At 70.0% G+C, this 110,532-nt stretch carries 106 protein-coding genes and 1 tRNA gene (1 of these 107 only partly in view); 57 read left to right on the forward strand and 50 right to left on the reverse strand.

Annotated features, from left to right (window positions below; genetic code table 11):
- Positions 1–203 precede the first annotated feature (203 nt).
- Positions 204–545: a HepT-like ribonuclease domain-containing protein gene (locus ACRWK7_RS24645; protein ID WP_431858971.1), complete on the reverse strand. Its 342-nt coding sequence runs from the start codon at positions 543–545 to the stop codon at positions 204–206.
- Positions 535–915: a nucleotidyltransferase family protein gene (locus ACRWK7_RS24650; protein ID WP_431858972.1), complete on the reverse strand. Its 381-nt coding sequence runs from the start codon at positions 913–915 to the stop codon at positions 535–537. Before ACRWK7_RS24650 ends, ACRWK7_RS24645 begins: the two co-directional genes overlap by 11 nt.
- A gap of 149 nt (positions 916–1,064) precedes the next feature.
- On the opposite strand from ACRWK7_RS24650, the gene ACRWK7_RS24655 reads away from it, so the two are divergent.
- Both ACRWK7_RS24655 and ACRWK7_RS24660 read left to right on the forward strand, forming a co-directional pair.
- Positions 1,065–3,104 (forward strand): acyl CoA:acetate/3-ketoacid CoA transferase, encoded by a 2,040-nt coding sequence (locus tag ACRWK7_RS24655; RefSeq protein ID WP_431858973.1) that lies wholly within the window; start codon positions 1,065–1,067, stop codon positions 3,102–3,104.
- Between the two features lie 164 nt (positions 3,105–3,268).
- A complete protein-coding gene (locus tag ACRWK7_RS24660; protein WP_431858974.1) occupies positions 3,269–4,681 on the forward strand; it encodes a sigma-54 interaction domain-containing protein in 1,413 nt (470 codons plus the stop codon).
- A gap of 47 nt (positions 4,682–4,728) precedes the next feature.
- Here ACRWK7_RS24660 and ACRWK7_RS24665 read toward each other — a convergent pair whose 3' ends face one another.
- Positions 4,729–5,433 carry a glutathione binding-like protein gene (locus ACRWK7_RS24665; RefSeq protein ID WP_431858975.1) on the reverse strand — a complete coding sequence of 235 codons (705 nt, stop codon included), beginning with the start codon at positions 5,431–5,433 and terminating at the stop codon, positions 4,729–4,731.
- On the reverse strand, positions 5,430–6,236 hold the full coding sequence (locus ACRWK7_RS24670; RefSeq protein ID WP_431858976.1) for a CbiX/SirB N-terminal domain-containing protein: 807 nt from the start codon (positions 6,234–6,236) through the stop codon (positions 5,430–5,432). The genes ACRWK7_RS24665 and ACRWK7_RS24670 overlap by 4 nt, the downstream gene beginning before the upstream one ends.
- Before the next feature lie 184 nt (positions 6,237–6,420).
- Here ACRWK7_RS24670 and ACRWK7_RS24675 point away from each other — a divergent pair, with 184 nt between their 5' ends.
- Positions 6,421–6,771 (forward strand): TIGR01244 family sulfur transferase, encoded by a 351-nt coding sequence (locus ACRWK7_RS24675; protein ID WP_431858977.1) that lies wholly within the window; start codon positions 6,421–6,423, stop codon positions 6,769–6,771.
- 4 nt (positions 6,772–6,775) lie between these two features.
- Entirely contained in the window at positions 6,776–7,753 is a 978-nt protein-coding gene (locus tag ACRWK7_RS24680) for a glycosyl transferase family protein (protein ID WP_431858978.1), read from the forward strand.
- A gap of 125 nt (positions 7,754–7,878) precedes the next feature.
- Here the strand turns inward: ACRWK7_RS24680 and ACRWK7_RS24685 are convergent, their stop codons facing one another.
- The gene (locus ACRWK7_RS24685) at positions 7,879–8,703 is read right to left on the reverse strand and encodes a universal stress protein (protein ID WP_431858979.1); all 825 of its coding nucleotides are present in this window, start codon (positions 8,701–8,703) and stop codon (positions 7,879–7,881) included.
- 198 nt (positions 8,704–8,901) lie between these two features.
- Positions 8,902–10,047 (reverse strand): SDR family oxidoreductase, encoded by a 1,146-nt coding sequence (locus ACRWK7_RS24690; RefSeq protein ID WP_431858980.1) that lies wholly within the window; start codon positions 10,045–10,047, stop codon positions 8,902–8,904.
- Positions 10,048–10,230: 183 nt separating this feature from the next.
- On the opposite strand from ACRWK7_RS24690, the gene ACRWK7_RS24695 reads away from it, so the two are divergent.
- Genes ACRWK7_RS24695 through lon form a run of 3 tightly spaced genes read left to right on the forward strand, consistent with a single transcriptional unit; the run spans position 10,231 to position 13,122 of the window.
- Complete coding sequence (locus ACRWK7_RS24695; RefSeq protein ID WP_431858981.1) at positions 10,231–10,449, forward strand: DUF2934 domain-containing protein; 219 nt, start codon at positions 10,231–10,233, stop codon at positions 10,447–10,449.
- Between the two features lie 12 nt (positions 10,450–10,461).
- A complete protein-coding gene (locus ACRWK7_RS24700; protein WP_431858982.1) occupies positions 10,462–10,869 on the forward strand; it encodes an Hsp20/alpha crystallin family protein in 408 nt (135 codons plus the stop codon).
- Positions 10,870–13,122 (forward strand): endopeptidase La, encoded by a 2,253-nt coding sequence (gene lon / locus ACRWK7_RS24705; RefSeq protein ID WP_431858983.1) that lies wholly within the window; start codon positions 10,870–10,872, stop codon positions 13,120–13,122.
- 34 nt (positions 13,123–13,156) lie between these two features.
- Here the strand turns inward: lon and ACRWK7_RS24710 are convergent, their stop codons facing one another.
- Entirely contained in the window at positions 13,157–14,158 is a 1,002-nt protein-coding gene (locus ACRWK7_RS24710) for a GAF domain-containing protein (protein ID WP_431858984.1), read from the reverse strand.
- A gap of 131 nt (positions 14,159–14,289) precedes the next feature.
- Here ACRWK7_RS24710 and ACRWK7_RS24715 point away from each other — a divergent pair, with 131 nt between their 5' ends.
- Positions 14,290–15,105 (forward strand): DUF2076 domain-containing protein, encoded by an 816-nt coding sequence (locus ACRWK7_RS24715; RefSeq protein ID WP_431858985.1) that lies wholly within the window; start codon positions 14,290–14,292, stop codon positions 15,103–15,105.
- A gap of 7 nt (positions 15,106–15,112) precedes the next feature.
- Here ACRWK7_RS24715 and ACRWK7_RS24720 read toward each other — a convergent pair whose 3' ends face one another.
- On the reverse strand, positions 15,113–15,343 hold the full coding sequence (locus ACRWK7_RS24720; RefSeq protein ID WP_431858986.1) for a hypothetical protein: 231 nt from the start codon (positions 15,341–15,343) through the stop codon (positions 15,113–15,115).
- 340 nt (positions 15,344–15,683) lie between these two features.
- Here ACRWK7_RS24720 and ACRWK7_RS24725 point away from each other — a divergent pair, with 340 nt between their 5' ends.
- Positions 15,684–16,763 (forward strand): AI-2E family transporter, encoded by a 1,080-nt coding sequence (locus ACRWK7_RS24725; protein ID WP_431858987.1) that lies wholly within the window; start codon positions 15,684–15,686, stop codon positions 16,761–16,763.
- 120 nt (positions 16,764–16,883) lie between these two features.
- On the opposite strand, the gene ACRWK7_RS24730 is transcribed toward ACRWK7_RS24725, so the two are convergent.
- Both ACRWK7_RS24730 and ACRWK7_RS24735 read right to left on the reverse strand, forming a co-directional pair.
- Positions 16,884–17,342, reverse strand: coding sequence for a low affinity iron permease family protein (locus tag ACRWK7_RS24730; protein WP_431858988.1), 459 nt, complete (start codon positions 17,340–17,342; stop codon positions 16,884–16,886).
- Between the two features lie 65 nt (positions 17,343–17,407).
- Positions 17,408–17,953: a chalcone isomerase family protein gene (locus ACRWK7_RS24735; protein ID WP_431858989.1), complete on the reverse strand. Its 546-nt coding sequence runs from the start codon at positions 17,951–17,953 to the stop codon at positions 17,408–17,410.
- 173 nt (positions 17,954–18,126) lie between these two features.
- Here ACRWK7_RS24735 and ACRWK7_RS24740 point away from each other — a divergent pair, with 173 nt between their 5' ends.
- Positions 18,127–19,104, forward strand: a complete 978-nt coding sequence (locus ACRWK7_RS24740) for a dienelactone hydrolase family protein (protein ID WP_431858990.1) — start codon at positions 18,127–18,129, stop codon at positions 19,102–19,104.
- 114 nt (positions 19,105–19,218) lie between these two features.
- Here the strand turns inward: ACRWK7_RS24740 and ACRWK7_RS24745 are convergent, their stop codons facing one another.
- Positions 19,219–20,742, reverse strand: a complete 1,524-nt coding sequence (locus ACRWK7_RS24745; protein WP_431858991.1) for an MDR family MFS transporter — start codon at positions 20,740–20,742, stop codon at positions 19,219–19,221.
- 260 nt (positions 20,743–21,002) lie between these two features.
- On the opposite strand from ACRWK7_RS24745, the gene ACRWK7_RS24750 reads away from it, so the two are divergent.
- From ACRWK7_RS24750 to ACRWK7_RS24790, 9 genes are all read left to right on the forward strand, one after another.
- On the forward strand, positions 21,003–21,593 hold the full coding sequence (locus ACRWK7_RS24750; protein WP_431858992.1) for an ABC transporter ATP-binding protein: 591 nt from the start codon (positions 21,003–21,005) through the stop codon (positions 21,591–21,593).
- Positions 21,575–22,378: an ABC transporter permease gene (locus tag ACRWK7_RS24755; RefSeq protein ID WP_431858993.1), complete on the forward strand. Its 804-nt coding sequence runs from the start codon at positions 21,575–21,577 to the stop codon at positions 22,376–22,378. The genes ACRWK7_RS24750 and ACRWK7_RS24755 overlap by 19 nt, the downstream gene beginning before the upstream one ends.
- A gap of 74 nt (positions 22,379–22,452) precedes the next feature.
- A complete protein-coding gene (gene napE, locus ACRWK7_RS24760; protein ID WP_431858994.1) occupies positions 22,453–22,614 on the forward strand; it encodes a periplasmic nitrate reductase, NapE protein in 162 nt (53 codons plus the stop codon).
- A 7-nt stretch (positions 22,615–22,621) separates the two neighbouring features.
- On the forward strand, positions 22,622–23,122 hold the full coding sequence (gene napF, locus ACRWK7_RS24765; protein ID WP_431858995.1) for a ferredoxin-type protein NapF: 501 nt from the start codon (positions 22,622–22,624) through the stop codon (positions 23,120–23,122).
- Positions 23,112–23,366, forward strand: a complete 255-nt coding sequence (locus ACRWK7_RS24770; RefSeq protein ID WP_431858996.1) for a chaperone NapD — start codon at positions 23,112–23,114, stop codon at positions 23,364–23,366. The genes napF and ACRWK7_RS24770 overlap by 11 nt, the downstream gene beginning before the upstream one ends.
- A 7-nt stretch (positions 23,367–23,373) precedes the next feature.
- Positions 23,374–25,896 (forward strand): periplasmic nitrate reductase subunit alpha, encoded by a 2,523-nt coding sequence (gene napA / locus ACRWK7_RS24775; protein WP_431858997.1) that lies wholly within the window; start codon positions 23,374–23,376, stop codon positions 25,894–25,896.
- Between the two features lie 71 nt (positions 25,897–25,967).
- Positions 25,968–26,366, forward strand: a complete 399-nt coding sequence (locus tag ACRWK7_RS24780) for a nitrate reductase cytochrome c-type subunit (RefSeq protein ID WP_431858998.1) — start codon at positions 25,968–25,970, stop codon at positions 26,364–26,366.
- A gap of 3 nt (positions 26,367–26,369) precedes the next feature.
- Positions 26,370–26,996, forward strand: coding sequence for a NapC/NirT family cytochrome c (locus ACRWK7_RS24785; RefSeq protein ID WP_431858999.1), 627 nt, complete (start codon positions 26,370–26,372; stop codon positions 26,994–26,996).
- Positions 26,996–27,229, forward strand: coding sequence for a hypothetical protein (locus ACRWK7_RS24790; protein WP_431859000.1), 234 nt, complete (start codon positions 26,996–26,998; stop codon positions 27,227–27,229). The genes ACRWK7_RS24785 and ACRWK7_RS24790 overlap by 1 nt, the downstream gene beginning before the upstream one ends.
- A 112-nt stretch (positions 27,230–27,341) precedes the next feature.
- On the opposite strand, the gene ACRWK7_RS24795 is transcribed toward ACRWK7_RS24790, so the two are convergent.
- The 3 genes from ACRWK7_RS24795 to ACRWK7_RS24805 all read right to left on the reverse strand — a co-directional run bounded on the left by ACRWK7_RS24795 (position 27,342) and on the right by ACRWK7_RS24805 (position 33,345).
- Entirely contained in the window at positions 27,342–27,701 is a 360-nt protein-coding gene (locus tag ACRWK7_RS24795) for an endonuclease domain-containing protein (RefSeq protein WP_431859001.1), read from the reverse strand.
- A 125-nt stretch (positions 27,702–27,826) separates the two neighbouring features.
- Complete coding sequence (locus tag ACRWK7_RS24800; protein ID WP_431859002.1) at positions 27,827–30,334, reverse strand: PAS domain-containing hybrid sensor histidine kinase/response regulator; 2,508 nt, start codon at positions 30,332–30,334, stop codon at positions 27,827–27,829.
- Positions 30,331–33,345: a chemotaxis protein CheB gene (locus tag ACRWK7_RS24805; RefSeq protein WP_431859003.1), complete on the reverse strand. Its 3,015-nt coding sequence runs from the start codon at positions 33,343–33,345 to the stop codon at positions 30,331–30,333. The genes ACRWK7_RS24800 and ACRWK7_RS24805 overlap by 4 nt, the downstream gene beginning before the upstream one ends.
- Before the next feature lie 320 nt (positions 33,346–33,665).
- On the opposite strand from ACRWK7_RS24805, the gene ACRWK7_RS24810 reads away from it, so the two are divergent.
- A complete protein-coding gene (locus ACRWK7_RS24810) occupies positions 33,666–34,175 on the forward strand; it encodes an A24 family peptidase (protein ID WP_431859004.1) in 510 nt (169 codons plus the stop codon).
- Positions 34,176–34,226: 51 nt separating this feature from the next.
- Here the strand turns inward: ACRWK7_RS24810 and ACRWK7_RS24815 are convergent, their stop codons facing one another.
- The gene (locus ACRWK7_RS24815) at positions 34,227–35,681 is read right to left on the reverse strand and encodes a helix-turn-helix domain-containing protein (RefSeq protein ID WP_431859115.1); all 1,455 of its coding nucleotides are present in this window, start codon (positions 35,679–35,681) and stop codon (positions 34,227–34,229) included.
- A 351-nt stretch (positions 35,682–36,032) separates the two neighbouring features.
- Here ACRWK7_RS24815 and ACRWK7_RS24820 point away from each other — a divergent pair, with 351 nt between their 5' ends.
- The 3 genes from ACRWK7_RS24820 to scpA all read left to right on the forward strand — a co-directional run bounded on the left by ACRWK7_RS24820 (position 36,033) and on the right by scpA (position 41,976).
- The gene (locus tag ACRWK7_RS24820) at positions 36,033–37,565 is read left to right on the forward strand and encodes an acyl-CoA carboxylase subunit beta (RefSeq protein WP_431859005.1); all 1,533 of its coding nucleotides are present in this window, start codon (positions 36,033–36,035) and stop codon (positions 37,563–37,565) included.
- Between the two features lie 15 nt (positions 37,566–37,580).
- The gene (gene accC, locus ACRWK7_RS24825) at positions 37,581–39,578 is read left to right on the forward strand and encodes an acetyl-CoA carboxylase biotin carboxylase subunit (RefSeq protein ID WP_431859006.1); all 1,998 of its coding nucleotides are present in this window, start codon (positions 37,581–37,583) and stop codon (positions 39,576–39,578) included.
- Between the two features lie 244 nt (positions 39,579–39,822).
- Positions 39,823–41,976 carry a methylmalonyl-CoA mutase gene (gene scpA, locus ACRWK7_RS24830; RefSeq protein WP_431859007.1) on the forward strand — a complete coding sequence of 718 codons (2,154 nt, stop codon included), beginning with the start codon at positions 39,823–39,825 and terminating at the stop codon, positions 41,974–41,976.
- Between the two features lie 193 nt (positions 41,977–42,169).
- Here scpA and ACRWK7_RS24835 read toward each other — a convergent pair whose 3' ends face one another.
- Positions 42,170–43,102, reverse strand: a complete 933-nt coding sequence (locus ACRWK7_RS24835; protein WP_431859008.1) for an NADP-dependent oxidoreductase — start codon at positions 43,100–43,102, stop codon at positions 42,170–42,172.
- 90 nt (positions 43,103–43,192) lie between these two features.
- Between ACRWK7_RS24835 and ACRWK7_RS24840 the strand changes: the two genes are divergently transcribed.
- From ACRWK7_RS24840 to ACRWK7_RS24855, 4 genes are all read left to right on the forward strand, one after another.
- The gene (locus ACRWK7_RS24840; RefSeq protein WP_431859009.1) at positions 43,193–43,621 is read left to right on the forward strand and encodes a GNAT family N-acetyltransferase; all 429 of its coding nucleotides are present in this window, start codon (positions 43,193–43,195) and stop codon (positions 43,619–43,621) included.
- 1 nt (position 43,622) lies between these two features.
- The gene (locus ACRWK7_RS24845; protein WP_431859010.1) at positions 43,623–44,318 is read left to right on the forward strand and encodes a DUF2161 domain-containing phosphodiesterase; all 696 of its coding nucleotides are present in this window, start codon (positions 43,623–43,625) and stop codon (positions 44,316–44,318) included.
- Between the two features lie 23 nt (positions 44,319–44,341).
- Positions 44,342–45,082 (forward strand): SDR family oxidoreductase, encoded by a 741-nt coding sequence (locus ACRWK7_RS24850; RefSeq protein ID WP_431859011.1) that lies wholly within the window; start codon positions 44,342–44,344, stop codon positions 45,080–45,082.
- A 70-nt stretch (positions 45,083–45,152) separates the two neighbouring features.
- The gene (locus tag ACRWK7_RS24855; RefSeq protein WP_431859012.1) at positions 45,153–45,320 is read left to right on the forward strand and encodes a hypothetical protein; all 168 of its coding nucleotides are present in this window, start codon (positions 45,153–45,155) and stop codon (positions 45,318–45,320) included.
- Positions 45,321–46,218: 898 nt separating this feature from the next.
- Here the strand turns inward: ACRWK7_RS24855 and ACRWK7_RS24860 are convergent.
- Complete coding sequence (locus ACRWK7_RS24860) at positions 46,219–47,574, reverse strand: sigma-54-dependent transcriptional regulator (RefSeq protein ID WP_431859013.1); 1,356 nt, start codon at positions 47,572–47,574, stop codon at positions 46,219–46,221.
- The gene (locus ACRWK7_RS24865; protein ID WP_431859014.1) at positions 47,571–49,298 is read right to left on the reverse strand and encodes a sensor histidine kinase; all 1,728 of its coding nucleotides are present in this window, start codon (positions 49,296–49,298) and stop codon (positions 47,571–47,573) included. Before ACRWK7_RS24865 ends, ACRWK7_RS24860 begins: the two co-directional genes overlap by 4 nt.
- A 369-nt stretch (positions 49,299–49,667) precedes the next feature.
- On the opposite strand from ACRWK7_RS24865, the gene ACRWK7_RS24870 reads away from it, so the two are divergent.
- Both ACRWK7_RS24870 and ACRWK7_RS24875 read left to right on the forward strand, forming a co-directional pair.
- Complete coding sequence (locus tag ACRWK7_RS24870) at positions 49,668–50,972, forward strand: dicarboxylate/amino acid:cation symporter (protein WP_431859015.1); 1,305 nt, start codon at positions 49,668–49,670, stop codon at positions 50,970–50,972.
- A gap of 180 nt (positions 50,973–51,152) precedes the next feature.
- Complete coding sequence (locus ACRWK7_RS24875; protein ID WP_431859016.1) at positions 51,153–53,465, forward strand: NADP-dependent malic enzyme; 2,313 nt, start codon at positions 51,153–51,155, stop codon at positions 53,463–53,465.
- A gap of 139 nt (positions 53,466–53,604) precedes the next feature.
- Here the strand turns inward: ACRWK7_RS24875 and ACRWK7_RS24880 are convergent, their stop codons facing one another.
- The 5 genes from ACRWK7_RS24880 to ACRWK7_RS24900 all read right to left on the reverse strand — a co-directional run bounded on the left by ACRWK7_RS24880 (position 53,605) and on the right by ACRWK7_RS24900 (position 57,310).
- The gene (locus ACRWK7_RS24880) at positions 53,605–54,390 is read right to left on the reverse strand and encodes a MetQ/NlpA family ABC transporter substrate-binding protein (RefSeq protein ID WP_431859017.1); all 786 of its coding nucleotides are present in this window, start codon (positions 54,388–54,390) and stop codon (positions 53,605–53,607) included.
- A gap of 98 nt (positions 54,391–54,488) precedes the next feature.
- Positions 54,489–55,157 carry a methionine ABC transporter permease gene (locus tag ACRWK7_RS24885; RefSeq protein WP_431859018.1) on the reverse strand — a complete coding sequence of 223 codons (669 nt, stop codon included), beginning with the start codon at positions 55,155–55,157 and terminating at the stop codon, positions 54,489–54,491.
- On the reverse strand, positions 55,123–56,187 hold the full coding sequence (locus ACRWK7_RS24890) for a methionine ABC transporter ATP-binding protein (RefSeq protein ID WP_431859019.1): 1,065 nt from the start codon (positions 56,185–56,187) through the stop codon (positions 55,123–55,125). The genes ACRWK7_RS24885 and ACRWK7_RS24890 overlap by 35 nt, the downstream gene beginning before the upstream one ends.
- A gap of 120 nt (positions 56,188–56,307) precedes the next feature.
- On the reverse strand, positions 56,308–57,093 hold the full coding sequence (locus ACRWK7_RS24895; protein WP_431859020.1) for a MetQ/NlpA family ABC transporter substrate-binding protein: 786 nt from the start codon (positions 57,091–57,093) through the stop codon (positions 56,308–56,310).
- 25 nt (positions 57,094–57,118) lie between these two features.
- Positions 57,119–57,310 carry a hypothetical protein gene (locus ACRWK7_RS24900; protein ID WP_431859021.1) on the reverse strand — a complete coding sequence of 64 codons (192 nt, stop codon included), beginning with the start codon at positions 57,308–57,310 and terminating at the stop codon, positions 57,119–57,121.
- A 478-nt stretch (positions 57,311–57,788) separates the two neighbouring features.
- Between ACRWK7_RS24900 and hisG the strand changes: the two genes are divergently transcribed.
- The 10 genes from hisG to ACRWK7_RS24950 all read left to right on the forward strand — a co-directional run bounded on the left by hisG (position 57,789) and on the right by ACRWK7_RS24950 (position 64,300).
- Entirely contained in the window at positions 57,789–58,484 is a 696-nt protein-coding gene (gene hisG / locus ACRWK7_RS24905; RefSeq protein ID WP_431859022.1) for an ATP phosphoribosyltransferase, read from the forward strand.
- Complete coding sequence (gene hisD / locus ACRWK7_RS24910; protein WP_431859023.1) at positions 58,468–59,772, forward strand: histidinol dehydrogenase; 1,305 nt, start codon at positions 58,468–58,470, stop codon at positions 59,770–59,772. Before hisG ends, hisD begins: the two co-directional genes overlap by 17 nt.
- Complete coding sequence (locus ACRWK7_RS24915; RefSeq protein ID WP_431859024.1) at positions 59,769–60,251, forward strand: UPF0262 family protein; 483 nt, start codon at positions 59,769–59,771, stop codon at positions 60,249–60,251. The genes hisD and ACRWK7_RS24915 overlap by 4 nt, the downstream gene beginning before the upstream one ends.
- Positions 60,252–60,267: 16 nt before the next feature.
- Positions 60,268–60,729: a low molecular weight phosphatase family protein gene (locus ACRWK7_RS24920; RefSeq protein ID WP_431859025.1), complete on the forward strand. Its 462-nt coding sequence runs from the start codon at positions 60,268–60,270 to the stop codon at positions 60,727–60,729.
- A gap of 110 nt (positions 60,730–60,839) precedes the next feature.
- Positions 60,840–61,790 (forward strand): lytic transglycosylase domain-containing protein, encoded by a 951-nt coding sequence (locus ACRWK7_RS24925; protein WP_431859026.1) that lies wholly within the window; start codon positions 60,840–60,842, stop codon positions 61,788–61,790.
- Positions 61,791–61,915: 125 nt separating this feature from the next.
- Positions 61,916–62,134, forward strand: coding sequence for a translation initiation factor IF-1 (infA, locus tag ACRWK7_RS24930; protein WP_012977999.1), 219 nt, complete (start codon positions 61,916–61,918; stop codon positions 62,132–62,134).
- A gap of 25 nt (positions 62,135–62,159) precedes the next feature.
- Positions 62,160–62,756, forward strand: a complete 597-nt coding sequence (locus ACRWK7_RS24935; protein ID WP_431859027.1) for a Maf family protein — start codon at positions 62,160–62,162, stop codon at positions 62,754–62,756.
- Between the two features lie 10 nt (positions 62,757–62,766).
- Positions 62,767–63,939 carry a ribonuclease E/G gene (locus ACRWK7_RS24940; protein WP_431859028.1) on the forward strand — a complete coding sequence of 391 codons (1,173 nt, stop codon included), beginning with the start codon at positions 62,767–62,769 and terminating at the stop codon, positions 63,937–63,939.
- Complete coding sequence (locus ACRWK7_RS24945) at positions 63,936–64,115, forward strand: DNA gyrase inhibitor YacG (RefSeq protein ID WP_431859029.1); 180 nt, start codon at positions 63,936–63,938, stop codon at positions 64,113–64,115. Before ACRWK7_RS24940 ends, ACRWK7_RS24945 begins: the two co-directional genes overlap by 4 nt.
- A gap of 109 nt (positions 64,116–64,224) precedes the next feature.
- Positions 64,225–64,300: transfer RNA gene (locus ACRWK7_RS24950), tRNA-Phe, on the forward strand.
- Positions 64,301–64,417: 117 nt separating this feature from the next.
- Here ACRWK7_RS24950 and ACRWK7_RS24955 read toward each other — a convergent pair.
- From ACRWK7_RS24955 to ACRWK7_RS25050, 20 genes are all read right to left on the reverse strand, one after another.
- Positions 64,418–65,932 (reverse strand): sensor histidine kinase, encoded by a 1,515-nt coding sequence (locus tag ACRWK7_RS24955; RefSeq protein WP_431859030.1) that lies wholly within the window; start codon positions 65,930–65,932, stop codon positions 64,418–64,420.
- 4 nt (positions 65,933–65,936) lie between these two features.
- Positions 65,937–67,484, reverse strand: coding sequence for an ABC transporter substrate-binding protein (locus tag ACRWK7_RS24960; RefSeq protein WP_431859116.1), 1,548 nt, complete (start codon positions 67,482–67,484; stop codon positions 65,937–65,939).
- Between the two features lie 149 nt (positions 67,485–67,633).
- Positions 67,634–68,098, reverse strand: a complete 465-nt coding sequence (locus ACRWK7_RS24965) for a hypothetical protein (RefSeq protein WP_431859031.1) — start codon at positions 68,096–68,098, stop codon at positions 67,634–67,636.
- Between the two features lie 7 nt (positions 68,099–68,105).
- On the reverse strand, positions 68,106–69,566 hold the full coding sequence (locus ACRWK7_RS24970) for a S41 family peptidase (RefSeq protein WP_431859032.1): 1,461 nt from the start codon (positions 69,564–69,566) through the stop codon (positions 68,106–68,108).
- A gap of 277 nt (positions 69,567–69,843) precedes the next feature.
- Positions 69,844–70,512 carry a sugar transferase gene (locus ACRWK7_RS24975; RefSeq protein ID WP_431859033.1) on the reverse strand — a complete coding sequence of 223 codons (669 nt, stop codon included), beginning with the start codon at positions 70,510–70,512 and terminating at the stop codon, positions 69,844–69,846.
- Between the two features lie 116 nt (positions 70,513–70,628).
- On the reverse strand, positions 70,629–71,669 hold the full coding sequence (gene hypE, locus ACRWK7_RS24980; protein ID WP_431859034.1) for a hydrogenase expression/formation protein HypE: 1,041 nt from the start codon (positions 71,667–71,669) through the stop codon (positions 70,629–70,631).
- Complete coding sequence (locus ACRWK7_RS24985; RefSeq protein ID WP_431859035.1) at positions 71,666–71,899, reverse strand: HypC/HybG/HupF family hydrogenase formation chaperone; 234 nt, start codon at positions 71,897–71,899, stop codon at positions 71,666–71,668. Before ACRWK7_RS24985 ends, hypE begins: the two co-directional genes overlap by 4 nt.
- Positions 71,900–71,903: 4 nt before the next feature.
- Positions 71,904–74,237: a carbamoyltransferase HypF gene (locus ACRWK7_RS24990; RefSeq protein ID WP_431859036.1), complete on the reverse strand. Its 2,334-nt coding sequence runs from the start codon at positions 74,235–74,237 to the stop codon at positions 71,904–71,906.
- On the reverse strand, positions 74,234–75,229 hold the full coding sequence (gene hypB / locus ACRWK7_RS24995) for a hydrogenase nickel incorporation protein HypB (RefSeq protein WP_431859037.1): 996 nt from the start codon (positions 75,227–75,229) through the stop codon (positions 74,234–74,236). Before hypB ends, ACRWK7_RS24990 begins: the two co-directional genes overlap by 4 nt.
- Positions 75,229–75,570, reverse strand: coding sequence for a hydrogenase maturation nickel metallochaperone HypA (hypA, locus tag ACRWK7_RS25000; RefSeq protein WP_431859038.1), 342 nt, complete (start codon positions 75,568–75,570; stop codon positions 75,229–75,231). The genes hypB and hypA overlap by 1 nt, the downstream gene beginning before the upstream one ends.
- A gap of 10 nt (positions 75,571–75,580) precedes the next feature.
- The gene (locus ACRWK7_RS25005; protein ID WP_431859039.1) at positions 75,581–76,186 is read right to left on the reverse strand and encodes a hypothetical protein; all 606 of its coding nucleotides are present in this window, start codon (positions 76,184–76,186) and stop codon (positions 75,581–75,583) included.
- Positions 76,187–76,191: 5 nt separating this feature from the next.
- Positions 76,192–77,349, reverse strand: coding sequence for a nickel-dependent hydrogenase large subunit (locus ACRWK7_RS25010; RefSeq protein WP_431859040.1), 1,158 nt, complete (start codon positions 77,347–77,349; stop codon positions 76,192–76,194).
- Positions 77,346–78,068, reverse strand: coding sequence for a [NiFe]-hydrogenase assembly chaperone HybE (gene hybE / locus ACRWK7_RS25015; RefSeq protein WP_431859041.1), 723 nt, complete (start codon positions 78,066–78,068; stop codon positions 77,346–77,348). The genes ACRWK7_RS25010 and hybE overlap by 4 nt, the downstream gene beginning before the upstream one ends.
- Positions 78,065–78,343 carry a HypC/HybG/HupF family hydrogenase formation chaperone gene (locus ACRWK7_RS25020; RefSeq protein WP_431859042.1) on the reverse strand — a complete coding sequence of 93 codons (279 nt, stop codon included), beginning with the start codon at positions 78,341–78,343 and terminating at the stop codon, positions 78,065–78,067. Before ACRWK7_RS25020 ends, hybE begins: the two co-directional genes overlap by 4 nt.
- A 90-nt stretch (positions 78,344–78,433) precedes the next feature.
- Positions 78,434–80,110 (reverse strand): methyl-accepting chemotaxis protein, encoded by a 1,677-nt coding sequence (locus ACRWK7_RS25025; RefSeq protein ID WP_431859043.1) that lies wholly within the window; start codon positions 80,108–80,110, stop codon positions 78,434–78,436.
- A 115-nt stretch (positions 80,111–80,225) separates the two neighbouring features.
- Positions 80,226–80,711, reverse strand: a complete 486-nt coding sequence (locus ACRWK7_RS25030; RefSeq protein ID WP_431859044.1) for a HyaD/HybD family hydrogenase maturation endopeptidase — start codon at positions 80,709–80,711, stop codon at positions 80,226–80,228.
- An 83-nt stretch (positions 80,712–80,794) separates the two neighbouring features.
- Entirely contained in the window at positions 80,795–82,498 is a 1,704-nt protein-coding gene (locus ACRWK7_RS25035) for a nickel-dependent hydrogenase large subunit (RefSeq protein WP_431859045.1), read from the reverse strand.
- 18 nt (positions 82,499–82,516) lie between these two features.
- Positions 82,517–83,722 (reverse strand): Ni/Fe-hydrogenase cytochrome b subunit, encoded by a 1,206-nt coding sequence (hybB, locus tag ACRWK7_RS25040; RefSeq protein ID WP_431859046.1) that lies wholly within the window; start codon positions 83,720–83,722, stop codon positions 82,517–82,519.
- Positions 83,723–83,731: 9 nt separating this feature from the next.
- A complete protein-coding gene (gene hybA, locus ACRWK7_RS25045) occupies positions 83,732–84,754 on the reverse strand; it encodes a hydrogenase 2 operon protein HybA (protein WP_431859047.1) in 1,023 nt (340 codons plus the stop codon).
- A 10-nt stretch (positions 84,755–84,764) separates the two neighbouring features.
- Positions 84,765–85,928: a hydrogenase small subunit gene (locus tag ACRWK7_RS25050; RefSeq protein ID WP_431859048.1), complete on the reverse strand. Its 1,164-nt coding sequence runs from the start codon at positions 85,926–85,928 to the stop codon at positions 84,765–84,767.
- 436 nt (positions 85,929–86,364) lie between these two features.
- Between ACRWK7_RS25050 and ACRWK7_RS25055 the strand changes: the two genes are divergently transcribed.
- The 5 genes from ACRWK7_RS25055 (at position 86,365) to ACRWK7_RS25075 (ending at position 91,893) form a co-directional block, all read left to right on the forward strand.
- A complete protein-coding gene (locus ACRWK7_RS25055) occupies positions 86,365–88,077 on the forward strand; it encodes a PAS domain S-box protein (protein ID WP_431859049.1) in 1,713 nt (570 codons plus the stop codon).
- A gap of 71 nt (positions 88,078–88,148) precedes the next feature.
- Positions 88,149–88,436: a hypothetical protein gene (locus ACRWK7_RS25060; protein ID WP_431859050.1), complete on the forward strand. Its 288-nt coding sequence runs from the start codon at positions 88,149–88,151 to the stop codon at positions 88,434–88,436.
- A 68-nt stretch (positions 88,437–88,504) separates the two neighbouring features.
- A complete protein-coding gene (locus ACRWK7_RS25065) occupies positions 88,505–89,389 on the forward strand; it encodes a DUF1176 domain-containing protein (RefSeq protein WP_431859051.1) in 885 nt (294 codons plus the stop codon).
- 51 nt (positions 89,390–89,440) lie between these two features.
- A complete protein-coding gene (gene ade, locus ACRWK7_RS25070; protein ID WP_431859052.1) occupies positions 89,441–91,153 on the forward strand; it encodes an adenine deaminase in 1,713 nt (570 codons plus the stop codon).
- Between the two features lie 140 nt (positions 91,154–91,293).
- Entirely contained in the window at positions 91,294–91,893 is a 600-nt protein-coding gene (locus tag ACRWK7_RS25075; protein WP_431859053.1) for a hypothetical protein, read from the forward strand.
- A gap of 9 nt (positions 91,894–91,902) precedes the next feature.
- Here the strand turns inward: ACRWK7_RS25075 and ACRWK7_RS25080 are convergent, their stop codons facing one another.
- Together ACRWK7_RS25080 and ACRWK7_RS25085 are read right to left on the reverse strand one after the other, a co-directional pair.
- Complete coding sequence (locus tag ACRWK7_RS25080) at positions 91,903–92,280, reverse strand: hypothetical protein (protein WP_431859054.1); 378 nt, start codon at positions 92,278–92,280, stop codon at positions 91,903–91,905.
- 90 nt (positions 92,281–92,370) lie between these two features.
- Positions 92,371–92,748 carry an Hpt domain-containing protein gene (locus tag ACRWK7_RS25085; RefSeq protein ID WP_431859055.1) on the reverse strand — a complete coding sequence of 126 codons (378 nt, stop codon included), beginning with the start codon at positions 92,746–92,748 and terminating at the stop codon, positions 92,371–92,373.
- Between the two features lie 151 nt (positions 92,749–92,899).
- Between ACRWK7_RS25085 and ACRWK7_RS25090 the strand changes: the two genes are divergently transcribed.
- The 3 genes from ACRWK7_RS25090 to ctaD all read left to right on the forward strand — a co-directional run bounded on the left by ACRWK7_RS25090 (position 92,900) and on the right by ctaD (position 96,389).
- Complete coding sequence (locus ACRWK7_RS25090; protein ID WP_431859056.1) at positions 92,900–93,829, forward strand: NAD(P)/FAD-dependent oxidoreductase; 930 nt, start codon at positions 92,900–92,902, stop codon at positions 93,827–93,829.
- Between the two features lie 71 nt (positions 93,830–93,900).
- Positions 93,901–94,767, forward strand: coding sequence for a cytochrome c oxidase subunit II (gene coxB, locus ACRWK7_RS25095; protein WP_431859057.1), 867 nt, complete (start codon positions 93,901–93,903; stop codon positions 94,765–94,767).
- Between the two features lie 11 nt (positions 94,768–94,778).
- The gene (ctaD, locus tag ACRWK7_RS25100) at positions 94,779–96,389 is read left to right on the forward strand and encodes a cytochrome c oxidase subunit I (protein WP_431859058.1); all 1,611 of its coding nucleotides are present in this window, start codon (positions 94,779–94,781) and stop codon (positions 96,387–96,389) included.
- A 3-nt stretch (positions 96,390–96,392) separates the two neighbouring features.
- On the opposite strand, the gene ACRWK7_RS25105 is transcribed toward ctaD, so the two are convergent.
- Positions 96,393–96,740 (reverse strand): chaperone modulator CbpM, encoded by a 348-nt coding sequence (locus ACRWK7_RS25105; RefSeq protein ID WP_431859059.1) that lies wholly within the window; start codon positions 96,738–96,740, stop codon positions 96,393–96,395.
- Positions 96,737–97,657 (reverse strand): DnaJ C-terminal domain-containing protein, encoded by a 921-nt coding sequence (locus tag ACRWK7_RS25110; protein WP_431859060.1) that lies wholly within the window; start codon positions 97,655–97,657, stop codon positions 96,737–96,739. Before ACRWK7_RS25110 ends, ACRWK7_RS25105 begins: the two co-directional genes overlap by 4 nt.
- 102 nt (positions 97,658–97,759) lie before the next feature.
- On the opposite strand from ACRWK7_RS25110, the gene ACRWK7_RS25115 reads away from it, so the two are divergent.
- From ACRWK7_RS25115 to ACRWK7_RS25130, 4 genes are all read left to right on the forward strand, one after another.
- On the forward strand, positions 97,760–98,713 hold the full coding sequence (locus ACRWK7_RS25115) for a zinc metalloprotease HtpX (protein ID WP_431859061.1): 954 nt from the start codon (positions 97,760–97,762) through the stop codon (positions 98,711–98,713).
- 164 nt (positions 98,714–98,877) lie between these two features.
- Positions 98,878–99,651, forward strand: coding sequence for a ferredoxin--NADP reductase (locus tag ACRWK7_RS25120; RefSeq protein ID WP_431859062.1), 774 nt, complete (start codon positions 98,878–98,880; stop codon positions 99,649–99,651).
- Between the two features lie 121 nt (positions 99,652–99,772).
- Complete coding sequence (locus ACRWK7_RS25125; RefSeq protein WP_431859063.1) at positions 99,773–100,939, forward strand: HAMP domain-containing protein; 1,167 nt, start codon at positions 99,773–99,775, stop codon at positions 100,937–100,939.
- 76 nt (positions 100,940–101,015) lie between these two features.
- Positions 101,016–101,567, forward strand: coding sequence for a cytochrome b (locus ACRWK7_RS25130; RefSeq protein WP_431859064.1), 552 nt, complete (start codon positions 101,016–101,018; stop codon positions 101,565–101,567).
- Between the two features lie 46 nt (positions 101,568–101,613).
- Here the strand turns inward: ACRWK7_RS25130 and ACRWK7_RS25135 are convergent, their stop codons facing one another.
- A complete protein-coding gene (locus tag ACRWK7_RS25135) occupies positions 101,614–101,934 on the reverse strand; it encodes a hypothetical protein (RefSeq protein ID WP_431859065.1) in 321 nt (106 codons plus the stop codon).
- 46 nt (positions 101,935–101,980) lie between these two features.
- Positions 101,981–103,120 carry a DNA topoisomerase IB gene (locus tag ACRWK7_RS25140; protein WP_431859066.1) on the reverse strand — a complete coding sequence of 380 codons (1,140 nt, stop codon included), beginning with the start codon at positions 103,118–103,120 and terminating at the stop codon, positions 101,981–101,983.
- An 85-nt stretch (positions 103,121–103,205) separates the two neighbouring features.
- Here ACRWK7_RS25140 and ACRWK7_RS25145 point away from each other — a divergent pair, with 85 nt between their 5' ends.
- The 3 genes from ACRWK7_RS25145 to ACRWK7_RS25155 all read left to right on the forward strand — a co-directional run bounded on the left by ACRWK7_RS25145 (position 103,206) and on the right by ACRWK7_RS25155 (position 106,357).
- Positions 103,206–103,475 carry a hypothetical protein gene (locus ACRWK7_RS25145; protein ID WP_431859067.1) on the forward strand — a complete coding sequence of 90 codons (270 nt, stop codon included), beginning with the start codon at positions 103,206–103,208 and terminating at the stop codon, positions 103,473–103,475.
- 275 nt (positions 103,476–103,750) lie between these two features.
- Positions 103,751–105,367: an alpha-glucosidase family protein gene (locus ACRWK7_RS25150; protein ID WP_431859068.1), complete on the forward strand. Its 1,617-nt coding sequence runs from the start codon at positions 103,751–103,753 to the stop codon at positions 105,365–105,367.
- A gap of 135 nt (positions 105,368–105,502) precedes the next feature.
- Positions 105,503–106,357 carry a hypothetical protein gene (locus tag ACRWK7_RS25155; protein WP_431859069.1) on the forward strand — a complete coding sequence of 285 codons (855 nt, stop codon included), beginning with the start codon at positions 105,503–105,505 and terminating at the stop codon, positions 106,355–106,357.
- Position 106,358: 1 nt separating this feature from the next.
- Here the strand turns inward: ACRWK7_RS25155 and ACRWK7_RS25160 are convergent, their stop codons facing one another.
- Complete coding sequence (locus ACRWK7_RS25160; protein WP_431859070.1) at positions 106,359–107,273, reverse strand: EboA domain-containing protein; 915 nt, start codon at positions 107,271–107,273, stop codon at positions 106,359–106,361.
- Positions 107,274–107,409: 136 nt separating this feature from the next.
- Between ACRWK7_RS25160 and ACRWK7_RS25165 the strand changes: the two genes are divergently transcribed.
- The 3 genes from ACRWK7_RS25165 to ACRWK7_RS25175 all read left to right on the forward strand — a co-directional run.
- Positions 107,410–109,224: an extracellular solute-binding protein gene (locus ACRWK7_RS25165; RefSeq protein WP_431859071.1), complete on the forward strand. Its 1,815-nt coding sequence runs from the start codon at positions 107,410–107,412 to the stop codon at positions 109,222–109,224.
- 130 nt (positions 109,225–109,354) lie between these two features.
- Positions 109,355–109,819 (forward strand): response regulator, encoded by a 465-nt coding sequence (locus ACRWK7_RS25170; protein WP_431859072.1) that lies wholly within the window; start codon positions 109,355–109,357, stop codon positions 109,817–109,819.
- A gap of 40 nt (positions 109,820–109,859) precedes the next feature.
- Positions 109,860–110,532, forward strand: the 5' portion of a protein-coding gene (locus ACRWK7_RS25175) for an NAD-dependent epimerase/dehydratase family protein (protein ID WP_431859073.1). Its footprint extends 254 nt past the window's final position; the window shows 673 of its 927 coding nt (coding positions 1–673); the start codon lies at positions 109,860–109,862; its stop codon lies beyond the right edge, outside the window.

The raw sequence follows: 110,532 nt of genomic DNA on the forward strand, positions 1-110,532 counted from the left end.
ACTACCTGGCCGCCACGCAGTTCCCGGTCACCGTGGTCATCGGCGCCATCTTCGTGGTCTGCGTCCTGCTCTTCCGCCGCGGCATCGTCGGCGAGGTTCAGGCCTACCTTGCCGTGCGCAAGCCCTGACCGCTTTCCCTTGCGCTGGGTTCAGGAGCGTCCCCACGCGCAGAACTCCACGGGGGCCGCAGGGCCCTCGTTTTTTTATGCCCCGTCAAGCTCCGTACGGCAGGCTGCCTCCAGGAGCGGCAGCCGCTTGGTGGCGGCGATCCAGACGAGGTCTGCATCCACGCCGTCGTAGTCGTGGCGCAGCACGCTACCGAACTGGCGCAGCTTGTGGAACTCCACGCCTGGATGCTTGGTGTCGAGGACATCGCCGATTTTGCGCGCGGCCTCGGCGATGCGCTCAAGGCAGCGTTCGACTGCGTCCTGGGTCTTCTCGTCGTCGAGAAATGTTTCCAGAGACAGCCCGTCCATGTGACGGCGAATACGCTCGATGTTGTCGAGTATGTCGCGCAAGCGGCGGGCAACGTCTTCAGAAGGCACGGATCTCGTCCTTCAGCGCCTGCGCGGCGACGTGCGGCTTGAGCGCGGCGCGGCGCACCAGATCGACGGGCCGGCCGAGCAACGTCTCCACCTCCGCAGCGATGGACGCGAGGTCGAAAACGTCGATTTCCCGGTCGGGGTCGAGATCGACGATGAGGTCCACGTCGCTGTCGTCCCGCGCCTCGCGGCGCGCGGTCGAACCGAACACTGACACGTGGCGCACCCCCAGGGGTCGCAGCCGGTCGCGCTCGGCCTGCAGGATGTGCAGGACGTCGGACAGACGGCTGTCGGCGTTCGGTGCGGGCGGCATGGTCGACTCCTTCTCCGAGATGTCGTTCAAGCCCTGGATTTCGTCAAGGACAACACTCACCCGCCGGAATCCCCGACACCCCTGTCGGCCCAGCGGACACCCCGGCCTGCCCGAACCGTCCGCCACCCCAGCAAATCGGCCGTTCGGTCTCCTGGCACGCCGCTTGCTGAAAACCACGTCAAACAAGAACACCCGGAGGAAACAGCGCCATGGCGAACGGTTCAGCGCGCCCTGTGCCGCGCGGCGGCAGGAACAAGGTGGTCTCGGCGGCCGAGGCGGTCGCCATCATCGGCGACGGCGACGTGCTGTGCAATTCGGGCTTCGTCGGCTGCGGCGTGCCGGACGAACTGCTGGCGGCGCTGGAGGCGCGCTTCCTGGAGACCGGATCCCCGCGCAACCTCACCGTCCTGTTCGCCGCCGGGCAGGGCGACGGCAAGGAGAAGGGGCTGAACCGCCTCGCTCATGAAGGGTTGATCAAGCGCGTGGTCGGCGGCCATTGGGGGCTGATCCCCAAGATGGGCAAGCTGGCGCTGGACGGGAAGATCGAGGCGTACAACCTGCCGCAGGGCTGCATCTCGCACCTGTACCGCGAGATCGCGGCCGCGCGGCCGGGCGTGCTGTCCAAGGTCGGGCTGAAGACCTTCGTCGATCCGCGGCTGGAGGGCGGCCGGATCAACGACTCCTCCCCCGAGGACGTCGTCGAGCTGGTGACCCTCGCCGGCGAGGAGTGGCTGTTCTACAAGGCGATGCCCATCGACGTGGCGTTCATCCGCGGCACCACCGCGGACACCCACGGCAACGTCACCATGGAGCGGGAGTCGCTGTCGCTCGACGCGCTGGCCATGGCGATGGCGGCGCGCAACTCCGGCGGCATCGTCATCGCCCAGGTCGAGCGCGTCGCCGAGGCCGGCACGCTCAACCCCAAGCTGGTCAAGGTGCCCGGCATCCTGGTGGACTGCGTGGTGGTCTCCCGGCCGGAGAACCACATGCAGACCTACGGCACCGCCTACAGCCCCGCCTATTCCGGCGAGATCCGCGTGCCGGTGGACAGCCTGTCCCCCATGGCGATGGATGAGCGCAAGGTGATCGCGCGCCGCGTCGCCTGCGACCTGCCGCCGGGCGGCGTCGTCAACCTCGGCATCGGCATGCCGGAGGGCGTCGCCGCGGTGGCGGCGGAGGAGCGCATTCTCGACCGCATCACCCTGACCGCCGAGCCCGGCATCATCGGCGGCGTGCCGGCCAGCGGGCTGAACTTCGGCTCCGCCGTCAACGCCGAGGCGATCATCGAGCAGAACCAGCAGTTCGACTTCTACGACGGCGGCGGCCTGGACCTCGCGTGCCTGGGGCTCGCGCAGGTGGACGCGGCCGGCAACGTCAACGTCAGCCGCTTCGGGCGCAAGCTGGCGGGGGCGGGCGGCTTCATCAACATCTCGCAGAACGCGCGGCGGCTGGTGTTCGCCGGCACCTTCACCGCCGGCGGGCTGGAGGTGGCGGTGGAGTTCGGCCGGCTGCGCATCGTGCGCGAGGGCGACAGCCGCAAGTTCATCCGGGCGGTTGAGCAGGTCACCTTCTCCGGTCCCTACGCGGCGGAGCTGGAGCGGCCGGTCACCTACGTCACCGAGCGCTGCGTCTTCGCGCTGCGCAAGGAGGGGCTGGAGCTGGTCGAGGTGGCGCCGGGCATCGACGTGGAGCGCGACATCCTCGCCCACATGGACTTCCGCCCCATCGTGCGCGACCCCCGCCCGATGCGGCTGGAGATATTCCGCCCGGAGATCATGGGCCTGAAGGAGCGGCTGGTCGAGCTGACGCTGGAGGAGCGCTTCGTCCACGACCGCGAACGCGACCTGATGTTCGTCAACTTCGAGAACCTGCACGTCCGCGAGACCCGCGAGATCGCCGAGATCTTCGAGGTCGCGGTGCGCCGCTGCGAGGCGGCGGGCAAGAAGCTGGACGTGGTCGTCAACTACGACGGCTTCCGCATCGAGGAGGACCTGCTGGACGAGTACGCCGGCATGGTGCAGGTGCTGGTGCAGGTCTACTACAACCGGGTCAGCCGCTACACCACCAGCGCCTTCCTGCGCATGAAGATCGGCGACGCGCTGCGCGGCCGCGGCGTCAGCCCGGGCGTGTTCGAGACGCGCGACGAGGCGCTGGCCTTCGCGCACGCCGACGAACCGCCGGCCGCGGCCGGGCGTCCACGCGACTGGCGCGAGGTGGCGGCGCGGTACGCCGGTGAGGGGAGGGGGTGAGGAGTCCCGTCAACCCTCCCAAAAGCATAGGTCGCGTATCCTTATCCTTCCCGCCTATAATGGTTGCGCGGTTGGACGGCCTGTCCGCCGGATGTGTGCGCAGAGCATCATGTTCAAACGATGACCGGACGGCGCGCAAAGCCGTCGGTCCTGGGGAGGATGGGGTGAGCGACACCCTCGATCACGAGGCGCTCCGCGAGCGGGCGTACCAGACGCTGTTCGAGCAGCTGGCCGACATGTGCGTCGGCTGCATCACCGTCGACCGCAGCGCGCGCGTCGCCTGGATCGACGACAAGTACAAGGCGCTGCTCGGCATCACCGGCGAGGTGCTGGGCCTGCCGGTCGAGGAGGTCATCCCCAAGAGCCTGATGCGCCGCGTCGTCGAGAGCGGCAAGCCGATCCTGCTCGACATCATGGAGACCGGGGACCGCAACCTGGTGGTCACGCGGCTGCCGCTGCGCTCGGAGGCCGGCGACGTGATCGGCGCCATCGGCTTCGCGCTGTACGACCGCGCCGAGCACCTGAAGCCGCTGTTCTCCAAGTACCAGAAGCTCCAGGAGGAGCTGGTCCGCACCCAGCACGAGCTGGCGCAGGAGCGCCGGGCCAAGTACTCGTTCTCGCAGCTGCTCGGCGTGTCGGAATCGGTGCGCGAGATCAAGCGCATGGGCCGCCGCGCCGCCCAGCTGGACTCGACGGTGCTGCTGCTGGGCGAGACCGGCACCGGCAAGGAGCTGCTGGCCCAGGCCATCCACGCCTCGTCCCCACGCGCCGACAAGCCCTTCGTCGGCCTGAACGTCGCGGCGATCCCGGAGAACCTGCTGGAGGCGGAGTTCTTCGGCGTGGCACCCGGCGCCTACACCGGCGCCGACCGCCGGCTGCGCGAGGGCAAGTTCCAGCTGGCCAACGGCGGCACGCTGTTCCTGGACGAGATCGGCGACATGCCGCTGCCCTTGCAGGCCAAGCTGCTGCGCGTGCTGCAGGAGCGCGAGGTGGAGCCGATCGGCTCCAACAAGGTGGTGCGGGTGGACGTGCGGATCATCGCGGCGACCAGCCGCGACCTCGCCGCCATGGTGCGCGAGAAGCAGTTCCGCGCCGACCTCTACTACCGCCTGAACGTCGTGCCGATCACCCTGCCGCCGCTGCGCGCCCGCACCGTGGACATCGAGAGCATCGCCGACAGCATCCTCGACCGGCTGTCGCTGCAGCACGGCGTTCCGCCGCGCGAGCTGGCGCCGTCGGCGGTCAACGCGCTGCGCGCCTACGACTGGCCGGGCAACGTGCGCGAACTGTACAACGTGCTGGAGCGCGTGGTCGCCATGACCGACGATTCCACAGTGACCGCCGAGCACGTCGCCGCCGTGCTGCCGCTCGGTGCGGAGGAGGTGGTCGAGCCGGTGGCGCCCTTCGCCGGCGTGCGCCCGCTGTCCGAGGTGATGATGCAGACCGAGCGCGTCGCCATCGCCCGCGCGCTGGCCGAGGCCGGCGGCGTCAAGGCGAAGGCGGCCAAGCTGCTCGGCATCTCCCGCGCCTCGCTGTACGAGCGGATGATGAACCTGGGGATGGTGACGAATTCGTAGCTGCATGAGCCCCTCTCCCGCAAGGGGAGAGGGGCTGAAAGGCGCCCTCACTCCCGCTTCGTGTTCGCCGCCGTTTGGCCGAACAGGATGCCGCGGCTTTCCTCGGGGATCGGCAGGGTGCGTTCCCAGGGCTTGCCCTTCTCGTAGGCGCGCACGGTCGCCGGGCGCTCCTTGATCGCCTCGAACCAGCGCTTCAGGTTCGGGAAGTCGCCGAGGTCCTGGCCCTGGCGCTTGTGCGGCACGATCCAGGGATAGGACGCCATGTCGGCGATGGTGTAGTCGTCCCCCGCCACGAAGGCGCGGCCCTCCAGCCGGCGGTCGAGCACGCCGTACAGGCGGTTGGTCTCCTTGACGTAGCGGTCGATGGCGTAGGGGATCTTCTCCGGCGCGTAGAGCGCGAAGTGATGGTTCTGCCCGGCCATCGGCCCCAGCCCGCCGACCTGCCAGAACAGCCACTCCAGCGTCGCCGCGCGGCCGCGCAGGTCTGCGGGCAGGAAGCGCCCGGTCTTTTCCGCCAGATACATCAGGATGGCGCCGGATTCGAACACCGACACCGGCGCGCCGCCGTCGGCCGGCGCGTGGTCGACGATGGCGGGCATGCGGTTGTTTGGGGCGATGGCCAGGAACTCGGGCCGGAACTGCTCGCCCTTGGTGATGTCCACCGGGAAGATCCGGTACTCCAGCCCGGCCTCTTCCAGGAACATGGTGATCTTGTGCCCGTTCGGCGTCGGCCAGTAGTGCAGGTCGATCATGGTCCGGTTTCCCTCCGTTCTTCGGTGTTCTCTATGCCGAGCGCCGCCACCGCGCGGCGCAGGATCAGGCCGGCCATCGCCGGGTGCCGGCCGATGGCGGGGGTGAGCCACAGCCGCCGCCCGTCCGGCATCGGCGTGCCGTCCACCGGCGTGGCCTTGCTGCGCAGCAGCTCCGGCAGATCGGATTCCTCGTGCCGCCCGCCGGAGACGAACAGCGGCACCACCACCACGTCGCGGGCGTCCGTCACCGCGCGCCAGTCGCAGGCGAGCGGCGGCTGTTCCAGGTAGATGGCGCCGACCTCGCCGTAGCGCCCCATGGCCGCCAGCGCCGCCGCCAGCGCCCCGGTGGCGCGTTCCGACGCGTTGCGCCGCGTGCTGCCATGGCCGGCGACCAGGACGGCCACCCGCCGCGGGTCCAGGCCGGCGTCGGCGATGGCGCGGTCGGCGATCTCCGCGGCGATGCCCCGGATCTCCGCGTCCAGGCCGATGGGCGGCAGCACGATGAGGCGGGTGGTGTCGCCGGACTCCGCCAGCAGGCGCGGCAGCACCATGGTCGCTACGCCGCCCTCGGTCGCCAGCAGCGGCACCACCGCCACCCGTGCCTGCGGCAGCGCGGCCAGCGCCGCGGCGGGAGAGGGGGGCTGCAGCGCGAAGGAGGTCGCCACCGCGCCGAACACGCCGGCCGCGCGGATCTCCGCCGCCAGCGCGTCGGCGATGGCGGAACCGCTGCCGTCCGAGGTGCCGTGGCCGAACAGCAGCAGCGCGGCGTCGGGGCCGGTGGGTGGAAGGGCGGCGGAGGGCATGGCTTTTCCCGGGCGGAACCTAATCTCTGCAAGGTAGCGCCCGCCGCCGCCCTTGGCGAGCGGGTCCATGGAGTGTATATAAGCATGTTCTAAATAACCGCATTCGGGCTGCGCCGCGGCGTGCCGGGTGTGCTATTGCAATCGGGTGCCGCCCGGGCGGCGCCCATCACGAGAGGGAGTGATCATGCCGACTCTGAGCCAGATCGCCGACGGGGTGTACGCCGCCGGCCAGCTTTACGACGAGGATCTCGCCGAGCTGGCGCGCCAGGGCGTCAAGGTGATCGTCAACAACCGCCCGGACGGCGAGGAGCCCGGCCAGCCCACCGCCGGCCACGCGGCCGAGGTGGCGGCGAAGCACGGCATGGCCTACCACTACATCCCCGTGGGCCGCGAGGGCCCGACCGCGCAGGCGGTGGACCAGATGGTCGCGGTGCTGAAGGACGCGCAGGGGCCGATAGTCGCGCACTGCCGCTCGGGCGCGCGGTCGACCGGCATCTACCAGATGGCGCGGGCGCGTCTCGCCGGGGCGCGCTGAGTCGATGGCGGCCGAGCATCCCTTCGCCCAATACGTCCGCATTCTCGGCAAGGGGCCGACGCTGTCGCGCTCCCTGACCGAGCAGGAGACGTTCGACGCCGTCTCGATGATCCTGCGCGACGAGGTGGAGCCGATTCAGCTCGGCGCCTTCCTCTGCCTGATCCGCGTCAAGACCGAGACTCCGGAGGAACTGGCCGGCTTCGCCCGCGCCGCCCGCACGGCGGTGGCGATCCCCGCCGACGTTCCGGCGGTGGACCTGGACTGGCCGTCCTACGCCGGCAAGTCGCGGCGGCTGCCGTGGTTCCTGCTGTCGGCGCTGCTGCTGGCGCGCAGCGGGGTGACGGTGTTCATGCACGGCACCGACGGGCACACGGCGGGCCGGCTGTTCAGCGGCGGCGCCCTGGAGGCGCTGGGGGTGCCGGTCGCCGGCTCGATGGACGAGGCGGCGGCGCAGCTGCGCGCCAACCGCTTCGCCTACCTGCCGCTGGCCGCGATGGCGCCCAAGCTGCACGCGATCATGGGGCTGAAGCCGCTGCTGGGCCTGCGCAACCCGGTGCACACGGTGTCGCGCATGCTGAACCCGCTGGGGGCGCCGTGCCAGATGGTCGGCGTGGCGCACCCGCCCTACCGCGACGCCCACCAGAAGGCGGCGGCCATCCTCGGCCAGCCGCGTCTTGCGGTGTTCAAGGGCGAGGGCGGCGAGGCCGAACGCCGGCCGGAGAAGCCGACCGAGGTGCGGACCATCCGCGACGGCGACCTGGGCACCGACCTCTGGGCGCCGATGGCCGCCACCACGACGGTCCGCCACGACGAGGAACTGGACGTGGCGCGGCTGAAGGCGCTGTGGGACGGCACCTCGGACGACGAGGAAGGCCGCGGCGTGGTGGTCGCCACGGCGGCGGTGGCGCTGAAGCTGCTGGGCAAGGCCGAGACGCAGGAACAGGCCGAGGCCCTGGCCGCTGAGCTGTGGCGGGGGCGGTAAAGCCATAAACCCCTCCCCCCTTGCGGGGGAGGGGGTGGGGAGAGGGGGCGCGGGCGAAGCCCGCAAGTTACGTTCTGCCACCCTCTCCCCAACCCCTCTCCCATCAAGGGAGAGGGGCTTTTTTCTCAATGCGACAGCAGGACCGGCATGGGCGCGGTGCGCAGCACATGGCGCGTGCCGCTGCCGCGGTGCAGGTACGGGAAGCCGTAATGGCCATGCGCGCCCATCACCAGCAGGTCGGCGCCGCGGTCGATGGCCTGGGCCAGCAGCGCGTCCATGGCGCCGATGTCGTTCACCGCGAAGTTCGACGCCTCCGCCTTGATGCCGTGCAGGCGCAGGTGCTCCATCAGGCCGATGCGCGGCGTGTCGGCCGGGTGGCCGGCGGTCGCCTGGGTCAGCACGGTGATCACCGTCACCTCGCTGGCGGCCTGCAGCAGCGGCATGGAATCGGCCACCGCGCGGGCGGCCTCGCGCTCGGCGTTCCAGGCGATCACGGCGCGCTTGCCGATCACCGGGAAATGGCCGGCGAAGGGGATCACCAGCACCGGGCGGCCGGAGTTCAGCACCACCTGCTCCGCCAGTTCCTCCGGCGCGGTGCCTTCGGAACTGTCGCGGTCGTACTGGCCGAAGATCGTCAGGTCGGCGAAGCGCGACCAGATGATGGTCTCGCGGATGACGTGGTTGTACTCGCCGTGCGCCAGCGCGTGCCAGTCGGCGGTGACGCCGGCCTCCTGCGTCTTGGCGCGGAACAGCGCCTCGCTGCGCATCGCCGACTGGGCCAGATGGTCGCTGGTGCGGCGTGCGATCACGCTGGTGGCCTGCCGGTCCGGCTGGGCGAACAGCCCCCGCAGGAAGGCGCCGTGCACCTTGGCCAGGGCGATGCCCGCCTCGATGCGCGCCTCGGTGTGCGGGCTGGAGTCCAGATGGACCAGGATATGCTTGAGCGACATGGTTGCGTGTGCCTCCCTCGGGTTCGGCCCGGACGTCTTGGCCGGGACCGTCGCCCGGCGAGCGTGCCTGTTGTCCACGCCATGATGCCACGGGATCGCGCCGAGGCGAAGACCGCAAAACGGTAAACCAATGTGTATTTGGGACCAGAGCCCCTCTCCCCAACCCCTCCCCCTCAAGGGGGGAGGGGCTAGACAGCGTTACTGCGGGAACCGCACATGCCCCTCGTGCGCCGCCTCGCCGGCGGGCTTGGCGTTGTGGCCGATCTCCATGCCTTCGGTGTCCGCGGTGGCGAGCCCGGCCGCGCGCATGCGGCGGCGGGCCTCCTGGCGGCGCCGTCCACCGCCCGGCATCCGCCCGGAATAGGCGGCGAAGGCCAGCGCGCCCAGCCCGGCGACCAGCGCGGCCGTCGTCCAGGGGTGCAGCTCGGCGCTGGTGTACAGGCTGGTGTGCCGCACGAAGCCGTGCCGGCCAGAGCTGGCGTGGCCGTTGTTGTAGGGCTCGTACAGGCTGTCGCGGTCGCGCTGGCGCGGGCCGTACTGCTGGCCGCGGAACAGCATGCGCTCCATCATGTAGTCGGTCACCCGCGGCGCGTAGCGCTCGCCCCACTGGAAGCCCTTGCCGCCGCCACCGACGAACAGGTCGCGCACCGGGTGCTGGGCGGCGTGCAGGATGGCCTGCGCCACAAGTTCCGGCGCGTAGACCGGCTGCGGCACGGTGGGCTCCTGGTCCATGTAGTTCCTGGCGTGCTCCTCGAAGCCGGTGTCGATGGACGCCGGCTTGATGAGCGTGACGGAGATCGGGGCGCCATCCGCCTCCAACTCCATGCGCAGCGCGTCGGTGAACGCCTTCACGGCGTGCTTGGTGGCGGAGTAGGCGCCCTGGAGCGGGATCGCGCGCTCCGACACCACGCTGCCGACGTTGATCAGCGCGCCGCCGCTCCGGCGCAGGTGCTGCGCGGCGAGGCGCGAGCCGATCACCACGCCCCAGTAGTTGGTCTCGAACAGGCGGCGGTGGTCCTCCATCGAGACCTCCTCGAGGCGGCCGTAGATCGACACGCCGGCGTTGTTCACCCAGGTGTCGATGCCGCCGAAGCTCTGCACCGCCAGGTCGGCGACGCGGCGCATGGCCTCCTCGTCCGCCACGTCGGCCACCGCGTGCACGGCGGTGCCGCCGTGCCGGCGGATCTCCTCGCACACGTTGCCGAGCGCGTCGCGGTCGCGCGCGGCGAGCACCACGCGCGCGCCCTGCTCGGCGGCCATGCGGGCGGTGACCAGGCCGATGCCGCTCGACGCACCGGTGATGACGATGACCTGCTCGTTGATGGGCTTCAGGTGGACGGCCATGGCGGATCCTCCGCGGACGGGTGGGGGGACGGGTGGGGCGGTGTCCCTTCCCAACAGGCCCCCCGGCGGCGTCGTTCCGGCGCGGTGGCGGTAGCCTGACGGAACCGCGGGACCGGAAGCCACCTTCGGTTGTTCTCACTGCGGCCGGCGGGCGCGTGCCGTCCGGCCCCGGGGGAGAGCGCCATGGACGAAGACCGCATCCGCGACCGCGCCTACGCGATCTGGGAACGCGAGGGTTGCCCGGACGGGCGCCACGAGGCGCATTGGGAGCAGGCGCGCCGGGAACTGCAGGACGAGGACCGTCTGGCCCGGGACCGCCGCGCCCGTGTCCTGGCCGACGCCGGGGACATCGGCCCGGAGGACCTCCTGCACCCGTCCGGCCGCAACAGCGGCGGCATCTGAGCGGAGGGCGTTTTGGGCCAGAGCATCGATCCCAGCACCTGGATGTGGGCGGAGGCGGTCGAGCTGCTCGACCGCGCCGAGCGCCTGCACCGCCAGTTCTTCCGCCCGGCGCGCGGCGGCGGGGCGCGGCCGTCCTGGGCGCCGCCGGTGGACGTCTTCGAGGACGGCGACGCCCTCACCGTCGTCGCGGCGCTGCCCGGCGTCGAGCCCGGCGCGCTGGAGGTCGACATCGTCGACGGCGTCCTGCGCGTCGCCGGGGAGCGCACGCCGCCCGGTGTCCGCGCCGGCACCATCCACCGGTTGGAGGTGCCGCACGGCCGGTTCGAGCGGCGCGTCGCGCTGCCGCCCGGCGCCTACGCGGTGGCGCGGCAGGAGCTGGTCGCCGGCTGCCTCGTGCTGTCGCTGACGCGGGCCGGCTGAATGGACGAGCCGCTTCCCATCGTCGCGGTGCGCACGTTCGTTCTGTTCCCGGGCGTGGTGGCGCCGGTGACGGTGATGCGCGCTCGCTCGGTCGCGGCGGCGCAGGCGGCGATGCGCGCCGGCCGGCCGCTCGGCATCGTGCTCCAGCGCAACCCGGCGGCCGAGGAGCCGGGCCCCGCCGACCTGCACGGCATGGGGACGGCGGCGACGGTGCTGCGCTACGTCACCACCGAGGACGGCCAGCACCACATCGTCTGCCAGGGGCTGCACCGCGTCCGTGTCGCCGGCTGGATGGAGGACGGGCCGTTCCTGGCGGCGCGCGTGGACCCGCTCGCCGAGGCCGACGCCGACACGCCCGAGTTGCGGCTGCTGGCCGCGCACCTGCGCGAGCGCGCGCTGGAGGCGCTGCACCTGCTGCCGCAGGCGCCGCAGGAGCTGCTGGCGGCGGTGCGCACGCTGGACTCACCCGGCGAGCTGGCCGACCTCACCGCCAGCTTCATGGACCTGCGCCCGGCCGAGAAGCAGGCGATCCTGGAGACCGAAGGCCTCGTGGCGCGGCTGCAGCGGGTGACGGACCAGCTGGCCGACCGCATCGCCGTGCTGCGCCTGTCGCGCGGCCTGCGTGCCGCCCTCGATATGGATGAGGACGATGAGCCGGTGCCGGCGGAAACCGTCGAACTCGCCGCCGCCATCGAGGCGGCCGGCATGCCGCCGGAGGTGCACGCCCAGGCCCGGCGCGAGCTGAAGCGGCTGGAGCGCATCCCCGAGCTGGCGGCCGAGCACTCCATGGTGCGCGGCTACCTGGACTGGCTGGTCGAGCTGCCGTGGCGCGGCGGGGCGGAGCCGGCCATCGACCTGGCGGCGGCGCGCGGCGTCCTCGACGCCGAGCATTTCGGGGTGGAGGCGGTGAAGCGCCGCATCCTGGAGTTCCTGGCGGTGCGCGCGCTGAACCCGCGCGGGCGCGGTCCGATCCTCTGCCTCGCCGGGCCGCCGGGGGTGGGGAAGACCTCGCTGGGGCAGTCCATCGCGCGGGCGACCGGGCGCGCCTTCGCGCGCGTCGCGCTGGGCGGCGTCCACGACGAGGCGGAGATCCGCGGCCACCGCCGCACCTATGTCGGCGCGCTGCCCGGCAGCGTCGTGCAGGGCCTGCGCCGCGCCGGCACGCGCGACTGCGTGATGATGCTGGACGAGGTGGACAAGCTGGGGCACGGCGGGCGCGGCGATCCGGCGGCGGCGCTGCTGGAGGTGCTCGACCCCGAGCAGAACGCGGCGTTCCGCGACGCCTACCTGGACGTGCCGGTGGACCTGTCGCGGGTGCTGTTCATCGCCACCGCCAACGTGGTGGACGCCATCCCGGCGGCGCTGCGTGACCGGCTGGAGGTGATCGAGCTCTCGGGTTACACCGAGGACGAGAAGCTGGAGATCGCCCGCCGCCACTTGGCTCCGCGCCAGCTCGCTGCGCACGGCCTGACGGCGGAGCGGTTGGAGGTTGGCGACGACGCGCTGCGCGTGCTCATCCGCGACCACACCCGCGAGGCCGGCAACCGCGAGCTGGAACGCCGCATCGCCGCCGTCTGCCGCTATGCGGCCGTGCGCATCGCCGAGGGAGAGGCCCGGGCGATCCGCATCGGCGCGGCGGAGGTGGCGGCCATCCTCGGCCCGCCCACGGTCGAGAACGAGGTGGCGCTGCGCGCCGGCGTGGCGGGGGTGGTCACCGCCTTGGCCTGGACGCCGGCCGGCGGCGACATCCTGTTCATCGAGGCGGCGCGCTTTCCGGGCTCCGGCCGGCTGATCCTCACCGGGCAGCTCGGCGAGGTGATGAAGGAGAGCGCGCAGGCGGCGCTCAGCCTCGTCAAGACGCGCTGGCGGGAACTGGGGCTGGACGCCGGCGCCTTCGCCGCCACCGACCTGCACCTGCACGTGCCGGCCGGCGCCATCCCGAAGGACGGTCCCTCGGCCGGGCTGGCGATGGCGGCGGCGCTGGTGTCGCTGCTGACTGGGCGCGCCGTCGCGCCGGACACCGCGATGACCGGCGAGATCAGCCTGCGCGGCCTCGTGCTGCCGGTCGGCGGGGTGAAGGACAAGGTGGTCGCGGCGCACCGGGCGGGGATCCGCACCGTCGTGCTGCCGGGGCGCAACCGCAAGGACCTCGAGGCGATCCCGGCGGCGGTGCGGGACTCGCTGCGCTTCGTCTGGGTGGAGGGCGTGGACGAGGCGCTGGCGGCGCTGTTCGGCGGGGGCGTCGGAGTGTGAAACGCCTCTCCCGTCAAGGGAGAGGGGCTTTGCTTCAGCCGAAGAACGTCTCCACCGGCAGCGTCACACCCAGGCTCGCGAACGCCACGCTCTCCCCCACCGCCTCCGCCTGTCCACCGCGCCGCAGCTCGCCGCCCTTCCGCACCGGGTCGAGCAGCAGCGCCTCGCGCGCCGGCAGGGGCGGCAGCGCATCGGGGCGGAAGGCCACCACCAGCTCCGCCGAGCGGGTCTCGGGCGCGTAGGGCTCCGCGGTCACCGCGACGACGTCCGCCTCGCCCCCGTCCGGCAGGCGCGGCGCCACCACCAGGCGGAGGTGCGCGCCCGCGGCGTTGGCGGCATCGACGGTGGCGGACAGCGTGCGGACCGTCGCGGTGCGCGCGGCGGCCTCGGCCAGCGTGGCGGCGGCGGCGGCCGTGCGGCGGATACGGGTGATGGCGTCGCCCAGCGTGTTGGCGAAGGCGGTCATGAAGGTCACGTCGGTGACGGTGAAGGCGCGCGTCTCCTCCACGTCGATCTCCAGCACGCCGAACGGCCCCTCGTCGGTCATGACGGCGACGTTGATGGTCGAGACGATGCCGTACTCGTCGTAGATCGGCGGCAGGTGGTAGCCCTGGCCGCCGCGCCGCACGTCCACGTCGACGATCGGCCGCTCCTCGCGCAGGGCCCGGCCGCAGGGGTTGTCGAGGTCGGCGGCGGCGCGCACCCGGCCGTAGACGCGCGGGCTCCACCCCACGCCGGCGCGCACCACCAGCTGGCCCTCGGCGGGCAGCAGCTCCAGCAGCTTGGCGTAGGGCACCCGCGTGCCCTCGGCGCACAGGCGGCACGCCTCGCCGAGCAGCCGGTCGAGGTCGGATTCCAGCAGCGCCAGCCGGCCCATGTCGGTCAGCACGGCCTGCTGGTGCAGCAGCTCCTCGGCCGAGGGCGCGGGATCGAGCAGACGGTCGGAGCGCACCGCTCCGCCGGGGCCGAGCAGGCGCGTGCCGGTGCGGTGCAGGTACAGGCGCTGGAACGGCGGCGTGGTGGAGGTGCGTGGCATGGCGCCCCTTCAACACGCCGCACCGCGAAGCCGTTCCTGACCCTCTTGAACGGAGGGGGCCGGCGGGGCCACATGTGGGGCGCGGAGGCTCAACCGCCCTAAAAGGAATGGGCACCAAGGAGAATGGAACGATGACGCCTGAGGAACGCAACCTGCTCGACGACCTGTTCCAGCGCCTGCGGCAGGCCGAGGGCCAGCCGCGCGATGCGGACGCGGAGCGCCACATCCGCGAGGTTGTCCAGGCGCAGCCCGCCGCCCCCTACTACATGGCGCAGTCGCTGCTGGTGCAGCAGCACGCGCTGAGCGCGGCGCAGCAGCGCATCGAGGATCTGGAGCGCCAGCTCAAGGACGCGCAGGAGCGCGCCAAGGCCCCCTCCGGCGGTGGCGGCGTCGGCAGCTTCCTGGGCAACGCGCTCGGCCTCGGCCGCCGCGAGGAGCCGCGCCCGGCCCCGCAGCCCGCCCCGTCCGGCCCGTGGGGCGCCGCGCCGGCGCAGCCCGCCTACCCGCCGCAGGGCGGCCCGCGGCCGGGCCCGTGGGGCGGTGCGCCCGCCGGATTCCCGCAGCAGGCCGGCTATCCGCAGCAGGGCGCTTATCCGCAGCCGGGCTATCCGGGCGCCGGCGGCTACCCGCCGCAGCCGGGGCGCGGCAGCTTCATGGGCGGCGCCATGCAGACGGCGGCCGGCGTGGCCGGCGGCATGCTGGCGGCCAGCGCCATCTCCTCGCTGCTGCACGGCAGCGGCAGCCCGTTCGGCGCGGCCGACGCCGCCCACCAGGCGCCGGTCAGCCACACCCCGGCGGACACCGGCGACCCGGTGCTCAACAACGACACCGGCTTCCTGCCGCCGGCGGCCCAGCAGACCGGTTACCAGGAGACGGCCTACGAGCCGGACAATTCCGACTACACCGTCGACGACGCCGACGTCGGCGGCGACGACAACTGGGCGTAACCGCCCGCTACGCCAGCCCCCCTTCCGATGTGGGAGGGGGGGCCGAGAAGCCGCCGGGATGGACGGCCTCGTGCAGGGTGTGGCCGCCGTGCACGTCGCGCACCTGGACCACCGCCGCCAGCCCGCGCCGGCGCACCATCCGCTCGAAGGCGGCCACGGCCTCCATCAGCGCGCGTCGCGTGTCGTCGTCGCGGTCTTCCGCGGTGCGGACCACGCTGCAGACGACTTCGTAGTGCATCCCCGTCGCCTCCCCGTATCTCGTAAAAGGGATGTGCGCAGCACACCCGGCGCGGGCAAGCGGCCGAAGGGCAGGGCGGGCGGAGGGCCTAGGGCGTAGACGGGGATGCATCGGGCGTATGCATGGTTCGTTTGCCCCCTCAAAAGAAAAGCCCGCCGTTACGGCGGGCTTCAGTTCGACATCAGCGAGAATGACTCCTTGGCGTCACCCGTGGATATGGGCGTGGCGCCCCCCGCCCGCAAAACCGAAATTCGGGCTAGGCCGAAGGTTTGAGGGCGCCGCGGCGGACCCCGGAGCCCGCTTCCGCCGTTTCCGCGGCAACGGACGGCAAGGAGGGGGCATGGACGGCAACCGGCGCGCGGCCGAGGCGATGGCGCAGGTGGAACGCGGCGCAGGGGCGGACTCCGGCCGCCGCGTCGTGCAGGCGGACCTCAAGCTGTTCACCTGGAAGGTGCTGATCGTCGCCGGGGTGGCGGTGCTCGCCTACCTGACGATGCGGGTGGCGGAGGCGCTGCTGCTGATCTTCGCGGCGGCGCTGTTCGCCATCCTGCTGACCCGCATGACCCGCGCGGTGCGCGGCTGGACCGGGGTGCGGCACGGCGTGGCGTTCGCGCTGGTGCTGGCCGGGCTGGTGGCGGTGCTGGCGGTCGGCGGCTGGTTCATCGGCGCCGAGGTGGTGGCGCAGTACGACCAGTTCTCCGGCCAGATCGGCACGGCCATCGAGCGGCTGCCGCCGCAGCTGCGCGAGGAGCTGGCGCGCCAGGGCGATCCGGCAAGCTGGCTGTCCCGCCTGCGGCCGGTGGCGGCCAACGTGGCGTTCGCGGTCGGCGACCTGGTCGTGGTGGTGTTCGCGGCGATCTACATGGCGGCGGCGCCGGATCTCTACCGCCGCGGCTTGGTGTTGCTGGTGCCGCCGGCCGGGCACGCCCGTGCCCTCCAGGTGCTCGACGTCACCGGCGAGGCGCTGTGGAAGTGGCTGATCGGGCAGTTCCTGTCCATGGCCATCGTCGGGCTGCTGACGGCGGCGGGGCTGTGGGCGCTGGGCGTGCCGGCGGTAGCGGCGCTGGGCGTGCTGGCGGCGATCCTGGAGTTCATCCCGTTCCTCGGCCCGATCCTCGCCGCCGCGCCGGCGGTGCTGATCGCCTTCGCCCAGTCGCCGGACCTCGCGCTGTGGGTGGCCGGGCTATACCTGCTGGTGCAGCAGCTGGAGGGGCACCTTATCCAGCCGCTGATGCAGAAGCGCGTGGTCGACCTGCCGCCGGTCGTCACCATCGGCGCCATCGCCTGCGGCGGGCTGCTCGGCGGGCTGCTCGGCATGTTCCTCGCGACGCCGCTGGCGGTGGTCGCCATGGTGATGGTCAACATGCTCTACATCGAGGACAAGCTGGGGCAAGGGCGGCACTTCCCCGACAAGACGTGAGGCGGGGCAGGGGGCAGTGACTTCGGCGCGCAGGCAACCCTTCATACCGTCATCCCCGCGAAGGCGGGGATGACGGTGACATGAGTTCTTCGCTCCCCTGACGCAGAGAGGGGGTGACCCTCACCCGGCCTTGCGCCGCACCTCCTCCAGGCCGCGCTTGACGTGGGCGATCTCCTCCTGGGACTGGTCGAGCTCCTCCTCGACGTCCTCCAGGCGTTCGTCGATGGCCTCCTCCTTCACCTTGGCGAACTCTTCCTTGACCTCCTGGAGTTTGTCCTCGGAGGCGTCCTCCAGGTTGATGAGGCCGTTGCGCGCCTCGTTGGTGACGCGGATCAGCTCGTCCAGCTTGATCTGGATGGCCTGGGTGTCGCGGTTCTGGGTGTTCTGGATGAGGAACACCATCAGGAAGGTGACGATGGTCGTGCCGGTGTTGATCACCAGCTGCCATGTGTCGGAGAAGTGGAACATCGGCCCGCTGACCGCCCACGCGATGATCACCAGCACGGCGACCATGAAGGTCGACACGCGGCCAGCCTGGCGCGAGGTCCACAGCGCGGCCTTGTTGAAGAACTCTTTCACCGGATCGTCTCCCTTCCCATACGTCCGAACGGAGGGGGAAACGTTTGGAGTCCTGCAAAAGGTCCTCAGCAGCGGCCGCTCAGCAGCTGTGCGCGGATCTCGGGGTTCAGCGCGCGCGGCCCCATCCAGATGTCGAGCAGCGCCTCGATCAGCGCCGGGCCGGGGTCGAGCGTCTGCATCACCGCGTTCAGCCGCACCGCCGAGCCGCGCCCGGGCCGGTACTCGATGGCCAGCACGTCGCCGCCCTTGAGGTTCTGGTACAGGCGGTCGAGGTCGGCGATCAGCGCCGGGGCCACCCGCCGCTCTTCGAACCGCGCGCGCCAGGAGCCGGGCATGCTGCCGGGCACGTTGCCGGGATAGGTGACGGTCAGTTCCACCATCTTGGGGATCGCGGGATCGAAGGCGACCGCCTCGCTGGCCGGGCGCCGCGGCAGGTAGAGGCGCAGGTCGTACACCGGGAACAGCAGGAACCGCCGCGCCGCGCAGCCGGCCAGCGCCAGCGGCGGCAAAGCCGCGGTGGGCAGCGCCGCGCTCTGCGGCTCGGCCGCTGGGGCGGGCGATGCCGAACACAGCGCGGACCCCAGCAGCAGCGCGCCCAGGGGCCACCGCATCGCCGGATACTCCCGAAATCGGACAGGGTGACCTGCCCAACAGTCTAGGCGGCGGCGCGGTTCCGCGCGGCGTATCATGCTACCGCGAGGGGAAATGGAGACCGTCGCCGCGGGGCGGAACCAGATCGCCTTTGCGGGGTTCCCCACTTGGCCCAGACACGAGGGTTCCTGCCATGCGCCCGGTGACCTTTCCCAGCTTTTCGCCCTGTGTCCTGACCGACGTGCTGCGCCCGCGCGCGCGGCGGCGGGAGGCGGAGGGGCTGGGCTACCTGTTCGAGCCGTTCGGCCCCAGCGCCACCCGCGTCCTGCCGGCGGTGGTGCTGCTGCCCGACCTCGACGGGCCGAAGCCGGGGCACGAGTTCGCCTACGCCGAACAGCTGGCGCGGCGCGGCTACGTGGCGATGGTGCTCGATCCCTTCGTGCGGCGCGGCTGCCGCACGCCGGACGCGGCGCGGCGGCTGGCGCGGGTCAGTGAGGCGGCGGTGCTCGCCGACGCCTTCGCCGCGCTGCGGCAGCTGGCCGGGCACCCGCGCGTCGATCCGGCGCGGGTGGCGGCGCTGGGCTTCGGCTACGGCGGTACGGCGGCGGTGATGGCGGCGTACCGGCAACTGCGCGACCTCTACGTGCTGGACGGGCTGCAGTTCGCCGCGCACGTCTCCTACTACGGCTGCCCGGCGCCGCGCTTCGACCGCAGCGAGACCACCGGCGCGCCGGTGCTGCTGCTGCTGGGCGAGGTGGACGAGGCGGTATCCATCCGCCGCTCGCGCGACATCGCCGCCGACCTGCGGCGCGGCGGCTCGCCGGTCAATGTCCGCGTCTATCCGGAGACCGCGCACGCCTGGGACGCCGAGGAGGGCGAGGCGCTGCGCCCCGACCTCGGGCTGGCGCAGCTCCGCCTGCGCGTCACCGAGGACCACCGGATGATCGCCCCCTGGTCCGGCATCGAGCTGCGCGGTCCGCTCAGCCGCCGCGTCGCGCTGTGGATGGCGCAGGCGCGGGCGCCGTACCTGGTGCAGAAGAACGCGCAGGCCAAGGCCTGGTCGGACGACGACTTGGCGCAGTTCCTCGCCCAGACCATCGGCGAGCCCGCCGCGCTGATCCGCGCCGGGACGGCGCCGACGAACATCGGATCGCGCACGTCGCGGGGTTAGGCGACGGCTGCCCCCTCCCTAACCCTCCCCCGCTTGCGCGGGAGAGGGGACTGCCGCCGCTCTGCCCCCTCTCCCGCGCAAGCGGGGGAGGGATGGGGAGGGGGCAAAAGCCCGTTACTCCTCCGCCGGCTTGGCGGAGCGCAGCGGCAGCTCCTCCAGGAACAGCGTCATCACCAGCGACACCAAGCCCAGCGCCGCGGCCAGCACGAACAGCGTCTCGAAGGCGCCGGCGAAGGCGTGCAGCGCGGCATCCCGCGCCGCCGGGGGCAGCGTGGCGAGCACCGAGGTGCCGTGCTCCAGCACGTCGCGCGGGTTCAGGTCGGGCAGGCCGGCGCCGCTCAGGCGCCGGGACACGTCCCAGGTCAGCACCGCGCCGAACAGCGCCACCCCGGCCGAGCCGCCCAGCGAGCGGAAGAAGCCCACCGACGCCGTCGCGGCCCCCAGGTCGCGGCGGTCCACCGCGTTCTGCACGGCCACCGTCATCACCGGCATCACCAGCCCCAGCCCGACGCCCAGCGGCACCAGCACCAGGGTCGACCACAGCGGGTTGCCGGCCACCGAGCCGACCAGCCCCAGCACCAGATACATCGCCACCGCCAGCCCAAGCCCGACGATAGGGAAGACCTTGTAGCGCCCGCTGCGCGCGATCAGCCGGCCGCCGCCGACGGCGCCGAAGGTCATGCCGAACACCAGCGGCAGCAGCAGCAGGCCCGACGCCGTGGCGCCGGTGCCGAGCACCAGCTGCAGGTGCAGCGGCAGGAAGACGATGCCGGCGAACAGCGTCATCGCCGAGACCGCGACCACCGGCGTCGCCACCGCGAACACCGGGATGCGGAACAGCGGCAGGGGCAGGATCGGCTCCGCCACCCGGCGCTCGTGCCAGACGAAGGCGGCCAGCAGGGCGACGCCGAGGGCCCCCAGGCCGAGCACCGCCGGCGACGTCCACGGCACCATGGTGCCGCCGCGCGAGACGACGAACAGCAGGCTGGTCACCGCGCCCATCAGCAGGATGGCGCCGAGGTAGTCGATCCGCGGCCGGGCGATGCCGGTCGGCAGGCGGCCGAGCGCGCGGTTGGTCATCACCAGCGCCGCCGCGCCGATCGGCAGGTTGATGAAGAAGATCCAGTGCCAGGACAGCTTCTCGGTGAACAGCCCGCCGAGCAGCGGCCCGGCGACGCTGGCCAGCGCGAAGACGCCGCCGATGTAGCCCTGGTAGCGCCCGCGCTCGCGCGGGGCGACCACGTCGCCGATGATGGTGAAGGCCAGCGCCATCAGCCCGCCGCCGCCCAGCCCCTGCAGGCCGCGGAAGACGATCAGCTGGGTCATGCTCTGCGCCAGCCCGCACAGCAGCGAGCCGGCCAGGAACAGCCAGATGGCGATCTGCAGGATGCGCTTGCGGCCGTACAGGTCGCTCAGCTTGCCGTAGATCGGCGTGGTCGCGGTGGAGGCCAGCATGTAGGCGGTGACCACCCAGGGCAGGTTCTCCAGGCTGCCGAGGTCGGCGCCCATGGTGGGCAGCGCGGTCGCCACCACGGTCTGGTCCATGGCGGCCATCAGCATGGCGAGCGCCACGCCGCTGAACACGCGCAGGATCTCGCGGTGGGTGAAGGCGACGCGGTCGGTGGTGGAATCGGGCATTGTTCGGATCTTGGGTGGCGGCGACGCACCAGACCATAGCGGCCGATCCGCGCGGTGCAAGCCTTGGTGCAAGGAAACCGTTTGCCTCCTTCCGTGCAAACCGGCTGCCCCCTCCCTAACCCTCCCCCGCCTTTGGCGGTGGAGGGAACTCCGCCGTTGCGTCGGCAGTCCCCTCTCCCGCGAAGCGGGGGAGGGATAGGGTGGGGGCAGACCGCCTGCGGGACTTCGCGCGTGGGCTTCGCGGGGCTACAGTGGCCGCCATGCTCACGGTCCGCAACCTCGCCACCCCCGTGCTGAAGCCTGCCAGCCTGTCGGTGGCGACCGGCGCGTGCGTCGCCGTGCAGGGGCCGTCCGGCGCCGGCAAGTCGGTGCTGCTGCGCGCCATCGCCGACCTGGACCCGAACACGGGGGAGGTCAGCCTCGGCGACCGCTCGCGCGAGGCGATGCCCGCCCCGGCGTGGCGGCGGCTGGTCGCCTACGTGGCGGCGGAGTCCGGCTGGTGGCTGGAGCGCGTCGGCGAGCACTTCGCCGATCCGGTGGCGGCGCTGCCGCTGGTCGCGGCGCTGGGGCTGCCGGCGCAAGCGCTGGAGTGGCCGGTGGCGCGGCTGTCCACCGGGGAGCGGCAACGGCTCGCCTTCGCCCGCACGCTGGCGCAGCGGCCGGCGGTGCTGCTGCTCGACGAGCCGACGGCGGCGCTGGACGAGGCGTCGGTGGACCGGGTGGAGACGCTGCTGCGGGCCGAGCTGGCGCGGGGCACGGCGATCCTGCTGGTGACGCACGCGACGGCGCAGGCGGAGCGGCTGGCGGACCGGACGCTGCGCATGGAGGGCGGATGCCTCTCATCCCGCTGAGCACTTGGGACCTCGCCATCGCCGGCCTGCTCCTGCTCGTCAACGGTGCCCTGTCGGTGGCGATGGCGCTGCGGCTGGAGCGGCCGCTGTTCCTCGCCGCGGTCCGCATGGTGGTGCAGCTCTCGCTGGTCGGGCTGGTGCTGAACCAGCTGTTCGCCCTGCGCTCGCCCTGGCTGACGCTGGGGATGGCGGCGGTCATGGTGGGGTTCGCCGGGCACGAGATCCTCGGCCGGCAGGACCGCAGGCTGTCCGGCGGCTGGACCTACGGGCTGGGCGCCGGCTCCATGGCCTTCGCGGCGTCGCTGGTCATGGTGCTGGCGCTGACCACCGCCATCCGGCCGGACCCCTGGTACGACCCGCGCTACGCCATCCCCATGCTGGGCATGGTGCTGGGCAATACCATGAGCGGCGTCAGCCTCGCGCTCAACACGCTGTCCAACGCCGCGGTGCGCGAGCGCGCGGCGATCGAGGCGCGTCTGGCGCTCGGCAGCACGCGGTGGGAGGCGTTGCGCACGCAGCAACGTCAGGCGTTGCGCACCGGCATGATGCCCATCATCAACGGCATGGCGGCGACCGGCGTGGTGTCGCTGCCGGGGATGATGACCGGCCAGATCCTCGGCGGCGTCGATCCCGGCGAGGCGGTCAAGTATCAGATTCTCATCATGTTCCTGATCGCCGGGGCGACCGGGCTGGGCGTGCTGCTCGCCACCTTCGGGGCGGTGCACCGGCTGACCGACGCGCGCGACCGGCTACGCCTGGACCGACTAAACGCCTACGACCGTTGACCGGAACCAAGGCGGCGCCAACTGGTTTCCCTGCCAGTGGCCGTAAGAGCCGCGGATGACCCGGAGGATTACGGATGGCGGACGTGCAGCCGGTGGAACGCCGGAAATCGCGCGAGTTGTGGGCGTTCCTGTTCCTGACCGTGGTGTTCTGGCCGCTGCTGGCCATCGCCGTGGTCGGCGGCTACGGTCTGGCCGTCTGGCTGTACCAGCTCGTCGCCGGCCCGCCGGGCGCGTGAGGCGGACATGGCCGATGGCGGCGGGTTCGATCCCGGACGGCGGCGCGTCCTGTTCGGGCGCAGGCGGGCGGAGCGCCCGGCCCTGCGCCCCCCCTGGGCCCGCGCGCACGATTTCACCGACCTGTGCACCCGCTGCGGCGCCTGCGAGGCGGCCTGCGCGGAGACGATCATCGTCGCCGGCGACGGCGGCTTCCCCACCGTGGACTTCCGGCGCGGCGAGTGCACCTTCTGCGGCGCCTGCGCCGACGCCTGCCCGCAGCCGATCTTCGACCGGACCGCGCGCGCCTGGGCCACGGCGCCGACGGTGGGGCGCGGCTGCCTGACGCGGGTCGGCGTGATCTGCCAGACCTGCCGGGACATCTGCCCGGAGACCGCCTTCTCCTTCGTGCTGATGCCGCACGCCGCACCCCGGCCGCTGCTCGACGCCGCGCGCTGCACGGGCTGCGGCGCGTGCGTCTCGGCCTGCCCGGGCGAGGCCGTCACCATGGAGGTCACCCATGGCGCGTGAACTGCACATCTCCAGCCTCGTCGTGCACGCCCGGCCGGAGGCGGCGGACGCGATCCGCCCCGCCATGGCCGGCCTGTCCGGCATCGAGATCCACGGCGAGGCCAACGGCAAGTTCGTCCTGACGCTCGAGACCGAGAGCGAGCAGACCATCGTCGATCACCTCAACACCATCAGCCTGCTGGACGGCGTCCTCGCCGCCACGCTGGTCTTCCATCACGTCGAAGAATTGACCGAGGCGGAGTGAGGCCCCAATGACGCTGACCCGACGCGACTACCTGAAAGCGCAGGCCGCCGCCACCGCGGCCGCGGCCGCCAACATCAGCCTGCCGGCGCAGGCCGCCCCGCCGGGCGTGGGGGGAGACCCCGGCATCAAATGGTCGAAGGCGCCGTGCCGCTTCTGCGGCACGGGCTGCGGCGTCATGGTCGGCGTCAAGGACAACCACGTCGTCGCCACCCACGGCGACATGCAGCACGAGACCAACCGCGGCCTCAACTGCGTCAAGGGCTACTTCCTGTCCAAGATCATGTACGGCGCCGACCGGCTGACGACGCCGCTGATGCGTATGCGCGACGGCCGGTATGACAAGAACGGCGAGTTCCGGCCGGTCACCTGGGACCAGGCCTTCGACGAGATGGCCCGGCAGTGGAAGAAGACGCTGAAGGAGAAGGGGCCGACGGCCGTGGGCATGTTCGGCTCCGGCCAGTGGACGATCTGGGAGGGCTACGCGGCGTCGAAGCTGATGCGCGCCGGCTTCCGCTCCAACAACCTGGACCCGAACGCCCGGCACTGCATGGCGTCGGCCGCGGTGACCTTCATCCGCACCTTCGGGTCGGACGAGCCGATGGGCTGCTACGACGACATGGAGCACACGGACATCTTCGTCCTCTGGGGCTCCAACATGGCGGAGATGCACCCGGTGCTGTGGACCCGCGTCACCGACCGGCGGCTGACCAACCCCAACTCCAAGATCTTCGTGCTGTCCACCTACGAGCACCGCTCGTCCGACCTCGCCGACGTGTCGCTGGTGTTCAAGCCGGGCACCGATCTGGCGATCCTCAACTACATCGCCAACTACATCGTCTCCAACGGGCTGGCGAAGAAGGAGTTCGTCGATAAGTTCGTCAACATCCGCCGCGCCAACACCGATATCGGCTACGGCCTGCGTCCCGACCACACGCTGGAGCAGCGCGCCCAGCACGCCAACGACGCGCAGGTCTCCAACCCGTCGAACTGGGACGAGTACGTCGCGTTCCTCAAGACCTACACGCTGGACTACACGGCCGAGCTGACCGGCGTGCCGAAGGAGCGGCTGGAGGCGCTGGCCAAGGCCTACGCCGACCCGAAGCTGAAGGTCGTGTCGTTCTGGACCATGGGCTTCAACCAGCACGTCCGCGGCGTGTGGGCCAACCACCTCGTCTACAACATCCATTTCCTGACCGGGAAGATCTCCGAGCCGGGCAACAGCCCGTTCTCGCTGACCGGCCAGCCGTCCGCCTGCGGCACCGCGCGCGAGGTCGGCACCTTCGCCCACCGCCTGCCGGCCGACATGCAGGTCACCAACGCCGAGCACCGCAAGGCGGCCGAGCGCATCTGGAAGCTGCCCGACGGGCTGCTGCCCGACAAGATCGGCTTCCACGCCGTGCAGCAGGACCGCATGCTGAAGGACGGCAAGCTGAACGCCTATTGGATCCAGGTGAACAACAACCTGCAGACGGCGCCCAACACCGCGCAGGAGACCTATCCCGGCTACCGCAACCCGGCGAACTTCGTGGTGGTCTCCGACGCCTACCCGACCATCACCGCCATGGCCGCCGACGTCATCCTGCCCGCCGCCATGTGGGTGGAGAAGGAGGGCGCCTACGGCAACGCCGAGCGGCGCACCCACTTCTGGCACCAGCTGGTGGACGCGCCGGGGCAGGCGCGCTCCGACCTGTGGCAGCTGATGGAGTTCTCCAAGCGCTTCACCACCGACGAGGTCTGGCCGGCCGAGATCCTCGACAAGAACCCGGAGTACAAGGGCAAGACCCTGTTCGACGTGCTGTACGCCAACAAGCAGGTGAACAAGTACCCGGTGACCGACCTTGAGGCCGGCTACAAGAGCGCGGAGTCCGAGGCTTTCGGCTTCTACGTCCAGAAGGGGCTGTTCGAGGAGTACGCGGAGTTCGGCCGCGGGCACGGCCACGATCTGGCGTACTTCGACGAGTACCACCGCACGCGCGGCCTGCAATGGCCGGTGGTGAACAACAAGGAGACCAAGTGGCGCTACCGCGAGGGCCTGGACCCGTACGTGAAGGCCGGCACCGGCTTCCACTTCTACGGCAACCCCGACGGCAAGGCGAACCTGGTCTTCGCCCCCTACGAGCCGCCGGCCGAGAGCCCGGACCAGGAGTTCGACCTGTGGCTGGTGACGGGGCGCGTGCTGGAGCACTGGCACTCCGGCTCCATGACCATGCGGGTGCCGGAGCTGTACAGGGCGTTCCCCGGCGCCGTGGTGTTCATGCACCCCGATGACGCGGCGGCGCGCAATCTGCGGCGCGGGGCGGAGGTGCGGGTGGTGTCGCGGCGCGGCGAGATCCGCTCGCGCATCGAGACGCGCGGGCGCAACCGCATGCCGCGCGGCGTGGTGTTCGTGCCGTTCTTCGACGCCAGCCAGCCGATCAACAAGGTCACGCTGGACGCCACCGACCCGATTTCCAAGCAGTCGGACTTCAAGAAGTGCGCGGTGAAGGTCGTGCCGTCGCAGGTGGCCGCCGCGGGGGAGGGGAAGCAATGAGACTGCGTCTGCTGATGGCGGCACTGGCCACCCTTTTTGCTTTTGGGGGGCCTGTCCTTGTGGGGGCCGCGATGGCGGCGGATTCGCCGCGTCTCGTCGGGCCGACCCCGTTCACCGAAACGCCGGCGGCGCCGGCGCTGCCGGCCGAGGTCACCGACGACCTGCGCAAGATGCGCAACTACCCGGAACAGCCGCCGGTGATCCCGCATTCGATCCGCGACTACCAGATCGACCTGAACTTCAACAAGTGCCTGAGCTGCCACAGCCGGCGCTACACCGAGCAGTCGCAGGCCCCGATGGTGTCGATCAGCCACTACCAGGACCGCGAGGGCAACATGCTGGGCGCGCTGGCGCCGCGGCGCTACAACTGCACCGCCTGCCACGTGCAGCAGACCAACGCGCCGCCGCTGGTGGAGAACCAGTTCCGCGACCTCGACGTCATGGCATCGCCGCCCGGCGGGGGGCGGTGAGCCATGGCGCTGCGGGATTCGGCGCTGGCCGCCTGGCGCACGCTGACGCGGCCGGCGGCCTACTTCAGCCTGGGCTTCCTGACGCTGGGGGGCTTCCTCGCCGGCGTGGCGTTCTGGGGCGGCTTCAACACCGCGCTGGAGGCCACCAACCGCGAGGCCTTCTGCGTCTCCTGCCACGAGATGCAAACGAACCCCTACGAGGAGCTGAAGCAGACCATCCACTTCACCAACCGCTCCGGCGTGCGGGCGACCTGCCCGGACTGCCATGTGCCGCACAACTGGACCGACAAGATCGCCCGCAAGATGCAGGCGTCCAAGGAGGTCTGGGGCCATCTGTTCGGGTCCATCGACACGCGCGAGAAGTTCGTCAACCTGCGCCGCACCCTGGCGGAGCATGAGTGGCACCGGCTGAAGGCGAACAACTCGCTGGAATGCCGCAACTGCCACAGCGCGGAATCGATGGACATCACCAAGCAGGGGGCGCGGGCGGCGCGGGCGCACGAGCAGTATCTGTTCACCGGGCAGATGACGTGCATAGACTGTCACAAGGGGATTGCCCACCGCCTGCCGGACATGACCGGCGTCGCCCAGTGGGACCCGCAGACCCAGCAGCCCACGCGAGGCCACTGATGTCCCACATCATCGAGATCCGCGGCAAATCGGTGTTCGCCAACGACGACGCCGACGACACCTACCTCCCGGTCGGCACCCACATCGACCGGCCCGACGGGCACTATGTGCGCTTCGGGATGGACGTGGAGGGGCCGTACTCGCGCGACGCGGCGGCCGAGAGGGTGGAGGCGCTCCGCAAGGCGCGGGAGGGGGAACTGGACGTGGAGGACGGGCACAAGCATGGGGCATAGCTGAGGTTTTGCCCCCTCCCTAACCCTCCCCCGCTGCGCGGTGGAGGGAACTTCGCCGCCGCGTCGGCAGCCCCCTCCACCGCGCAGCGGGGGAGGGATGGGGAGGGGGCAATTACGGCTTCCCGGAGCGTTCCCCCAGCACCAACAGGATCGTCTCCGCCACCCCCTGCGGGTTGACCAGGATCTCCGGGTTCCAGAACCGCAGCACCGTCCAGCCGTGCCGCTCCATATAGCGGTCGCGGCGGAGGTCGCGTTCAGAGTCGGCGTGCTGCCCGCCGTCCGCCTCGACGACGACCATCGCCTCGACGCAGGCGAAATCCGCGATATAGGGCGGGATCGGATGCTGCCGCCGGAAGTACCAGCCGCCGAGCTGCCGGCGGCGCAGGATGGACCACAGCCGGCGCTCCGCGTCGGTGGGGACGCGGCGCATCTCGCGGACCTTGTCCTTCGTATCGTCGGGGATGCGGGGCATGGCGGGCTCCGTGTGCCCCCTCCCTAACCCTCCCCCGCTGCGCGGTGGAGGGGACAAAGCGACGCATGTGCCCCTTTCACCCTCTCCCGCGAAGCGGGGGAGGGCCGGGGAGGGGGCAAACACCCCTACGCCGCGTTCGCCTTCCCCCGCGACAAGCTCGCCCGCACGGTGTCCTGCAAGGCCTGCGGCTGGATCGGCTTGTGCAGCAGGGCGCAGTGCGCGGCCGACGCCTCGCGCAGGCGGTCGGACGAGGTGTCGCCGGTCAGCAGGATCCCCGGCACGTCGCGGCCCAGGCGTCGGCGCACCGTGTCCATCAGGATCAGGCCGGTCTCGTTGTCGGGCAGGCGGTAGTCGGCCAGCACCAGCTCCGGCTCCAGGCCGCCGGCGACGTGCTCCAGCGCCTCGCCGACCGAGCCGGCGTCGACCACGGTGTAGCCCCAGCCCTCCAGCATCATCATCAGCGCCATGCGGATCACCGCGTCGTCCTCGACCAGCAGGACCAGCGCGTCGGTGCTGTGCGCCTCCTCCGGCTCGTCGTTGGCGGGCGCGCAGGAGCCGGGAGGCTGGCCGACCACCTGGGCCAGCGGCAGCACGATGGCGAAGCACGATCCTTTGCCGGGCGTCGAGCGCACCTCCAGGCTGCCGCCCAGCATCGCGGTCAGGCGCTTGGCGATGGACAGGCCCATGCCCAGCCCCTCGCGGCGGTCGCGGGCGGCGTTGCCGACCTGGTAGAAATCCTGGAAGATGCGGTCGATCTGGTTCTCGGCGATGCCGATGCCGGTGTCCCACACCTCGATGCGCAGCGCCTTGCGCCGCCGCCGCACGCCGAACAGCACGCGGCCCTCCTTGGTGTAGCGGATCGCGTTGGCCAGCAGGTTGCGCACCACCCGCTCCAGCAGGCCGCCGTCGGTCTCCAGGATCAGGCCGGAGCACACGGTCCGCAGGGTCAGCCCGGACGCCTGCGCCAGCGGCGCGAACTCGCCGTGCAGGCGGTCCATCAGCGGGCCGAGCTGGAAGGGCGCCGGGTCGGGCTTGATCAGCCCGGCCTCCAGCTTGGAGATGTCCAGCAGGCTGTCCAGCAGCGTCCCCAGCGAACCGACCGAGTCCTTGAGCTGTTCGGCGATGCGCCGCGCCGGCTCGTTCAGCTCCTCCTTCAGCAGCAGGCCGGAGAACAGCATCAGCGCCTGCACCGGCTGGCGCAGGTCGTGGCTGGCCGACGCCATGAAGCGTTCCTTGGCGTCGAGCGCGACGTTCAGCTCGCGCTCCATGGCCTTGATGACGGTGATGTCGGTGACGCTGGAGACCACCGCCTCGACCCGGCCGTCGGCGTCGCACACCGGGTGGCTGCTGACGCGCAGCCACGTCACGGGACCGCCGGGGGCGTGCGCGTCGGCGATGCCGATCACCTGCTCGATCACCGGCTCGCCGCTGCGGTAGGCCTGCGCCGCCGGCGGCAGCCCCTGCAGCCGGTAGCCGTTGGCGGCGATATAGCGGTGCCCGTCGGTGAGATCCTCGAAGGTCCCGGCGCGCGGGTCGAGCAGGGGGGCCGACGGCCCGGCCAGCAGCCGCTCCGCCATGCCGTTGGCGACCAGCACGGCGCCGTCGGCGCTGCGCATCACCAGCCCCTCATGCAGCGACTGCACCAGCGTGCGGTGGCGCTGTTCGGACAGGCGCAGCGCGCTCTCGGCGGCGACCTGGGCGGTGACGTCGCGCATGGCCATCACGGCGCCGGTGATGCGGCGCTGCTCGACGATGGGCGACACCGTGAACTCGGCGACGAAGCGGCTGCCGTCGCGGCGGCGCAGGCGCTGGCGCGCCGCACGCCGCACCGCGCCGTCCACCAGCGAGCGGGCGATGGCCTCGACGCCGTCGGAACCCTCCTCGGCGAACAGGTCGGCGACGCGGCTGCCGTGCAGCTCCGACTCCGAGAAGCCGGTGACCGCCAGCGCCGCGGCGTTGGCGTAGGTGACGACGCCCTTGCCGTCGATGCCCAGGATGCCGTCGGCCACGGCGTGCAGGATGTGCTGGTAGGCGGCGCGGGCGCTTTCCGCCTCCTCGCGCGCGGCCTGCAACTCGCGGACCCAGGCGTTGCGCTCGCTGACGTCGGTGACGCAGAGCAGCACGTCGCCCTTGTCGCCGTCCTCCAGCGCCACGAGATGCGCGTCGGTCAGCCCCTCGATGCCGCCGCGGGCGCCGAGGAACAGGTACTCCTGCCGCTCCCACGTCCCGCCGTCGCGCAGGCGCGTCAGCGCGGTGAGCAGCCGGCCGTGGTCGACCCGGTCGACCAGCAGCGTCAGCGGCCGGCCGCGCAGCGCCCGGTGCGGCAGGCCGAACTGCCGCTCGGCGGCGGCGTTGGCCTCGCCGACGATGCCGGCGGCGTTCACCGTGAAGCAGGCCAGCGGCACCGACTGGAACAGCTGGAGGTATTCCTGCCGCGAGACCTCCAGCGCTTGCTGGGCGGTGCGCAGCTCCTCGTTCTGGATCTCCAGCTCGGCCTGGTGCACGTACAGCTCGTGCACGATGGCCTTGACGTCGATGGGGGCGGCGTCGATGGGCAGGCGGGCGGCGTCGCCGACGCCCTCGATGATCTGCTCGGCGCGGCGGCGCAGGCGGTCGGTGCGCTCGTCGCTCACGGCGTCGTCTCCGCCGTCTGGGCGGTGCTGATGTCGATTTCCATGCGCTTGCGGTTGGAGATGTCGACGTGGCTGACCACCGCGCCGGCCCAGCCGCCGCTCTCGCGCATGCGCACGGCCGACATCAGGAACCAGCGTTCGCGGTCGGGGGCGCGGCAGGGGTATTCGAGGCTGAACTGCTCCTGCATGCCCGCCAGGACGTCGCGCAATCCCTGGCGCATCGCCGCGGCGGCAGCCTCGTCGGCGACGGCGGGCGGGCGGATGCAGGCGGTGACGTAATCGTCGCCGGGGCCGGGGGCGGGCTCCGCGCGGTCGCCGATCTCCAGCGTGAAGCGGCGCCAGGCGCGGTTGACCAGCGTGATGCGGCCGTCGGGGTCGAGCACCGCGACATGCTCCGGCAGGTTGTCGATGACGGTCTGCAGGCGCTGCTCGGCGTCCTTGGCGGCGGTGACGTCGACGAAGGTGATGACGACGCCGGCCATGACGTTCTTCTCCGTCAGGTAGGGCAGGATCCGCGACTGGATCCAGCGGCCGTCGGGCACGCGGACGTGGCGTTCCAGCGCCGTGTGGCGCTCGCACACGGCGCGGATGTCGCCCAGGAAGTTCGGGTAGTCGATGTTGGTCGACAGGTGCGCGATGGACCGCCCGACGTCGCGCGGGATGATGTTGATGAAGGACGCCGCGGCCGGGGTGAAGCGGCGGATCACCAGCTCCGCGTCGAGGAACACCACGCCGATCTCGGTCGAGCGCAGCACGTTGTCGAGGTCGTTGGTGACCTCGGTCAGCTCCTCCACCTTGGCCTGGTACTCGGCGTTGACCGAGTAGAGCTCCTCGTTGACGGACTGCAGCTCCTCGTTGGTGCTCTGCAGCTCCTCGTTGGAGGCGAGCAGCTCCTCGTTGGTGGCCTGGAGTTCCTCATTGGCGGTCTCCAGCTCCTCGATGGTGGCCTGGAGGTTCTCGCCGCGCGACATCAGCTCCTGTTCCAGGCCGCGGATGCGCTCGGCGGTGTCGGCGGTGAGGTCGAAGGCGGCCTCCTCGGGCGCCGGCAGGGCGGGGCGCGCCGGCTCCAGCAGCACCATCGCGTAGCGTCGCGACGTCTTGCGCGAGGAGAAGGGCTTGACCCGCAGGCTCACCGCCTCCAGCCCCGGCCGGTCCTTCACCGGGATGTTGGCGAGCGAGAACTCCTCGGCCGAGCGGAAGGCGCGCGCCAGCGCCGTGCCGGCCACCATGGCGACGGCGGAGGGCAGCAGCTTCAGCACGTTCAGCGTCGCCTCGCCGGGCGGCACGCGCAGCAGCGTCCCCGGATCGCCGAAGACGTGCAGGATGTTCATCTGCTCGTTCACCAGCAGGCACGGCGGCACGTAGGTGCGCAGCAGCGAGGCGATGGCCTCGTCGATGGCCGCCGTCTCCTCGGTCACGGGCGTGGGCAGGTCGTCGTGGCGGGCGGCGGCCGGCTGGCTCGGCACCATCAGCCGCGAAAGCCGGTAGGAACCGGCGCGCAGCGACTGGAAGATCTTGTTGCGGCTGTCGCTGGTGTGGAACTCCGGCTGCAGGTCGCCCAGCGTCTCCGACGTGCCGAGGAACAGGAATCCCCCCTGGCGCAGCGCGTACTGGAACAGGCTCAGCACCTTCCGCTGCAAGGGCTGGTCCATGTAGATCAGCAGGTTGCGGCAGCTGATCAGGTCCATCTTGGTGAAGGGCGGATCGCGCATGATGTTGTGCACGGCGAACACCACCACCCGGCGCAGGTCGCGCGCCACGCAGTACTTGTCGCCGTGCGGCACGAAGAAGCGGGCCAGCCGCTCCGGCGAGACGTCCTCGGCGATGGCGCCGGGGTACTCGCCGGCGCTGGCGAACTCGATGGAATCCTGGTCGATGTCGGTGGCGAAGATCTTGATGTCCACCGGGCGGCCCAGGCGGTCCATCGCCTCCATGAACAGCATGCCGATGGAGTACGCCTCCTCGCCGGTGGCGCAGCCGCAAACCCACACGCGGATCTGGTCGTTCGGCGCCCGCTTGGCCAGCAGCGGCATCACCACCTTCTCCTCCAGCGCGGCGAAGGCGGATTCGTCGCGGAAGAAGCGGGTGACGCCGATCAGCATCTCCTTGTACAGGCTGACCGCCTCCGCGTTGTTGCGGCGGAGCAGGGCCGCGTAGTCCTCCAGCTGGTCGAGGCCGGCGGCGTGCATGCGCCGCTCGATCCGGCGCAGCAGGGTGGCCAGCTTGTAGTGCGAGAAGTCGACGCCGGTGACGGCGCGGATGCAGGCGACGATCTGCGCCAGCGGGTCGCGCTCGCCGTCGCGCGGGCGGGCGGCGGGCAGCTTCGGCGTGCGGGCGAGCGCCTTTTTGGAATGCTCCAGCAGGCGGTCCGGCAGCTCCTCCGGCGGAGCGACGGCGTCGAGCGGACCGGCGGCCAGCGCGCTGCGCGGCATGCCGTCGAACTGCGCCGACTCCGGGTCCTGCACGGCGGTGAAGCCGCCCGCCGCCTTGATCGCCAGCAGGCCGCGCGTGCCGTCCGATCCGGTGCCCGACAGCACCACGCCGAGCGCCAGCGGCCCGAGGTCCTGCGCCAGCGCGGTGAAGAAGATGTCGATGGGCAGGCTGATGCCGCCGACCGCGTCCTTGGCGGTGAGGCGGAGGCGGCGGTCCTCGATGGACAGGTGCTTGCCGGGGGGCAGCAGGTAGACGGTGTTGCGCTCCACCGGCATTTCGTCGGCAGCCTGCACCACCTCCATGCTGGTGTGCTTGGCCAACAGGTCGACCATCAGGCTCTTGTGCACCGGCGACAGGTGCTGGACCACCACGTAGGCGAGGTCGCTGTTCGCCGGCACGCTGTCGAAGAAGCGCTGCAGCGCCTCCAGCCCGCCGGCCGAGGCGCCGATGCCGACGATGCAGCACGGCCGCTCGGTCGCGTCCGCGTCGATCCTGGAGGTGGTGTCGGAGTGGTTCGTATTCTCGGAAGGGATGTCCTGCACGCTGCCCGCTTGCGGCTGTTCGTCGTGTTCCTGCATTTGACTGGCCACCGTAACGCTCCGATTGGCCGCCTTACTCCCGTGCAGAAAAGCACAAGCGGCAGAAAAGTGAAATTACCCTGAACGGCCGCTCTTTCCGGCGTGCCGTATATACGAGTCGTTATTTACGGTCAATGCTCACCGGAACGGCCTGACCGAACGGTCAGTACTCTACGACTATGATATGGTTTCGACTGCTCCCCTTCGACATCTTGTCCTTATCGCCTAAGAAAAAGGTCGTATACAGCCGCCGGGTGATGCTGGACGGGTGGCAGGGTGGCCGGCATGATGCCGGCGACGGACATGGTGGGGGTATGGGGATGGCGTCGGTGCACGCGCTGCTGCTCGGCTGGTACGTGGTGCCGGTGGCGCTGGCGATGGGGTGGGACGCGGTGTCCTACCGCATCCCCAACTGGACGGTGCTGCTGCTGCTCGCCGGGTTTCCGGTGGCCGGACTGCTGGTGCCGGGCGGCGTTCCCTGGCTGTGGCATCTCGCGGCGGCGGCGATCGTCTTCGCGGCGGGTCTGGGACTGTTCGCCTTGCGCCTCGCCGGCGGCGGCGACATCAAGCTGCTGACCGCCGTGGCCCTGTGGGCGGGGTGGGAGCACCTGGCGGAGCTGGTGATCCTGATGGGCGTGCTGGGCGGCGTGGTGGTCGTGCTGCTGCTGCTGGCGCGGCGGGGGTTGCCGCTGCTGCTGGCCTCGATCCCCGGCGACCGGATCCTGCTGCTGCCGCGCGTGCTGCGCGCCGGGGAGCCGGTGCCCTACGGGCTGGCCATCGGCCTCGCGGCGCTTATGCTGGCACCGGAGTTGGGGGTGCTGGGTGGGTAGGCCGCCCCGCAGAACCCTCCCCCGCCGGAGGCAGGGGAGGGGCGCGACGGTTTAAGAAACGCCCTCCGGCGCACCTCTGCGCGTGAACAGGTACGGCACGAAGCTGCGGTGGTGCTCGTCCACCGACAGGCCGCGCCCGATCGGTGGGAAGGCGCGTTGCTGGCAGTCGATGCGTTCGCAGATGCGGCAGTTGACGCCGATGGGCACCGCCGCCTTCACGTCGGTGATGTCGATGCCGGCGGCGTACACCAGTTCGTTGGCGTAGCTCGCCTCGCAGCCGAGGCCGACGGCGAACTGCCGTGACGGGCGCAGGTAGGCGCCGCCGCGCTTGGTCACCGTGCGGGCGATGCCGATGTAGGTGGTGTGGTCCGGCATCTCGGCGAACTGCACCAGGATCTTGCCGGGCTGGCCGAACGCCTCGTGCACGTTCCACAGCGGGCAGGCGCCGCCGAACCGGGCGAAGTGGAAGCGCGTCGCCGAATGCCGCTTGGTGATGTTGCCGGCCATATCGACCCGCACGAAGTAGAACGGCACGCCGCGCGCGCCCGGCCGCTGCAGCGTCGACAGCCGGTGGCAGACCTGCTCGAAGCTGGCGCCGAAGCGGCTCTGCAGCTGCTCCACGTCGTGGCGGAGCGCCCGCGCCTGGTGCAGGAAGGCGCGGTACGGCATCACCAGCGCGCCGGCGAAGTAGTTGGCCAGGCCCACGCGGCAGATCGACCGCGCGTCCTCGCTGGAGAAGTTCGCCTGCCCGATGATCTCCTCGATGATGTCGCGGAAGCCGAGCAGCGCGATCTGGTGCGCCATGTGGAAGGCGCGGCTCGGCCCGTTCAGCAGCGCCGACAGGCGCAGCGTGCCGGTCGCCTCGTCGTAGGAGCGCATGGCGGTCTCGCCGACCTCGTCGGCGACGATCTTCACCCGCACGTCGTGCCGGCGCTTCAGGTACGCGGCCAGTTCGTTGAGCAGCGCGCCGGCGTGGATCCTCTCGCTGTCCCACAGCTTCTCCGCTGCCTCGTCCAGCGGGCCGACGTAGTTGTTGCAGTAGTGGAAGTAGTCGCGCACCTCCTCGTACGGGAACTGCGCGCGCGTCAGGTCGCTGCCGCCCTCCTGGGCGTCCAGGTTGTCGGCGAGGCCCTGCACCCGCTCGGTCAGCTTCTGGTAGGCCTGATGCAGCCCCAGCACCCGCCGCGCCAGCTCCGGCGAGGCGCCGACGACGCCGCGCAGCTCGGCTGCGGCCAGCGGCTCGCCGCCGAACAGCGGATCGGCCAGGGCCTCGCGCAGGTCGGCGACGAGCCGCGCCTCCTCGTCCTCGATGAAGCTGCTCAGCTCCACCTCGAACACGGCGCTGACCTTCAGCAGCACCGGCAGGGTCAGGGGGCGCTGGTTGTTCTCCAGCTGGTTCAGGTAGCTGGGCGACAGGTCGAGCGCCTTCGCCAGGGCCGCCTGCGTCATGCCGCGCTGCTCGCGCAGACGGCGCAGCTTGTATCCGAGGTAGAGCTTCTTTTGCATGCCGTCGCCGCCGTCAGAACACCAGCCCTTCACCGTCATTCCCGCGCAGGCGGGGATCCAGTGCGAGCGTCCGCGAGCCACATGGCTCATGTCGCCCCTGCCGGGGCTCTTCCTGGATCCCCACTTTCGCGGGGATGACGGCTGGAGAAGAGCGCGCAGAGTCGAAGAGCATGTGGCTTCGCAACCTTCGCAAGCCATTCTCTGCGGTCGCGAAGTTTTTTGCAAGTTCGCACTATTTCGCCCCTGCCTAAGTTTCGGGCGGATTGCAGCGTTGCGAACTTTGTGAATAATCGCCCCAACTCAGACTGGGACACCCAAGGTGTCCGGCTTCGTTCAAGTGGGAAACGCCGAATGCAGGAAATCCTGGCCAGGTTGGAAGCCATGCGCGCCGGAGCGCGCCAGGGCGGTGGCGAGAAGCGCATCGCGTCGCAGCACGCCAAGGGCAAGCTCACCGCCCGCGAGCGCATCGAGCTGCTGGTCGATGAGGGCTCGTTCGAGGAGTTCGACATGTTCGTCGAACACCGCTGCACCGACTTCGGCATGGAAGGCCAGAAGGTGCCGGGCGACGGCGTGGTCATCGGCCACGGCACCGTCAACGGCCGGCTGATCTTCATCTTCAGCCAGGACTTCACCGTGTTCGGCGGCTCGCTGTCCGAGGCGCACGCCGAGAAGATCTGCAAGATCATGGACATGGCCATGAAGGCCGGGGCTCCGGTGATCGGCCTGAACGATTCCGGCGGTGCCCGCATCCAGGAGGGCGTGGCCTCGCTCGGCGGCTACGCCGAGGTGTTCCAGCGCAACGTGCTGGCCTCGGGCGTCATCCCGCAGATCTCCATGATCATGGGCCCGTGCGCGGGCGGCGCGGTGTACTCGCCGGCCATGACGGACTTCATCTTCATGGTGAAGGACTCGTCCTACATGTTCGTGACCGGCCCGGACGTGGTGAAGACCGTCACCCACGAGGTCGTCACCGCCGAGGAGCTGGGCGGCGCCGTCACCCACTCCTCCAAGTCGGGCGTGTCCGACCACGCCTTCGAGAACGACGTCGAGGCGATCCTGCAGCTGCGCCGCTTCATCGACTTCCTGCCGGCCAACAACCGCGAGAAGGCGCCGGAGCGCCCCTGCACCGACGCCATCGAGCGCGAGGAGTTCTCGCTCGACACGCTGATCCCGGAGAACCCGAACAAGCCCTACGACATGAAGGAGCTGATCCTGAAGGTCGTGGACGAGGGCGACTTCTTCGAGATCCAGCCCGACTTCGCCAAGAACATCATCATCGGCTTCGGCCGCATGAACGGTTCGACCGTCGGCTTCGTCGCCAACCAGCCGATGGTGCTGGCCGGCTGCCTGGACATCGACAGCTCGAAGAAGGCCGCGCGCTTCGTGCGCTTCTGCGACGCCTTCAACATTCCGATCGTCACCTTCGTGGACGTCCCCGGCTTCATGCCCGGCACCGCGCAGGAGTACGGCGGCATCATCAAGCACGGCGCCAAGCTGCTGTTCGCCTACGCCGAGTGCACGGTTCCCAAGGTCACCGTGATCACCCGCAAGGCCTACGGCGGCGCGTACGACGTGATGTCGTCGAAGCACCTGCGCGGCGACGTCAACTACGCCTGGCCGTCGGCGGAGATCGCGGTGATGGGCCCGAAGGGCGCGGTGGAGATCATCTTCCGCTCCGACCTCGGCGACCCGGCCGCCATCGAGGCGCGCACCGAGGAGTACCGGCAGAAGTTCGCCAACCCGTTCGTCGCGGCCTCGCGCGGCTACATCGACGACGTCATCCGCCCGCACGGCACCCGTCGGCGGCTGTGCCACGCGCTCTCCATGCTGCGCAACAAGCAGCTGGAGAATCCGTGGCGCAAGCATGACAACATCCCGCTCTGACGTGAGGTAGGCGCAATGTTTTCCAAGATTCTCATCGCCAACCGTGGCGAGATCGCCTGCCGCGTCATCAAGACCTGCCGCCGCTTAGGGATCAAGACGGTCGCGGTCTATTCGGATGCGGACAAGAACGCGCTGCACGTCGAGATGGCCGACGAGGCCGTGCACATCGGCCCGCCGCCGTCGGCGCAGAGCTACCTGCTGATCGACCGCATCGTCGATGCCTGCAAGAAGACCGGCGCCCAGGCCGTGCACCCCGGCTACGGCTTCCTGTCGGAGAAGCGCGAGTTCCAGGAGGCGCTGGCCAAGGCCGGCATCGCCTTCATCGGCCCGGACGCGCACGCCATCCAGGCGATGGGCGACAAGATCGAGTCGAAGAAGCTGGCCAAGGAAGCCGGCGTGTCGACCGTGCCCGGCTACCTCGGCGTCATCGAGACCGACACCGACGCGGTCGCCATCGCCCGCGACATCGGCTATCCGGTGATGATCAAGGCCTCGGCCGGCGGCGGCGGCAAGGGCATGCGCGTGGCCTGGAACGACGACGAGGCCCGCGAGGGCTACCAGTCGGCCAAGAACGAGGCGCGCTCCTCCTTCGCCGACGACCGCGTCTTCGTCGAGAAGTACATCCAGCAGCCGCGCCACATCGAGATCCAGGTGCTGGCCGACGGCCAGGGCACCGCGCTGTACCTGGGCGAGCGCGAGTGCTCGATCCAGCGCCGCCACCAGAAAGTCATCGAGGAGGCGCCGTCGCCGTTCCTCGACGAAGCCACCCGCAAGGCGATGGGCGAGCAGGCCGTCGCCCTGGCCAACGCCGTGCAGTACAAGTCGGCCGGCACCGTCGAGTTCATCGTCGATGCCGAGCGCAACTTCTACTTCCTGGAGATGAACACCCGCCTGCAGGTGGAGCACCCGGTCACCGAGCTGATCACCGGCCTCGACCTCGTCGAGCAGATGATCCGCGTCGCCGCCGGCGAGAAGCTGACCATCAAGCAGGACGACGTGAAGCTGAACGGCTGGGCGCTGGAGGCCCGCGTCTACGCCGAGGATCCGTTCCGCAACTTCCTGCCCTCGACCGGCCGCCTGACCCATTACCAGCCGCCGGCCGAGAACCCGAGCGTGCGCGTCGATACCGGCGTGTACGAGGGCGGCGAGATCTCGATGTACTACGATCCCATGATCGCCAAGCTGTGCACGTGGGCTCCGACGCGCAACGAGGCCATCGCCCGCATGCGCGAGGCGCTGGACCAGTATTACATCCGCGGCGTCAGCCACAACATCCCGTTCCTGGCCTCGCTGATGGCGAGCCAGCGCTTCGTGGACGGCCGGCTGACCACCAACTTCATCGCCGAGGAATACCCGAACGGCTTCCACGCCGCCGACCTGCCGCCGGAGGATCCGGCGATCCTGATCTCGGTCGCCGCGGTGATCCACCGCTGCCTGAACGACCGCGACATCCTGATCAGCGGCAAGATGCCCGGCAACAAGACCAAGGTGCGCAGCGACTGGGTGGTGGTGCTGGACGGCGCCCAGCACCCGGTGCACGTCGATCCGGTGGCCGGCGACGCTGCCGTCTCCTACGGCGTGGACATCGCGGGCGCGCACCACGCGGTGCGCAGCGACTGGCAGATCGGCCAGCCGCTGTTCCGCGGCACGGTGAACGGCGCGCACGTCTGCGTGCAGGTCGACCGGGTGGGCGTCGGCTACCGGCTGTTCCACTCCGGTGCCCAGGCCAACGTCAAGGTGCTGACCCCGACCGCGGCGGCGCTGGACAAGCTGATGCCGGAGAAGCTGCCGCCGGACATGTCGAAGTTCCTGCTCTCGCCGATGCCGGGCCTGCTGGTCTCACTGGCGGTGAGCGAGGGCCAGGAGGTCAAGGCCGGCGAGGTGCTGGCCGTCGTCGAGGCGATGAAGATGGAGAACATCCTTCGGGCCGCGCAGGACGGCACGGTGTCCAAGCTGCACGCCACGCCGGGCACCAGCCTGGCCGTGGACCAGAAGATCATCGAGTTCGCATAACCCTTCAAAGCCCCTCTCCCTTGACGGGAGAGGGGCTGGAGTGCCTTTTCGGTCGGCCTGAACGTTTCAATACCGTCATCCCCGCGAAAGCGGGGATCCAGAGAGTCCCGCAAGGCGCTGCTCCGGCAAGGTATTCTGGATCCCCGCTTTCGCGGGGATGACGGTTGAGAATGGTTCAGGTTTTCCGGGAAGCTGCGGTTAAGGTGGGGGTAAAGTCCCCGCAAGGAATTCTTGGAGGCATTGCATGTCCGACTTTCCGAAGAAGACCATGGCCGATTGGGAGGCCCTCGCCGCCAAGGACATCGGCGCCGGCGGCACTCTCGCGGACCTGACCTGGCACACGCCGGAAGGCCTGGACGTCAAGCCGCTCTACACCGCGGCCGACCTGGAAGGCCTGGAGACCGACAGCCTGCCGGGCTTCGCGCCGTTCACCCGCGGCCCGCGCGCCACCATGTACGCGCACCGGCCCTGGACCATCCGCCAGTACGCCGGCTTCTCGACGGCCGAGGAGTCCAACGCCTTCTACCGCGCCAACCTGAAGGCCGGGCAGATGGGCCTGTCGGTGGCGTTCGACCTCGCCACGCACCGCGGCTACGACAGCGATCACCCGCGCGTCGTCGGCGACGTCGGCAAGGCCGGCGTGGCGATCGACAGCGTCGAGGATATGAAGATCCTCTTCGACGGCATCCCGCTCGACAAGATGTCCGTCTCGATGACCATGAACGGCGCCGTGCTGCCGATCCTGGCCGGCTACATCGTCGCCGCCGAGGAGCAGGGGGTGAGCCAGGACAAGCTGTCCGGCACCATCCAGAACGACATCCTCAAGGAGTTCATGGTCCGCAACACCTACATCTATCCGCCCGAGCCCTCGATGCGGATCATCGCGGACATCATCGAGTACACGGCGCTCAACATGCCGAAGTTCAACTCGATCTCGATCTCCGGCTACCACATGCAGGAGGCCGGCGCGACCGCGGTGCAGGAGTTGGCCTTCACCATCGCCGACGGCCTGGAATACGTGCGCGCCGCCATGTCCAAGGGCCTGCCCGTGGACAAGTTCGCGCCGCGCCTGTCGTTCTTCTTCTCGATCGGCATGAACTTCTTCATGGAGATCGCCAAGCTGCGCGCCGCGCGCCTGCTGTGGGCGCGGCTGATGCAGGAGAAGTTCCAGCCGAAGGACGCCCGCTCGCTGGCGCTGCGCACGCACTGCCAGACCTCCGGCGTGTCGCTGACCGAGCAGGACCCCTACAACAACGTCATCCGCACCGCCATCGAGGCGCTGGCCGCCGTGCTCGGCGGCACGCAGTCGCTGCACACCAACGCCTTCGACGAGGCGCTTGGCCTGCCGACCAAGTTCTCGGCCCGCATCGCCCGCAACACCCAGCTGATCATCGCCGAGGAGACCGGCGTCACCAACGTGGTCGATCCGCTGGGCGGCTCCTACTACATCGAGAACCTGACGCACAGCCTCGCCGACGCGGCGCTCGACCTGATCAACAAGGTCGAGGAGATGGGCGGCATGACCAAGGCCGTCGAGTCCGGCATGCCCAAGCTGCTGATCGAGGAGGCCGCCGCCCGCCGCCAGGCCCGCATCGACCGCGGCGAGGAGGTGATCGTCGGCGTCAACAAGTACCGTCCGGAGAACCCGGAGGGCGTGGACGTCCTCGACATCGACAACACCGCGGTGCGCGAGGCGCAGATCGCCCGCCTCCAGAGGGTCCGCACCACCCGCGACGAGGCCGCCTGCCGCGCCGCCCTCGACGCGCTGACCCAGGCCGCATCCGAGAAGTCGGGCAACCTGCTCGACCTCGCCGTCAAGGCCACCCGCGCCCGCGCCACGGTGGGCGAGATCTCCGACGCGCTGGAGACGGTGTTCACCCGCCACGTCGCGCACATCCGCTCGGTGTCCGGCGTCTACGGCGCGGCTTACGAGGGCGACGCCGGCTTCAAGGCGATCCAGGACGACATCGACGCCTTCTCCGCCGAGGAAGGCCGCCGCCCCCGCATCCTGGTCGTCAAGATGGGTCAGGACGGCCACGACCGCGGCGCCAAGGTGATCGCCACGTCCTTCGCCGACATCGGCTTCGACGTGGACATCGGGCCGCTGTTCCAGACCCCGGAGGAGGCCGCCCGCCAGGCCATCGAGAACGACGTGCACGTCATCGGCGTCTCGTCGCAGGCCGCCGGCCACAAGACGCTGGTGCCGCAGCTGATCGAGGAACTGCGCAAGCAGGGTGCGGGCGACATCCTGGTGGTGTGCGGCGGCGTCATCCCGCCGCAGGACTACGACTACCTCTACAAGTCCGGCGTGTCGGCCATCTACGGGCCGGGCACCAACATCCCGAAGGCCGCCGCCGAGATCATCGGCATCCTGCGCAAGCAGAAGCTGGCTGCGTGATCAAGTGCGAGGGGCACCGCCCCTCGCGCACCCTGCCAGGGGCCGCGAGGCCCCTGGACCCCTGGAAGGCGCCGCAAGGCGCCTTTCTTTTTGGCGCGTCTGTGCATCGGGCTTCCCCACGTCGCGGGGAAAGGAGTCTTTCCCCTCCCCCGCGCAGTGGGGGAGGGTCAGGGTGGGCGCCCAACGCCGCAGCCTATCCCACCACCCGCAGCACGATCTTCCCCCGCGCGTGGCCCGTCTGGCTCAGTTCGTGCGCCCGCCGCGCCTCGGCCAGCGGCATCACCTCGCCGATGATCGGGCGCACACGGCCCTCGTCGATCAGCCCGGCGATTTCCGTCAGGACGGCCGCGTTCGGGCCGATGAACAGGTAGCCGGCCCGCACGCCGCGCGCCTTCGCCGTCTCCTCCGGCGGCGGGCTGACGATGGACACCTGGATGCCGCCGGGCTTCAGCACGCTCCACGAGCGCTGCTGGGTCTCGCCGCCGATGGTGTCGAACACCACGTCCACGTCGCGCGCCGCGTCCTCGAACCGCGTGGCGCGGTAGTCGATGACCTCGTCGGCGCCGAGGTCGCGCACCAGCTCGTGGTTCGCCGCCGAGGCGGTGGCGAGCACCCGCGCGCCCTTCCACTTGGCGAACTGCACGGCGAAGCTGCCCACGCCGCCGCTCGCCGCGTGGATCAGCACCGTCTGCCCGGCCGTCAGTCCGCCGACGTCGAACAGCGCCTGCCACGCGGTGATGCCGGCCAGCGGCACGCCGGCCGCTTCGACGTGGCTGAGCGTCCGCGGCTTGCGCGCCAGCTCCGACGCGCGCACCGCGATGTACTCGGCGTAGGCGCCGTCGCGGGCGATGTCCGGCCGCGAGTAGACCTCGTCACCGACGGTGAAACCCTGCGCGCCGGGGCCGATCTCCTCGACCACGCCCGACACGTCCCAGCCGGGGATGAAGGGGAGGGTGTAGGGGATCATCTGGCGCAGGTAGCCCTGGCGGACCTTCCAGTCCACCGGGTTGATGCCGGCGGCGTGCACGCGGACCAGCACGTCGCCCTCGGCCAGCCGCGGACGCGGCGCCTCCTCGTAGCGCAGCACGTCCGGGCCGCCGTATTGGTGGATTCGGATCGCCTTCATGCCGTACTCCTGGGTTTGCCGGGTAAACCGTTGTGACCGCCTCCCATTCCCCCTAGACTTCCGCCGCATTCCGGATCTGACAAGCCCCCCATGACCGACGACAGCCTGACCATCTCCCTCTCCGGCGAACTCGACCCCGTCGAGGTCGCCCGCATCCACGACAGCCTGCGCCGCTTCAACGAGCCGCACAGCGGCCCCTACGACCGGCACGACCTGCTGGTCACCGCCCGCACGGCGGAGGGTGCCCTGGCCGGCGGCCTGACCGGGCTGACGCAATGGCAGTGGCTGTACGTGGACTACCTGTGGGTGGACGAGCGCTGGCGCGGCAGCGGCCTCGGCGCACGGCTGATGCGCGCGGCCGAGCAGGAGGCGGCGAAGCGCGGTTGCCGCTGGTCGCGCCTCTACACCTACGATTTCCAGGCGCCCGGCTTCTACGCCAAGCTGGGCTACGAGCAATGGGGCGTGCTGGAGGATTTCCCGCCCGGCCACCGCCAGATCTGGCTGCGCAAGGCGCTGTGACGTGACCGTCGCCGCGGAGACCGAGCTGTACGCCCCGGTCAAGGCTTTCCTGGAAGGCCAGGGTTACGTGGTGAAGGCGGAGATCCACGGCTGCGACCTCGTGGCCGTGCGCGGCGCGGAGCCGCCGGTGATCGTCGAGTTGAAGAAGCGCTTCACCCTGGAGTTGCTGTTGCAGGGCGTGGACCGGCTGGCGGTGACGGACACCGTCTACCTCGCTGTGCCGCAGCCGGGCCGCCGCGCCTCCGGCCCGTCGCCGTACGATGCGCATGTGAAGAAGCTGTGCCGCCGCCTCGGCGTCGGGCTGCTGATCGTCGATCCGGCGCGCACCGAGCGGCACCGGGTGGAGGTGCTGCTCGACCCCGTTCCCTACACCCCGCGCAAGGACAAGAAGCGCACCACCCGGATGCTTGGCGAGCACGCGCGGCGCGCCGGCGACCCGAACCGCGGCGGCTCGACCCGCGTGCCCATCGTCACCGCCTACCGGCAGGACGCGCTGCGCTGCGCCCGTCTGCTGCACGCCAACGGGCCGATGACGCTGAAGGCGATGCGCGTGGCGGGCGCGCCGGCCGACGTGGCGAAGATCCTCCAGCAGGACGTCTACGGCTGGTTCGAGCGGGTCGAGCGCGGCACCTACCATGTGTCGGAAGGCGGGGTTCAGGGGATCGCCGCCTTCGCCTATGCTCTGGAGGACGCATAAGCAAGGCCAAGGGAGGGACGGGCATGGCGACGCTGATCGTGACGGGCGGCAGCCGCGGCATCGGCGCCGCGGTGGCGCGGCTGGGGGCGCAGCGCGGCTACGCGGTGGCGGTGAACTACGCGTCCAACGCCGCCGCGGCCGAGGCCACCGTCCGCGCCATCCGCGACGCCGGCGGCGTGGCCGAGGCGTTTTCGGGCGACGTGGCCGACGAGGCGGACGTGCGCGCCCTGTTCGCGGCGGCGGAGCGGCTGGGGCCGCTGGCCACGCTGGTCAACAGCGCCGGCATCGTCGGGCCGTACGGCCGGCTGGACGAGGCGGACGTGGCCGGGCTGCGCCGCACGGTGGACATCAACGTGATGGGCACCATCCTGTGCTGCCGCGAGGCGGTGAAACGGCTGTCCACCCGGCACGGCGGGCCGGGCGGGACGATCGTCAACCTCGGGTCCATGGCGGCCGAGTTGGGCTCGCCGGGCGAGTTCGTGGCCTACGCGGCGAGCAAGGGCGCCATCGACAGCCTGACCATCGGCTTGGCGCGCGAGGTGGCCAAGGAGGGCATCCGGGTCAACGCCGTGCGGCCGGGGCTGATCGACACCGACATCCAGGTGATTCCGGGGGTGGGCAGCCGGCTCGACAAGTTCGCCACCTCGCCGCCCATCGGCCGGCCGGGCACCGCGGAGGAGACGGCGGAGGCGATCCTCTGGCTGCTCTCCGACGCCGCGTCCTACGTGACCGGGGCGGTGCTGAACGTCAGCGGGGGGCGGTAGGCGCCCGTCCGGGGTGGAGAGGGAATGTGCCTTCGTCTGTTGTTGCGGTGCACAGCAGAGGGAGTCCGCCATGAAAGGCACACCGCGCAGCGTCTGGCTGTCCTGGGCGAACCAGGCGGCAAGCATTTGGACCGGCGTCTTCGCCGCGGCGGCGAAGCGCAATCAGGCGGCGTTCCTCAAGGCGATGGCCGCGCCGAGGCCCGCGACAGCGAAACGCCGCAAACCCGCGAAACGCTGACCGCACGTGGATCCAGGGCGATCGCTCGGCGTGGATCCGCGTGCGGTCAGCGGGATCATCGGTCCGCTGCCCATCGCCACGCGACTATTGCCGGCCCATCACTCCTTATCCGTTCAATCAAATTCTTTCCGTCATCCCCGCGAAGGTGCACGACTGTCCGGGGAAAAGAGCATAGTTGCATTTCTTCGCTTCTCTCAACCGTCATCCCCGCGAAAGCGGGGATCCAGGAGAGTTGGCAAGGGGTTGATTTCCCGAGGTTCTCTGGATCCCCGCTTTCGCGGGGATGACGAAAAATGGAAGAAACGCGCACGGGGCCGTCACCTCCCCGAGGTGGAGACTCGGAACCACAGAACTCTGCCGTTTCAGAAGCTTAAACACGTTTCCCGGACAGCCGTGCGCGAAGGCGGGGATCCATAATTCCCGAGGCAAGAGGCTGTGGAACGTATGGATCCCCGCTTTCGCGGGGATGACGGTTTGGGGCAGTGATTGGTCGCCGAAACCGGTCGCCAACCGCTAAACTTAGCGCCTATGCGCCTTCGCGGGGATGACGGCCCAAAAGGCGCGGGGAGGGGGGAAGGGTGCCAAAGTCAGCGCCCATGCGCCTTAGCGGCGATGACGGGCAGTCATTGAGATTGCTCAAAAAACCGCGTCGCGGCACCCGGGTCCGCTGTCTGATAAGAAAACAGCCCCATCCCGCGAGCGGAAGCTGCACCCGAATCTTGCAAAACTCGCGTGATCGTGATAGGAATTAAGTCTGATAAACCGTCGTGGGAGGGGGTGCCATGCCCACCGTCCCGCGATCCCACCGCACCATCCCCCGCCGTCCTGGAGCTGTGAACTGAACACACCCCGCACACTGTTTCAGAGTGTTCCACAGTGTTCCATTCGCCGCTCCCCGCTACTCCACGAAGTCCTCGCGGCTCAGGCCGTAGCGCTTCAGCTTGTCGTAGAAGGTCTTCCTGGGGATGCCCAGCGCCTCGGTCGTCGCCTTGATGCTGCCCTTGTGGCGGGCCAGCTCCGTCTCGATGACGCTCTTCTCGAACAGGTCGACCTGCTCGGCCAGCGAGAGGGCCCCGCCCACGGCGGGGGCCGAGGCCGCCAGCGCCTCGTCGATGCCCAGCACGAAGCGGTCCGCGGCGTTGCGCAGCTCGCGGACGTTGCCGGGCCAGTCGTGCGTCATCAGCCGGTGCGTCTGCGCCGCCGTCAGGTGCGGCGCCTCGCGGCCGTAGCGCTGGGCCGCCTGCATGACGAAGTGCTGGAACAGCAGGGGGATGTCGTCGCGGCGGTCGCGCAGCGGCGGGATGGTGATGACCACCACGTTCAGGCGGTAGTACAGGTCCTCACGGAAGGTCCGCTCGTCGGCGGCCTTGCGCAGGTCCACCTTGGTGGCGGCGACGACGCGCAGGTCGACCGGCACGATGTCGTTGCTGCCCAGCGGCTCCACCACCCGCTCCTGCAGCACGCGCAGCATCCGGACCTGGAGCGACATCGGCATGCTCTCGATCTCGTCGAGGAACAGCGTGCCCTTGCTGGCGTGCTCGATGCGCCCGACCCGGCGCTTGAGGGCGCCGGTGAAGGCGCCGGGCTCGTGGCCGAACAGCTCGCTCTCGATGATCGATTCCGGCATGGCGCCGCAGTTCAGCGCCACGAAGGGGTTCTTGGCGCGCGGGCTCTGGGCGTGCAGGTTGCGGGCGACCAGCTCCTTGCCGGTGCCGGTCTCGCCCAGCACCAGCACGTCGGCGCTGGTGCCGGCCACCGCGGTGATGGTGGCGCGCAGCCGCTCGATGCCCGACGTGCGGCCGATGATGGGGTAGGCCTCACCGGATTTCTCCGACAGCTCGGCGCGCAGCCGGCGGTTCTCCAGCACGAGGCGGCGGCGGTCGGCGGCGCGCCGGGCGATCTCGACGAGGCGGTCGGTGGCGAAGGGCTTTTCGACGAAGTCGTAGGCGCCGTCGCGCATCGCCTGCACCGCCATGGGCACGTCGCCGTGCCCGGTGATCAGGATCACCGGGATGTCCGGGTCGATCCCGCGGATCTTCTGCAGCAGCTCCATGCCGTCCATGCGCGGCATGCGCACGTCGCTGATGACGCAGCCCGGCCAGTCGCGGGTGATGTGCCGCAGCCCTTGCTCGGCGCTCTCGCACGGCGTCACCTCGAAGCCGGCGAGGTCGAGCGCCTGGCAGCCGGCCATGCGGATCGGCCGCTCGTCGTCGATGAACAACACCGCGCCGCTGCCAGTGGGGCTGTTGGTCATGCCGGGGCCTCCGTGCGCTTGAGGGTCAGGGTGAAACAGGCGCCGCCGTCCGGGTGGTTCGCCGCGGCGATGGTGCCGCCGAAGTCGCGGACGATGCCGTGCGAGATCGACAGCCCCAGCCCCAGCCCCTCGCCGGCCTCCTTGGTGGTGAAGAACGGCACGAACATGCGGCCGAGGTCGTCGGGGGCGATGCCGGCGCCGGTGTCGCGCACCGTCAGCACCGCGCAGCCGTCGTCCGTCCGCAGGCGCAGGTGGAGGGTCCGCTCCGGCCGGCCGCGCATGGCGTCGCCGGCGTTGGTGAACAGGTTGACCAGCACCTGCTGCAGGCGCACGTCCTCGCCGTTGACCCACACCGGCTCGCCCGGCAGGTCGAGGGCCACGGTGACGTCGTCGCGCCGCCGCCGCGCCTCCAGCAGCGCCAGCACCTGGTGCACGGCGGAAACCACGTCCACCGCGCTCTGCCGGCCGGACGCGCGGCGGGCGAAGCCCTTGAGGTGGCGGGTGATGGCGGCCATGCGGTCGGTCAGGCCGGCGATCTCCAGCAGGTTGTCGCGCACCATCTCCGCCTTGCCGCGCTCCAGCAGCACGGTGGCGTTGTCGGCGAAGGTGCGGATGGCGGCCAGGGGCTGGTTGATCTCGTGCGCGATGCCCGCCGACATCTGGCCGAGCGCCGCCAGCTTCGCCGCCTGCACCAGCTCGTTCTCGCGGGCGCGCAGTTCGGTGGTGGCCTCGGCGACCCGGCGCTCCAGCTCGGCGCGCGCCTCCTCCTGGATGGCGAGGCGCTCCTGCATGGCGTGGCGGCGCTGGGCGATCAGCAGGCCGCCCATCACCAGCAGCGCCACCGCGCCGGCCGCCAGCAGCGCCGCCTGCCGGGCGCGGGCGTACGCGGGCTCGAGCCTGGTCAGCAGATGAAGCGTCCAGTCGCCGTCGGGCAACGCCATGGAGGCCATCAGGTAGGGGCGGCGCTGCCGGTTCTCCTCCACCGTCACCACCTCGCCGCCGTGCGGGTCGAGCCGCCAGGGCAGGGGGTCGATGCCGGGCATGGTGCCGGGGGCGTCGGGATGCTCGGCCGGCAGGCTGTGGAAGCGCCAGGAATCGACGTTGGTGATGAAGACCAGCCCGTCCCGGTCGGTGACGGCGACGCGCGGCGTGGCCTCGCGCCAGCCAGCCTCCAGGGCGTTGAAGGCCACTTTCAGAACGAGCACACCCAGTGTGCGGTTTTCCGCCACCACCCGGTGCGCGGTGTAATAGCCCGGCACCAGCGAGGTGGTGCCCAGCGCGAAATGGTGCCCCTCGCCACGCGCGATGGCGCTCTGGAAATAGGGGCGGAAAGCGAAGTTCTGGCCGACGAAGCTGTCCGGGCGGTTCCAGTTGCTCGACGCCAGCGTGTTGCCCTCGGCGTCCATCAGGTACAGCGCCGAGGCCGGCAGCGCGTCGGCGATGGCCTCCAGCTTGCGGTTCATGGCGATCCGCGCGTCGGGCTGCGGGTCGGCCAGCAGCTCCGCAACGCCGCGGTCGTGCACCATGACGAAGGGCACGGCGCGGTGCTTTTCCAGCTCGGTGCGCAGATTGGCGCTGAACAGGGCGAGCTGGGCGTGGCCTTCCTCGCGCAGGCCCTGGCGGGCGACCTGCTCACCCCACGCGGCCGCCACCGCCGCGGCCAGGGGCGCGCCGAGGATGAGGACGAGCAACGCCAGAAGGCGCATGCGGCCGGGCGGATTCATGGGGCTTTGACGGGCGTGGTCATCCCAAGGGTTCTGCGCCGGGCGGGCGGTGTCGGCAAGGCCTCTTTTTCGGGCGTCCTACGGGATTTCCGAGTCTTGTGGCGCAGCTCACGGAATGTCGCGTCGTTGCGCTGCGATGTTCATCATCTTGCATCTTTTGCTGCGACGCAGCAACGACCGGCATGTGTGTGCGGAAATCCGCACACCCGTCCGCGCGGGTTTGTGCGGATTTCCGCCCTGCTCCGACCGGAAAATCGAGGTGAGTCAACGGATGCGCGTTTGGCACGCAGCTTGCCTAAGGGATGGCCAGACCAAGAAGCGCCGCACTCAGCCGCGACGCGACCTAGGGAAACGCCAAGGAGATCACGCATGCCGCACTCCGGCCACCCGGCTCAGAAGAAGCCGTTCTACACGAACCTGACCGTCCAGGTCCTGACCGCCATCACCATCGGCATCCTGCTCGGCCACTTCTACCCGGCCGTGGCGGTGGAGATGAAGCCGCTGGGCGACGTCTTCATCAAGATGATCAAGATGGTCATCGGCCCGATCGTGTTCCTGACCGTGGTGACCGGCATCTCGTCGATCGGCGATATGAAGAAGGTCGGCAAGGTCGGCGGCAAGGCGATCCTGTACTTCGAGATCGTCACCACCTTCGCGCTGGGCATCGGCCTGATCGTCGTGAATCTGGTGCGTCCGGGCGGCGGCATGAACATCCAGCCGGGCCAGCTCAAGGCTGACGCGGTCGCCAAGTACGCCACCGCGGCGAAGTCGCAGGGCCACCTGGACTTCTTCCTGAACATCGTGCCGGAGAACGTCGTCGAGGCGTTCGCCAAGGGTGAGATGCTGCAGATCCTGTTCTTCGCGGTGATCTTCGGCGTCGCGCTGGCCGCCATGGGTCAGAAGGGCAAGCTGGTCGAGGACATCTTCGACAAGGTCGCGCACGCGCTGTTCGGCGTCATCGGCATCCTGATGCGCGTCGCCCCGCTGGGCGCGTTCGGCGCCATGTCCTTCACCATCGGCAAGTATGGTGTCGGCTCGCTGTTCGCGCTGGGCCAGCTGATGGCGTCGGTCTACATCACCATGGCGGTCTTCGTGTTCGTCGTGCTGGGCTCGATCGCCCGCATGTACGGCTTCAGCCTGATGCGCTTCCTGCGCTTCATCAAGCAGGAGCTGCTGATCGTGCTCGGCACCTCGTCGTCGGAGTCGGTGCTGCCGCGCATGATGGAGAAGATGCAGAAGTTCGGCTGCTCCAAGCACGTGGTGGGCCTGGTCATCCCGACCGGCTATTCGTTCAACCTTGATGGCACCTCGATCTACCTGTCGATGGCGGCGATCTTCATCGCCCAGGCGTTCAACGTCGATCTGACGGTGTGGCAGCAGCTCTACATCCTGCTGGTCCTGATGCTGACCTCGAAGGGTGCGGCCGCGGTGACCGGCGGCGGCTTCGTCACCCTGGCGGCCACCCTGTCGGCCACCGGCGTGCTGCCGATCGAGGGCCTCGCCCTGCTGCTGGGCGTGGACCGCTTCATGTCCGAGGCGCGCGCCATCACCAACCTGATCGGCAACGGCGTGGCCACCGTGGTGGTCGCCAAGATGGAAGGCGAGTTCGACGAGAGCAAGGCCGTGGCCGAGTACCAGCACTTCTTCCGCGAGCCGGCCATCGCCAAGATCTGATGGCGGCACCATCGCCGGCACGGGTTGTTGAAACGGAACAGGGGCGGCCTCGGCTGCCCCTGTTTCCTTTACCGCCCGCGCCGCAGACGCTACCTTGTGCGTCCGGGAGGATGCGGTATAACCGGTTCCGGTCAGCCGCATACAGGCATTAACTGAAAACAAGTTAACTGGGAGCCCAGAATGTCCAGCGACCTCGATTCCTTGGCGCTCGAATATCACCGCAAGCCGAAGCCGGGTAAGCTGGAGATCGTCGCCACCAAGGCGATGGCGAACCAGCGCGACTTGGCGCTGGCCTATTCGCCGGGCGTGGCCGCCGCGTGCATGGCGATCCACGGCGAGCCGTCGCTGTCGGCCGAGCTGACCACCCGCGCCAACCTCGTGGCGGTGGTGACCAACGGCACCGCGGTGCTCGGCCTGGGCAACATCGGCCCGATGGCCGCCAAGCCGGTGATGGAGGGCAAGGCCGTCCTGTTCAAGAAGTTCGCCGGCATCGACTGCTTCGACATCGAGCTGAACGAATTGGACGTCGACGGGCTGGTCGACACCATCTGCCGGCTGGAGCCGACCTTCGGCGCCATCAACCTCGAGGACATCGCCGCCCCCGCCTGCTTCGAGGTGGAGCGCCGCTGCCGCGAGCGCATGAAGATCCCGGTCTTCCACGACGACCAGCACGGCACCGCCATCGTGGTCGGTGCGGCCGTGCTGAACGGCCTGAAGCTGGTGGGCAAGGACATCTCGAAGATCAAGGTGGTCTCCACCGGCGGCGGCGCCGCCGGCATCGCCTGCCTGGACCTGATGGTCAGCCTGGGCCTGAAGCGCGAGAACGTCTGGCTCGTCGACAAGGTCGGCCTCGTGCACAAGGGCCGCAACGAGGAGATGAACCCCTTCAAGGACGCCTACGCGCAGGAGACCGACAAGCGCACGCTGGACGAGGTGATCGACGGCGCCGATCTGTTCCTCGGCCTGTCCGGTCCGCGGGTGCTGACGCCGGACATGCTCAAGCGCATGGCCGACAAGCCGGTCATCATGGCGCTGGCCAATCCGGAGCCGGAGATCATGCCGGACCTCGCGCGGCAGGCGCGGCCGGACGCCATCATCGCCACCGGGCGTTCGGATTTCCCGAACCAGGTCAACAACGTCCTGTGCTTCCCCTTCATCTTCCGCGGCGCGCTCGACGTCGGTGCGACGACCATCAACGAGGAGATGAAGATCGCCGCCACCCACGCCATGGCCGGTCTGGCGCAGGCCGAGCCGTCGGACGTGGTGGCCGCCGCCTACCTGGGCGAGGAGCTGCGCTTCGGCCCCGACTACATCCTGCCCAAGCCCTTCGACCCGCGCCTGATCATCGAGATCTCCTCGGCGGTGGCGCGTGCGGCCATGGAAACCGGGGTGGCGACGCGCCCCATCGCCGACTTCCGCGCCTACCGCGACCAGCTCGGACAGTATGTGTTCCGCTCCGGCCTCGTCATGAAGCCGATGATGGACCGCGCCAAGCAGGCGCCCAAGCGTGTCGTCTACGCCGAGGGCGAGGACCAGCGCGTGCTGCGCGCCGCGCAGAGCGCCGTCGACGAGGGCATCGCCCAGCCGATCCTGCTCGGTCGGCTGGAAGCGATCGAGCGCAGCATCAAGGAACTGGGCCTGCGCCTCAAGCCGGGCGTGAACGTCGAGGTCATCGAGGTCCTGCGCGACCTGCGCTACCACAACTACGCCGAGATCTACCGGAAGATGATGGGGCGTCGCGGCGTGTCGCCGGCGCACGCCATGAACGTGGTGCGCACCCAGCCGGCGGTGTTCGGCGCGCTCATGGTCAAGCGCGGCGAGGCGGACGCGCTGATCTGCGGCACCTCGGGGCGTTACAACGAGTACTACCAGCACATCATGGACGTGATCGGCCTGCGCAAGGGCGTGAACGTCGGCGCGACCATGAACCTGCTGATCCTGACCAAGGGCACCTACTTCCTCTGCGACACCTACGTGAACCCCGACCCCAGCGCGGAGCAGGTGGCCGAGATCGCGCGGCTGGCGGCGGAGGAGGTGCGGCGCTTCGGCATCGAGCCGAAGGTGGCGCTGCTCTCGCACTCCAACTTCGGCAGCGCCGACACACCGTCGGCGCGCAAGATGCGGCTGGCCTACCAGCTGATCGAGCGCGAGATGCCGGACCTGGAGGTGGACGGCGAGATGCACGCTGACGCCGCGCTGTCGGAGGCGATCCGCAAGGGTGTGCTGCCCGACTCGCGGCTGAAGGGCGAGGCGAACCTGCTGGTGATGCCGACGCTGGACGCCGCCAACATCGCCTTCAACATGCTGAAGATCCTGGGCGATGCGCAGAACGTCGGGCCGATGCTGCTGGGTGCTGCGCGCCCGGTGCACATCGTGACGCCGTCGGTCACCGTGCGCGGGCTGCTGAACATGACGGCCATCGCGGTGGTGGACGCCCAGTTGGCCGCCCCGGTCAACGCCGCCCCGAGCCCGCCGGCGATGGTGGCGGAGTAAATGAAAATCCCTCCCTCGCTTTCAGCGGGGGAGGGAAGGGGCCCGCGAAGCAGGAAGGGTGGGGGCTACGGCTGTTCCGACAGGCCGCTGCCCCCCTCCTGACCTCCCCAGCGGGGCTGGGGGAGGGACTGTTACGCTCTCACCACCCCGGAACCACGGCGCCCTTGAACTTGTCGAGGACGAACTGCTTCACCTCCGGCGTGTGGTAGGAGTTGACCAGCGTGGCGACCCACGGCTTGTCCTTGTCCGCCTTCCGCACGGCGATGATGTTGGTGTAGGGGCTGTCGGCGCTTTCCTTGGCGATGGTGTCCTTGTTGGGGTCCAGGCCGGCTTCGATGGCGTAGTTGGTGTTCACCGCCGCGGCGTCCACGTCGTCCAGCGAGCGCGGCAGCTGCGCCGCATCCAGCTCGAGAATCTGGAGCTTCTTCGGGTTGTCCTTGACATCCACCGGCGAAGCCTTCAGCCCGGCGCCGTCGCGCAGCTTGATCAGCCCCTGCGCCTGCAGCAGCAGCAACGCGCGCCCGCCGTTGGTCGGGTCGTTCGGCACGGCGATCTTGGCGCCGTCCTTCAACTCGGCGAGCGTCTTCACCTTCTTCGAGTAGATGCCCATCGGGAAGACGACGGTCTTGCCGGCGTTCACCAGATCGTAGCCGCGGTCCTTCACCTGATTGTCCAGGTACGGCTCGTGCTGGAACGAGTTGGCCTGCAGGTCGCCCTGCGACAGCGCCTGGTTCGGGATCACGTAGTCGGTGAACTCGATGATCTGGATCTCCAGGCCCTGTTTGGCGGCGATGGGCTTCACCTGCTCCAGGATCTGGGCGTGCGGGCCGGCGGAGACGCCGATCTTGATGGATTCGGCCGAGGCCGAACCGGCCACGAGGGCCGCGGCGCCGAACACGGCGGCGAGCAGGCGGGTGCGCAGCATGTCTCTTGCTCCTTGTCTTGATTAGCTTTTTACCAGTTCAGCCACTTCCCTGCCCGTCATCCTCGCGAAGGCGGGGATGACGGCGAGAAGGGCTGAGATCAGGCCTTCAGGTTTCGTTTGTTGAAGCGGCGGGCGAGCAGGTCGCCGGCCGATTGGACGATCTGCACCAGAACCACCAGCACCACCACCACCGCCAGCATCACCTCCGGCAGGAAGCGCTGATAGCCGTAGCGGATTCCGAGGTCGCCGAGGCCGCCGCCGCCCACGGCACCCACCATCGCCGAGTAGCCGATCAGGCTGACCGCCGCCAACGTCAGGCCCAGCGTGATCGACGACAGCGCCTCGGGCAGCAGGACCTTGCGGATGATCTGGAACGGCGTGGCGCCCATTGCCTGCGCCGCCTCGATCAGGCCGCGGTCGACCTCGCGCACCGAACCCTCGACGATGCGGGCGATAAAGGGGATCGCGGCGACGGTCAGCGGCACGATGGCCGCCGATGTGCCGATGGAGGTGCCGGCGACCAGCCGGGTGAACGGGATGATCGCCACCACCAGGATGATGAAGGGCGTCGAGCGCGCGACGTTCACCACCGCGCCGAAGACGCGGTTGAAGGTCAGGCTCTGCAGCAGTTCGCCCTTGCCGGTGACCGCCAGCAGGACGCCGATGGGCAGGCCGATCAGCGTGCCCAGCAACCCCGACACCGCCACCATGTGCAGCGTGTCGAGCGTCGCCTTAAACAGCAACGCGATGATTTCCGGGGACAGCATGGCCGAGCACCTCGACTCCGAGATTGTTGACTTTGAGAAGGCTGACCGCCGCCTCGATGGCGTTCGGTGGCCCGACGACTTCGACCACCAGCGTGCCGAACGGCGCGCCCTGGATCTCGTCGATCTGGCCGTGCCAGATGTTCAGGTCGATGTTGAACTTGCGGCTCAGCAGGCTGATGACCGGGGATGTCGCGCGCTCGCCGGTGAAGGTGATGCGCAGCACCGGATTGCTCTCCGCCGCCGGCTGCGGCACCAGACGGCCCTTCAGGCTGTCCGGCAGGCCGCGGTTGATGACCGGGTCGACGAAGCTGCGCGTCACCTCGCTCTGCGGGTGGGCGAAGATGTCGAACACCGGCCCGCTCTCGATCACCCGCCCGCCGTCGAGCACCGCCACCTTGTGGCAGATCTCCTTGATCACCCCGATCTCGTGGGTGATCAGCACGATGGTCAGGCCGAGGCGGCGGTTGATGTCGGCCAGCAGGTGCAGGATCTGCTCGGTCGTCTCGGGGTCGAGCGCCGAGGTCGCCTCGTCCGACAGCAGCACCTTCGGCTTGGAGGCCAGCGCGCGGGCGATGCCGACGCGCTGCTTCTGGCCGCCCGACAGCTCGGCCGGGTAGCGGTCGCGCTTGTCGGTGAGCCCGACGAGGTCGAGCAGCGGCTCCACCGCCTCCCTGATCTGCGCCTTCGGCACCCCGGCCAGCTCCAGTGGCAGCGCCACGTTGCCGTACACGGTGCGCGAGGACAGCAGGTTGAAGTGCTGGAAGATCATGCCGATGGAGTGCCGCGCCTCGCGCAGCTGCGCGGGTTTGAGCGCCGTCATCTCGACGCCGTCCACCCACACCTTGCCGCGGGTGGGCGTCTCCAGCAGGTTGATGGTGCGCAGCAGCGTGCTCTTGCCGGCGCCGGAGCGGCCGATGACTCCGAAGATCTCACCCTTCTCGACGGTCAGCGTGGTGTCGGCCAGCGCGGTGACGGCGCCGCCGCCGCCGCGGGCCGGATAGGTCTTCTCGATGTGCTCTAGCGTGATCATGCCGGTGCTCTCTGGCCCGCGAACGAGTGGGCTTTTCTAGAGGCGGAGCGGTGGTGATACCAGTGCTTTGCGCGAGCATCTGGTGCCAGCACCGCGCCTAACTTGCTTCTCGGTTCTGGCTTACCAAGTCGGGACGATGGTCCCGTTGAAGCGCGTCAGGATGAACTGGCGTACCTCCGGCGACCGGTACAGCTCGATAAACCGCTTGATCACCGGATCGTCCTGCCGGTCCTTGCGCACCGCCCACACCAAGTGCCACTTCGACTGATCGTCCTCCAGCTTCAGCGCGGCCTTCGGGTCGAGCCCGGCCAGCACCGCGTAGTTCAGCGTGATGACCGAGGCGTCCACGTCGTCCAGCGAGCGCGGCAGCTGCGCGGCGTCCAGCTCGGCGAACTTCAGGCCCTTTGGGTTGGTGGCGATGTCGATGAGGCTGGTGGTCGGGCCGGCGCTTTTCAGCGTGATCAGCCCGACGTCGGCCAGCAGCACCAGCGCGCGCGCCGCGTTGGTCGGGTCGTTGGGGATGGAGATGGTGGCGCCGTTCTTCACCTCCGCGACCGCCTTGGCCTTCTTGGAGTAGAGGCCCATCGGCACGACGACGCTCTTGGCGACGGAGACGATGTCGTAGCCGCGCTGCTTGATCTGGTTGTCCATGAAAGGCTGGTGCTGAAAGTTGTTGGCGTCGATGTCGCCGGCCTGCAGCGCGGCGTTCGGCATGTTCCAGTCGGTGAACTCGATCACCTTGGCCTCCAGGCCCTCCTTGGCGGCGAGCTTGGCGGTGAAGTCGAGGATCTCGCCGTACGGGCCGGCGGAGACGCCGAGCTTCAACGGGGCGGCCCAAGCACTGGAAAGGGCCGGGAACGTGATCAGGCCGGCAGCCAGCACAGCCGCGGTCAGCAGGGTCTTCATTGGTTGGTTCCCTTGGATTTTACGTTCAGGAGGCGTGGCGGGCGCGCAGCAGCAGCTCCGCGGCGCGCTCGGCTTGGCCGACATGGCGGAACCGGCGGCGGTCGAGGTCCTTGAAGGCCCAGTCGGAGGCAAAGAAGGTGAAACCGCGGCTCTCGGCGACGACGATGCCGGCGGAGCGGCCGTGGACTTCGATGGCGTAGGCGTGCGGCTGGGACATGGCGCAAATCTCCCCTGTCGCGCGGCGCTGTGGGCACGCGCGGTGAACCGTGTCTGTGGGCGAAGGCGAGCGGCTTCAGCCGCGGCGACACATTCGGCGACAGTGGGTTCGCGGGGTGGGGAGGGCGGCGGTGCGGACAGTGGTCATTCCGGTCTCTCCTCTTGGATCCACGACCGGCATCGTGGCGCTTTAGCGTTTGGTGACGCGGTGCAAGCTGCTGACTTCAAATTGCCGCGGGGTGCCCGCGGTGGGCATCCGGAGACTTTCCTACTCCCTGTACGGGGAAATGGTCAAGGGGATTGTGGAATTGTCCTCGTGAAATTCCACTATGAACTAGTGGTTAGTGTAAATATCCATCGCTCGTCGGCGGAGCGGCCTTGGGCGAGGGGCTCGCTCCTCACGCGGGATACGCAAAGAGATGACGGCGGCGCGGAATGTGGCTATCTATCGGCGATCGGATATGCCGAGGAGAGTTCCGTTGTCCGCCGTTACCCCGCCGCAGGCCGCGGCGCCTGATGATGCCCTGGTTCTGGCCCTGCCCAAGGGGCGCATCCTGAAGGAGCTGCGCCCGCTGTTGACCCATGCCGGCATCGTGCCCGAGCCGGAGTTCGACAATGAGGACAGCCGCCTCCTGCGCTTCGCCACCAACGTGCCGAACCTCAGCATCATCCGCGTGCGCTCGTTCGACGTGGCCACCTTCGTCGCCTTCGGCGCGGCGCATTTCGGTGTGGCCGGCAACGACGTGCTGATGGAGTTCGACTATCCGGAGATCTACGCGCCGCTCGACCTGGGCATCGGCGCGTGCCGGCTGTCGGTGGCCGAGCCGGTGGCGCTGAGCGAGACCGACGACCCGTCGCGCTGGAGCCACGTGCGTGTCGCCACCAAGTACCCGGAGGTCACCAAGCGCCACTTCGCCGCCCGTGGCGTGCAGGCGGAGTGTGTGAAGCTGAACGGCGCCATGGAACTGGCGCCGACACTGGGGCTGTGCCGGCGCATCGTCGATCTGGTCTCCACCGGCTCGACCCTGAAGGCGAACGGGCTGAAGGAGATCGAGCACATCGCCGACGTCACCTCGCGCCTGATCGTCAACCGCGCCGCCATGAAGACCCGGCCCGAAGAGATCACCATGTGGATGGACAAGTTCCGGGAGGCCGTCGATGCCCGCAAGGCTTGATGCTGCGGATCCCCGCTTCGAGGACGGCTTCAAGGGCCTGTTGCACGCCAAGCGCGAAGCGGCGGAGGACGTGCAGGCCATCGTGCACGGCATCCTGGAGGACGTCCGCGCCCGCGGTGACGCGGCGCTGATCGAGTACACCAACCGCTTCGACCGCCAGAGCCTGACCGCCGACACCCTGCGCATCCGTGCCGAGGAGATCGAGGCGGCGCTGGGCGAGTGCGGTGCGGACACGCTGGCCGCCCTCGACACCGCGGCGGAGCGCATCGAAGCTTTTCACCGCAACCAGAAGCCCGAGGCGCTGGACTACAAGGACGCCGCCGGGGTGCGCCTGGGCGCGCGCTGGACGCCGGTCGGCGCGGTCGGGCTGTACGTGCCGGGCGGCACGGCGGCGTACCCGTCCTCGGTGCTGATGAACGCCATGCCGGCCAAGGTGGCGGGCGTCGAGCGCATCGCCATGGTGGTGCCGACGCCGGACGGAAAGCTGAACCCGCTGGTGCTCGCGGCGGCGCGTCGCGCGGGCGTGACCGAGATCTACCGGGTGGGCGGCGCCCAGGCGGTGGGCGCGCTGGCCTACGGCACGGCGACCATCGCCCCGGTGGACAAGATCGTCGGCCCCGGCAACGCCTTCGTGGCCGCGGCCAAGCGGCAGGTGTACGGCGTGGTCGGCATCGACTCCATCGCCGGCCCGTCGGAGATCCTGGTGGTCGCCGACAAGCACAACGACCCGGCGTGGATCGCCATGGACCTGCTGTCCCAGGCGGAGCACGACACCTCGGCGCAGTCGATCCTCATCACCGACGACGCGGCCTTCGCGGATGCCGTCTGCAAGGCGGTGGACAAGCACCTGGAGACGCTGCCGCGCACCGCCATCGCCGGCGAGAGCTGGCGCGGGCACGGCGCGGTGATCTTGGTGCGTGACCTGTCGGCCGACGCGCCGGCCCTGGTCGACCGGTTGGCACCGGAGCACCTGGAACTGGCGGTGGAGGATCCCGACGCGCTGGCCGCACGGATCCGCAACGCCGGCGCCATCTTCCTCGGTCGCCACACGCCGGAGGCCATCGGCGACTACGTCGCCGGGCCGAACCACGTGCTGCCGACCTCGCGCACGGCGCGTTTCTCCTCGGGCCTCAACGTGCTCGACTTCATGAAGCGGACGACTTTCGTGGGCTGCGACGTGCAGAGCCTGAAGGCCATCGGCCCGGCCGCGGTGACGCTGGCTCGTGCCGAAGGGCTGGACGCGCACGCGCTGTCGGTGGCGCTGCGCCTGCCGGGGGGCGGCGCGTGAACGCCCGCGCCAACCGCCGCATCGTCCACGTCACCCTGGACGAACAGTCCGTCATCCGGCGCAAGCCGGAGGTCGAGCACGAGCGCGCGGTCGCCATCTTCGACCTGCTGGAGGAGAACGAGTTCTGCCCGTGCGACCACATGGACGACGGGCCGTTCCACCTGCACCTGTCCATCGAGGACAACCGCCTGATCTTCGACATCCGGCGCGAGAACGACGAGGCGTTGTCCAAGGTGGCGCTGCCGCTGACGACCTTCCGCACCATCGTCAAGGACTACTTCCTGATCTGCGAGAGCTACTACAACGCCATCAAGCGTTCGACGCCCTCGCAGATCGAGGCGATCGACATGGGCCGTCGCGGCCTGCACAACGAGGGCTCGGAGCTGTTGCGCGAACGTCTGGCCGGCAAGGTCGAAATGGACCTTCAGACCGCGCGCCGGCTGTTCACGCTCATCTGCGTCCTCCACATCCGCGGCTGAGGCGGCGGGTTCCGGCATGGCGGCAGCGATCCAGCCCCTCCCGGTCACCAGCGTCCTGTTCGCCTGCACCTACAACATCATCCGCTCGCCCATGGCGGCCGGCATCCTGCGCCATTTCCACGGCAACCGCCTGTTCGTCGATTCGGTCGGCGTGCGCGAGTCCGACCAGGTGGACCCGTTCGCCGTCGCGGTGATGGACGAGTTGGGCATGGACATCTCCCGCCACCGCCCGAAGACCTTCGAGGAGTTGGAGGACACCTCCTTCGACCTGATCATCACGCTGTCGCCCGAGGCGCACCACCGCGCCCTCGAGCTGACCCGCACCATGGCCTGCGACGTGGAGTTCTGGAACACCTTCGACCCCACCCTGGTCGAGGGCAACCGCGAGGCCATGCTGGAGGCCTACCGCAAGGTGCGCGACGGCCTGATGGAGCGGGTGAAGGAGCGCTTCCCGACGCAGCGCGGACCGATGGTGTAGGGGTGGGGGAGGGGCGTGGCGCCGCGTGACAACGGCGGGACCCGCCCATCCCTCCCGTCGCTGAAATCAGGACATTGTTAACCAGCCGTGCTATCAATGGAGGTAGGTCCATGGAGCAGGCGGTGCCGGTCGTCCGGCATCGGAAACGCATGAAGGTCGCGCAGCCAACCGTCGCCCCGATTCCCGAGCGCAAGCCGGAACCGCCGGCCACCCCCGGTGCGTCCAGCGGCGCGTTCCAGGCGGCGCTGGCCGACCTGAAGGTCGTCGGCGCGCAGAAGGCGCAGACACTCTCCACCATGCGTCCCACCGTTCCGCTCATCGAGACCAGCACCGCCGACGCCGGCCGGATCGTGCAGGCCAGCCGCAGCGTCGCCGGCCTGTCCGGGCACAGCTACGCCGCCATTCTCGCCCAGGCGACGCAGGAGAGCGGGCTGGACGCCGCCGCCAAGAACCGCTCCAGCTCGGCCGCCGGACCGTTCCAGTTCCTCGAACGCACGTGGCTCGACCTGTTCCGCCGGCATGGCTCCGCCTATGGGCTCGGCGACCTTGCCCGGCAGATCGACAGCCGCAACGGCATCCCGTCGGTCAAGAGCGCCGCGGTGCGCAAGCAGATCCTCGACCTGCGGCACGACGTCGATATCTCCGCCGGCATGGCCGGCCGCTACTTGGCCGAGGGGCGTGAGCGGCTGGAGAAGCGCCTGAAGCGCCCGGTGACCGAGGCGGAGAGCCGCATCGCCTACGTCATGGGCGTCGGTGGTGCTGCCAAGCTGATCCGAGCGGCCGAAGTGTCGCCCGGTGCGCAGGCGGCGGAACTGCTGCCCGGCGCCGCCAAGGCCAACAAGAACCTGTTCTATGACCGCGCCAGCGGCCGGGCGCTGAGCGCCAAGGAGACGGTGACGCGCCTGACCGACCGCATGGAGAACCAGCAGCGCGCCATGTTCGCGGCCATCACCCAGCCGGAGGCGCGGCGCCAGTTGCTCGACGGCGCCGCCGGTTCGCCGCTCGGCTCGTTCCGGACCACCGATTCGGGCGAGGGGACGGACGACGAACCGATGGGTTGACGGTTCGGCGCGCGCAAAATATCACTCTCTGCGCAGTTCAAGCATGCGCGGTCGGTAATCCCCCTTGACCCGGAGCCCCGGGAGGGTCAGTTATTGCCGCAAAACCAGAGTGGACTAAAGGGCATATGGCCAAGGAAGATCTGATCGAGTTCTCCGGCACGGTGGTCGAACTGCTGCCGAACGCGATGTTCCGGGTGAAGCTGGACAACGACCACGAAGTGCTGGCGCACACCTCGGGCAAGATGCGTAAGAATCGCATCCGCGTGCTGGCGGGCGACCGCGTGAACGTGGAGATGACGCCCTATGATCTGACCAAGGGTCGGATCACCTTCCGTTTCAAGTAAGCCCTCGGGCTCACGGGTTCTTAGCATGCAGGTGCAGCGCCCGGCGCAACGGCTCGTCCTCGCGTCGGCTTCGCCGCGCCGACTCGACCTGTTGCGCCAGATCGGTCTCGTCCCCGACTCGGTGGACCCGGCCGACATCGACGAAACGCCGCTTCCCCGCGAACTGCCGCCGCACCACGCCGCCCGCCTGGCGCTGGCCAAGGCGCGCGCGGTGGCGGACCGCCATCCCGACGCCGTCGTGCTGGCTGCCGACACCGTGGTCGCCTGCGGCCGCCGCATCCTCCCCAAGGCCGAGACCGAGTCGCAGGCCCGATCCTGCCTGAGCCTGTTGAGCGGCAGGCGCCACCGTGTGCTGGGCGGCGTGGCGCTGCTCATCCCCGGAGCGGAGCGGCCCATCGAGCGACTCGTCCGCACCGACGTTACCTTCAAGCCGCTGTCGCACGAGGAGACCGAGTCCTACATCGCCTCCGGCGAATGGCACGGCAAGGCCGGCGGCTACGCCATCCAGGGGCGGGCGGCGGCGTACGTGCGGTGGATCGGCGGCTCCTACTCCAACGTCGTCGGGCTGCCGCTGTTCGAGGTGGCCGGCATGCTGCGCGGCGCCGGCTTCCCGCTGCCCTGAGGATGACGTGATGACCCCGCGGGAGATCCTGGTCGATCGGGATGGGCCGCTGACGCGAGCGGCGGTGCTGACCGGCGGCCGGCTCAGCGACCTCTACATCGACAACGCCGAGCGGCCGTCGCTGCTCGGCTCCATTTTCTTGGGCCGGGTCGAGCGGATCGCCACCGGGCTGGACGCCGCCTTCATCGACCTCGGCATCGGAAAGTCCGGCCTGCTCGGCGTCGCCGACGCGCGCGGTCCGAAGGGCAGGGTGGAACGCATCGGCACGCTGCTGCGCACCGGGCAATCCGTGCTGGTTCAGGTGAAGGCCGACGCGGTTGGGGCCAAGGGGCCGACGCTGACCATGGACGTCACGCTGCCCGGCCGCTTCCTGGTGCACGCGCCGCTGGGGCGCGGCATCGCGGTGTCGAAGCGCCTCGCCCAGGGACCGGCCAAGGCCGACTTGGTGCGGCGGCTGGAGGCGGTGGTGCTGGGCGAGGGCTGGATCGCCCGCTCTGGCGCCGGCACCGCCGATCCGGACCTGCTGGCGCAGGAGGCCGAGGCTCTGGTGCTGGCGTGGCGCGCCGTGCGGATGCAGGCGGACGGCCCGGCGCCGGCCCTGGTGCGCTCCGGCTCCAACGCCGCCCAGCGCGCGCTGATCGAGCACGGCACGCCATCGCGAATCGCCGTGGAGGGGAGGGACCTCGCGGCATCCTTGGCCGCGTGGTGCACCGAGTTCGCTCCCGATCTCGCGGGCCGCGTCGAGGCGTACACCGCTACGCCCGGTCTGTTCGAGATGAGCGACCTCGATTCGGAGATCGACACGCTGCTTGGCACCCGCGTGCCGCTGTCGGCCGGCGGTTCGCTGGTGATCGAGCGGACCGAGGCGCTGACCGTGGTGGACGTCAATGCCGGCGAGCGCGGCAACGCGCTGGACGCCAACCTGGAGGCGGCGCGCGAGATCGCCCGCCAGCTGCGGCTGCGCAACGTCGGCGGAATCGTGGTGGTGGACTTCGTCAACATGAAGAGCCGCGGCGAGGCGGAGCGTCTGCTGACCGCGCTGTCGGCCGCGGTGGCCGACGACCCGGCGCAGACCCAGGTCTATGGCCTGTCCAAGCTGGGCTTGGTGGAGATGACGCGGGCGCGACGGGGCACGGCGCTGGCCGATCTGCTGGTGCCCGACTCACGTGGAGGGAACCCATGACAGAGCGTGCCTCCGGCACCGGAGCCTGTCCGATCTGCGGAAAGCCGGCGGCGACCGAGTACCGTCCGTTCTGCTCGAAGCGCTGTGCCGACGTGGATCTGTCGCGCTGGCTGGGCGGCGTCTATCGGGTCGAAACCGAGGAGAGTCCCGACGCTCCGAAAAAAGATGAGGACTAGCGAAAAAACATCGCGTTAGGGGCTGGACAGCCTCCGCGATTTTGCCTATAAGCGCCCCACCCCGGCGGGACGCGGAGCACCATCTCCGGAAAGCAACGACCGCCACGGCGCCCAGGTAGCTCAGCTGGTAGAGCAGGGGACTGAAAATCCCCGTGTCGGCGGTTCGATTCCGTCCCTGGGCACCACTTTCTCCTCCCCAAAATGACCCATCGTCGCACGCGTCTGTCAAATCCGCGTGGCCTCTTGCATTTCGCCCCCAGCGCGCACGTCGTGCTGAAAGGCGACTCTGCAATGGGGCGTGCTCACGCCTCTTTCGGGACGTCGTCCAGGTGCGTGGTCGGGGTGATGCGGGCGAAGTGGATGAGGATCGTGGTCCCCTCGCCCTCGCGGCTGCGTGCCGTGACGGATCCGGCCAGCGCCAGCGTGACCAGATTGTAGACCATGTTGAGACCGAGGCCGAGCTTGCCGTCGGCCCGACGCGTCGTGAAGAACGGATCGAAGATGCGGCCGATGTCCGGCTCCGGGATGCCGCGCCCGTTGTCGCTGCAGCGCAACTCGACGGCGTCCTCGCCGTCCGGCTGGAACTCCACCCGCACGCGGCCGGCCTGTCCGGGGGCGAAGGCGTGATCCAGCGCATTCATCGCCAGATTGATGATGATCTGGTCGATGGCGCCGGGGCTGCATTCGATGTCGAGGTCGGCGGGACCGGACACGTCGATGGTGCAGCCGTGGTCGCGGAACGGACGTTCCAGGCTGATGACCACGTCGTCCAGGTGGTCCTTCAGCCGGAAGCGCTGTCGGCCGTCCTCGGCGCGGTCTACGGCGACGCGCTTGAAGCTCTGCACCAGCGCTGCCGTGCGTTGGCTGCTGGCGACGGCCAGGGCGACGGTCTCCGCCGCGTCGTCGAGGAAGGCGGTGAAGTCGGCGCGGGTCAGCCGGCCTTCGGCGTTCTTTGTGCGGATCCGCTCGACTTCGTCGGCCAAATGCGAAGATGCGGTCACCAGCACGCCGACCGGCGTGTTGATCTCGTGCGCCACCCCTGACACCATCTGGCCCAGCGAGGCCATGCGCTCGGCCAGGATCAACGACTGCTGCGCCTGCTGCAGGTCGCGCAATGCCCACAGCGCCTCGGTGCGTGCCTGCTCCAGCGCGGCGCGGCGCTCTTCCGCCTGCACGGTCATGCGGTTGAAGGCGAGGACGACTTCGCCCAGCTCGTCGTTCGAGCGCCACGGGATGGCCACATCGCCCGGTTCGCGCTCGTGCTGGCGGATGCCAGCCAGCAGGTGGGCGAGCGGCGCGCCGATCAGCCGGCGGAACACCACCAGCGCCACCACCCCCAGCGTCGCGGTGAGCGGCAGCAGGCTCAGCACGCCCTGCCAGAACCGCTCGGCGAGGCGGGCGTTGACGCTTTCCGTCGACGTGCCGACGTCGAGCCGGCCGATGAGCGCGCCGTCTTTCACGATGTCCACCGACAGGATGCGGTCGGGTGGCAGATGCTCCAGGCAATCCGGGTTGGGAGCGGTCAGGGTGCGGCCGGTCAGCCGGTCGCTCTGACGCGCGCACAGCACATCCGGGTGCGACAGCATGCCGGCCAGCACGCCCTCGATGCTCGCCCTGTTGAACGACCAGATCGGTTCGCGCAGGGCAGCGGCGCTGGCCTCCGCGAACTCGCGCAGTTCGCGCTGGGTGGCCTCCTGCAACTCGGCGCGGACCAGCGCGGTGGAGACCGCCGAGAACGCCAGGATGGTCAGCAGCACCGGTGGAACGGCCAGGACAAGGAACTTGATCCATAGACGCCGGGGCAGGGGAATGGTCATGGCGTCACGAGCGTGGCCGCACGTCGGTGGCGACCGTGAAGAAGTCCATGCGCGGGGTGATCTCCAGGTCGTGGCGCATCGCCCACAGCAGCGGGTCGAAGAACAGCGGGATGATCGCCACGTCCTCGGCGACCAGCCGCGCCACCGCACGCAGCTTCTCCTCGCGCGCGCTGCGGTCGACGGTGCCGAGCGCTTCGGCCGCCAGCCTGTCCAGCGTCCGGTTGGAGTAGCGGCCAAAGTTCACGGTGCCGGTGCCGCCGGCGCGGTCATGGGTCATCAGCACGTCGCGCAGCGGCTGCCCCAGCTCGCCCGAGGTGGTCGCCCAGCCGGAGATGAGGACGCCGAACTCGCGGTTGGCGCGCCGCTCCGAGTAGGCCTTCCCGGTCGCACCGTCGACCGTGACCCGCAGCCCGATGGCGCCGAGCATCTGCTCCAGCGCCTCGATCAGCGCGCGGCGCGAACCCAGGCCGAGGAACCGCATCTCGAAGCCGTCGGCGTAGCCGGCCTCGGCGAGCAGGCGGCGCGCCTTCTCCGGATCGTGGTCGGGCGGTGGCAGCGCCGGGTCGTGGCCGATCAGGCCGGGCGGCACCATCTGCCCGGCCGCGGCGCCGAATCCGCCCAGCACGCGCTCCGCCAGCGCCGGCCGGCTGATCGCCAGCGACAGCGCCTCCCGTACGCGGCGGTCCTTGAACGGGTTGCGGCCGTTGGTGCCGGCAACGTGAGGCGGCGGCTCGCGTTCCTGGTCCACCTGCATGTACCAGAGCAGCGCCGACTCCGCCTGCACGATACGGACGCTGGGCCAAGACTTGAGGAAGTCCAGCGTCTCGACGGCGACGCGGTCGATGATGTCCGACTCGCCGGCGATGACCGAGCGGATGCGCGCCACCTCGTCGGCGATGGTGCGGATCGACACGGCCGACCAAGCCGGCCGGGCGCCCCAGTAGGCATCGTTGCGCACGAAGCGGCTGACGCCGTCGCGCTGGAACGACACCAGCCGGAACGGGCCGGTGCCGACGGCCTCGCGGCCATCGTCGAACCGCTCCTGCGGCGCCCAGGTGGCGCCGGTGCAGCCCTCGGGGTGGAACAGCGGCTCGGTGCCGGCTGGTGCGCGGACAATCGCGATCTGGCTCAGGGCCGAGGGGATGCCCGGGTCGGGATCGCGGGTGCGGACGACGACGGTGCCGGGGCCGGGGGCCGTCACCTCCTCGATCCCGCGCAGGGAGCCTTTGAAGGGAACCGCGCCGCCGGGCAGGGCGCGCACACGGCACAGGCTGTACAGCACGTCGCGGGCGGTGAAGAGGCTGCCATCGTGGAACGTCACGCCGGAGCGTAGCGTGAACTCCCAACGTCGGTCGTCGAGCATGCGCCAGCCGGTTGCCAGCCGCGGTACCGGCTGCAGACGGGCGTCGCGCTCCACCAGCGGCTCGAAAGCGTGGCGGGCGAAGCTGTTGTGGGAGCGCAGGTTGTCGCGCTGAGGGTCGGCGGTGCTGACCTCCTCCGACAGGGCGATGCGCAGTTCCTGCGCCCGCGCCATAGAGGACAGGGGGAGCACCGACAAGACAAAAGCGGACAGGGCGGCGATAGGTTTCGCGAGGCCCGACGGCGACATCCCCCCTCCGCAACCGCGTTGACCCGTCGGTGCAGTATATGTGCTACCGAAGGGGTTGGCGACGGTGACGATGGGAGACGGTGCCGGCCGTCCTATGACTCCGCGGCGAGCACCGTGCGCACCGCGTCCGGAGCCATGACGTTGACCGGCGGGCAGCGCTTCACGTCACGGCCCTGGCAGCCGTCCAGAAGCGTCCGGCACATCGGCACGGGTGGGTGGGGCCCGCCGAATTCCCGCTCGGCGCGAGCGATGGCGATGGTCCGGGCGGTGGCGCGCAGGTCGGCCAGAGACTGGCCGGTGGTGCGGGCGGCGACGCGGTGGGCGACCTCCTCCAGGCGGCGGTGCTCCTGGAGGTAGCGCTGCCGCTCCTTGCGGTACGCCGCATCGTTCTCGAAGTCGACGTAGGCGCAGCGTTCCAGTTTCAGCGGGATCGCCGGCAACAGGCGGGTGACCTCCTCGGCGTCGCGGGCGACGGCTTTCACCGGCGCGGCCGGCAGCGTGGTGCCGCAGGCCGCCAGGGTGGCCGCAAAGGCGGCCACCGTCAGGATGCGGATCATCGCCCGCTCAGCGGCCGGCCAGCGCGCCGGTCAGGCGGGTGCGGATGGCGGCGACGGCGCACTGCAGCGGCCGGTCGTCCTCCGGCTTCGGCGTGCCGGACATGGCCACGTCGGGGCACAGGTCCTCCATCCGCCAGCTGCGCGGCGGCGGCGGGGCCTTGGCGTCCGGGTCGCAGGTCGCGGGGTCGGGATGCGTCTCCTCGGCGTTGGCGGCGCTGGGCGGAGCGCCCGGCGGCGGCGGCGGGCCGGCCGGCCGGATCTCGAGGTTCGGCGAGATGCCGAAGCAGTCCACCAGCCCGCCCGACGGCCGGAAGTAGCGCGCCGTGGTCAACCGGATGCCGACGTCGCCCGACAGCGAGGAGATGGTCTGCACCGAGCCCTTGCCGTAGCTGCGGACGCCGAACAGCAGGGCGCGGTTGTGGTCCTGCAGCGCGCCGGCGACGATCTCCGACGCCGAGGCCGAGCCGCTGTTGACCAGCACCACCAGCGGCAGGCCCGGCAGCAGGTCGCCCGGCGTGCCGCTGTAGCGGCGGTTCTCATCCGGGTCGCGGCCGCGGACCGAGACGATCTCCACCGCCTCCAGGAAGCGGTCGGCGACGTTGACCGCCTGGTCGAGCAGGCCGCCCGGGTTGTTGCGCAGGTCGATGACGGCACCGGCCAGCTTGCCGGCGGTCTGCCGGCGCATGTCCTCCACCGCCTCGTCCAGGCTGTGCGCGGTCTGTTGGTTGAAGGCGGCGATGCGGATGTAGGCGACGTCGCCCTCCAGGCGGTAACGCACCGGCTGGATCTTCACCACCGCACGGGTCAGCGACACCCGCACGGGCGCATTGGCGTTCGAGCGCTGCAGCGTCAACGCCACCGAGGTGCCGACCGGGCCGCGCATGCGCGCCACCGCGTCGCGCAGGTTCATGCCTTTCACCTGCGTCTCGTCGATGCGGGCGATCAGGTCGCCGGTGCGCAGCCCGGCGCGGGCGGCGGGGGAGCCGTCGATCGGGCTGACCACGCGGACCAGTCCCGAGTCGTCGTCCATGGTGACCTCGATGCCGAGGCCGCCGAACTCGCCCTGCGTCTGCTCGCGCATGTAGCGGAAATGTTCGGAGTCGAGGAAGCTCGAGTAGGGGTCGAGCGACGTCAGCATGACGTCCAGCGCGCTTTCGGTCAGCGCGCGGTCGCCGGCGGACGGATCCTCCTTCTTCTTCTTCTGCAGGCCCTGGACGGCCTTGTCGACCAGCACCTGCGGGTCGAAGGGCTTCACGTGCTCGGTCAGCACGCGGCGCATCACGTCGGCGAACAGGATGTAGTTGCGGTCGGAGGTGCTGGGCAGCGTGCCGCTGGGGCGGACCTTGGCGTACTCATGCCGGTAGCGGTCGAGCGCCGCGCCGACGTCGGCGCGGCTGGCCGGCGCCACCGCGCACGCCGTGCCGGAGCCCACCAACAGCATCACCAGCGCCACCAGCAGCTTCCCCATCCTGCGCCCCTCTCGGCTCACCGGCTCCGCCGGCCTCATGCTGGTCATCGACGTCATCGCACCACGTGGTTCGTCCGGGTCACCGGGGCCGGAGACGCACGGGCGCGCCGCGGCACGCACCGGGGCCCCGGTGACCCGCCCGAAAGGTAGCATGGCGCGTCGCCGATAACAAATTGGCCACGGCACGGCCGCGCTTCCGTACCAGACATGGGGTCGGGACGCGCGGTTTGCCCGGCGCGTCCCATCGAATCACGCGATATCGGCGGAAATGCGGCGTTCAGTAAGCGCCGCGGCCGGACACCATGACCCGCACGGTCTTCAGCAGGATGGCCACGTCGCCCCAGAAGCTCCAGCCGAAGGCGTAGGCGGTGTCGAGCTGCACGCGTCGACCGTAATCCACGTCGTTGCGGCCGCTGACCTGCCACAGGCCGGTCAGACCCGGCCGGCACTGCCTGTAGACGGCATAGCAGACACGGTAGCGCGCCACCTCGTCGTCGACGATAGGGCGCGGGCCGACGAGGCTCATCTCGCCCTTCAGCACGTTGAGGAGCTGAGGCAACTCGTCCAGGCTGGTGCGACGCAGGAAGCGGCCGATCCGGGTGACGCGCGGATCGTCCTTCAGCTTGTGGGTCGCCGCCCACTCGGCGCGGGCGGCCGGGTCGCGCCTCAGGAGATCCTGGAACACCTCGTGGGCGTTGGCGACCATGGAGCGGAACTTCCAGCAGGTGAAGGTCCGCCCGTCGGCACCGATGCGCCGGTGCCCGAACACCACCGGGCCGCCGTCCATCCCGACCAGCAGCGCGATCAGCAGCATCGGCGCTGCGAACACCAGCAGCAGAGCCAAAGCCCCCACCACGTCCACCGCCCGCTTCAGCCGGTTGGCATGCAGCGGGCGCGGCGGCGCCGAGGGTAAGCCGGCCAGCCGTAGGGTTTGCAGCGTCGCCATCGCATCCTCGTGGTCGGAGACGCCGCGTTCAACAGGCCGGGCGGGATTCCGGAACGCCGGGGATGCGGGTCATCCGAGAGGCAAGAGCGCATCCGGATGACCGCGACGGGGGAGGATCAGCAAATCCGGGGAAGCTGCTCGCCGCTCAGCCAATCAACGATTCGCTTGCCGCCGAAGCGGGTTTCCATCTGGACGAAATGGTGCGCGTCCTCATGCACCGTGCCGATAGCGGCGGCGTCGCGGCCGAGCGGGTGGTCGCGCATGGTGGACAGCAGGCGCTCGGCGTCCGTGGGCGCGCAGATGGCGATCAGCTTGCCCTCGTTGGCGACGTAGAGCGGGTCGAGACCAAGCAACTCGCACGCCGCCGCCACCTCGCCGCGCAGCGGCACGGCGGCCTCGCGGATCAGCATGCCGACGCCGGACTGGTGGGCGATCTCGTTCAGCGTGGTCGCAAGCCCGCCGCGCGTCGGGTCGCGCAGAACGTGCACGTCCGGCGCCGCGGCCACCATGGCGGCCACCAGCGTGTGCAGCGCCGCGCTGTCGGACACGACGGCGGTGTCGAAGGTCAGGCTCTCGCGGGTGGACATGATGGCAACGCCATGGTCGCCCATGGTGCCGCTGACCAGGATGACGTCGCCGGGCCGGGCGCGGTCGCCGGAGGGGGCTACGCCGTCCGGCACCACGCCGATGCCGGTGGTGGTGATGAAGACGCCGTCGCCCTTGCCGCGCTCCACCACCTTGGTGTCGCCGGTGACCACCGGCACGCCGGCGTCGCGCGCGGCGGCGGCCATGGAGTCGACGATCCGCTTGAGGTCGGCGAGGGCGAAGCCCTCCTCCAGGATGAAACCGGCGGTGAGGTAGAGCGGCCGGGCGCCGGCCATCGCCACGTCGTTGACCGTGCCGTGCACCGCCAGCGAGCCGATGTCGCCGCCGGGAAAGAACAGCGGCGAGACCACGAAGCCGTCGGTGGTCACCACCATGCGCCCCGGCGGCGCGTCGAAGGCCGCTTGGTCGTTCTGCTGGTCGAGGTACGGGTTGGCGAAGGCCGCGGCGAACAGGTCGCGCACCAGCTGCGCCATCGCCTTGCCGCCCGACCCGTGGCTCATGTCCACGGCCCCGGCGGCGAGGTCGAGCTTGCGGGTGAACAGGCGGCTCATGCGCCGGCCTCCGCGGTCACGCCCGCTTCCGCCAGCAGCGCCAGCGTCTTCTCCGCCTCGGCGCGGTCGAGGCGGGTGAGCGCGTAGCCGACGTGGACGATCACGTAGTCGTCCACCGCCACCCCCTCGACCAGGGCCAGCGACACCGGCATGGTCACGCCGCCGAGGTTCACGGTGGCGCGGTCCTCGTCCAGGAGGGCCACCACGCGGGCGGGTACGGCCAGGCACATCGGTTCACGTCTCCATCACGCTGAGCGCCCCGACCCAGGCTTGGCCGAGGCTGAGGGCGCCGTCGTTGGCCGGCGCCCGGCGGGGCAGCAGCGCCCCGACGCCACGCGCCGCGAAGGCTGATACCAGTCCCTCGGCCAGCACGCCGTTCATCAGGCAGCCGCCGGACAACGCGATGCGGTCGAGGCGGCGTGCCTCCAGTTCCGGCATCGTCCAGTCCACCAGCGCTGCGGCCAGGGTGCCATGAAACAGGTCGGCCCCCTCCGCCGCATTGACCTGCAACAATCGTTCGAGCAGCGGAGTGAGGTCGAGCACGCCGTCGGTCACGCTCCAGGCGCCTTCGGCGACCTTGGGAGCGCGCACCAGCGATTCCAGCGCCATCGGCGCCTCGCCCTCAAAGCCAGCTATCGCCCGCACGCCCAGCAGGCCGCAGGCGGCGTCGAACCAGCGCCCGCAGGATGTGGTCGGCGGAGCGTTGAAGCCGCTCTCGATCACCCGCCGCACGCCCTCGGCCGGGCCGTGCGTGTGGAAACGCTCGGCGATCTCATCGGCGCGGCCGAGACGGGCGAGCGCCGCTGCCGCCATGCGCCAGGGCTGGCGCGCCGCCGCGTCGCCGCCGGGCTGGGCGAGCGGGGCGAGGTGGCCGACGCGCTCGAACCGCGGGCCGTCGACCAGCAGCATCTCGCCGCCCCAGGCGCCGCCGTCGGAGCCCAGGCCGAAGCCGTCGAGCGCCAAGCCGAGCGCCGGGCCGGCCACGCCGTGCTCGGCCAGCACCGCGGCGATATGGGCGTGGTGGTGCTGCACGGGGACGGCGGGCAGGCCGAGGCGCTCGGCGAAGCGGGTGCTCTGGAAATCCGGGTGAAGGTCGTGGGCGACGGCGGCGGGCTCCACCTCCAGGATGTGCAGGAGATGGGCGACGGTCTCCTCCAGGAAGCCGACGGTTGCGGCGTTGTCGAGGTCGCCGATGTGCTGCGACAGGAACGCTTCCGCGCCGCGGGTGACGCAGACGGTGGCCTTGAGGTGGCCGCCGACTCCGAGGATGGGGGGCACAGCGTGGGGCAGGCGGATCGGCATCGGCACGAAGCCGCGGGCGCGGCGAAGGAAGGCGGGGGCGCCGGCCAGGACACGGACGACGGAGTCGTCGGCGCGCACCACGATGTCCCGGTCGTGGTCGACGATCAGGTCGGCGATGCCGGCGAGGCGGCGGTGCGCTTCCCCGTTGCCGATGGCCAGCGGCTCGCCGCCGGGGTTGGCGGAGGTCATCACCAGGGCGAGCGGCTGCGGCGCGGCCAGCCACACCGTGCCGTCGGGGCGGCCGGCAGCTTCGTGGAAAAGCAGGTAATGCAGCGGCGTGTAGGGGAGCATGACGCCGAGCCACGCGAGGTCGGGGGCGATGGCGGGGGACAGCGCTGGTTGCCCCCTCCCTAACCCTCCCCCTCTTCGAGGTGGAGGGGACTGCCGCTGCTCTGCCCCCTCCACCGCGTCAGCGGGGGAGGGATGAAGAGGGGGCAAATGGCGCCGCCGCAACAGCACCACCGGCCGCGCCGGCCCTTCCAGCAGCGCGCGTTCCGCCGCGTTCACCTCCACCAGCCGCTCCGCCGACGGAGTGTTGGCGACCATGATCGCGAACGGTTTTCCGTTACGCTGCTTCAGCCGCCGCAGGCGGCCCACGGCCGTATCGTTCGTGGCGTCGCAAGCGAGGTGGAAGCCGCCAAGCCCCTTCAGCGCGACGATCTTGCCCGCCCGCAAGGCCGCCAGGACCTCCTCCACCGGGTGCGACAGGCGCGGGCCGCAGGCCGGGCAGGCGGTGGGCTGGGCGTGGAAGCGGCGGTCGGCTGGGTCGTGGTAGTCGGCGGCGCAGGCCTCGCAAAGCGGAAAGCCGGCCATCGACGTCTGCGGCCGATCGTAGGGCAGCCGCCGGGTGATGGTGAAACGAGGGCCGCAGTGCGTGCAGGTCAGGAACGGGTAGCGGTACCGCCGGTCGGCCGGGTCGAACAACTCGGCGAGGCAGGCGGGACAGACGGCCGCATCGGCGGTGACCGCGGTGGTGACGCGTTGCGTCGGGTCGCTGGCGCGAATGGCGACGTCCGTTTCACCGGGTACGGGAGGGACCTCCTGCGGCTCCACCGCGTCGACGCGGGCGAGCGGCGGGGCTTGCGCGGGCAGGGCGGCGAGGAAGTCGACGGTGTCCGGCCCCTGCACCTCCAGCAGCACGCCTTCACCATCGTTCAGCACCCAGCCGGTCAAGCCGTGCGCGCGGGCCAGCGCGTGGATGAAGGGGCGGAAGCCCACCCCCTGCACCTGCCCGCGGACCCGGACCCGGATGCGACGGACCGTCATCCCGGCCGCTTGGCCTTCGCCAGCCCGGCTTCGATCCAGGCGTACCACGCCTCCAGCCCTTCCCCGGACGTGGCGGAGACCGGCAGCACCTCCAGGTTCGGCTTGATCCGGCGGGCGTAGGCGATCATGCGCTCCACGTCGAAGGTCAGGTGCGGCAGCAGGTCCACCTTGGTGACCAGCAGCAGGTCGGCGGCAGCGAACATGTTCGGGTACTTGAGCGGCTTGTCCTCGCCCTCGGTCACCGAGAGCACGACCACCTTGTGCGCCTCGCCCAGGTCGAAGCCGGCCGGGCAGACGAGGTTGCCGACGTTCTCGATGAACAGCACGCCGTTCTCCGGCGTGCCGAGCCGGCCCAGCGCCTGCGTCACCATCTGGGCGTCGAGGTGGCAGCCCTTGCCGGTGTTGATCTGGATGGCCGGGGCACCGGTGGCGCGGATGCGGTCGGCGTCGAAGCTGGTCTGCTGGTCGCCCTCGATCACCGCCACCGGGAAGCGGCCCTTGAGGTCGGTCAGCGTGCGCGCCAGCAGCGTCGTCTTGCCCGACCCGGGGCTGGACATGAGGTTGAGGACGAAGGCTCCTTTGGCGGCGAACAGCTGGCGGTTCACCGCCGCGAAGCTGTCGTTCTTGGCGAGGATGTCCTGCTCGATCCGCACCAGCCGGGTCTGGCTCATGCCCGGAACCTCGGCGCCGGCCGGGCCGCGGCCGAGGTCGATCACCCCGTCGTCGTGGTGGTGATGGACTTCGTGATCGTGGTGGTGGTCGTGCTCGGGGCCGCCGTGATGCTCGTGGTGCTCGTGGTGGCTGTGGCGGATCACGGTGCCATCGGGCAGCACGTGCTCGTGGTCGCCGTGATCGTGGTCATGGTCATGCCCATGGTCATGGTCATGGTCATGGTCATGGTCATGGTCATGGTCATGGTCATGGTGGTGATCGTGGTGGTGATGGCCCTCGACCTTCGTCTCGCCGTCGCCGCAACCGCAGACCGTGCACATCACTCGACCTCCAAATCCTGGACGCGCATTTCCTCGCCGCCGGTGACGATCAGCTGGTGACCGGCGCAGCGCGGGCACGGGTCGAAGCGCTGCTCCAGCGGCACCGTCGCCTCGCACACCATGCAGAAGGCCTGGCCGGGCGGCCGTTCGATCTCCAGCACCGCGCCCTCCGCCAGCGTGCCGCGGCTGGCCGCGTCGAAGCCGAACTCTAGCGCCTGCGGCTCGACGTGGGAAAGCGCGCCGATGGACAGCCGGATGGCTTTGACCGTGCGGAAACCCTGCCGATCCGCCTGCTCGCGGCACAGCTCGATGATGCTCCGGCACAGGGCCAACTCGTGCATGCGGGCTCCGTCAGGCGGGAAGGGCGGTGTGGGGGGCGTAGCCGTCGGCCAGCGCCGCGACGGTGGAGGGCGGCGTCAGCAGGCGGGCCGCGCCGGACGGGCGCGGCCGGCGCTCGCCGTAGCCGCCGGGCGTCCACGCGTGCAGCGCGCCGCCGTGCAGCAGCCACACGGTGTCTGGCGTCCCGGGCAGCACGACCATCGCGCCGTCGGGCAGGGCGTCGAGAGTGGTGGTGTGTTCGGCGAGGCGTTCGGCGTGCAGGCGGGCGTCCAGCTCGGGTGCACGCGGCGGGGCGGGCAGGCCGTTGCCGTGCGCCCAGTGGCGGCGGAAGCGCTCGAAGTCGGCGCGGCGACACAGCGCGCACGGGCGGTGCCCGGCGGCGAGCGCCGTGGCCTCGTCGAGAAAGAACAGCTGTGTGGTCAGCCCCGGGCCGGACAACGGCAGCGGCGTGGATCGCGGGTAGTCGAGGCGGCAGCAGATCCAGGCGCGCACGCCCCAGCGCCGCGCGCCGATGTTGTCGGAGCGGCCGGTCAGGCAGCCGCGGTTGCCCAGAAAGGCGCCACGCGCGGGCGTGGCGATGAAGGTGCCGAAGGGGGTGACGCGATTCTGGCGGGGCATGCCGGTCAGCCCTCCCGCTCGACGTCGATGCCGAAGGCTACGCACGGGTCGAGCGCCGCAGCCAGCAATCCGGCGCGCTCCAGCAGGTCGACGCTGTCCGATGCGCCGACGAGGCCGCGGGCGAGCGGGCCGTCGGGGTGGAAGTTCCACTCGGTGGGCGCCGCGGTGCGGTAATCGGCGATGCGCCCCTGCTCCAGCCGCACCCAGTGCGCCAGCCGGCCGCGCGCCGTCTCCACCACGCCGGCGCCCTCGCCGGGGGCGGTGCGCTCGACGCCGGGACCGGCGGGCGCCACCTCCTCGGCCAGCTCGGCGATGCGGGCGGGGAGCCCAGCCAGCTCGGCCAGCCGCGCCGTGGCGTGGGCGGCGAGGCCGGAGCCGAAGCGTTCCAGAATCCCGGTCACCGGCGGCTGGTCGGCCATGCGGGCCAGCGGGCCGGTGTGGGCCGGCGCGCCGCCGTCGTGTGGGCGGGCGCCGAAACCGGGATCGGCGGTGAGGCGGCGGGCGTACCACGCCGCCGGCCGGTCCGCCAGCGGGGCAACGGCGCAGGCGCCGAAGCCCGGTGCGTCGAGCGCGCGGCGCAACAGCCGGGCGGCCGGTGTCGCGCCCTGCCCGGCCCAGGTGGCGAGGTCGTCGAACTCGGCCGGGAAGGGTGCGCCGCCCAGCATCGTCTGCGCGACGTGGGCGTCCAGCCGCGCAACGGCGGTGGCCAGGGAGGCGCGATTCGGCCGCAGGGTCCCGCCGCCGGGGCGCAGGTGGTCGCGCTCCGGATAGAGCGCCGGCAGGATGCCCGCGGTCACCGCGCGCAGCGTGGCGAGGTGCTGGGGGGCCGGCGGTTCACCCAGGCGGTGCGGACCATCCATGAAGATGTTCCAGGCGTGGCTGGCCAGCGTCTCGGCGAGCACCAGCAGCGTGCGCGCTGTGCGGTGCCCTGGGGCTGGTTCGAGGCCGAGCGCCGCCTCGCACGCCGACAGCGCGGCGATTCCCTGCGCCATGCCGCAGACGCTGAACAGCAGCGGTATCAAGCGCAACGCCTCGGCCACGGTCTTGCCGCGCAAGGCGGCGGCGACGTCGGTGGGGCGGTGCACGGCGACGCGCGCGGCGCGGACCGTGCCGCCGGAGACCGTCAGGCGGATGGCGACGCTGCCTTCGGGCGCGCCGCTCATCCCCGTCCGCCGAACAGCGCGCGGCGCGATCGCGGCGGCTTCGCCGGCTTGGCGCCCACCGGCGGCGGGGCGGGGGGCAGTGAGGGTTCCGGAATCTCCGGCGTTTCCTCGGCCGTCTTCGGCACCAGCAGCGCGTCGAGGGCGGCGTGCGCGGCCTCGCGGGCGTCGTCCTGGTCGCGCAGCAGGGTCATGTCGGATACCGCGGAAATGACCGCCAGCGTGCCGAGCGCGCCGACGCGCGCCGCCTTGAAGGCGAAGGCGCCGGCCGGCAGCGTCTCCACCGTCTGGTCGCCATCGTTCAGGGCCATCCAGCGCGCCGGGGCGTGCGGGACCAGCACGGCGTTCAGCGTCCACGGCGCGATCAGCATGCCGAGCCAGGCGAAGCCCCCATCGGACAAAGTGATTTCGCGGAAGCCGACCGCCTCGACCGCGAGCGCCGTGTTGCAGACCGACAACCCCTTCATGTCGGTGTCGGCGACGACGCGGTAGGCGGCGACCAGGGCATCGACGCGGTCCCGCATCGGATCGGCACCGGGCGCGGCTGGGAAGAAGCCGTGCTGCGGCCCGCCGCAGCCGGGGCAGCGCCAGTGCGCCGGCAGGCGGCCGAAGCTGACGCCCGGCGGGACCTCGCGCAACGGGTCCCCCGAGCGGCCATCGTAGACGGTGCCGCAGGTGCCGCAGCGCGGCGTCTCGTCGAGGGCGAAGCCGGCGCTCGTCATGGGGCGGTCTCACGGGCGGCGATGAGGTCGGCGAACAGGTGGTCGGTGTTCTCGCCGCGCGCCGACAGCAGGATGGCGTCCAGCGCGTCGTTGAGCGGGGCGACCTCGTCCGCCTCCAACTCGCGCACGGCGTTGCTCAGGTGAACCAGCACCCAGCCGCCGGCCGGCACCTCGCCGACCAGCAGCAGGTTGACCATGCGCTCCTCCCCCCGCCCGGTGCAGCGGGCGAGGATTCCGTCGGTCTCCAGGACCTGCATGGGGATGCCGAGGCACATCGGTGATCGTTCCGGGGCGGTGTTCGGGAAGCGTCGGGTGAGCGGCGGTTGGCCGCATTGATGTGGGTCAACGGTGGGGGAGGGGCGGGACTACCCCCGCCGCACGATGTTCAGAAAGCCGGACACTTCGCTGCCCAGCTTCTGGCTTTCCGCCAGCAGCGCCTGCGCGGCTCCGAGCAGTTCCTCGGCGTTGGCGCCGGTCTCCTGCGCTTGGCGGGAGACACCGTCGATGCTGCCGGTGACCGCGCGGGTGCCACTGGATGCCTGCTGGACGTTGCGAGCGATCTCGTTGGTGGCGGCGCCCTGCTGCTCAACCGCGGCGGCGACCGTCGTGGTGATTTCGCTGATGCGGCGGATCGTGTCGACGATGCCGGAGATCGCGCCGACGGCGCGCTGCGTCTCGCCCTGGATGGCGCCGACCTGGGCCTGGATGTCCTCGGTGGCCTTGGCGGTCTGGTTGGCGAGGTTCTTCACCTCCGAGGCCACGACCGCGAAGCCCTTGCCCGCTTCGCCCGCACGGGCGGCTTCGATCGTGGCGTTCAGCGCCAGCAGGTTGGTCTGGCTGGCGATGGAGTTGATGAGGCTCACCACCTCGCCGATGCGGTTGGCGGCGTCGGCGAGGCCCTGGACGGTCTCATTGGTGGTCCGCGCCTCGCCGACCGCGCGGTCAGCGACCGAACTGGCCTCGCCGACGTGGCGGCTGATCTCGCCGATGGAGGCGGTCAGCTCCTCGGCCGCCGCCGCCACCGTCTCGACGTTGGCGGAGGCGAGTTGCGAGGCCGACGACACGGTGCTCACCGCCGCCTGCGTCTCCTCGGCGGAGCGCGACAGGCGCTCGGCGTTGCCGCGCATGCGGGTGGCGCTGTCGGACACCGCGCGCACCACCACGTCGATGTTGCCGGCGAAGGTCTGGGTGGCGCGGTCGATCTCGGTGCGGCGGCGGGCCTGCTTGGCCTCGGCGTCGCGTTGGCGGCGTTCCGCCTCCTCGGCCTGCTGGAGGGAGTCCTTGAAGCCGGAGACGGCGCGGGCCATCGCGCCGATTTCGTCGCCGCGCCCGGTGTCGGTGATGGCGACGGCGTAGTCCCTGCGGCCCAGCGCGCCCATCACGTCGGACAGCCGGTGCACCGCGTCCATCTGCTGGCGGACGTACAGGTAGGTCAACGCGCACAGCGCGACGCCGATGAGCAGCGCCACGCCGGCGATGCGCCAGCCCAGCGCGCCCACCATGGCGTAGAAGTCCGATGACTTCATGCCCACGGCGATGGCGCCCAGCACCTTGCCCTGGGCGTCCTTCAGGGGCTCGTAGGAGACCAGGTACTTGGTGCCGAGCACGTCGGATTCGCCGAGAAACGGCACGCCACGCTGCATCACCTGCTCGTGGATGGCCGGCAGCATCCTGGTTCCCAGTGCGCGGGAGCCGTCGGCGGCGAACACCGTGGTGGCGATGCGGCTGTCGCCGCGGAAGATGGTGGAGGTGATGCCGAGCAGGCGCTTCAGGCTGTCCACCAGTTCGAAGTTGCCGTCGAGGGTGCGGCCGCCGACGGTCAGTTTGCCGTCCACCACCACATACGGTTCGCTCTTCGGGTTCAGAAGTTCGAGGGCCACCTTCATGTTCATGTCCTGCCTCTCCATCTCCTGCTGCTTGAGCTGGCTGGAGACGAAGTACAGGGCGATGAAGACGATGGCGGCGCAGCTGATGAGCGTGCCGACGATGTTCAGGGCAACCAGCTTCTGCGCGAGGGTCATCCGGTTGAGAAAGCGGGCCATGCGGAACTCCCAATGGATGCGGCGGGTCTCTGTCGGACCTCTTTTTGAGAATTGGAAGTATCCGCAGAATTGGTAAGGAAAAGGTTTCCCGCCTGCGGCCGGGCGCCGCCGGAGGTCATCGCGGCATAGGTTCGACACCCAAAGCGTGCAGCTCGTCCAGCACCATGCCCACGAGGTCCGGCACCTTGGCGGCGACCTCGGGGGTGAGGTCGAGGGTGATCCGCATGCCGGCCGGGACGCAGCCGATGACGACGGTGCTCTCCGGCCCCTCGCCCTGCAGGCGCAGCGTGGCCAGCAGGTCGGACAGACCGACCTGGTGCGGCGACAGCTTGCCCTTGAAGAAGGCGGGGACCGCGTCGCCCTCCAGCCGAACCAGGGTGGTGGGCGGCGCCCCGGTCTTCACCGCGTCCACCACGACCATGCGCCGGTGGCTGGCGATGATGTCCAGCATGTCCATGCCGCAGGTGCCGCCGTCCACTAGGGAGACATGCTCGGGGAAGGTCCAGCTCTGTTCGAGCGCCTCCACCACGCGCACGCCGATGCCTTCGTCCTGCATCAGGATGTTGCCGAGGCCGAGGACGAGGATGGGGGAGAGGTTCATTCTTGGACCATGGAGAGAGCATGCGTGTGGCCCCACCCTGCCCCTCGCCCGCTGGGCGGGGGAGGGACAGGGTGGGGAAGTAGTCAGGCCACCTTGACCTGATACGTCGACTTGCTCTCCGTGTCCGTCAGGTGCACGGCGCAGGCCAAACATGGGTCGAAGGAGTGCATGGTGCGGATGATCTCCAGCGGCTGCTCCGCGTCGGCGACCGGGCTGTCCATCAGCGACGCCTCGTAGGCGCTGAGGTTGCCCTTCTCGTCGCGCGGGCCGGCGTTCCAGGTGGTCGGCACCACGGCTTGGTAGTTCTTGATCTTGCCGCCCTCGATGACCACCCAGTGCGAGAGGATGCCGCGCGGCGCCTCGTGCACGCCGTAGCCGCGGATCTCCTCCTTCGGGAACACCGGCTTGTTGAACGTGGTGGTGTCTCCCTTGCCGATGTTCTCCATCAGCAGGTTCCACTGGTTCGACAGCTCCTCGTGCAGCACCACGCAGCGTACCGCGCGGGCGGCGTGGCGGCCGATGGTGGAGTGCAGCGCGTCCGGACCCACCTTGGTGCCGGCGATGGCCGACACGGTGTTCAGCACTTCGCCCACCCAGAACTTGGTGCGGGCGTGGCCGGCGGCGTACATGGCCAGCACGTTGGCCAGCGGGCCGACCTGGGCGCGCTTGTCGTAGAAGGTCGGCGTCTTGATCCAGCTGTACTTGCCGTCGTCCTGCCAGTCCGTGTACTGCGGCTTGGTCTCGCCCTTGTAGGGGTGGAGCGGGCCGGCGCCGGTCTCGTACCACGAGTGCATGGTGCTCTCCTTGACGCCCTGCTCGAAGTAGGGGTCGGAGAAGCTGGTGATCGGCTTGAAGGTCGCGAAGTCGGCGTTCTCGATATAGCCGCCGGGCAGCGCGAACTTGGTCCCCTTTGTGTCGATGGGCATGTCGGGGGTGGTCAGGTAGTTGACCACGCCGCGGCCCACCGCCGTCCAGTCGGCGTACAGCGCGCCCACCGCACAGACGTCGGGGATGTAGACCTTGGTGATGAAGTCGCCGACCTCGCCGATCAGCGTCTTGATGTACATCAGCTTCTCCAGCGTCAGCGTGGACTGGCTGTCGAAGTTGATGGGGTTGGTGACGCCGCCGACCGCGACGTTCTGGATGTGCGGCGTTTTCGAGCCGAGGATCGCCACCACCTTGTTGATCCGGCGCTGGTAGTCGAGCGCCTGCAGGTAGTGGGTGGCGGCCATCAGGTTGGCCTCCGGCGGCAGCTTCATCGCCGGGTGGCCCCAGTAGCCGGAGCCGAAGATGCCCAACTGGCCGGAGTTGACGAACGCCTGCAGCCGCTTCTGCGCGGTGGCGAAGTCGGCGACGGAGTTATTCGGCCAGTCGGACAGCGACTGCGCCAGCTTGGCGGTGGCCGCCGGGTCGGCCTTGAGGGCCGAGACGATGTCCACGAAGTCGAGCGCCGACAGGTGGTAGAAGTGCACGATGTGGTCGTGCACCGCATGCGCACCCTGGATCAGGTTGCGGATGTACTGCGCGTTCAGCGGGATCTCCAGCTTCAGCGCGTTCTCGACGGTGCGCACCGAGGTGATGGCGTGCGAGGTGGTGCAGACGCCGCAGATGCGCTGGGTGAACACCCACGCGTCGCGCGGGTCCTTGCCCTGCAGGATCAGCTCGATGCCGCGCCACATCTGGCCGGACGCCCAGGCCTTCGTCACCTTGCCGCCATCGACTTCGCAATCGACCCGCAGATGGCCTTCGATGCGGGTGATCGGATCCACGGTAATTCGCTGAGCCACGGTACGTTTCCTCCTAGATCAGCCGTGCTTAGCGTCGACGGCGTGCATGACGGGCAAGGTCTTCACGAAGACCAGGTACAGCAGGACTTCCAGCGCGAAGATGCCGACGGTGACGAAGATCTCGGCCAGCGAGGGGAAGTAGCTCCACGGGCCGACCGCCGGGATGAAGCCGACGATGTAGACGTTCAGGCGGTAGATGATGCCGCCGAACAGCACCAGGGACGAGCCGAGGAACAGCGCCTTGCGCTCGCTGCGCGCCTTCTTCGGCAGCACGACCAGCATGCCGGCGAGGAACAGCGCCGTCTCCACCCAGAACATCAGCGTGCCGTGCGCGCCGAAGGGCGCGCCGAGCTGGCCGCGCACCGCGAAATCGACGATGCGCAGCCCGACGAACACCGCGGTGGTGACCAGCATCAACTCCGCCACCTTGCGCAGCACCGCCTTCTCGGTCGGGCGGTTGAAGCACAGGGACGCCATCACCGACTCCCACACCACCACGCCGAAGCCCATCAGCACGGCGGTCAGCCAGAAGAAGACCGGCAGCAGCTGCGTCTGCCACAGCGGCGACAGCTTGTGGCCGACGACCACCATCATGGTGCCCAGCGACGACTGGTGCATGGTGGGCAGCAGCACGCCCAGCGCCACGAAGAGGAACAGCAGGCGGTTTAGCTTGCGCCGGGCGTTCTCGAACCCGAACCTTTCCAGGAAGGCCGGCGCGAACTCCACCATCAGGACGATGGTGTAGGTCGCCACGCACAGGCCGACCTCCAGCATCACCGAGTTGGGCTGCGCGTACCACGGCAGCATCAGGTGGTAGAAGTTCCAGTACCGGCCGAGGTCGACGATCACCGCCAAGCCGGCCAGACCGTAGCCGAACAGGCTGGCCAGCACCGCCGGGCGGACCAGCGGGTGGTACTTGCCCTTGTTCATGATGTAGGCCAGGAAGGCCATGACGTAGCCGGCGCAGCCGAAGGCCGAGCCGATCACCACGTCCACCGCCACCCACATGCCCCAGGGGTAGCCGTCGGAGATGTTGGCGACCGCGCCCAGACCGCCGGCGAAGCGCTGCGCCATCAGGACGCCGCCAATGCCGACGAAGACCAGCGCGATCAGGAACGGCTCGGTGATGAGGCGCCCACCGATCGGCTTGTGCGGGTTGACCCACGTGGACCCGGAAGGGGTGCCAGGGGAATTGGGCGTCTGGTCGGAAAGGATGCTGGCCATGGCTCCGCCTCAATCCACGTCGTGGTCTTTGGTGTTGCGGTGGGCGAGGTAGACGAGCCCCGCCAGCAGCGTCGCCGGGCCGACCATGCCGGCGTACAGCGTGTGCTGGATGCCTTCCGACACCGTGGGATAGCCGGTGTCCGGCACGTTGGTCGGCAGGTTCAGCTTGTCGAACGGCACCGCCGAGACGGCGAGGCACTGCGTGCCGCCCAACTCCTTCTCGCCGTAGATGTGCGGCTGATAGGCGACGCGGACCGGCGCCTCGTGCCCGTCGCGCTTGCCGCCGACCGTGCCGGCGATGTCGCCGCGCGGGAAGTGCGCGCGCTCGCCCGGCTTCAGCGCGACGCGGCGCTTGGCCTCGGCCTTCAGGTCCTCGGTGCGGCCGAACAGCGTGGCGCCGGTCGGGCAGACGTCGGCGCAGGCCGGCAACTGGTTCTCCGCCAGCCGGTGCTTGCACAGCTGGCACTTGCGGATCTGGCCGAAGGCCTGGTCGTACTCGTACTTCGGCACGCCGAACGGGCAGGACAGCACGCAATACCGGCAGCCGATGCAGGCGTCCGGGTTGTAGCCGACGATGCCGGTCTTCGCGTCCTTGGTCATCGCCGACACCGGGCAGACCGACACGCAGGACGGGTCGGCGCAGTGCAGGCATTGCCGCTTGATGAAGGCGAAGCCGTCCGTCTCGCGGTCCTTCTCGGCCATCGTGCCGTTCGTGTAGACCTTGATGACGTTCAGGGTCTTGCCCGACAGCTCGACCGGGGTGTCCCACTCGCCGCCGTTCCAGGCGGTCTGGTCGGGAGCGACCTCGACCGGCATGCCGTTGGCGTCCTTGCACGCCTTCACGCAGGCCTTGCAGCCGATGCACAGCGTGCTGTCGTAGAGCAGGCCGACGGCGTCGGCCGGCATGGGCTTGGGCGGGCGCTGCAGCGCGTTGGCCTCGGGCGCGGCCGCCACTGCGGTGCAGGCCGCTGCGGCCGCCGCGGCGCTGCCGCGGGCCGCTTGGCTCAGGAAGTTGCGGCGGGAGAGGGTCATGGCCGCCTCCTCACGCTTTGGTCTTCGATGTTTCGTCGGCCTTGTCCTGCTTGCCCAGGCGGCTGGCGATGACCGCCCCCGCGCCGATGGCGGCGCCGGTGATGCCGGCCACCGCGGCAACCGCGCCGGGGCTGGCGCCGTTGCCCTTCTCCGAGCGGACGTCCGGGTAGGTGTTGGGCGGCGTCACCGACTTGAGGCTGGCCAACTCGTGGATCGATTTGGAGAAGCCGACGCCCTGCTCGGTGCAGCCGAAGCAGGGATGCCCGGTGCCGACCGGCCAAGTGCCCTGGCCGACGTCGTTGAACCCGATGGAGGGGCAGTTCGCGTAGGTTTCCGGGCCCTTGCAGCCCAGCTTGTACAGGCAGTAGCCCTGGCGGTGGCCGTAGTCGCCGAACTCCATGGCGAAGCGGCCGGCGTCGAAGTGCGGGCGACGCTCGCAGTTCTCGTGGATCAGGCGGCCATAGGCGAACTTCGGCCGGCCCTTGTCGTCCAGCTCCGGCAGCTTGCCGAAGGTCACGAAGTGCAGCACAGTCGACAGGAAGTTGTAGGGGTTCGGCGGGCAGCCGGGGATGGTGACCACCGGCTTGCCCTTCAGCACCTCCGGCAGACCCTTGCAGCCGGTCGGGTTGACGCCGGTGGACGGCCAGCCGCCCCACGAGCCGCACGAGCCGATGGAGACCACCGCGGCGGCGCCGGCCGCCACCTCCTGCACCATCTCCAGAACCGTCTGCCCGGCGACCTTGGCGTAGATGCCGTTGTCCTTGGTGGACACCGCGCCGTCGAGAACCATCAGGTATTTGCCGTGGTTCTCCTGCATGGCCTTCTTCTTCCAGTTCTCGGCCTGATGGCCGGAACCGACGCTCAGCGTCTCGCAGTATTCCAGCGAGATCTGTTCGAGGATCAGGGTGTCGAGACTGGGGTGGTTGGTGCGCAGCAGCGTCTCGGTGCAGCCGGTGCAGGCCGAGCCGGACAGCCAGATCACCGACGGCCGCTTGGCCGCCGCCGAGGCCGCCTCGGCGATCTTCACGCCCATCGCCGAGGGCAGGCCCAGGAACGCCGCCACGCCGGCGCAGTAGTTGATGAACTCCCGGCGCGTCAGGCCGCCCAGCGTTCCCTCGTAGCTGTCGAGGTCGCCGAGCTGCTCGGCATCGAGACCCACAAGACCATCCGGCATGACTTCCCCCCGAAACGCTGCGCCCCGCTTGGCGGGGGCGCCGAATAGGCATAGTTGGGATAAGGGTATTGCACCATGCGTGAAGCCTTGTCACCGGCGATTTGTGTCGGACGAAATGACGAACACGAAAGGATCGGTCCAACCAAAGTCGGAAAAAATGCGCTTGGCGATTGCTGTGTGCACGGAGAATGCGTCGGGCCGCGATCCGCGGCCGGACACAAGGCGGGACGAAATGCCGCAGTTGAAAAGCCCTTTTCCCCGTGCGGGAGAAGGGGTGGGGAGGGGCGCTTGGAAGAGCGTCGTAACCAATCCGGGCCGGGTGCCGCCTGCGGGGAATGGTTGCAGACGCCCTTGATTCGGCCGTGCCGCGGTCGGCATACTCGCGGAATACCGGTTCGCGCCCGCCGCGCTTGCCGCCGACAAGGACCGCGCCGACGTGCCGAGCCCCGCACCCGCCGCCGACTGGCCCTTCGAGACGCCGCAGGAGCGCATCCTTCGGCTGGAGCGGCGCGTCGCGGAGCTGGAGGCCGATCAGAACCGCCTAACCGCCACCATCGACCTGCTGCGCGACCGGGAAGAGCTGCTCAGCCTCGCCATGCGCGGGCCGAACGAAGGGCTGTGGGACTGGAATCCGATCACCAAGGACCTGTACCTGTCGGCCCGGCTGCTCTCGATTCTCGGCTTCGGCAGCAATGAGCTGCGTACCACCACGCACGAGTGGCTGAAGATCGTCCATCCCGACGACCGTGGCCCCTATGAGCGCGCGGTGGCGGAGCACCTGAAGGGAGCCACCAGCCATTTCGAGCACGCCTACCGCGTCGCCGACCATGCCGGCAGCTGGCGCTGGGTTCTGGCGCGCGGGCTGGCGCTGCGCGGTGCGGATGGGCGGGCCTACCGCATGGTCGGCTCCATCGGCGACGTCACCGAGCTGAAGCGGCGCGAGAGCGACCAGCGCGCCAGCGAGGCGCGTTTCCGCTCGCTGGTGCAGACCGCCGGCGGCATCATCCTGGTGCTCGACGCCGACGGTGTGGTGACCGAGGCCAACCGCGAGGCCGAGCGTGCCTTCGCCCTGCCGGCCGGTGGCGTCGTGGGGCGAACCTGGCGCGACCTGATCCCGGAGCAGCAGGGCGGCCCCTTCGCCTACCAGCTGGTCGCCGCCATGGCGGGCATGGAGATCCGCAACTTCGAACACGCCTGGAGCGACCGCGACGGCGGCGAGCGGGTGGTGCTGTGGAACATGAACCGCATGCCGGAAGCGGAGGGCGCCGCCCCGGCCATCGTCTGCGTCGGGCAGGACATCACCCGGCGCAAGCGCGCCGAGCTGGCGCTGCGCGAGGCTCACGACGAGCTGGAGGCGCGCGTCGCCGCCCGCACCGCCGAACTGAGCCAGGAGGTGCAGGAGCGCCGGCGCGCCGAGCTGGCGCTGCTCGCCGCCAAGGAGCAGGCGGAACTGGCCAACCGCGCCAAGTCCGATTTCCTGGCCAACATGAGCCACGAGTTGCGCACGCCGCTGAACGCGGTGATCGGCTTCGCCTCGATGATCCACCGCGAACTGGTCGGCCCGGTCGGCACGCCGCGCTACGCCGAGTACGGCGGGCTGATCGTCGCGTCGGGCGAGCACCTGCTGGCGGTGATCAACGACATCCTCGACATCGCCAAGGTCGAGGCCGGCAAGTTCGAGATGCACCCGCAGCCGGTGGACGCGCGGGACGCGGTCGCCAGCTCGGTGCAGCTCATCCGCGGCCGGGCCGGGGAGAGCGGCGTGCAGCTGAGCGTCAATGTCGCCGACGACACGCCGGTGGTGCTGGCCGATCCGGTGCGGCTCAAGCAGATCCTCATCAACCTGCTGTCCAACGCGGTGAAGTTCACCCCCGCCGGAGGCCGGGTGGACCTGCGCGTCCGGCGCGACGGCGCGTGGGGGCTGATCGAGGTGGTGGACACCGGCATCGGCATGAGCGGCGAGGGGATCGCGGTGGCGCTGCAGCCCTTCGGGCAGGTGGACAGCCAGCTGGCGCGGCGGCACGGCGGCACCGGACTGGGGCTGCCGCTGGCGCGCTCCTTCGTCGACCTGATGCGCGGCACGCTGTCGATCGACAGCGTGGAAGGGCGGGGCACCACCGTACGAGTCCGCTTGCCTGCGGCCGGGTGATATGGAATAAAGGCGCGCTGCGCCCGTTCGTCATAGGGACGACCGTCCGCCGCTTCTCCATGACTACCGCCATGATGCGATCCGCTTCGCTTCGCCTGCTCGCGTCGTTCGCCGTGCTGCTTGCCGGCGGCGCGTTCGCCTACGACCGCCTGCCGGCCGCCTTCGGCCCCGGTGACGCCACCAAGGCGTCGGCCCGCGCCACCACCGCCAACCCGGCCTGGGGCAAGTCCGGCACCGGCTACCGTTATGCCTTCGACGGCAAGTGCGACGATCCGCGCTATGTTGTCACCACCGGCGCCGCCGACCCTGGTACCGACGATTACGACTGCGCGCGCGTCGGTGGCGGGCTTAAGAAATAAGGGCTGTTGACAGGCGGCCGTCGGTTGGGTGTCCTGTCGCCCCTTTTCGCAGGCACCCGGAACCCAGCATGCGCCGTCTGCTCGCCGTCCTCGCCGTCTCCGCCGCTTTCCTGTCGCCGGCCGCCGCTTCCGCGCAGGCCATCGACTGCGCCAGGCCCGCCTCCAAGGTCGAGAAGGCGATCTGCGACGACGGCGCGCTCGCCGCGCTGGACCGTTTGGTTGCCCGCGGCCTGCGATTCGCGCTGGAGGCTGACCCCGCCGGGGCGGAGGCGCTGCGCGCCGACCACCGGCGCTGGATCGCCGCGCGCGACGCCGTCTACACGCAGACCAACGTCCTGCCGCTGATCCGCGCCCACGAGCTGCGGCTGCGCGAGCTGTTGGCCAAGGCCGGCCGGCGCGGTCTGGCCGCCGCCATCGCCGCCGCCTCGCCCATCGATCCGCTGCGCGAGGCGGGGGCCGTGGCGGAGGAGAACGCCGCCTTCGTCGCCTTCGTGCTGACCACGATGTTCCCGCAGCCGCCCGCGCCGAAGCGCCCGGACGAAGGCGACGTGCTGTCCACCTATGAGCTGTACTCCGGCTTCACGCTGATGGCGCCGCTGTCCGACGGCCGGCTGTTCGTCGCGGTGCCGGACGAGTGCGGCGCCTACCAGTGCGCGGCGATGCCCTTCGTGCTCGACCGCAAGGCCGGCACGGCGGCCCGCCTCGCGGTGGAGATGCCGGACAAGGGCGACGTGCCGCGCAAGGTGCCGACGGCGCTGACCACCGGCACCCTGACCGTGTCGAAAGACATGGTGGACGTCTTCGACCAGGGCCGCGGCGCCGGCGACTGCGGCACCCACCTGCTGTACCGCGTCCAGGCGGACACGATGACGCTGCTGAAGCGCATCGAGAAGCCCGAGTGTGACGGCAAGGAGTGGACGGAGCGGAACTCCAGGACGAAGGTCTATCGGTAGCCGTCGGCGCGCGCAGTCCCCACCTTAAACAGAGGCAGCGGGAGGCGGGGCATGGCGGTGAGCAGGGACGATCTCAGGAAGCGCATCGACCAGGCGCTGGGCAACGCCCGGGCGGATCTGGTCATCAAGGACACGCGCTTCCTCAACGTGGTGACCGGCGAAATCGCGCAGGGCGACGTCGCGCTGTGCGGCGACCGCATCGTGGGAACCTACGAGAGCTACGACGGCGTCGAGGAGATCGACGGGCGCGGGCTGACCGTGGTGCCGGGCTTCATCGACACGCACGTGCACTGCGAATCCACCTGCGTCACGCCGCTGGAGTTCGACCGCTGCGTCCTGCCGCGCGGCACCACCACGGCGGTCTGCGACCCGCACGAGATCTGCAACGTGCTGGGCGAGCGGGGCCTGCGCTACTTCCTCGACAGCGCGTCCACCATGGCGCTGGACCTGCGGGTGCAGCTGTCCTCCTGCGTGCCGGCGACCGAGCTGGAGACCTCCGGTGCCCGGCTGGAGGCCGAGGACCTCGTGCGCTACCGCGACGACCCGCGGGTGCTCGGGCTGGCCGAGTTCATGAATTTTCCCGGCGTCTTCGCCAAGCTGCCGGCGGTGCTCGACAAGCTGGTCGCCTTCGACGGGCGGCACATCGACGGCCACGCGCCCCTGATGCACGGGCGGGAGCTGAACGCCTATCTCTCCTGCGGCATCCGCAACTGCCACGAGACGACCAGCGCCGCCGAGGCGATGGAGAAGCTGCGCAAGGGCATGCAGGTGCTGATCCGCGACGGCTCGGTCTCGAAGGACGTGCACGCGCTGGCCGAGGTGATCGCGCCGGAGACCTCACCGTTCCTGGGCTTCTGCACCGACGACCGCAACCCCCTCGACATCGCCGAGGAGGGGCACATGGACCACCTGATCCGCGCGGCCATCAAGCTCGGCGCACCGGTGGCGCACGTCTATCGGGCGGCGACGTGGTCCGCGGCGCGCGGCTTCGGCCTGCACGACCGCGGGTTGGTGGCGCCCGGACAGAAGGCCGACCTCGTGCTGCTCGACGATCTGGAGAGCTGCGCGGTCAACCGCGTCATCAAGGACGGTCGCGTGGTCACGGCGGAGAGCTTCGCCCACCGCGCGGTGGTGGAGCCGGTCGGGCTGCGCTCGGTGAAGCTGGATCCGGTGACCGCCGACGACTTCGCGGTGCCCGCCGGCAACGCCACGCAGCCGGTGATCGGCGTGCTGCCCGGCAAGATCCTCACCGAGCGACTGGCGCTCGACGTGCCGCGGCGCGGCGGGCAATCCGTGGCCGATCCTGAGCGTGACATCCTCAAGATCTGCGTGCTGTCGCGCCACGGGGTGAACCGCAACGTCGGGCGCGGCTTCGTGCGCGGGTTCGAGATCCGGGAAGGCGCCATCGCCTCCTCGGTCGGGCACGACAGCCACAACATCTGCGTGGTCGGGGCCGACGACGGCGATATGGCGGTGGCGGTCAACCGGCTGATCGAGCTGCAGGGCGGCTTCGTCGCGGTGCGGGGCGGCCGGGTTCTGGCGGAGCTGGCGCTGCCGCTCGCCGGGCTGATGAGCCTGGAGCCGTTCGAGGAGGTGGAGCGCCAGCTGCGGACTTTGCGCCGCGCCGTGCGCGAGGGCATGGGCTGCCCGCTGGCCGAGCCGTTCCTGCAACTCGCCTTCCTGCCGCTGCCGGTTATCCCGCACCTGAAGATCACCGACCGCGGGCTGGTGGACGTCGATCGGTTCGAGCTGGTGGCGGCGTAGGATTCCCCACAGTTGGAGGGAGAGCGCGTGGCCTCCGGTCTCAGGCGGCGTATGCCCTCCTGCGCCATTTTCTTCGATATCTAAGGGTTCATGCTTCCTTCGGTAGCGGTGCTCGCTGCACGCTTGAGGGAGGATTTCGCATGACTCCTTTCCGGATGACCCTATGCCTTTCCACGATCCTCGTCGCCTCCGTCGGGGCTCTTGCCCAGGACGGTGGCCATGGCGCCATGACGCCGAAGTCCGACGCGGAGATGATCACCAACGCCCTGTCCGCCGCGCCGCGGGCCGTGGCCGAGACGGCGACGGTCATCGCCATGGGCGACAAGGGGGAGATGCGGACGCTGCGCGAGGGAACCGGCACCTTCACCTGCATGCCCGACAACCCGATGACGCCCGGCAACGACCCGATGTGCCTGGACAAGAACGGCATGGCGTGGGCGAAGGCGTGGATGGAGCACACGGATCCGCCGAAGGGGCAGATCGGCCTGGGCTACATGCTGGCCGGCGGCTCCGACGCCAGCAACGACGACCCGTACGCGACGGCGCCGGCCTCAGGTCATACCTGGGTGGATACCGGCCCGCACGTGATGATCCTGAACGGCGTCGACTCCATGCAGGGCCACCCGCGCAGCGCCGAGAACCCGCGGGTTCCCTACGTGATGTGGGGCGGCACGCCCTACGCCCACATCATGATGCCGGTCGGCGACATCACGCCGCAGACGGCGGAGGCGGTCAAATAGCCCGGCCGCCTACAGCACCTTGAAGCAGCGGGCCAACTCCTGGTCCAGGATCTGGCAGGCGTAGCCGTTGTTGAAGGCGAAGCGCGAGCCCTTGGGGTCGGTGCGGCGGGCCGAGACGATGGTGGCGGTACCGCGCTTGAAGTGCGCCCAGGCCGAGGAATCCAGGTGGATCTGGATGCCGTTGGAGAAGGTGACGCTGCGGTCGCGGCCGATGGCGACGGTCACGCCCGTGTTGAACTTCATGCCGCCGCCCGGCAGCGGCTCGGCGAACAGGCCGTTGGTGCAGTTCACGCCGTCGGGCTGGACGCTGACGCACTCGTAGGGCTTGGGGTCCGCCGCGGTCAGAACCATGGCGTAGATTGCGACTTCCAGCACGCTCAAGGGCATGGGGCACCTCCCGTTGCGCCACGCTCAAGGTCTAGGCCGGATTGGTTGCTAAAACAATAATGTACGCGATCGATCGTGGGTGATTGGTCGTCAGATCCGCGCGACCATGCTGCGCACGTCGGCGATGGCGCCGGGAAGCAACGCCGACTGCTGGCTTGCCGAGGCGGGGTCTCCGCGCAGCAGGGCGTCCTCGATAGCGGCGCACAACTCGGCAAGGCGTCGCGCGCCAGCGGTGCGGGCGGCGCCCCCGGCGGCGTGTGCGGCGAGGCGGGCTGCCTGGAGGTCGCCGGCAGCCAAGCGGGCGGTGAGGTCGTTGCGCAGTTGCTCCTCGTTGCGCAGGAACAGGGCATAGAGGTCGTTCACCAGCGCGGTCAGCCCGCCGAAGTTGCGGACCATCGGCTCAACATCGAGGATCTCCGGGTCGATCACGACGCTGGCGATCCGGTCGGAAGGGGTTGCTGCAGCCACGGCGATGCATCCTTGGAAGATGCGTCAATCCTCTCCGAGCAACCAAGGGGCGTCAACGCGCGGTGGGCGCGGCGAAAGGACGCTCGCCGTGCCGCGGGAACCGCGCGCGGCGGGCGCCGTTGTCCCGATCCGGACCACGCGTGGAGGGATCATGGCGGACGGCGACGCCGACACCCCCCTGGACAGCATCATCGTCGGCGGCGGGCCGGCAGGGCTGACAGCGGCAATCTACCTGGCGCGCTACCGCCGGCGTTTCCTGGTGATCGACGCCGGGGCACCACGCGCCGCGTGGATCCCGCTGTCGCACAACCACGCGGGCTTTCCCGATGGCGTCACCGGCATGGACCTGCTGGCTCGCATGCGGGCACAGGCCAAGCGCTATGGCGCGGGGGTGGAGCGCGGCTGCGTCGCATCGCTGCGGAAAAGCGGCGAAGTGTTCGTCGCCCGCACCGAGGGCGGCGACGAGGTGGTTGCGCGCACCGCGGTGATGGCGACCGGTGTCATCGACGTGGAGCCGGTGCTGCCCAACCTCTACCAGGCGGTTCAGCGCGGGCTGATCCGCCATTGCCCGATCTGCGACGGTTTCGAGGTGATCGGGCAACGGATCGGCGTCATCGGTCACGGCGCCGACGCGGTGGGGGAGGCGCTGTGGATGCGCACCTACACCGACGACGTAACGCTCCTGACGCTTGGTGAGTCACGCGGGCTGTCCGACGAGGATCGCCGCCGGCTGGCGGGGCACGGCATCCGCGCGATGGAAGAGCCGGTGGTCGAAGTGCACGCCGACGCCGGGCGCATCGCGGCGCTGACCACGACGGCGGGGGAGCGGCTGGCCTTCGACACGCTCTATTCGGCGCTGGGCGCGGTGCCGCGCACCGATCCGGCGAAGCCCGTGGGGGCGCGGACCGGCGGCAGCGGGCGGTTCGAGGTGGACGCGCACTGCCGCACCGACGTGGAGGGGCTGTTCGCCATCGGCGATGTCGTGGAGGGGCTGAACCAGATCTCCGTCGCCATGGGGCATGCCGCCATTGCTGCCACGACCATCCATCGGATGCTGCTAAAGGACGAGGGGCGTCTATAAGCGGATAATGAACTTTCCTCCCCGCTCCGCTGTTCAGCGCTTCAGAGATAATCCGAGGCGCGGGAGGAACCATGAGACGCGCGGGCACGTGGGCCCTGGCGGCCCTGGGAGGTATGGCGGCGAGCGTGGCGCGGGCGCAGGACGCCGCGCCGCCGGTGCGCGGCGAGCCGCATCCCTGGCAGCTCTGGCACCAGGCGCCGGCGACGCCCGTCATGGAAATGATGGACGGCTTCCATCACCTGCTGCTGTGGATCATGGTCGCCATCGTGGTGCTGGTGATCGCGCTTCTCGCCTTCGTCATCGTGCGCTTCAACGCCCGGCGCAACCCGACGCCGTCGCGCACCTCGCACAACACGCTGATCGAGGTGGTGTGGACCGTGGTGCCGGTGATCATCCTGGTGGTGATCGCGGTGCCGTCGTTCCGTCTGCTCTACTTCTCCGACCGCAGCCCCGATGCCGAGATGACCATCAAGGTCACCGGCCGGCAGTGGTACTGGGACTACGAATATCCCGACCAGGGCGGCTTCACCTTCTCCTCGATCATGATCCCGCCGGAGGACATCAAGCCGGGTCAACGCCGGCTCCTGGAGGTGGACAACCACGTCGTCGTCCCGGTCGATACCAACATCCGCGTGCTGGTCACCGGCGGTGACGTCATCCATTCCTGGGCGGTGCCGGCCATGGGCGTGAAGCACGACGCCATCCCCGGCCGCATCAACGAGACCTGGATGCGCGTCGAGCGGCCGGGGATCTACTACGGGCAATGCTCGCAGGTCTGCGGCGTGAACCACGGCTACATGCCGGTCGAGGTCGAGGCGGTGCCGAAGGACCGCTTCGCGCAATGGGCCGCCGCGAAGAAGCAGGCCATGCTCGACGGCCGGACGGCCGCGCACACCGAAGTCGCCGAACACGCTGAAGGGCGCCAAACCATAGAGTGAGGGAGGCTGCCATGGCCGACCAACGACAGACGCACGTCCACGACCACGCCCAAGATCACGACCACGACCACACGCCGCCGTTCGTCCAGCGCTGGCTGTTCTCGACCAACCACAAGGATATCGGCACCCTGTACCTGGGCTTCGCGGTGATCGCCGGAATCGCCGGGCTGGCGCTGTCGGGCATCATTCGGGCGGAGCTGCAGAACCCCGGCCTGCAGATCGTGAGCGACGGGCAGATGTGGAACGTGGTGTCCACGGCGCACGGCCTGATCATGATCTTCTTCGTGGTGATGCCGGCGCTGATCGGCGGCTTCGGCAACTGGTTCGTGCCGATCATGATCGGCGCCCCCGACATGGCGTTCCCGCGCCTCAACAACATCAGCTTCTGGCTGCTGGTGCCGGCCTTCTGCCTGCTGTTCGGGTCGGTGTTCGTCGGGCCCGGGGCGGGAACCGGCTGGACCATCTACCCGCCGCTGTCGTCGGCCACCGGGCACCCCGGCCCGTCGGTGGACATGGGCATCTTCGCGCTGCATCTGGCCGGCGCCTCGTCGGTGCTCGGCGCGGTGAACTTCATCACCACCATCTTCAACATGCGCGCACCCGGCATGACGCTGCACAAGATGCCGCTGTTCGTCTGGGGCATGTTGGTGACGGCGTTCCTGCTGCTGCTGGCCGTGCCGGTGCTCGGCGGTGCCGTCACCATGCTGCTGACCGACCGCAACTTCGGCACCTCCTTCTTCAACCCGGAAGGCGGCGGCGATCCGCTGCTGTTCCAGCATCTGTTCTGGTTCTTCGGCCACCCCGAAGTCTACATCATGATCCTGCCGGGCTTCGGCATCATCAGCCAGGTGATCTCGACCTTCTCGAAGAAGCCGGTGTTCGGCTACCTCGGCATGGCTTACGCCATGGTGGCGATCGGCGTCGTCGGCTTCATCGTCTGGGCGCACCACATGTTCACCACGGGCCTCGGTGTCGATACGCGCGCCTATTTCACCGCGGCGACGATGATCATCGCGGTGCCCACCGGCATCAAGATCTTCAGCTGGATCGCCACCATGTGGGGCGGAAGCATCGAGCTCAAGACGCCGATGCTGTTCGCGCTGGGCTTCATCGTGCTGTTCACCATCGGCGGCGTGTCGGGCGTGGTGCTGGCCAACGGCGGCCTCGACATCTCCCTGCACGACACCTACTACGTCATCGCGCATTTCCACTACGTGCTGTCGCTGGGCGCGGTGTTCTCGATCTTTGCCGGCTGGTACTACTGGATCGGCAAGATGTCGGGCCGGCAGTACCCGGAGTTCTGGGGCAAGGTGCACTTCTGGCTGACCTTCATCGGCGCCAACCTGACCTTCTTCCCGCAGCACTTCCTCGGCGTCGCCGGCATGCCGCGCCGCATCCCCGACTATCCGGACGCGTTCCACGCCTGGAACATGATCTCGTCGCTGGGATCGTACGTGTCGTTCACCGGACACATCGTCTTCATCGCCACGGCGATCTACACGATCTGGTACGGCAAGCGGGTCGGTGCGAACTACTGGGGCGAGGGCGCCACGACGCTGGAATGGACGCTCAGCAGCCCGCCGCCCTACCACCAGTTCGAGCGCTTGCCGATGGTGAAGTGAGCGCTACGCATCCGTGTCCTCACCATCCTCCCCGCGCTCCAGCTCCGCGGCCAGCGCGGCGCGGGCATCGGGGGGCAGGCGGGCGATGGCGACGGCCAGCAGGGACAGCCGCCGCCGCAGCCCGTGCACGGTGTCGAGCAGCGACAGCACCACCGGCACCGCCTCGTCGTTCAGGTCCATGTCGTGGCGCAGGTCGCAGATCAGCTCGATCCGCGCCACGTCCACCTCGGTGAAGCTCCAGCCGGCGCCCTCGTGGTGCGGGCGGATCCAGCGCCGCTCGATCCACAGCGTGAGGTCGCCGGCGTTGACGCGCCGGCAGCTGGCCAGCACCTGCGCGATGTCCATGCTCATGATCCACCCTCCAGGGTGCGACGCGGGTCGTAGTCGGCGGGCGGCGTCCACGCCTTCACGAACTCCTCCAGCGCCGGGTCGGGAGTCTCCGGCAGGGCGATGCGCAGCGTCACGTACTGGTCGCCGCGGGTGCCCTTGTGCGGGTCCACGATGCCCTTGCCCTTCAGGCGCAGCACCGTGCCGTTGTTGGCGCCCTTCGGCACGCCGAGCATCACCGGCCCGTCGATGGTCGGCACGCGCACCTTGGCGCCCAGCACCGCCTCGGCCAGCGTCACCGGCAGATCGAGGCGGACGTCGTCGCCGTCGCGGCGGAAGTGCGGGTGCGGGCGCACCTTGACGGTAATCAGCGCGTCGCCGGCCGGTCCGCCGCCGACGCCCGGCATGCCCTGGCCCTTGAGGCGCACCGTGCCGCCGTCCTCCAGCCCGGCCGGCAGGTCGATGTCGAGCGTGCGGCCGTCCGGCATGGTCACGCGGTGCTTGCCGCCCTTGACGGCGTCCAGGAAGTCAAGCGCCAGCGTCAGGCCGAGGTTGCCGCCTTTCATGCGCATGCCCTGGCCGCCGCCGAAGCCGCGCCCGCCGAACAGGTCGGCGAAAACATGCTCCAGGTCGTCGTCGGCCATGGCTTCCGAACCGGTGTAGCGTGCCCCGCCGGGACCGCCGGCGTAGTCACGGTAGTAATGGCGCTGCGGCCGCTCCTGCCCGTCCGCGTCGATCTCGCCGCGATCGAAGCGTGCGCGCTTGTCCGGGTCGGACAGCAGGTCGTGGGCGGCGTTCAGCTCCTTGAAGCGCGCCTCCATGTCGGCTTTGCCGGGGTTGAGGTCGGGGTGGTACTTCTTGGCGAGCTTGCGGTACGCCGTGCGGATCTCGTCCGCCGTCGCGGTCTTGGCTACGCCGAGGATCTCGTAGGGATTGCTCATGGTGCGTGTCGGAAGACAGGTCTGGTCCCGCCAGTGCATGTGCGTCGCCTGTTTTCCAATTCAAGTGGGTGAAATCACCGCCAGCCACGCCAAATACCAAGCATGCGCGCGACCTCGACCCAGTCCGTCCTGGCAGCGGTGCACCGCCGCCACAAGCTGACCAACCTGATGCATTCCGTCCTGCTGCTGGGCGGGATGGTGGCGCTGCTGGCGCTGTGCGGCTGGGTGGTGGCGGGCGGGGAGGGGGTGCTGTGGTCCTTCGCGGCCGGCGCCGTCAGCCTGCTGTTCATGCCGCGCGTGTCGCCGCGCCTCGTGCTGGCGATGTTCGGGGCCCGCCGGCTGTCCACCGGCGAGGCGCCGCAGCTGTATGAGGTGATGCGGGCGCTGGCCGCGCGGGCGGAACTCCCAGCCGTGCCGGAGCTGTACTACATCGCCAGCCCGATGCTGAACGCCTTCACCGTCGGCAGCCGCAGCCGCGCCGCCGTGGCGGTCAGCGACGGGCTGCTGCGCGAACTCAGCCTGCGCGAGCTGGCCGGTGTGCTGGCGCACGAGGTCAGCCACATCCGCAACAACGACCTGTGGGTGATGGGCCTCGCGGATCTGGTGGCGAGCCTGACCCGGTTCATGGCGCTGTTCGGCACGGCGCTGCTGCTGCTCAACCTGCCGCTGCTGGTGATGGACCGCGGGGGCGTGCCGTGGGCGCTGGTGCTGCTGCTGACCGTGGCGCCGACCGCAGGGGCGCTGCTGCAACTGGCGCTGTCGCGCACCCGCGAGTTCGACGCCGACCTTGACGCCGCGCACCTGACCGGCGATCCGGAGGGCGTCGCCTCGGCGCTCGCCCGCATCGACCGGCTGCAGGAGCGGCCATGGATGCCCGGCCGCGGCGGACCCTCGCTGTTGCGCACCCACCCGGACATGGAGGAACGCGTCCGTCGCCTGATGGAGCTGCGCCCCTCGGCGCCGGTGTTGCCCGGCTGGGAGGCGTTGCCCATCCACGTACCCTTCGCGCACGCACGGCACCGCCCGCGCTACCGCGTCAGCGGCTACTGGTATTGATGGTGTTGCGAACGATTCCAGGGTGCCGCGCAACCGCTGGAGTCATAACCGCATCATCAATAAGGCCAAAAAACATTGTGAATTGTGAATTATTGACGCGTCGGGTGCTGGGGTAATATTTATGCCAGCGTTCTGCGGCGCCATAAAAAACGGATCCTGGCTTCATGAGCAACCTCCTCACGGAACGTGTGCTGCGCGTGCATCATTGGACGGACACGCTGTTCAGCTTCCAGACCACGCGCGACCAGTCGTTCCGCTTCGAGAACGGGCAGTTCACGATGATCGGGCTGGAGGTCGGGGGCAAGCCGCTGCTGCGCGCCTACTCCATGGCGTCCGCCAACTACGAGGACACGCTGGAGTTCTTCTCCATCAAGGTGCCGAACGGCCCGCTGACCTCGCGCCTGCAGCACCTCAAGGAGGGCGACCCGATCATCATCAGCCGCAAGGCGACGGGCACGCTGCTGATCGACAACCTGCTGCCGGGCAAGACGCTGTACCTGCTCTCGACCGGCACCGGGCTGGCGCCGTTCATGAGCATCATCAAGGATCCCGAGGTGTACGAGCGCTTCGAGCGCGTCGTGCTGACTCACACCTGCCGCACGGTGGGCGAGCTGGCCTATCAGGAGCTAATCCAGAGCGCGCTGCCGGAGAACGAGTTCTTCGGCGAGGGCGTGCGCGAGAAGCTGACCTACTACCCGACCGTGACGCGCGAGCCGTTCCGCACCCAGGGCCGCATCACCGATCTGATCCGCTCCGGCCGGCTGTTCGCCGACATCGGCACCACGCCGCTGGATCCGGAGAACGACCGCGTGATGATCTGCGGCAGCCCGGAGATGCTGACGGACACCGTCAACCTCCTGGAGGAGCGCGGCTTCGACGAGGGCTCCAGCGGCGAGCCGGGCCACTACGTGGTCGAGAAGGCGTTCGTCGAACGGTAACGGGCGAGCGGTAAAGGGCGAACGCTGAGACAACGATCGCTGAGGCATTTGGCGTCCTGGACAAACGGCTCGTTGCTCCCCTAGAAGCGACGGCAAGCGAGGCCGCAAGTCCGGGACAGCCATGACGTTCGAACGCCGCATCCTCCTGCTCGTCGCCGGTCTGCTGGCGCTGGCCGTCGCGGTCACCGCCGGGGCGCTGACCTGGGGTGTGCGTGACGCCGCCCACGACCGCGCCCGCGCCGAGGCCGAGCGCGCCGCACGGCATCTCGCCCAGTCCGCGCATCTCATCCGCAGCATCCCGGCCGAGGTGGACGCGGCGGTGACCGAGCAGATCGCCGCCCAGGCGGCGCTGGTTGCGCAATACGCCGCCTCGGCCGAGGGGGGCAAGCTGCCCGTCAAGGCGGTGAACGACCGCCTGAAGGCGGTGACCGACTCCACCGCGCTCAAGGACATCCAGGTCACCGATTCCCGCGGCAGGGTGGTGTTGGGCAGCGCGCCGAACCTCGACTTCACCTTCACGCCGGACGGCAAGGGCGCCGCCTTCTACGGCCTGCTGTCGCGCAGCCCGGCCCAGGTGGTGGGGCCCGCCGCCAAGCGAGAGGATGGCCGCACCGTCAGGAGCGTCGGCGTCGCCGGCGCCGACAAGCCGCGCATCGTGCAGGTGACGGCCGACGTCGGCCGGCTTACCGAAATCGCCAAGCGTCTCGGTACCCTGGACCGCGCCGTCGCCGACGCGCTGTCCGGCGCCGCCGTGGTAGCCTGGGTGCTGGGCGGCGATGCGGCGGTGCTGGCGCGCGGCGGCCCCGCCGAGGCGCAGCTCTCCCCGGCCGAGTTGGAGGCCGCCAAGGGCGCGCGCAAACCCGCCCTGCTGACCGACGGCGGCGCGCTGGCCGCGGTGGCGCCGGTGGAGGGCGGCGGGGCCGCGGTGGTGCGTGTGGCGCTGCCGGGGCTGCCGGTCACTCTGTGGATCGGGCTGGCGGTCGGTGCGCTGGCGGTGCTTCTCGGTGTCTGGGCGGTGTGGCTGGCGCTGCGGCGGCAGACGGCGGCGCTGGCGACGCTGACCGGAGCGGCGACGGCCATGGAGAACGGCCGCTTCAATCCCTTCACTCTCGATCCGCTGCGCGAGCGCCCGGACGAGATTGGCCGGCTGGCCCGCGCCTTCCGCGCCATGGCCGCCTCCATCGACGCCCGCGAGCAGGGGCTGGAGGCGGAACTCCAGCTGCGCGCGGCGAAGCTGGAGCAGACCGCCGAGAAGCTGAAGGCAGAGCCCACGGTGGCGGGCTCCTGAACGATCCGTTCAGGTTGGGTTCAGCCGGGTTACGGTATGGTGTCCTCCAGATGCTGAGAGGCAAGGAGTGAGTGCCGTGACCGAATCCGTTCCGAAGACCCGCTACGACCTTGGCATGCAGGCGCTGCACTGGGCCACCGCCCTTGCGATCGTCGGCGCCTTCGTTCTGATCCAGGTGGTCGAGGGGCTGCCCAAGGGCGACAGCCGAACCTTCATGATGGGCTTGCACAAGTCGTTCGGCGTCACCGCGCTGGCGCTGGTCCTGGTCCGCGTGGCGTGGCGCCACGTCAGCCCGCCGCCGGCCCTGCCGCCGATGGCCCCCTGGATCGAAACCACCAGCCGCTTCGGGCACGTCGCGCTGTACGCGCTGATGGTGGCGGTGCCGGTGGTGGGCATGGTGATGTCGTGGTCGGGCGGGCGGCCGATCGCCGTGTTCGGCCTGTTCACCTTGCCCGACCTGCTGCCGCCCAATCCGGCGCTGAAGAAGGGCGCGGAGGAGGTGCACGAGGTGCTGGGCAACGCGATCCTGATCCTCGCCGGCCTGCACGCCGCCGCCGCGCTGGTGCACCAGTACGTGCTGAAGGATGGCGTGCTGGCGCGCATGCTCCCGTGGGGAGCGAAGGCGTAAGAAAGCGTGTTGCCCCCTCCCCGCATAGCGGGGAGGGGGCAACAGCTCAGTGCCGGCTGGCCTTGTGATCGCCGTGGGCGCGCTTCTCGGCGGTGTCGCGGCCGATCAGCTTGTTGAAGTTCGACCCCTCCTCGTAGAGCAGAGCCAACTGCGAGTCGTCGAACTGCTTGAAGAACTCGTCCCAGCCGATCTCCTCCAGCTCGTCATGGTCGCTCTGGCGGGCCTTGGGGAACATCAGGCGCAGCAGGCCGACTCCGGTCTTTCGGCTCTTGCCCTCGCCGTGCGTGCTGCGCACGACGGCCGGCTTGCCGCCGTGCTGCTCGGCCCAGTGGCGAATCTCTTGGTGGTCGGTCGTGGTCTTGGCCATGGCGGCCTCCTTCGCGGTGGCACCTCTGGGAGTCGAACAGCCGGCCTCACGCGGCGTTGCGTCGGCCCGAATTCCGGCTTTGGGCACCCTCCCGCGCCCGCGACGCCTGTTCGCGCTCCAGCCGTTGGTGCAGGAAGGCGAGCACCGCCGCCTCCTCGCCCTTCAGCCCGTGCAGGTCGTCGCGCAGTTCCGCCTCCACCTCGGCCTTGAGGGCGTCGAGCAGCGTGCCCTCCAGGTAGGCGTCGAGCACTTCGGGATGGACGTAGCTCTTGCGGCAGACGCTGACCGTGTTGCCGAGGCGGGCCGCCACCTGCTCAATGGCGCGGGTGACGTTGCGCTTCGCCTTGGCCGTGCTGTCGAAGCCCTCGAACTCCTGCAGCGCCAGCGCGGCCAGCACGGTGCCGGCCCAGGTGCGGAAGTCCTTGGCGGTGAAGTCCTCGCCGGTGATGGCGCGCAGGTAGTCGTTGACGTCGCCCGAGGTGACGGCGTGGCGCTGACCGTCCTCGCCGATGTACTGGAACAGCTCGTCACCCGGCACGTCGCGGCAGGCGCGGACGATGCGGGCGAGGCGGCGGTCCTTCAGCTCGACCTCCCATTCCTTCCCGGACTTGCCCTTGAAGGCGAAGCGGATCTGCGAGCCCTCGACCTCGGCGTGGCCGTCGCGCAACGTGGTTAGGCCGTAACTCTGATTCTCGCGCGCGTAGGACTCGTTGCCGACGCGGATCAGCGTGGTTTCAAGCAGGCGCACCACGGTGGCCAGCACCTTCTCCCGCGCCAGGCCGCGCTGCGACAGGTCCTCCTCCACATGCGCGCGGATCTTCGGCAGCGCCCGGCAGAACTCCAGCATGCGGCCGAACTTGGTGCCCTCGCGCAGTTCGGTCCAGCGCGGGTGGTAGCGGTACTGCTTGCGCCCTTTGGCGTCGCGCCCGGTGGCCTGGATGTGGCCCTCCGGGTCGGTGCAGATCCACACGTCGGTGTAGGCGGGGGGGATCGCCAGCTTGCGGATGCGCGCCAGCGTATCCTCCTCGGTCACCGAGGTTCCGTCGGGCCATTTGTAGCTGAAGCCCTTGCCGGCGCGGCGCCGGCGGATGCCCGGCTCCTCGTCGGAGACGTAGGTCAATCCGGCGCAGGCGGCGGCCTGTTGCGGGTCGGCGGGATCGGTGAGGTCTCGGGTGCGTGCGTCCATACCCCCACAACGGCGCGCAGCGGCGCTTGTTGCCGTCAGTGGGATGCAACTATCGTGCTGCGCCGCACAAGAAGGAGCCAAGGGCATGGACGAGACCAAGCTGACTGCTACTCTGCCGAACCTCGACGTGCAGATCGTGCACCGCGCGCTGCCGGAGCAGAACGCCGAGGCCATCTCCATCACCTTCACGGCGACGCCGAACTTCGAGGCCGCGTCGAGGATGCTGACGCCGAACCTGCCGCTGCTGGCGCTGTGGATGGCGCCGATGCAGGCGTGGACCGGGCTGGTGCAGCAGGCGTGGGCGCCCTGGCTGAACGCCATGGGCGCGGGGGCGAGGCTGCTGGAGCGGAAGTGATTCGGTAGCCTTGGCGGGCAACCCGGGCTTCACGGATTTCACGGATTTGAGGCACGGATTTCACGGATCCATTTTAAACGTGCCGCGCGCCAAGCGGACGGACGCGGCGTAGGCACGAATAAAAAAAACCCGTGAAATCCGTACCATCAATCCGCGGAATCCGTGTGAAATGGAGATCAAGCACCGTCCACCCCAGTGACCATTTCCGGCCCTTAGCCAATCGTTAGGAGTGGAGGTTCAGCCTCCGCGGGATATCCCGCGCGGAGGGTGGCTCCTTGTCGACCGCATCGTCCTGGCTGCACGGCGCAGCCCTCTATCAGATCTATCCGTTGAGCTTCCTCGACGGAAACGGCGACGGCTGGGGCGACCTGGAGGGCGTGCTGGCCGGGCTCGACCACGTTGCGTCCCTGGGAGTGGACGGGGTCTGGCTGTGCCCGTTCTACCCATCGCCGCTGAAGGACTTCGGCTACGACATCGCCGATCACCGTGCGGTCGATCCGCGCCTGGGCGATCTCGCGGCGTTCGATCGGGTGCTGGCGCGGGCGCACGGGCTGGGCCTGAAGGTGCTGGTCGATCTGGTGTGCGGCCACACCTCGGACGAGCATCCGTGGTTCACCGCGTCGCGCCGGTCGCGGCAGGGAGAGTTCGCGGACTGGTACGTCTGGGCCGACGCCCGGCCGGACGGCTCGCCGCCCAACAACTGGCTGTCGGTGTTCGGCGGGGCGGCGTGGACGTGGGAGCCGCGGCGGCGGCAGTACTACCTGCACCACTTCCTCTCCAGCCAGCCGGCGCTGAACCTGCACCACGAACCGGCGCTGAACGGCGTGCTGGACAACGCCCGTTTCTGGCTGGAGCGCGGGGTGGACGGATTCCGCATCGACGCGGTGGACTTTTTCGCGCACGACCCGGAGCTTCGCTCGAACCCGGCCATGCCGTGGACGGGCGAGCCGCCGCTGAAGCCCTTCGCCCTGCAACGCCACCTCCACGACATGATGCACCCGTCCATCCACGCGGTGCTGGAGCGGCTGCGCGCCACGGTGGACGGCTACCCCGGCGCGGTGCTGCTCGGCGAGCTGTCGAGCCAGCCGGGGGCGGGGGAGCGCATCGCGTCGTACGGGGCGCCGGGGCGGCTGCACGCCGCCTACAGCCTCAGCCTCGCCAAGCAGCCGTTCTCGGCGCGGGCGCTGGCGGCGGCGCTGACCGGCACGCCGGACGCGCGGGCGATCTGCTGGAGCTTCTCCAACCACGACGTCGAGCGCGCGGTCAGCCGCTGGCTGCCGGAGGGCGCCGACCCCAGGCGCTTCGCGGCGCTGCTGGCCTCGCTGTTCTGCGCGCTGCCCGGCACGCTGTGCCTGTACCAGGGTGAGGAGCTGGCGCTGCCGCAGGCTGAGATTCCGCGCGACCGGCTGCGCGACCCGTTCGGCATCGCCTACTGGCCGGAGTTCAAGGGGCGCGACGGCTCCCGCACGCCGATGCCCTGGCGTGCAGCGGCGCCGCACGCCGGCTTCACCGGTGCGCCCGAGGCGTGGCTGCCCGTGCCCGAGGCGCACCGGGCGCTGGCCATTGACGCGCAGGAGCGTCGGGCCGGCAGCCCGCTGGAGGTGTGGCGAGCCGCTCTGCGCCTGCGCCGCAACCATCCAGCGCTGTCCGTGGGCGCCATTTCGGCGGTGGAGGACCGCGGCGACGTGCTGTCCTTCGAGCGCTCGACCGAGGGCGAGAACCTGCTGGTGGCGTTCAACCTCGCCGACCGGCCGGCTGAGGTGACGCTGGCACGCGGGCAGGCGCTGATTCCACTCACCCTGCCGGGGATGCCGGAGGCCGAGATCGCGCCCGACGGCCGCACGTTGGTGCTGCCGCCGCTGGGGGCGTTCCTCGGGTTGAAGCGCGCGTAGTCGTCTGCGGAGGGGAATACTCCCCCATCGGTTTGCGTTCCTTCCAATGCACCGACCGTCCGAGAGGGGTAGCGGGGAACACCCGCGCGTCCGCCGGGTTCAGTCCATAGGTTCTTTCTGTCGGAGAAAGGCCGCATGTCTTCCGTGCAGTCCGCCGACCCCATTCCCATCCGCTCCGCCGGGGCGCGGCTTGCGCTGCTGCGTCCGGCATCGGTGGCGGCCGCGCTCGCCTCGGCGCTGGCCGGCCATGCCGCGGCCGGCACGCTTGTGCCGGAGGACGCGTCCGGCCTCGCCTGGATCCTGGCCGCCGCGGCGGCGTTGGGGCTGGCGAGCGGTGTGATGCAGGCACCCGCGATCGGGCGCGCCGTGGGCGGGATTGCCGGTGCGCTGCTGCTCGGCGCCGTGGCGATGGCGGTGCAGGCGTCGGCCGGGGCGGGCGTGTTGGCCGCGGTGGCCGGGGCGCTGCTGGCGGCGCTGCATCTTGGCGGCGAGCGCAGCCCGTGGCTGGGTCCACTATTGTCGGGGCTGGCTTTCGGGGCGCTGTTTCTGCTGGGTGCTGCGGAGGATCCGGCGGCCCTAGTGCCCGCGGCGCCGGCTGCCCTGGCACCGGTGTGCTATGGCGCCGCCTTCGGCATCGTCCGGCACGGGCCGCTGTGGCGCGGCGACCAACGGCCGGCGCTGCTGGCGATCGGGCTGCTGCTGGCGGCGCTGCTGCTGCCGCTGACGCTGGGCTGGCTCGACGACTACGCGGGCATGAGCGCGCTGCCGTTCGCCGCGGTGCTGGCGTGGTGGGTGCTGCCGGACTTCCTGTGGGGGGCGAGCGATCCGCGCCCGCTGCCCGTGCAGACGGCGCTGACCGCAGGCCGGCTCTCCGCGCCGGCGCTGGCCGCCGCGCTTGCCGCGGGCTTCGCCGGGACGGTCGCCGGGCTGACCCTGCTGCTGCTGGTGCCGCTGGCCGGGTTGCTGGAGCGGATCGTCGGCGGGCGGTAGGTCACCCTACCGCGCGCAGGCTTGGCGAGCCGGAGGCCAGCCGTTCCCAGGTGAGCTGTCCCCTGCGGATCGCGTCGGCCAGTTCCGGGCGCTTGGCCAGCGCCTCGACCGCGCGCGGGTCGCGGCTGCGCGACAGGGCCAGTGCCGCAGCCATCGCGGTGTCGACATCCGGGCCGTCCAACTCCGCCGCCAGCTCGTCCACCACGTTGTTGCTCACCGCGTCGCCAGCGGCCTGCCAGAGGTCGATCGGTACCCGCTGGCCGGCGGTCCGGCGCTGCTTGGCGAAGTCGCGCAGCTCGTGCGCCAGCACCGGGTTGGCGCGCCGCTCCAGCCCGACGATGCCGGCGACGGCCACGCCAAGGAACACCGCCTTAAGGATCATACGGTTCCAGCAGGCCTCGTCGAAGAAGTCGGCGGGGTAGGGGTTGAACAGCGCCACCGCCTCGAACAGCGCACGGTCGTCGGTGCGCAGCGCCTCCTGCGCCCAGTGCAGGTGCCGCTCAGGGTAAGGGAGCAGCGGCAGGGCGCGGTACAGCGCGGCCGACTGCATCCGGTCGCCGCCGCGCAGGGTGCGGTTCAGCATGTCGCCGTAGGCCACCGGGTCGCTGTCGTCGTAGACCAGCAGCAGGGTCGCCCGCGCCGCCTGGTCGGCGGTCCACAGGGTGGGGCGCCAGCCGGCGCGGGCGCGCTCGGCCTCGCTTCGGTCCTCCGGTCGCAGGCGCAGCAGGGAGGTCCCGACCCGGCGCGGCGCCTGCGCCATCGCCGTGAAGAACGCCTCGTCCGGCGTACCGTCGTTCAGGGCATCGCGTTGGGTGTCGAGCCAGTCCACTCCCTCCGGCGGGGCCGCCGCCTTCAGCCATTGCCGCAGGAGCATCAGCACGTGCTGCGTGTCGACGGGGTGGTAGGGCTGCGGCATGGCGGCGCTCCCGAAGGAACCTGGATTGGCGGGTAAACCGGGCCTGTGCCGTAAAGGTTCCGAAAGGAGAATGGGAGTGCGCGCCCTTCTACCCCATTGTAGTAAGGATGCTTCGACCACGAAGGGGAGGATCGGGATGCGATGGACGGCGCTGGCGTTGGTGTTCACGGTTGCCGGCATGGCGGCGGGCGCGCAGGCGGCGCCGCAGCACGCCATAGCGCTGTACGGCGAGCCGAAGTACGGCCCCGACTTCACGCATTTCGATTACGTCAACCCCGACGCGCCGAAGGGTGGCAAGGTGACGCTGACCTCCATCGGGTCGTTCGACACGCTGAACCCCTACACCATCAAGGGCGTGCCGGCGGCCGGGCTGGGGCTGATCTACGATACGCTGATGACCAGTTCGTCCGACGAGGCGTCGGTGGAATACGGCTTGCTGGCCGAGAGCATCGACGTGGCGGACGACCGCTCGTCGGTGGTCTTCACGCTGCGCCCGCAGGCGCGCTGGCACGACGGCAAGCCGGTGACGGCGGAGGACGTGGTCTTCTCCTTCAAGACGCTGACCGACGCGCACCCGCTGTACAAGAGCTACTACGCCCCGGTCGCCAAGGTCGAGGCGGAGGGCGAGCGCACGGTGCGCTTCACCTTCAAGCCGGGCGACAACCACGAGCTGCCGATGATCCTCGGCCAGCTGCCGGTGCTGCCCAAGCATTACTGGGAGGGGCGGACCTTCAGCCAAGCGACGCTGGAACCGCCGCCGGGCAGCGGTCCCTATAAGATCGCCGCGGTCGACCCCGGCCGATCCATCACTTACGAGCGGGTCGCCGACTACTGGGGCAAGGACCTGGCGGTCAACCGCGGCCGCTACAACTTCGCCACCATGGCGTTCGAGTACTACCGCGACGCCACCGTGGCCCTGCAGGGCTTCCGCGGCGGACTCGCCGACTTCCGTCAGGAGAACTCGGCCAAGGCTTGGGCGACCGACTACAACTTCCCCGCGGTGAAGGAAGGCAAGGTCAAGGTCGAGGAGATCCCCAACAAGATCCCCTCGGGCATGCAGGCGTTCGTGTTCAACACCCGGCGCCCGGTGTTCGCCGACCCCAAGGTGCGGCAGGCGATCGGCTACGCCTTCGATTTCGAGTGGGCGAACGAGACGCTGTTCTACAAGGCGTACAAGCGCACCGACAGCTACTTCGAGAACTCGGACCTGCAGGCCGAAGGGCTGCCCGGCCCGCGCGAGCTGAAGCTGCTGGAGCCGCTGCGCGACAAGGTGCCGCCGGAGGTCTTCACCAAGCGCTACGAGCCACCGAAGACCGAGGGCCCGCAGGGCATCCGCAAGAACCTGCTGGAGGCCAAGCGCCTGCTCGACGAGACCGACTGGGCGGTGAAGGACGGCACGCGCGTCAACCGCAAGACCGGCCAGTCGCTGGCCTTCGAGATCCTGCTCGACTCGCCGACGTTCGAGCGGGTGGCGCTGCCATTCATCGAGAACCTCAAGCGCCTCGGCGTCCAGGCCAGCCTGCGCACGGTGGACACCACCCAGTACGAGAACCGCACCCGCGATTTTGACTTCGACATGGTCGTCAACGTCTGGGGCCAGTCGCTGACGCCGGGCAACGAGCAGCGCGACTTCTGGGGAAGCGAGGCGGCCGGCCGGCCGGGCAGCCGCAACTTCGCCGGAATCCGCAACCCGGCGGTGGACACGCTGATCGAGGCCATCGTCCGCGCCAACACCAAGGAGGATCTGTACGCCGCGGTGGCGGCGCTGGACCGCGTGCTGCTGTGGAACCACTACGTCATCCCGCAGTGGCATTTCGGGGCCTTCCGCGTCGCCTACTGGACCCGGCTGAAACGCCCGGCGACCGTGCCGCCCTACGGGCTGTCCTTCGACGCGTGGTGGGTGGATGCCGGCGCGCACGCCGAGGGTGCTTCCGGTGGTGTGCCGCGCTGATTGGTCGCAACCAATGAGAGCGGCCTAATGTTCGTGATGGGTCGATCGGTAACGCGCTGTTAACTAAAATTTGCGAGAAACTTTCTTTAGACGGCGTAGTACTGGATTCACCGACAGGACATTTCACGGCATGGACCCGCTGACGACCGACCGGCCCGCCGCCGGGCACCTCAAGCTGATGGGTGGTTTGGACATGGACACGCTCGAGCAGGCACGCACCATCCTCGTCGTCGAGGACAACGTGTTGATGCGTAAGCTGTTCGTCCGCTGCCTGGAGGAAGGCGGCTACACCGTGGTCGAGGCGGAGGATCCGCGCGACGTGGTGGACCTGATGCTGGACGCCACGCCGGACCTGGTGGTGATGGACATCGTCATGCCCGGCATGTCGGGGGTGGAGCTGATCAAGCTGATCCGCGGCGACTCCCGGCTATCGCGGACGCCGGTGCTGGCGGTGACCAACCTCGCCACCCCGGCGGACAAGCGGCGCCTTGCCGACGCCGGGTTCAACGGCCATGTCTCCAAGCCGATCAAGCCGAAGGACTTCATCACCACGGTCGGTTCCTTCTTCGGCATCGCCGCGGCCGAGCCGGCCTGATCACACCCGGCCTGATCACACGACGACGGAACGGATCCCCATGGCGCGCTATCTCGTCACCGGCGGCTGCGGCTTCATCGGTTCGCACCTGATCGAACGACTGCTGGCCGCGGGCCATGAGGTGCGGGTCCTCGACGACCTGTCCACTGGCAAGCGGGAGAACCTGCCCGCCGGCGTGCCGGTCACCGTCGGCACCGTCGCCGATCCGGCCGTGGTGGACGAGGCAATGCGGGGAATGGACGGCTGTTTCCACCTCGCCGCCGTCGCCTCGGTGGAGCGGTCGCGCGAAGCGTGGCTGGAGACGCACCACGCCAACCTGTCCGGGACCATTGCGGTGTTCGACGCGGCGCGGCGCGCGCGTGCTGATGGCCCGGTGCCGGTCGTCTACGCCTCCTCCGCCGCCGTCTACGGCGACAATCCGGTGATGCCGTTGACCGAGGACGCCACGACGCGCCCTCTGTCCGCCTACGGCGCCGACAAGCTGGGCTGCGAGCTGCACGCCCGCGTCGCCGACGGCGTGCACGGCGTGCCGGCCACCGGCTTCCGCTTCTTCAACGTCTACGGCCCGCGGCAGGACCCGAAGTCGCCCTATTCCGGCGTCATCTCGATCTTCGCCGGGCGCATCGCGCAGGAACAGCCCATCACCATCAACGGCGACGGTGAGCAGGTGCGCGACTTCATCTACGTGAAGGACCTCGTGCGCTGCCTGACCG

The sequence above is a fragment of the Azospirillum sp. genome (genome assembly GCF_050789165.1).

What these genes read in the sequence shown, in the direction of transcription:
- ACRWK7_RS24655 (WP_431858973.1), top strand. Translation starts at nt 1,065, where the DNA reads ATGGCGAACGGTTCAGCGCGCCCTGTGCCGCGCGGCGGCAGGAACAAG.
- ACRWK7_RS24665 (WP_431858975.1), bottom strand. Translation starts at nt 5,433, where the DNA reads ATGATCGACCTGCACTACTGGCCGACGCCGAACGGGCACAAGATCACC.
- ACRWK7_RS24670 (WP_431858976.1), bottom strand. Translation starts at nt 6,236, where the DNA reads ATGCCCTCCGCCGCCCTTCCACCCACCGGCCCCGACGCCGCGCTGCTG.
- ACRWK7_RS24675 (WP_431858977.1), top strand. Translation starts at nt 6,421, where the DNA reads ATGCCGACTCTGAGCCAGATCGCCGACGGGGTGTACGCCGCCGGCCAG.
- ACRWK7_RS24680 (WP_431858978.1), top strand. Translation starts at nt 6,776, where the DNA reads ATGGCGGCCGAGCATCCCTTCGCCCAATACGTCCGCATTCTCGGCAAG.
- ACRWK7_RS24685 (WP_431858979.1), bottom strand. Translation starts at nt 8,703, where the DNA reads ATGTCGCTCAAGCATATCCTGGTCCATCTGGACTCCAGCCCGCACACC.
- ACRWK7_RS24690 (WP_431858980.1), bottom strand. Translation starts at nt 10,047, where the DNA reads ATGGCCGTCCACCTGAAGCCCATCAACGAGCAGGTCATCGTCATCACC.
- ACRWK7_RS24695 (WP_431858981.1), top strand. Translation starts at nt 10,231, where the DNA reads ATGGACGAAGACCGCATCCGCGACCGCGCCTACGCGATCTGGGAACGC.
- lon (WP_431858983.1), top strand. Translation starts at nt 10,870, where the DNA reads ATGGACGAGCCGCTTCCCATCGTCGCGGTGCGCACGTTCGTTCTGTTC.
- ACRWK7_RS24710 (WP_431858984.1), bottom strand. Translation starts at nt 14,158, where the DNA reads ATGCCACGCACCTCCACCACGCCGCCGTTCCAGCGCCTGTACCTGCAC.
- ACRWK7_RS24715 (WP_431858985.1), top strand. Translation starts at nt 14,290, where the DNA reads ATGACGCCTGAGGAACGCAACCTGCTCGACGACCTGTTCCAGCGCCTG.
- ACRWK7_RS24720 (WP_431858986.1), bottom strand. Translation starts at nt 15,343, where the DNA reads ATGCACTACGAAGTCGTCTGCAGCGTGGTCCGCACCGCGGAAGACCGC.
- ACRWK7_RS24725 (WP_431858987.1), top strand. Translation starts at nt 15,684, where the DNA reads ATGGACGGCAACCGGCGCGCGGCCGAGGCGATGGCGCAGGTGGAACGC.
- ACRWK7_RS24735 (WP_431858989.1), bottom strand. Translation starts at nt 17,953, where the DNA reads ATGCGGTGGCCCCTGGGCGCGCTGCTGCTGGGGTCCGCGCTGTGTTCG.
- ACRWK7_RS24740 (WP_431858990.1), top strand. Translation starts at nt 18,127, where the DNA reads ATGCGCCCGGTGACCTTTCCCAGCTTTTCGCCCTGTGTCCTGACCGAC.
- ACRWK7_RS24745 (WP_431858991.1), bottom strand. Translation starts at nt 20,742, where the DNA reads ATGCCCGATTCCACCACCGACCGCGTCGCCTTCACCCACCGCGAGATC.
- ACRWK7_RS24750 (WP_431858992.1), top strand. Translation starts at nt 21,003, where the DNA reads ATGCTCACGGTCCGCAACCTCGCCACCCCCGTGCTGAAGCCTGCCAGC.
- ACRWK7_RS24755 (WP_431858993.1), top strand. Translation starts at nt 21,575, where the DNA reads ATGCCTCTCATCCCGCTGAGCACTTGGGACCTCGCCATCGCCGGCCTG.
- napE (WP_431858994.1), top strand. Translation starts at nt 22,453, where the DNA reads ATGGCGGACGTGCAGCCGGTGGAACGCCGGAAATCGCGCGAGTTGTGG.
- napF (WP_431858995.1), top strand. Translation starts at nt 22,622, where the DNA reads ATGGCCGATGGCGGCGGGTTCGATCCCGGACGGCGGCGCGTCCTGTTC.
- ACRWK7_RS24770 (WP_431858996.1), top strand. Translation starts at nt 23,112, where the DNA reads ATGGCGCGTGAACTGCACATCTCCAGCCTCGTCGTGCACGCCCGGCCG.
- napA (WP_431858997.1), top strand. Translation starts at nt 23,374, where the DNA reads ATGACGCTGACCCGACGCGACTACCTGAAAGCGCAGGCCGCCGCCACC.
- ACRWK7_RS24780 (WP_431858998.1), top strand. Translation starts at nt 25,968, where the DNA reads ATGGCGGCGGATTCGCCGCGTCTCGTCGGGCCGACCCCGTTCACCGAA.
- ACRWK7_RS24785 (WP_431858999.1), top strand. Translation starts at nt 26,370, where the DNA reads ATGGCGCTGCGGGATTCGGCGCTGGCCGCCTGGCGCACGCTGACGCGG.
- ACRWK7_RS24790 (WP_431859000.1), top strand. Translation starts at nt 26,996, where the DNA reads ATGTCCCACATCATCGAGATCCGCGGCAAATCGGTGTTCGCCAACGAC.
- ACRWK7_RS24795 (WP_431859001.1), bottom strand. Translation starts at nt 27,701, where the DNA reads ATGCCCCGCATCCCCGACGATACGAAGGACAAGGTCCGCGAGATGCGC.
- ACRWK7_RS24805 (WP_431859003.1), bottom strand. Translation starts at nt 33,345, where the DNA reads ATGCAGGAACACGACGAACAGCCGCAAGCGGGCAGCGTGCAGGACATC.
- ACRWK7_RS24810 (WP_431859004.1), top strand. Translation starts at nt 33,666, where the DNA reads ATGGCGTCGGTGCACGCGCTGCTGCTCGGCTGGTACGTGGTGCCGGTG.
- ACRWK7_RS24815 (WP_431859115.1), bottom strand. Translation starts at nt 35,681, where the DNA reads ATGCAAAAGAAGCTCTACCTCGGATACAAGCTGCGCCGTCTGCGCGAG.
- ACRWK7_RS24820 (WP_431859005.1), top strand. Translation starts at nt 36,033, where the DNA reads ATGCAGGAAATCCTGGCCAGGTTGGAAGCCATGCGCGCCGGAGCGCGC.
- accC (WP_431859006.1), top strand. Translation starts at nt 37,581, where the DNA reads ATGTTTTCCAAGATTCTCATCGCCAACCGTGGCGAGATCGCCTGCCGC.
- scpA (WP_431859007.1), top strand. Translation starts at nt 39,823, where the DNA reads ATGTCCGACTTTCCGAAGAAGACCATGGCCGATTGGGAGGCCCTCGCC.
- ACRWK7_RS24835 (WP_431859008.1), bottom strand. Translation starts at nt 43,102, where the DNA reads ATGAAGGCGATCCGAATCCACCAATACGGCGGCCCGGACGTGCTGCGC.
- ACRWK7_RS24840 (WP_431859009.1), top strand. Translation starts at nt 43,193, where the DNA reads ATGACCGACGACAGCCTGACCATCTCCCTCTCCGGCGAACTCGACCCC.
- ACRWK7_RS24850 (WP_431859011.1), top strand. Translation starts at nt 44,342, where the DNA reads ATGGCGACGCTGATCGTGACGGGCGGCAGCCGCGGCATCGGCGCCGCG.
- ACRWK7_RS24855 (WP_431859012.1), top strand. Translation starts at nt 45,153, where the DNA reads ATGAAAGGCACACCGCGCAGCGTCTGGCTGTCCTGGGCGAACCAGGCG.
- ACRWK7_RS24860 (WP_431859013.1), bottom strand. Translation starts at nt 47,574, where the DNA reads ATGACCAACAGCCCCACTGGCAGCGGCGCGGTGTTGTTCATCGACGAC.
- ACRWK7_RS24865 (WP_431859014.1), bottom strand. Translation starts at nt 49,298, where the DNA reads ATGAATCCGCCCGGCCGCATGCGCCTTCTGGCGTTGCTCGTCCTCATC.
- ACRWK7_RS24870 (WP_431859015.1), top strand. Translation starts at nt 49,668, where the DNA reads ATGCCGCACTCCGGCCACCCGGCTCAGAAGAAGCCGTTCTACACGAAC.
- ACRWK7_RS24875 (WP_431859016.1), top strand. Translation starts at nt 51,153, where the DNA reads ATGTCCAGCGACCTCGATTCCTTGGCGCTCGAATATCACCGCAAGCCG.
- ACRWK7_RS24880 (WP_431859017.1), bottom strand. Translation starts at nt 54,390, where the DNA reads ATGCTGCGCACCCGCCTGCTCGCCGCCGTGTTCGGCGCCGCGGCCCTC.
- ACRWK7_RS24885 (WP_431859018.1), bottom strand. Translation starts at nt 55,157, where the DNA reads ATGCTGTCCCCGGAAATCATCGCGTTGCTGTTTAAGGCGACGCTCGAC.
- ACRWK7_RS24890 (WP_431859019.1), bottom strand. Translation starts at nt 56,187, where the DNA reads ATGATCACGCTAGAGCACATCGAGAAGACCTATCCGGCCCGCGGCGGC.
- ACRWK7_RS24895 (WP_431859020.1), bottom strand. Translation starts at nt 57,093, where the DNA reads ATGAAGACCCTGCTGACCGCGGCTGTGCTGGCTGCCGGCCTGATCACG.
- ACRWK7_RS24900 (WP_431859021.1), bottom strand. Translation starts at nt 57,310, where the DNA reads ATGTCCCAGCCGCACGCCTACGCCATCGAAGTCCACGGCCGCTCCGCC.
- hisD (WP_431859023.1), top strand. Translation starts at nt 58,468, where the DNA reads ATGCCCGCAAGGCTTGATGCTGCGGATCCCCGCTTCGAGGACGGCTTC.
- ACRWK7_RS24920 (WP_431859025.1), top strand. Translation starts at nt 60,268, where the DNA reads ATGGCGGCAGCGATCCAGCCCCTCCCGGTCACCAGCGTCCTGTTCGCC.
- ACRWK7_RS24925 (WP_431859026.1), top strand. Translation starts at nt 60,840, where the DNA reads ATGGAGCAGGCGGTGCCGGTCGTCCGGCATCGGAAACGCATGAAGGTC.
- infA (WP_012977999.1), top strand. Translation starts at nt 61,916, where the DNA reads ATGGCCAAGGAAGATCTGATCGAGTTCTCCGGCACGGTGGTCGAACTG.
- ACRWK7_RS24935 (WP_431859027.1), top strand. Translation starts at nt 62,160, where the DNA reads ATGCAGGTGCAGCGCCCGGCGCAACGGCTCGTCCTCGCGTCGGCTTCG.
- ACRWK7_RS24940 (WP_431859028.1), top strand. Translation starts at nt 62,767, where the DNA reads ATGACCCCGCGGGAGATCCTGGTCGATCGGGATGGGCCGCTGACGCGA.
- ACRWK7_RS24945 (WP_431859029.1), top strand. Translation starts at nt 63,936, where the DNA reads ATGACAGAGCGTGCCTCCGGCACCGGAGCCTGTCCGATCTGCGGAAAG.
- ACRWK7_RS24955 (WP_431859030.1), bottom strand. Translation starts at nt 65,932, where the DNA reads ATGACCATTCCCCTGCCCCGGCGTCTATGGATCAAGTTCCTTGTCCTG.
- ACRWK7_RS24965 (WP_431859031.1), bottom strand. Translation starts at nt 68,098, where the DNA reads ATGATCCGCATCCTGACGGTGGCCGCCTTTGCGGCCACCCTGGCGGCC.
- ACRWK7_RS24970 (WP_431859032.1), bottom strand. Translation starts at nt 69,566, where the DNA reads ATGGGGAAGCTGCTGGTGGCGCTGGTGATGCTGTTGGTGGGCTCCGGC.
- ACRWK7_RS24975 (WP_431859033.1), bottom strand. Translation starts at nt 70,512, where the DNA reads ATGGCGACGCTGCAAACCCTACGGCTGGCCGGCTTACCCTCGGCGCCG.
- hypE (WP_431859034.1), bottom strand. Translation starts at nt 71,669, where the DNA reads ATGAGCCGCCTGTTCACCCGCAAGCTCGACCTCGCCGCCGGGGCCGTG.
- ACRWK7_RS24985 (WP_431859035.1), bottom strand. Translation starts at nt 71,899, where the DNA reads ATGTGCCTGGCCGTACCCGCCCGCGTGGTGGCCCTCCTGGACGAGGAC.
- ACRWK7_RS24990 (WP_431859036.1), bottom strand. Translation starts at nt 74,237, where the DNA reads ATGACGGTCCGTCGCATCCGGGTCCGGGTCCGCGGGCAGGTGCAGGGG.
- hypB (WP_431859037.1), bottom strand. Translation starts at nt 75,229, where the DNA reads ATGTGCACGGTCTGCGGTTGCGGCGACGGCGAGACGAAGGTCGAGGGC.
- hypA (WP_431859038.1), bottom strand. Translation starts at nt 75,570, where the DNA reads ATGCACGAGTTGGCCCTGTGCCGGAGCATCATCGAGCTGTGCCGCGAG.
- ACRWK7_RS25005 (WP_431859039.1), bottom strand. Translation starts at nt 76,186, where the DNA reads ATGCCCCGCCAGAATCGCGTCACCCCCTTCGGCACCTTCATCGCCACG.
- ACRWK7_RS25010 (WP_431859040.1), bottom strand. Translation starts at nt 77,349, where the DNA reads ATGAGCGGCGCGCCCGAAGGCAGCGTCGCCATCCGCCTGACGGTCTCC.
- hybE (WP_431859041.1), bottom strand. Translation starts at nt 78,068, where the DNA reads ATGACGAGCGCCGGCTTCGCCCTCGACGAGACGCCGCGCTGCGGCACC.
- ACRWK7_RS25020 (WP_431859042.1), bottom strand. Translation starts at nt 78,343, where the DNA reads ATGTGCCTCGGCATCCCCATGCAGGTCCTGGAGACCGACGGAATCCTC.
- ACRWK7_RS25025 (WP_431859043.1), bottom strand. Translation starts at nt 80,110, where the DNA reads ATGGCCCGCTTTCTCAACCGGATGACCCTCGCGCAGAAGCTGGTTGCC.
- ACRWK7_RS25030 (WP_431859044.1), bottom strand. Translation starts at nt 80,711, where the DNA reads ATGAACCTCTCCCCCATCCTCGTCCTCGGCCTCGGCAACATCCTGATG.
- hybB (WP_431859046.1), bottom strand. Translation starts at nt 83,722, where the DNA reads ATGGCCAGCATCCTTTCCGACCAGACGCCCAATTCCCCTGGCACCCCT.
- hybA (WP_431859047.1), bottom strand. Translation starts at nt 84,754, where the DNA reads ATGACCCTCTCCCGCCGCAACTTCCTGAGCCAAGCGGCCCGCGGCAGC.
- ACRWK7_RS25050 (WP_431859048.1), bottom strand. Translation starts at nt 85,928, where the DNA reads ATGCCGGATGGTCTTGTGGGTCTCGATGCCGAGCAGCTCGGCGACCTC.
- ACRWK7_RS25060 (WP_431859050.1), top strand. Translation starts at nt 88,149, where the DNA reads ATGATGCGATCCGCTTCGCTTCGCCTGCTCGCGTCGTTCGCCGTGCTG.
- ACRWK7_RS25065 (WP_431859051.1), top strand. Translation starts at nt 88,505, where the DNA reads ATGCGCCGTCTGCTCGCCGTCCTCGCCGTCTCCGCCGCTTTCCTGTCG.
- ade (WP_431859052.1), top strand. Translation starts at nt 89,441, where the DNA reads ATGGCGGTGAGCAGGGACGATCTCAGGAAGCGCATCGACCAGGCGCTG.
- ACRWK7_RS25075 (WP_431859053.1), top strand. Translation starts at nt 91,294, where the DNA reads ATGACTCCTTTCCGGATGACCCTATGCCTTTCCACGATCCTCGTCGCC.
- ACRWK7_RS25080 (WP_431859054.1), bottom strand. Translation starts at nt 92,280, where the DNA reads ATGCCCTTGAGCGTGCTGGAAGTCGCAATCTACGCCATGGTTCTGACC.
- ACRWK7_RS25090 (WP_431859056.1), top strand. Translation starts at nt 92,900, where the DNA reads ATGGCGGACGGCGACGCCGACACCCCCCTGGACAGCATCATCGTCGGC.
- coxB (WP_431859057.1), top strand. Translation starts at nt 93,901, where the DNA reads ATGAGACGCGCGGGCACGTGGGCCCTGGCGGCCCTGGGAGGTATGGCG.
- ctaD (WP_431859058.1), top strand. Translation starts at nt 94,779, where the DNA reads ATGGCCGACCAACGACAGACGCACGTCCACGACCACGCCCAAGATCAC.
- ACRWK7_RS25105 (WP_431859059.1), bottom strand. Translation starts at nt 96,740, where the DNA reads ATGAGCATGGACATCGCGCAGGTGCTGGCCAGCTGCCGGCGCGTCAAC.
- ACRWK7_RS25110 (WP_431859060.1), bottom strand. Translation starts at nt 97,657, where the DNA reads ATGAGCAATCCCTACGAGATCCTCGGCGTAGCCAAGACCGCGACGGCG.
- ACRWK7_RS25115 (WP_431859061.1), top strand. Translation starts at nt 97,760, where the DNA reads ATGCGCGCGACCTCGACCCAGTCCGTCCTGGCAGCGGTGCACCGCCGC.
- ACRWK7_RS25120 (WP_431859062.1), top strand. Translation starts at nt 98,878, where the DNA reads ATGAGCAACCTCCTCACGGAACGTGTGCTGCGCGTGCATCATTGGACG.
- ACRWK7_RS25125 (WP_431859063.1), top strand. Translation starts at nt 99,773, where the DNA reads ATGACGTTCGAACGCCGCATCCTCCTGCTCGTCGCCGGTCTGCTGGCG.
- ACRWK7_RS25135 (WP_431859065.1), bottom strand. Translation starts at nt 101,934, where the DNA reads ATGGCCAAGACCACGACCGACCACCAAGAGATTCGCCACTGGGCCGAG.
- ACRWK7_RS25140 (WP_431859066.1), bottom strand. Translation starts at nt 103,120, where the DNA reads ATGGACGCACGCACCCGAGACCTCACCGATCCCGCCGACCCGCAACAG.
- ACRWK7_RS25145 (WP_431859067.1), top strand. Translation starts at nt 103,206, where the DNA reads ATGGACGAGACCAAGCTGACTGCTACTCTGCCGAACCTCGACGTGCAG.
- ACRWK7_RS25155 (WP_431859069.1), top strand. Translation starts at nt 105,503, where the DNA reads ATGTCTTCCGTGCAGTCCGCCGACCCCATTCCCATCCGCTCCGCCGGG.
- ACRWK7_RS25160 (WP_431859070.1), bottom strand. Translation starts at nt 107,273, where the DNA reads ATGCCGCAGCCCTACCACCCCGTCGACACGCAGCACGTGCTGATGCTC.
- ACRWK7_RS25165 (WP_431859071.1), top strand. Translation starts at nt 107,410, where the DNA reads ATGCGATGGACGGCGCTGGCGTTGGTGTTCACGGTTGCCGGCATGGCG.
- ACRWK7_RS25170 (WP_431859072.1), top strand. Translation starts at nt 109,355, where the DNA reads ATGGACCCGCTGACGACCGACCGGCCCGCCGCCGGGCACCTCAAGCTG.